The 109,352-nt window shown below is 54.4% G+C and carries 106 protein-coding genes, 3 tRNA genes and 1 other RNA gene; 42 read left to right on the forward strand and 68 right to left on the reverse strand.

The window, feature by feature from the left end:
• Nucleotides 1-73 precede the first annotated feature (73 nt).
• The 3 genes from VH86_RS10745 to uxaC are packed head-to-tail and all read right to left on the reverse strand — an operon-like array spanning nt 74 to nt 4,435.
• A complete protein-coding gene (locus VH86_RS10745; protein ID WP_038644535.1) occupies nt 74-1,564 on the reverse strand; it encodes a UxaA family hydrolase in 1,491 nt (496 codons plus the stop codon).
• 4 nt (nt 1,565-1,568) lie between these two features.
• Nucleotides 1,569-3,017, reverse strand: coding sequence for a tagaturonate reductase (locus VH86_RS10750; protein WP_045832913.1), 1,449 nt, complete (start codon nt 3,015-3,017; stop codon nt 1,569-1,571).
• A gap of 2 nt (nt 3,018-3,019) precedes the next feature.
• Entirely contained in the window at nt 3,020-4,435 is a 1,416-nt protein-coding gene (gene uxaC, locus VH86_RS10755; RefSeq protein WP_045832876.1) for a glucuronate isomerase, read from the reverse strand.
• A 388-nt stretch (nt 4,436-4,823) separates the two neighbouring features.
• On the opposite strand from uxaC, the gene VH86_RS10760 reads away from it, so the two are divergent.
• The 10 genes from VH86_RS10760 to VH86_RS10805 all read left to right on the forward strand — a co-directional run bounded on the left by VH86_RS10760 (nt 4,824) and on the right by VH86_RS10805 (nt 11,592).
• Complete coding sequence (locus tag VH86_RS10760) at nt 4,824-6,125, forward strand: MFS transporter (RefSeq protein ID WP_038649846.1); 1,302 nt, start codon at nt 4,824-4,826, stop codon at nt 6,123-6,125.
• 95 nt (nt 6,126-6,220) lie between these two features.
• Complete coding sequence (gene exuR / locus VH86_RS10765) at nt 6,221-6,994, forward strand: transcriptional regulator ExuR (protein ID WP_045832877.1); 774 nt, start codon at nt 6,221-6,223, stop codon at nt 6,992-6,994.
• Nucleotides 6,995-7,315: 321 nt separating this feature from the next.
• Nucleotides 7,316-7,993 (forward strand): DedA family protein, encoded by a 678-nt coding sequence (locus VH86_RS10770; RefSeq protein WP_034829190.1) that lies wholly within the window; start codon nt 7,316-7,318, stop codon nt 7,991-7,993.
• A complete protein-coding gene (gene mzrA, locus VH86_RS10775) occupies nt 7,990-8,358 on the forward strand; it encodes an EnvZ/OmpR regulon moderator MzrA (RefSeq protein ID WP_045814841.1) in 369 nt (122 codons plus the stop codon). The genes VH86_RS10770 and mzrA overlap by 4 nt, the downstream gene beginning before the upstream one ends.
• A gap of 172 nt (nt 8,359-8,530) precedes the next feature.
• The gene (locus tag VH86_RS10780) at nt 8,531-8,902 is read left to right on the forward strand and encodes a DUF1090 domain-containing protein (RefSeq protein ID WP_034829192.1); all 372 of its coding nucleotides are present in this window, start codon (nt 8,531-8,533) and stop codon (nt 8,900-8,902) included.
• 34 nt (nt 8,903-8,936) lie between these two features.
• The gene (locus VH86_RS10785) at nt 8,937-9,242 is read left to right on the forward strand and encodes a YqjD family protein (protein ID WP_045832878.1); all 306 of its coding nucleotides are present in this window, start codon (nt 8,937-8,939) and stop codon (nt 9,240-9,242) included.
• A 1-nt stretch (nt 9,243) separates the two neighbouring features.
• Nucleotides 9,244-9,639, forward strand: a complete 396-nt coding sequence (locus VH86_RS10790) for a phage holin family protein (protein ID WP_045814842.1) — start codon at nt 9,244-9,246, stop codon at nt 9,637-9,639.
• Complete coding sequence (locus VH86_RS10795) at nt 9,636-9,920, forward strand: YqjK-like family protein (RefSeq protein ID WP_038644523.1); 285 nt, start codon at nt 9,636-9,638, stop codon at nt 9,918-9,920. Before VH86_RS10790 ends, VH86_RS10795 begins: the two co-directional genes overlap by 4 nt.
• Before the next feature lie 206 nt (nt 9,921-10,126).
• The gene (locus VH86_RS10800) at nt 10,127-10,537 is read left to right on the forward strand and encodes a DoxX family protein (protein WP_034829198.1); all 411 of its coding nucleotides are present in this window, start codon (nt 10,127-10,129) and stop codon (nt 10,535-10,537) included.
• Between the two features lie 80 nt (nt 10,538-10,617).
• Nucleotides 10,618-11,592, forward strand: coding sequence for a glutathione S-transferase family protein (locus VH86_RS10805; RefSeq protein ID WP_045814843.1), 975 nt, complete (start codon nt 10,618-10,620; stop codon nt 11,590-11,592).
• Between the two features lie 138 nt (nt 11,593-11,730).
• Here the strand turns inward: VH86_RS10805 and mdtI are convergent, their stop codons facing one another.
• The 4 genes from mdtI to rsmI form a co-directional block, all read right to left on the reverse strand.
• Nucleotides 11,731-12,060 (reverse strand): multidrug/spermidine efflux SMR transporter subunit MdtI, encoded by a 330-nt coding sequence (mdtI, locus tag VH86_RS10810; RefSeq protein ID WP_038644519.1) that lies wholly within the window; start codon nt 12,058-12,060, stop codon nt 11,731-11,733.
• A complete protein-coding gene (gene mdtJ, locus VH86_RS10815; RefSeq protein ID WP_038644517.1) occupies nt 12,047-12,397 on the reverse strand; it encodes a multidrug/spermidine efflux SMR transporter subunit MdtJ in 351 nt (116 codons plus the stop codon). The genes mdtI and mdtJ overlap by 14 nt, the downstream gene beginning before the upstream one ends.
• 675 nt (nt 12,398-13,072) lie before the next feature.
• Nucleotides 13,073-13,449: RNase P RNA component class A (rnpB, locus tag VH86_RS24700), an RNA gene on the reverse strand.
• A 33-nt stretch (nt 13,450-13,482) separates the two neighbouring features.
• Nucleotides 13,483-14,346 (reverse strand): 16S rRNA (cytidine(1402)-2'-O)-methyltransferase, encoded by an 864-nt coding sequence (gene rsmI / locus VH86_RS10820; protein ID WP_038644515.1) that lies wholly within the window; start codon nt 14,344-14,346, stop codon nt 13,483-13,485.
• 62 nt (nt 14,347-14,408) lie between these two features.
• Between rsmI and VH86_RS10825 the strand changes: the two genes are divergently transcribed.
• From VH86_RS10825 to dolP, 4 genes are read left to right on the forward strand one after another with little or no spacing between them, the layout of a single operon-like run.
• Nucleotides 14,409-16,484, forward strand: coding sequence for a penicillin-binding protein activator (locus tag VH86_RS10825; protein WP_045832879.1), 2,076 nt, complete (start codon nt 14,409-14,411; stop codon nt 16,482-16,484).
• Nucleotides 16,442-16,837: a YraN family protein gene (locus tag VH86_RS10830; protein WP_045816567.1), complete on the forward strand. Its 396-nt coding sequence runs from the start codon at nt 16,442-16,444 to the stop codon at nt 16,835-16,837. Before VH86_RS10825 ends, VH86_RS10830 begins: the two co-directional genes overlap by 43 nt.
• 14 nt (nt 16,838-16,851) lie before the next feature.
• Nucleotides 16,852-17,439, forward strand: coding sequence for a DnaA initiator-associating protein DiaA (diaA, locus tag VH86_RS10835; protein WP_034829211.1), 588 nt, complete (start codon nt 16,852-16,854; stop codon nt 17,437-17,439).
• A 14-nt stretch (nt 17,440-17,453) separates the two neighbouring features.
• Nucleotides 17,454-18,026, forward strand: coding sequence for a division/outer membrane stress-associated lipid-binding lipoprotein (dolP, locus tag VH86_RS10840; protein WP_045832880.1), 573 nt, complete (start codon nt 17,454-17,456; stop codon nt 18,024-18,026).
• Between the two features lie 70 nt (nt 18,027-18,096).
• Here dolP and VH86_RS10845 read toward each other — a convergent pair whose 3' ends face one another.
• Complete coding sequence (locus tag VH86_RS10845) at nt 18,097-18,798, reverse strand: pirin family protein (RefSeq protein ID WP_034829215.1); 702 nt, start codon at nt 18,796-18,798, stop codon at nt 18,097-18,099.
• Between the two features lie 129 nt (nt 18,799-18,927).
• Here VH86_RS10845 and VH86_RS10850 point away from each other — a divergent pair, with 129 nt between their 5' ends.
• Nucleotides 18,928-19,830, forward strand: a complete 903-nt coding sequence (locus VH86_RS10850) for a LysR family transcriptional regulator (RefSeq protein ID WP_038644506.1) — start codon at nt 18,928-18,930, stop codon at nt 19,828-19,830.
• A 233-nt stretch (nt 19,831-20,063) separates the two neighbouring features.
• Here VH86_RS10850 and VH86_RS10855 read toward each other — a convergent pair whose 3' ends face one another.
• The 11 genes from VH86_RS10855 to pmbA all read right to left on the reverse strand — a co-directional run bounded on the left by VH86_RS10855 (nt 20,064) and on the right by pmbA (nt 29,783).
• Nucleotides 20,064-21,974, reverse strand: coding sequence for a transcription antiterminator (locus VH86_RS10855; RefSeq protein ID WP_045816566.1), 1,911 nt, complete (start codon nt 21,972-21,974; stop codon nt 20,064-20,066).
• Nucleotides 21,975-21,998: 24 nt separating this feature from the next.
• Nucleotides 21,999-22,736, reverse strand: coding sequence for a KDGP aldolase family protein (locus VH86_RS10860; protein WP_038644502.1), 738 nt, complete (start codon nt 22,734-22,736; stop codon nt 21,999-22,001).
• Complete coding sequence (locus tag VH86_RS10865; RefSeq protein WP_038644500.1) at nt 22,733-23,854, reverse strand: DgaE family pyridoxal phosphate-dependent ammonia lyase; 1,122 nt, start codon at nt 23,852-23,854, stop codon at nt 22,733-22,735. The genes VH86_RS10860 and VH86_RS10865 overlap by 4 nt, the downstream gene beginning before the upstream one ends.
• The gene (locus tag VH86_RS10870) at nt 23,838-24,971 is read right to left on the reverse strand and encodes an amidohydrolase/deacetylase family metallohydrolase (RefSeq protein WP_045832881.1); all 1,134 of its coding nucleotides are present in this window, start codon (nt 24,969-24,971) and stop codon (nt 23,838-23,840) included. Before VH86_RS10870 ends, VH86_RS10865 begins: the two co-directional genes overlap by 17 nt.
• Nucleotides 24,972-25,129: 158 nt before the next feature.
• On the reverse strand, nt 25,130-25,777 hold the full coding sequence (locus tag VH86_RS10875; RefSeq protein ID WP_038644496.1) for a DUF4310 family protein: 648 nt from the start codon (nt 25,775-25,777) through the stop codon (nt 25,130-25,132).
• A 12-nt stretch (nt 25,778-25,789) separates the two neighbouring features.
• Nucleotides 25,790-26,566, reverse strand: coding sequence for a DUF4311 domain-containing protein (locus VH86_RS10880; protein ID WP_034829226.1), 777 nt, complete (start codon nt 26,564-26,566; stop codon nt 25,790-25,792).
• A 25-nt stretch (nt 26,567-26,591) separates the two neighbouring features.
• Nucleotides 26,592-26,891 (reverse strand): DUF4312 family protein, encoded by a 300-nt coding sequence (locus tag VH86_RS10885; RefSeq protein WP_034829228.1) that lies wholly within the window; start codon nt 26,889-26,891, stop codon nt 26,592-26,594.
• 2 nt (nt 26,892-26,893) lie between these two features.
• Nucleotides 26,894-27,250 carry an SFCGS family glycine-rich protein gene (locus VH86_RS10890; RefSeq protein WP_009087404.1) on the reverse strand — a complete coding sequence of 119 codons (357 nt, stop codon included), beginning with the start codon at nt 27,248-27,250 and terminating at the stop codon, nt 26,894-26,896.
• Between the two features lie 17 nt (nt 27,251-27,267).
• The gene (locus tag VH86_RS10895) at nt 27,268-27,606 is read right to left on the reverse strand and encodes a glycine dehydrogenase (RefSeq protein ID WP_038644494.1); all 339 of its coding nucleotides are present in this window, start codon (nt 27,604-27,606) and stop codon (nt 27,268-27,270) included.
• A 254-nt stretch (nt 27,607-27,860) separates the two neighbouring features.
• The gene (gene cybC, locus VH86_RS10900) at nt 27,861-28,247 is read right to left on the reverse strand and encodes a cytochrome b562 (protein WP_045832882.1); all 387 of its coding nucleotides are present in this window, start codon (nt 28,245-28,247) and stop codon (nt 27,861-27,863) included.
• Nucleotides 28,248-28,442: 195 nt separating this feature from the next.
• Nucleotides 28,443-29,783 carry a metalloprotease PmbA gene (pmbA, locus tag VH86_RS10905; protein WP_045816560.1) on the reverse strand — a complete coding sequence of 447 codons (1,341 nt, stop codon included), beginning with the start codon at nt 29,781-29,783 and terminating at the stop codon, nt 28,443-28,445.
• Between the two features lie 116 nt (nt 29,784-29,899).
• On the opposite strand from pmbA, the gene yjgA reads away from it, so the two are divergent.
• Nucleotides 29,900-30,448, forward strand: coding sequence for a ribosome biogenesis factor YjgA (gene yjgA / locus VH86_RS10910; protein WP_034829237.1), 549 nt, complete (start codon nt 29,900-29,902; stop codon nt 30,446-30,448).
• A 111-nt stretch (nt 30,449-30,559) separates the two neighbouring features.
• On the opposite strand, the gene mpl is transcribed toward yjgA, so the two are convergent.
• Nucleotides 30,560-31,915 carry a UDP-N-acetylmuramate:L-alanyl-gamma-D-glutamyl-meso-diaminopimelate ligase gene (mpl, locus tag VH86_RS10915; RefSeq protein WP_045832883.1) on the reverse strand — a complete coding sequence of 452 codons (1,356 nt, stop codon included), beginning with the start codon at nt 31,913-31,915 and terminating at the stop codon, nt 30,560-30,562.
• Nucleotides 31,916-32,081: 166 nt separating this feature from the next.
• Here mpl and fbp point away from each other — a divergent pair, with 166 nt between their 5' ends.
• The gene (gene fbp, locus VH86_RS10920) at nt 32,082-33,086 is read left to right on the forward strand and encodes a class 1 fructose-bisphosphatase (protein WP_038644485.1); all 1,005 of its coding nucleotides are present in this window, start codon (nt 32,082-32,084) and stop codon (nt 33,084-33,086) included.
• 54 nt (nt 33,087-33,140) lie between these two features.
• On the opposite strand, the gene VH86_RS10925 is transcribed toward fbp, so the two are convergent.
• Entirely contained in the window at nt 33,141-33,398 is a 258-nt protein-coding gene (locus tag VH86_RS10925; protein ID WP_045832884.1) for a helix-turn-helix transcriptional regulator, read from the reverse strand.
• Nucleotides 33,399-33,490: 92 nt separating this feature from the next.
• Here VH86_RS10925 and VH86_RS10930 point away from each other — a divergent pair, with 92 nt between their 5' ends.
• The 3 genes from VH86_RS10930 (at nt 33,491) to VH86_RS24695 (ending at nt 34,680) form a co-directional block, all read left to right on the forward strand.
• Nucleotides 33,491-33,781 carry a helix-turn-helix domain-containing protein gene (locus VH86_RS10930; RefSeq protein WP_045832885.1) on the forward strand — a complete coding sequence of 97 codons (291 nt, stop codon included), beginning with the start codon at nt 33,491-33,493 and terminating at the stop codon, nt 33,779-33,781.
• Nucleotides 33,782-33,943: 162 nt separating this feature from the next.
• Entirely contained in the window at nt 33,944-34,354 is a 411-nt protein-coding gene (locus VH86_RS10935; protein WP_045832886.1) for a type II toxin-antitoxin system RelE/ParE family toxin, read from the forward strand.
• A gap of 32 nt (nt 34,355-34,386) precedes the next feature.
• The gene (locus tag VH86_RS24695) at nt 34,387-34,680 is read left to right on the forward strand and encodes a DNA-binding transcriptional regulator (protein WP_197080210.1); all 294 of its coding nucleotides are present in this window, start codon (nt 34,387-34,389) and stop codon (nt 34,678-34,680) included.
• A gap of 220 nt (nt 34,681-34,900) precedes the next feature.
• Here VH86_RS24695 and VH86_RS10945 read toward each other — a convergent pair whose 3' ends face one another.
• The gene (locus VH86_RS10945) at nt 34,901-36,466 is read right to left on the reverse strand and encodes a methyl-accepting chemotaxis protein (protein ID WP_045832915.1); all 1,566 of its coding nucleotides are present in this window, start codon (nt 36,464-36,466) and stop codon (nt 34,901-34,903) included.
• A gap of 171 nt (nt 36,467-36,637) precedes the next feature.
• On the opposite strand from VH86_RS10945, the gene VH86_RS10950 reads away from it, so the two are divergent.
• The 3 genes from VH86_RS10950 (at nt 36,638) to ppa (ending at nt 38,203) form a co-directional block, all read left to right on the forward strand.
• A complete protein-coding gene (locus VH86_RS10950; protein ID WP_045816555.1) occupies nt 36,638-37,051 on the forward strand; it encodes a lysozyme inhibitor LprI family protein in 414 nt (137 codons plus the stop codon).
• Between the two features lie 71 nt (nt 37,052-37,122).
• Nucleotides 37,123-37,572, forward strand: a complete 450-nt coding sequence (locus VH86_RS10955; protein ID WP_038644476.1) for a DUF441 domain-containing protein — start codon at nt 37,123-37,125, stop codon at nt 37,570-37,572.
• 100 nt (nt 37,573-37,672) lie between these two features.
• Entirely contained in the window at nt 37,673-38,203 is a 531-nt protein-coding gene (ppa, locus tag VH86_RS10960) for an inorganic diphosphatase (protein WP_034829250.1), read from the forward strand.
• Between the two features lie 54 nt (nt 38,204-38,257).
• Here the strand turns inward: ppa and VH86_RS10965 are convergent, their stop codons facing one another.
• The 3 genes from VH86_RS10965 to VH86_RS10975 are packed head-to-tail and all read right to left on the reverse strand — an operon-like array spanning nt 38,258 to nt 44,120.
• Nucleotides 38,258-38,611, reverse strand: a complete 354-nt coding sequence (locus VH86_RS10965; protein WP_034829253.1) for a gamma-glutamylcyclotransferase — start codon at nt 38,609-38,611, stop codon at nt 38,258-38,260.
• A gap of 2 nt (nt 38,612-38,613) precedes the next feature.
• Complete coding sequence (locus VH86_RS10970; protein WP_045832887.1) at nt 38,614-42,384, reverse strand: translocation/assembly module TamB domain-containing protein; 3,771 nt, start codon at nt 42,382-42,384, stop codon at nt 38,614-38,616.
• Nucleotides 42,381-44,120: an autotransporter assembly complex family protein gene (locus VH86_RS10975; protein WP_045832888.1), complete on the reverse strand. Its 1,740-nt coding sequence runs from the start codon at nt 44,118-44,120 to the stop codon at nt 42,381-42,383. Before VH86_RS10975 ends, VH86_RS10970 begins: the two co-directional genes overlap by 4 nt.
• 449 nt (nt 44,121-44,569) lie before the next feature.
• On the opposite strand from VH86_RS10975, the gene VH86_RS10980 reads away from it, so the two are divergent.
• Nucleotides 44,570-45,907 (forward strand): hemolysin family protein, encoded by a 1,338-nt coding sequence (locus VH86_RS10980; protein WP_034829259.1) that lies wholly within the window; start codon nt 44,570-44,572, stop codon nt 45,905-45,907.
• 86 nt (nt 45,908-45,993) lie between these two features.
• Here VH86_RS10980 and VH86_RS10985 read toward each other — a convergent pair whose 3' ends face one another.
• Entirely contained in the window at nt 45,994-46,200 is a 207-nt protein-coding gene (locus VH86_RS10985) for a DUF1107 domain-containing protein (RefSeq protein ID WP_031280153.1), read from the reverse strand.
• Between the two features lie 313 nt (nt 46,201-46,513).
• Between VH86_RS10985 and VH86_RS10990 the strand changes: the two genes are divergently transcribed.
• Entirely contained in the window at nt 46,514-47,068 is a 555-nt protein-coding gene (locus tag VH86_RS10990; RefSeq protein WP_045832889.1) for a YtfJ family protein, read from the forward strand.
• Between the two features lie 264 nt (nt 47,069-47,332).
• On the opposite strand, the gene cysQ is transcribed toward VH86_RS10990, so the two are convergent.
• Nucleotides 47,333-48,079 carry a 3'(2'),5'-bisphosphate nucleotidase CysQ gene (gene cysQ, locus VH86_RS10995; protein WP_038644453.1) on the reverse strand — a complete coding sequence of 249 codons (747 nt, stop codon included), beginning with the start codon at nt 48,077-48,079 and terminating at the stop codon, nt 47,333-47,335.
• 293 nt (nt 48,080-48,372) lie between these two features.
• On the opposite strand from cysQ, the gene VH86_RS11000 reads away from it, so the two are divergent.
• Nucleotides 48,373-50,319: a bifunctional 2',3'-cyclic-nucleotide 2'-phosphodiesterase/3'-nucleotidase gene (locus VH86_RS11000; RefSeq protein ID WP_045832890.1), complete on the forward strand. Its 1,947-nt coding sequence runs from the start codon at nt 48,373-48,375 to the stop codon at nt 50,317-50,319.
• 4 nt (nt 50,320-50,323) lie between these two features.
• On the opposite strand, the gene VH86_RS11005 is transcribed toward VH86_RS11000, so the two are convergent.
• The 3 genes from VH86_RS11005 to fklB all read right to left on the reverse strand — a co-directional run bounded on the left by VH86_RS11005 (nt 50,324) and on the right by fklB (nt 51,620).
• On the reverse strand, nt 50,324-50,629 hold the full coding sequence (locus VH86_RS11005; RefSeq protein ID WP_045832891.1) for a type II toxin-antitoxin system RelE/ParE family toxin: 306 nt from the start codon (nt 50,627-50,629) through the stop codon (nt 50,324-50,326).
• The gene (locus tag VH86_RS11010) at nt 50,630-50,878 is read right to left on the reverse strand and encodes a type II toxin-antitoxin system Phd/YefM family antitoxin (RefSeq protein ID WP_038644444.1); all 249 of its coding nucleotides are present in this window, start codon (nt 50,876-50,878) and stop codon (nt 50,630-50,632) included.
• 121 nt (nt 50,879-50,999) lie between these two features.
• Entirely contained in the window at nt 51,000-51,620 is a 621-nt protein-coding gene (gene fklB, locus VH86_RS11015) for an FKBP-type peptidyl-prolyl cis-trans isomerase (protein ID WP_045832892.1), read from the reverse strand.
• A 214-nt stretch (nt 51,621-51,834) separates the two neighbouring features.
• Between fklB and VH86_RS11020 the strand changes: the two genes are divergently transcribed.
• Nucleotides 51,835-52,491 (forward strand): LysM-like peptidoglycan-binding domain-containing protein, encoded by a 657-nt coding sequence (locus VH86_RS11020; protein ID WP_156102775.1) that lies wholly within the window; start codon nt 51,835-51,837, stop codon nt 52,489-52,491.
• 177 nt (nt 52,492-52,668) lie between these two features.
• Here the strand turns inward: VH86_RS11020 and rplI are convergent, their stop codons facing one another.
• Genes rplI through rpsF form a run of 4 tightly spaced genes read right to left on the reverse strand, consistent with a single transcriptional unit; the run spans nt 52,669 to nt 54,109 of the window.
• Complete coding sequence (gene rplI / locus VH86_RS11025; protein WP_038644435.1) at nt 52,669-53,118, reverse strand: 50S ribosomal protein L9; 450 nt, start codon at nt 53,116-53,118, stop codon at nt 52,669-52,671.
• A gap of 39 nt (nt 53,119-53,157) precedes the next feature.
• Nucleotides 53,158-53,385 (reverse strand): 30S ribosomal protein S18, encoded by a 228-nt coding sequence (gene rpsR / locus VH86_RS11030; protein ID WP_002210155.1) that lies wholly within the window; start codon nt 53,383-53,385, stop codon nt 53,158-53,160.
• 4 nt (nt 53,386-53,389) lie between these two features.
• The gene (priB, locus tag VH86_RS11035; RefSeq protein WP_045832893.1) at nt 53,390-53,707 is read right to left on the reverse strand and encodes a primosomal replication protein N; all 318 of its coding nucleotides are present in this window, start codon (nt 53,705-53,707) and stop codon (nt 53,390-53,392) included.
• A 6-nt stretch (nt 53,708-53,713) separates the two neighbouring features.
• Nucleotides 53,714-54,109, reverse strand: coding sequence for a 30S ribosomal protein S6 (rpsF, locus tag VH86_RS11040; RefSeq protein WP_034829324.1), 396 nt, complete (start codon nt 54,107-54,109; stop codon nt 53,714-53,716).
• Nucleotides 54,110-54,492: 383 nt separating this feature from the next.
• On the opposite strand from rpsF, the gene VH86_RS11045 reads away from it, so the two are divergent.
• Nucleotides 54,493-54,699, forward strand: a complete 207-nt coding sequence (locus VH86_RS11045; RefSeq protein ID WP_038644432.1) for a hypothetical protein — start codon at nt 54,493-54,495, stop codon at nt 54,697-54,699.
• Nucleotides 54,700-54,746: 47 nt separating this feature from the next.
• On the opposite strand, the gene yjfP is transcribed toward VH86_RS11045, so the two are convergent.
• Nucleotides 54,747-55,496 carry an esterase gene (gene yjfP / locus VH86_RS11050; protein ID WP_045832894.1) on the reverse strand — a complete coding sequence of 250 codons (750 nt, stop codon included), beginning with the start codon at nt 55,494-55,496 and terminating at the stop codon, nt 54,747-54,749.
• Nucleotides 55,497-55,656: 160 nt separating this feature from the next.
• Between yjfP and VH86_RS11055 the strand changes: the two genes are divergently transcribed.
• Nucleotides 55,657-57,588 carry a methyl-accepting chemotaxis protein gene (locus VH86_RS11055; RefSeq protein WP_045832895.1) on the forward strand — a complete coding sequence of 644 codons (1,932 nt, stop codon included), beginning with the start codon at nt 55,657-55,659 and terminating at the stop codon, nt 57,586-57,588.
• A 55-nt stretch (nt 57,589-57,643) separates the two neighbouring features.
• Nucleotides 57,644-57,970: a biofilm peroxide resistance protein BsmA gene (gene bsmA, locus VH86_RS11060; RefSeq protein WP_045832896.1), complete on the forward strand. Its 327-nt coding sequence runs from the start codon at nt 57,644-57,646 to the stop codon at nt 57,968-57,970.
• Here bsmA and VH86_RS11065 read toward each other — a convergent pair.
• The 15 genes from VH86_RS11065 to nnr all read right to left on the reverse strand — a co-directional run bounded on the left by VH86_RS11065 (nt 57,944) and on the right by nnr (nt 76,314).
• Nucleotides 57,944-59,572: an isovaleryl-CoA dehydrogenase gene (locus tag VH86_RS11065; protein WP_045832897.1), complete on the reverse strand. Its 1,629-nt coding sequence runs from the start codon at nt 59,570-59,572 to the stop codon at nt 57,944-57,946. The two genes, bsmA and VH86_RS11065, sit on opposite strands and share 27 nt — an antisense overlap.
• 89 nt (nt 59,573-59,661) lie before the next feature.
• Complete coding sequence (gene rlmB, locus VH86_RS11070; protein ID WP_038644417.1) at nt 59,662-60,396, reverse strand: 23S rRNA (guanosine(2251)-2'-O)-methyltransferase RlmB; 735 nt, start codon at nt 60,394-60,396, stop codon at nt 59,662-59,664.
• 337 nt (nt 60,397-60,733) lie between these two features.
• Nucleotides 60,734-63,184 (reverse strand): ribonuclease R, encoded by a 2,451-nt coding sequence (gene rnr, locus VH86_RS11075; RefSeq protein ID WP_045832898.1) that lies wholly within the window; start codon nt 63,182-63,184, stop codon nt 60,734-60,736.
• Between the two features lie 16 nt (nt 63,185-63,200).
• Nucleotides 63,201-63,644, reverse strand: coding sequence for a nitric oxide-sensing transcriptional repressor NsrR (gene nsrR, locus VH86_RS11080; RefSeq protein WP_034829346.1), 444 nt, complete (start codon nt 63,642-63,644; stop codon nt 63,201-63,203).
• Nucleotides 63,645-63,836: 192 nt separating this feature from the next.
• On the reverse strand, nt 63,837-65,135 hold the full coding sequence (locus tag VH86_RS11085) for an adenylosuccinate synthase (protein ID WP_034829348.1): 1,299 nt from the start codon (nt 65,133-65,135) through the stop codon (nt 63,837-63,839).
• 176 nt (nt 65,136-65,311) lie between these two features.
• Nucleotides 65,312-65,512, reverse strand: coding sequence for a DUF2065 family protein (locus tag VH86_RS11090; RefSeq protein WP_045832899.1), 201 nt, complete (start codon nt 65,510-65,512; stop codon nt 65,312-65,314).
• 58 nt (nt 65,513-65,570) lie between these two features.
• Nucleotides 65,571-66,575, reverse strand: coding sequence for a protease modulator HflC (gene hflC / locus VH86_RS11095; protein ID WP_034829352.1), 1,005 nt, complete (start codon nt 66,573-66,575; stop codon nt 65,571-65,573).
• A 3-nt stretch (nt 66,576-66,578) separates the two neighbouring features.
• On the reverse strand, nt 66,579-67,817 hold the full coding sequence (gene hflK / locus VH86_RS11100; RefSeq protein ID WP_034829354.1) for an FtsH protease activity modulator HflK: 1,239 nt from the start codon (nt 67,815-67,817) through the stop codon (nt 66,579-66,581).
• A gap of 228 nt (nt 67,818-68,045) precedes the next feature.
• Entirely contained in the window at nt 68,046-69,326 is a 1,281-nt protein-coding gene (gene hflX / locus VH86_RS11105) for a ribosome rescue GTPase HflX (protein ID WP_045832900.1), read from the reverse strand.
• Nucleotides 69,327-69,406: 80 nt separating this feature from the next.
• Nucleotides 69,407-69,724 (reverse strand): RNA chaperone Hfq, encoded by a 318-nt coding sequence (hfq, locus tag VH86_RS11110; RefSeq protein WP_034829366.1) that lies wholly within the window; start codon nt 69,722-69,724, stop codon nt 69,407-69,409.
• Nucleotides 69,725-69,834: 110 nt separating this feature from the next.
• Nucleotides 69,835-70,776: a tRNA (adenosine(37)-N6)-dimethylallyltransferase MiaA gene (gene miaA / locus VH86_RS11115; protein ID WP_045832901.1), complete on the reverse strand. Its 942-nt coding sequence runs from the start codon at nt 70,774-70,776 to the stop codon at nt 69,835-69,837.
• Complete coding sequence (gene mutL / locus VH86_RS11120; RefSeq protein ID WP_045832902.1) at nt 70,769-72,628, reverse strand: DNA mismatch repair endonuclease MutL; 1,860 nt, start codon at nt 72,626-72,628, stop codon at nt 70,769-70,771. The genes miaA and mutL overlap by 8 nt, the downstream gene beginning before the upstream one ends.
• 42 nt (nt 72,629-72,670) lie before the next feature.
• On the reverse strand, nt 72,671-74,308 hold the full coding sequence (gene amiB / locus VH86_RS11125) for an N-acetylmuramoyl-L-alanine amidase AmiB (RefSeq protein WP_369800323.1): 1,638 nt from the start codon (nt 74,306-74,308) through the stop codon (nt 72,671-72,673).
• Nucleotides 74,309-74,316: 8 nt separating this feature from the next.
• Nucleotides 74,317-74,793: a tRNA (adenosine(37)-N6)-threonylcarbamoyltransferase complex ATPase subunit type 1 TsaE gene (tsaE, locus tag VH86_RS11130; protein ID WP_038644396.1), complete on the reverse strand. Its 477-nt coding sequence runs from the start codon at nt 74,791-74,793 to the stop codon at nt 74,317-74,319.
• Nucleotides 74,794-74,796: 3 nt separating this feature from the next.
• Complete coding sequence (nnr, locus tag VH86_RS11135) at nt 74,797-76,314, reverse strand: bifunctional ADP-dependent NAD(P)H-hydrate dehydratase/NAD(P)H-hydrate epimerase (RefSeq protein WP_072050601.1); 1,518 nt, start codon at nt 76,312-76,314, stop codon at nt 74,797-74,799.
• On the opposite strand from nnr, the gene queG reads away from it, so the two are divergent.
• The gene (queG, locus tag VH86_RS11140) at nt 76,313-77,452 is read left to right on the forward strand and encodes a tRNA epoxyqueuosine(34) reductase QueG (protein WP_045816541.1); all 1,140 of its coding nucleotides are present in this window, start codon (nt 76,313-76,315) and stop codon (nt 77,450-77,452) included. The genes nnr and queG overlap by 2 nt on opposite strands.
• A 435-nt stretch (nt 77,453-77,887) precedes the next feature.
• Here the strand turns inward: queG and VH86_RS11145 are convergent.
• The 4 genes from VH86_RS11145 to orn all read right to left on the reverse strand — a co-directional run bounded on the left by VH86_RS11145 (nt 77,888) and on the right by orn (nt 79,006).
• A tRNA-Gly gene (locus tag VH86_RS11145) sits at nt 77,888-77,963 on the reverse strand.
• 25 nt (nt 77,964-77,988) lie between these two features.
• A tRNA-Gly gene (locus VH86_RS11150) sits at nt 77,989-78,064 on the reverse strand.
• A gap of 24 nt (nt 78,065-78,088) precedes the next feature.
• Nucleotides 78,089-78,164: transfer RNA gene (locus VH86_RS11155), tRNA-Gly, on the reverse strand.
• A 293-nt stretch (nt 78,165-78,457) separates the two neighbouring features.
• Entirely contained in the window at nt 78,458-79,006 is a 549-nt protein-coding gene (orn, locus tag VH86_RS11160) for an oligoribonuclease (RefSeq protein ID WP_038644391.1), read from the reverse strand.
• Nucleotides 79,007-79,109: 103 nt separating this feature from the next.
• Between orn and rsgA the strand changes: the two genes are divergently transcribed.
• The 3 genes from rsgA (at nt 79,110) to mscM (ending at nt 84,497) form a co-directional block, all read left to right on the forward strand.
• Nucleotides 79,110-80,156, forward strand: coding sequence for a small ribosomal subunit biogenesis GTPase RsgA (rsgA, locus tag VH86_RS11165; RefSeq protein ID WP_045816540.1), 1,047 nt, complete (start codon nt 79,110-79,112; stop codon nt 80,154-80,156).
• A gap of 94 nt (nt 80,157-80,250) precedes the next feature.
• Complete coding sequence (asd, locus tag VH86_RS11170) at nt 80,251-81,147, forward strand: archaetidylserine decarboxylase (protein ID WP_038644387.1); 897 nt, start codon at nt 80,251-80,253, stop codon at nt 81,145-81,147.
• Nucleotides 81,148-81,161: 14 nt separating this feature from the next.
• Complete coding sequence (gene mscM / locus VH86_RS11175) at nt 81,162-84,497, forward strand: miniconductance mechanosensitive channel MscM (protein ID WP_045832903.1); 3,336 nt, start codon at nt 81,162-81,164, stop codon at nt 84,495-84,497.
• 46 nt (nt 84,498-84,543) lie between these two features.
• On the opposite strand, the gene mdh is transcribed toward mscM, so the two are convergent.
• On the reverse strand, nt 84,544-85,479 hold the full coding sequence (mdh, locus tag VH86_RS11180) for a malate dehydrogenase (protein ID WP_038644384.1): 936 nt from the start codon (nt 85,477-85,479) through the stop codon (nt 84,544-84,546).
• A 420-nt stretch (nt 85,480-85,899) separates the two neighbouring features.
• Here mdh and argR point away from each other — a divergent pair, with 420 nt between their 5' ends.
• The 4 genes from argR (at nt 85,900) to yhcN (VH86_RS11200) (ending at nt 87,854) form a co-directional block, all read left to right on the forward strand.
• Complete coding sequence (argR, locus tag VH86_RS11185) at nt 85,900-86,370, forward strand: transcriptional regulator ArgR (protein WP_034831131.1); 471 nt, start codon at nt 85,900-85,902, stop codon at nt 86,368-86,370.
• A gap of 490 nt (nt 86,371-86,860) precedes the next feature.
• Complete coding sequence (yhcN, locus tag VH86_RS11190) at nt 86,861-87,124, forward strand: peroxide/acid stress response protein YhcN (protein WP_034831133.1); 264 nt, start codon at nt 86,861-86,863, stop codon at nt 87,122-87,124.
• Nucleotides 87,125-87,214: 90 nt separating this feature from the next.
• Nucleotides 87,215-87,481 (forward strand): YdgH/BhsA/McbA-like domain containing protein, encoded by a 267-nt coding sequence (locus VH86_RS11195; protein ID WP_045832904.1) that lies wholly within the window; start codon nt 87,215-87,217, stop codon nt 87,479-87,481.
• Nucleotides 87,482-87,587: 106 nt separating this feature from the next.
• Nucleotides 87,588-87,854 carry a peroxide/acid stress response protein YhcN gene (yhcN, locus tag VH86_RS11200; RefSeq protein WP_045832905.1) on the forward strand — a complete coding sequence of 89 codons (267 nt, stop codon included), beginning with the start codon at nt 87,588-87,590 and terminating at the stop codon, nt 87,852-87,854.
• 59 nt (nt 87,855-87,913) lie between these two features.
• Here the strand turns inward: yhcN (VH86_RS11200) and VH86_RS11205 are convergent, their stop codons facing one another.
• From VH86_RS11205 to aaeX, 5 genes are all read right to left on the reverse strand, one after another.
• The gene (locus VH86_RS11205; protein ID WP_045832906.1) at nt 87,914-88,183 is read right to left on the reverse strand and encodes a hypothetical protein; all 270 of its coding nucleotides are present in this window, start codon (nt 88,181-88,183) and stop codon (nt 87,914-87,916) included.
• Between the two features lie 31 nt (nt 88,184-88,214).
• Nucleotides 88,215-89,669: an NAD-dependent succinate-semialdehyde dehydrogenase gene (locus VH86_RS11210; protein ID WP_082082850.1), complete on the reverse strand. Its 1,455-nt coding sequence runs from the start codon at nt 89,667-89,669 to the stop codon at nt 88,215-88,217.
• Nucleotides 89,670-89,780: 111 nt separating this feature from the next.
• Nucleotides 89,781-91,733: a p-hydroxybenzoic acid efflux pump subunit AaeB gene (gene aaeB / locus VH86_RS11215; protein WP_045832908.1), complete on the reverse strand. Its 1,953-nt coding sequence runs from the start codon at nt 91,731-91,733 to the stop codon at nt 89,781-89,783.
• An 11-nt stretch (nt 91,734-91,744) separates the two neighbouring features.
• The gene (aaeA, locus tag VH86_RS11220) at nt 91,745-92,674 is read right to left on the reverse strand and encodes a p-hydroxybenzoic acid efflux pump subunit AaeA (protein ID WP_045832909.1); all 930 of its coding nucleotides are present in this window, start codon (nt 92,672-92,674) and stop codon (nt 91,745-91,747) included.
• An 8-nt stretch (nt 92,675-92,682) separates the two neighbouring features.
• Nucleotides 92,683-92,886, reverse strand: coding sequence for a p-hydroxybenzoic acid efflux pump operon protein AaeX (gene aaeX / locus VH86_RS11225; RefSeq protein WP_021508145.1), 204 nt, complete (start codon nt 92,884-92,886; stop codon nt 92,683-92,685).
• A gap of 258 nt (nt 92,887-93,144) precedes the next feature.
• Here aaeX and aaeR point away from each other — a divergent pair, with 258 nt between their 5' ends.
• The gene (aaeR, locus tag VH86_RS11230) at nt 93,145-94,062 is read left to right on the forward strand and encodes an HTH-type transcriptional activator AaeR (protein WP_038644372.1); all 918 of its coding nucleotides are present in this window, start codon (nt 93,145-93,147) and stop codon (nt 94,060-94,062) included.
• Between the two features lie 231 nt (nt 94,063-94,293).
• On the opposite strand, the gene tldD is transcribed toward aaeR, so the two are convergent.
• The 8 genes from tldD to csrD all read right to left on the reverse strand — a co-directional run bounded on the left by tldD (nt 94,294) and on the right by csrD (nt 106,696).
• A complete protein-coding gene (tldD, locus tag VH86_RS11235) occupies nt 94,294-95,739 on the reverse strand; it encodes a metalloprotease TldD (protein WP_038644371.1) in 1,446 nt (481 codons plus the stop codon).
• A gap of 64 nt (nt 95,740-95,803) precedes the next feature.
• Nucleotides 95,804-99,622 carry an AsmA2 domain-containing protein YhdP gene (gene yhdP / locus VH86_RS11240; RefSeq protein ID WP_045832910.1) on the reverse strand — a complete coding sequence of 1,273 codons (3,819 nt, stop codon included), beginning with the start codon at nt 99,620-99,622 and terminating at the stop codon, nt 95,804-95,806.
• A 47-nt stretch (nt 99,623-99,669) separates the two neighbouring features.
• Complete coding sequence (gene rng / locus VH86_RS11245) at nt 99,670-101,139, reverse strand: ribonuclease G (RefSeq protein ID WP_045832911.1); 1,470 nt, start codon at nt 101,137-101,139, stop codon at nt 99,670-99,672.
• Nucleotides 101,129-101,722 carry a nucleoside triphosphate pyrophosphatase gene (locus VH86_RS11250; RefSeq protein WP_038644368.1) on the reverse strand — a complete coding sequence of 198 codons (594 nt, stop codon included), beginning with the start codon at nt 101,720-101,722 and terminating at the stop codon, nt 101,129-101,131. Before VH86_RS11250 ends, rng begins: the two co-directional genes overlap by 11 nt.
• 8 nt (nt 101,723-101,730) lie before the next feature.
• The gene (gene mreD / locus VH86_RS11255) at nt 101,731-102,219 is read right to left on the reverse strand and encodes a rod shape-determining protein MreD (protein ID WP_034830875.1); all 489 of its coding nucleotides are present in this window, start codon (nt 102,217-102,219) and stop codon (nt 101,731-101,733) included.
• Nucleotides 102,216-103,250: a rod shape-determining protein MreC gene (mreC, locus tag VH86_RS11260; RefSeq protein WP_045816533.1), complete on the reverse strand. Its 1,035-nt coding sequence runs from the start codon at nt 103,248-103,250 to the stop codon at nt 102,216-102,218. Before mreC ends, mreD begins: the two co-directional genes overlap by 4 nt.
• 145 nt (nt 103,251-103,395) lie before the next feature.
• Nucleotides 103,396-104,439: a rod shape-determining protein MreB gene (gene mreB / locus VH86_RS11265; RefSeq protein WP_007891976.1), complete on the reverse strand. Its 1,044-nt coding sequence runs from the start codon at nt 104,437-104,439 to the stop codon at nt 103,396-103,398.
• A 310-nt stretch (nt 104,440-104,749) separates the two neighbouring features.
• Nucleotides 104,750-106,696: an RNase E specificity factor CsrD gene (gene csrD, locus VH86_RS11270; RefSeq protein WP_045832912.1), complete on the reverse strand. Its 1,947-nt coding sequence runs from the start codon at nt 106,694-106,696 to the stop codon at nt 104,750-104,752.
• A 324-nt stretch (nt 106,697-107,020) separates the two neighbouring features.
• Here csrD and msrP point away from each other — a divergent pair, with 324 nt between their 5' ends.
• The 3 genes from msrP to aroQ all read left to right on the forward strand — a co-directional run bounded on the left by msrP (nt 107,021) and on the right by aroQ (nt 109,313).
• Complete coding sequence (gene msrP / locus VH86_RS11275; RefSeq protein ID WP_045816532.1) at nt 107,021-108,025, forward strand: protein-methionine-sulfoxide reductase catalytic subunit MsrP; 1,005 nt, start codon at nt 107,021-107,023, stop codon at nt 108,023-108,025.
• Nucleotides 108,026-108,628, forward strand: a complete 603-nt coding sequence (msrQ, locus tag VH86_RS11280; RefSeq protein ID WP_045816531.1) for a protein-methionine-sulfoxide reductase heme-binding subunit MsrQ — start codon at nt 108,026-108,028, stop codon at nt 108,626-108,628. It begins immediately after the preceding gene.
• A gap of 232 nt (nt 108,629-108,860) precedes the next feature.
• Complete coding sequence (aroQ, locus tag VH86_RS11285) at nt 108,861-109,313, forward strand: type II 3-dehydroquinate dehydratase (protein ID WP_038644361.1); 453 nt, start codon at nt 108,861-108,863, stop codon at nt 109,311-109,313.
• Nucleotides 109,314-109,352: the final 39 nt, after the last annotated feature.

A 109,352-nucleotide genomic window follows, 5' to 3' on the forward strand; every position in this document is an offset into this window, starting at 1 on the left:
GGTGCGCATTTGCCGCCCCCACAACAATCTGGCACGGTTTTCGTAGGGTGCGCATTTATGCGCACCTGGCGATTTACAACGTTACGCCACTTTTAAATATCGCTAACTCGCGGAAATCATTAGCTTCATTACGCGCGGGTTTACCGTTGGCAATCGCCACAATCATATCAACAAAATCCTCCAGCATCTCCGGCATGCTCATGCCCTCAATCAAACGCCCGGCATTAAAATCAATCCAGTGCGGCTTCTTCTCTGCCAACTGCGAGTTGGTGGCAATCTTCACGGTAGGAACGAATCCGCCATAGGGGGTGCCGCGTCCGGTGGTAAACAACACCATATGACAACCTGCCCCTGCCAGTGCGCTGGTGGCCACCGCATCATTACCTGGTGCGCTCAGCAGATTGAGTCCAGGCGTGATCAGACGCTCGCCATATTTCAGTACATCCACCACCTGGCTCTGTCCGGCTTTCTGCGTGCAGCCAAGGGATTTCTCCTCCAGCGTGGTAATACCGCCCGCCTTGTTACCCGGAGAAGGGTTCTCATAGATCGGCTGCTGATGGTCGATAAAGTAACGCTTGAAGTCGTTGATCATCGCCACCGTTTTATCAAAGGTGGCTTCATCCCGGCAGCGGCTCATCAAAATGCGTTCTGCGCCAAACATTTCCGGTACTTCGGTCAGCACCGTGGTGCCGCCGTTGGCAATCATCTGATCGGAGAAGCAGCCCAGCATCGGGTTGGCGGTAATGCCAGAGAAACCGTCAGAACCGCCGCACTCCAGTCCAAACTTCAGTTCGCTGAGTTTGCCCGGCTGGCGCAGATCGCCGCGCATCACGTTGTACAGTGCATGCAGCCGCTCCAATCCAGCTTCGACTTCGTCGTCCTGCTTCTGGCACTCCATAAACTGCACGCGGTCACTGTCAAAGCCGCCGAGCGTCTCGCGGAACACATCCACCTGATTGTTCTCGCAGCCCAGACCAATCACCAACACCGCACCGGCATTGGGATGGCGCACCATGTTTTGCAGCATGGTGCGGGTGTTTTCATGGTCCTGGCCGAGCTGAGAACAGCCAAACGGGTGGCTGAACAGATGCACACCATCAATCCCTTCCGCTTCATTGGTCTCTTTAAGGAAGCGCGACAGAATTTGCCGGGCGATACCGTTCACACAGCCCACCGTTGGCAGAATCCACAGCTCATTGCGAATACCGACTTCACCACTGGCGCGGCGGTAAATCTGCACCTCGCGATCGCCGGCCTGAGCAGGGATATCGAGAAACTCCGGCTGGTAGTCGTACTCATCCACATCGCTCAGATTTGTGCGCGCATTGCTGGAGTGGATGATTTCGCCCATTGCAATCGGACGCGTGGCATGGGCAATCGGCAAGCCGTATTTGATCACCAGCGCATCCGTTGCCAGCGGCGTCAGCGCGAACTTGTGACCGCGCCCAACCTCTTGCTGCAAGGTAATAAACTGGCGATCAATTTCGACTTTGGCTTCGGCAGGTAAATCGCGCAGCGCTACCGCCACGTTGTCGCGCGAATGGATTCTTATCGCATCTTGCATAGCGTTATCTCAGTTGTACCAGCGCCGTCCGCATCCCGTGGACAACGATGTTTTGCAGGTGTTGGCTGACTGCGGTCACTAATCCGGGCCGCTGAGTGAGATCTTCGCCCCAGTGTGAGCTGTTGCTGAGTACCGCTTGCACCAGCTGTTCCGGGGTCAATGTGTCCTGATTTACCGCCGGCCACAGTTCTGCGAACTGCTGTAGCCAGTGGCTGTCATCCTGTAATGGCCACTGCTGGTCGCCCTGTTCACCGCGATAAAATGCCAGCAGCGCGGCAAAGGCGAAGGTCAGGCGCGGTGGCCATTGGCCGGTTTGCTGCTGAGACAGCAACAGCTGCGGCAGCAAACGGGTGCGGAATTTGGTCATGCCGTTGAGCGCAATCGAGAGCAGCGCATGGCGGATAAACGGATTGCGGAAGCGGCGTTGTACCGCATCGGCAAAGACGTGCAGTTCATCGCGAGGCAGATCCAGCGTCGGGATCACTTCCTCGCGCAACAGCGTATCGACATAAGCCGTGATGGCGGCGTCATCCATCGCTTCACCGACGCTGACCAGTCCGGCCTGAAACGCCACCGGCACCATCGCAGTGTGCGCACCGTTGAGGATCGCCACCTTCTGCGCTTTGTAGGGCGTGATGTCATCGACAAACTTCACTTCCGGTGCCAGCACGGCGAGTTTCAGTTCCTGCGCCAGCGCATCCGGCCCCTGAATCACAAACTGGTAATAGACTTCGCCTGCCACCAGATAGCGATCCTCGTAACCCAACTGTGCAGCGATGTCGGTACCCTCGGCTGGATAGCCGGTAACGATGCGATCCACCAGCGTGTTATAGAATGCACAGTGGTCCAGCACCCAGCGGGCAAATTCTGGCGGGAGCTGCCAGTGCTTGATATAGCGCAGCACCAGCTCACACAGTGCATCGCCGTTGTGATCGATTAACTCGCACGGCACAATCAGCCAGCCTTTCTCTGCCGCACCGGCAAAGTGGCAAAAGCGCGTCCACAGCAGTTGTGTCAACTTGCCTGGGAAGGAAGAGGCTGGCGCATCCTCCAGCCGATCCTGCTCAACAAAGGCAATGCCTGCTTCAGTGGTATTGGAGAACACAAAGCGCATCTGCGGCGCACGGGCCAGTGCGAGAAAATCCTCAAACTGCTGATAGGGCTGGATCTCGCGATTGAGGCTACGAATCAGCCGGGTTTCACTCACCTGCTCACCTGCGCCGTTCAATCCACGGATCAGCGTGGTGTACAAACCGTCCTGCTGATTCAGTGAGTCTTCCACCACGCGATTGCGCGGCCGCACCACCACCACGCCCGCATCGGTGCCCTGATGCTCATTGAGCCAGTCGAGCTGCCAGTCAATAAACGCCCGCAGGAAGTTGCCTTCCCCAAACTGGATCACACGCTCGCTATAGCTTGCGCCGGGGAAATCGTGACGGTTTAGCCGCTGCATCATCAGGCTCCCAACTCAATGCCGAAGTAATCGCGCGCGTTGTTGAAGCAGATGTTTTGCACCATCTGTCCCAGCAGTGCTTCGTCGGCTGGCGCTTCACCGCGCTCAACCCAGTTGCCGATCATCTGGCACAGCAGGCGGCGGAAATACTCGTGGCGGGTATAGGAGAGGAAACTACGGCTGTCGGTGAGCATACCGACAAAGCGACTCAACAGGCCGATCTGCGCCAGCTGCGTCATCTGACGGTGCATGCCATCGAGCTGATCGTTAAACCACCAGGCGGAACCAAACTGCATCTTGCCTGGCTCACCTTCGCCCTGGAAGTTGCCCGCCATGGTCGCCAGCACTTCGTTGTCGCGTGGGTTAACGCAGTAAAGAATGGTTTTCGGCAGTGCGTTGTTACGGTTCTGCGCATCCAGCAAACGACCCAAAGGGATCGCCATCGGCGCATCATTAATGGAGTCAAAGCCCACATCCGGGCCGAGAATATCGAACTGCCGACGATTCGCATTACGCAGCGCACCAATGTGATATTGCTGCGCCCAGCCGCGACGCGCATATTCGCTGCCCAGCCACACCAGCACCGCCGTTTTAAACTGTGCCACCTCCTCTTGCGACGGTGCAGTACCTTGCAGGCGACGCGCCAGAATACCATCCAGCGTGCTTTCATCGGCCTCGGCAAACAGCACCACATCCAGCGCATGGTCGGAGATTTTGCAGCCGTGTGCGGCAAAATGATCGAGACGCAGGCTCAACGCGCGGCGCAGATCATCAAAACGTTGCACGCTGACATCGGCGACCTGCTCCAGACGCTGAATCCACGGCAGGAAGGTATCCAGCTCAATGTTGAAGGCTTTATCCGGACGCCAGCTTGGCAGCACTTTGACGCTGAAGCTGGCATCGTCCGCCAGCGTGCGATGGTGCTGCAGATCATCGAGCGGATCGTCAGTGGTACCGACCATTTTCACCTTCATCTGCTGCATGATGCCACGTGCGCTAAAGGCATCCTGCGCCAGCAGTTCATTGCACTGCTGCCAGATGCGGTCCGCGCTCTGTTCATTCAGCAATACATCGGTAATGCCAAACGGGCGGCGCAGCTCAAGGTGCGTCCAGTGATACAGCGGATTGCCGATGGTATGCGGCACCGTGCGCGCCCAGGCGTTGAATTTATCGCGATCGCTGGCGTCGCCGGTGCACAGCGCTTCGGGTACGCCATTAGCACGCATCGCACGCCATTTGTAGTGATCGCCTTTCAGCCAGATGTCATAGAGATTGGTGAAGCGGTAATTTTCGGCAATCTGCTGCGGCGGTAAATGGCAGTGATAGTCGAAAATCGGCTGGTCTTTGGCGTAGTCATGGTACAGACGACGGGCGAACTCGCTATCGAGTAGAAAATCCTCACTCATAAAACGCGACATACCTGCTTCCTCATGTTTGGGGCCAATGGGCTTCTGATTCAAAGTTATCATACCAATTTTAACGATCGGCAAAATTGTTTGCGATAGACCTCACAATAATGACAGTTTCCCTGTGGGTATATGGACAAAACAGTCAGCTATATTGCACTAACTTGCTGTTATAACGCTTGCTTAGCGGATCACACAGCACATGCAGGGTTTTTGTGATGGCATTCAACTTTTAAAGTTGTATAACAAGTTAATCTCTCGCCTCGTTGATGTCGAACCTCATGGCACATCTCATAACAACAAGGCGGCAGTTCTGATTCGTCATCGCCGCCAGCGGGATTACTTAAGTGCTCCCCTACCTTTAATGGCAAGTGTTACGACAGACTGGAAGAGGTTAATGATGCGTAAGATCAAAGGGCTACGCTGGTACATGATTGGGCTGGTGACGTTGGGCACCATTCTCGGTTACCTGACACGTAATACCATTGCCGTGGCCGCGCCGACGCTGGAAACGCAGCTGGGCATTACCACACAACAGTACTCCTATATCGTCGCCGCTTATTCGGCGTGCTACACCGTGATGCAACCTGTGGCGGGTTATGTGCTTGATTTACTGGGCACCAAAATTGGCTACGCCGTGTTTGCCATCCTTTGGGCAATCTTCTGTGCCGCCACCGCCATGGCCGGCAGCTGGGGTGGTTTTGCGCTGGCACGTGGCGCGGTGGGCGCGGCAGAAGCGGCAATGATTCCTGCTGGCCTGAAAGCCAGTAGCGAATGGTTCCCGGCCAAAGAGCGTTCCGTCGCGGTAGGCTATTTCAACGTTGGTTCATCGATTGGTGCGATGCTGGCACCACCGCTGGTGGTATGGGCGATTCTGGCACACAGCTGGCAGCTGGCCTTTATCATCACTGGCGTGCTGAGCATGGCGTGGGCGTTGTGCTGGTTAATATTTTATAAACATCCTAAACAGCAAACTAAACTCAGCGAAGAAGAGCGTCACTACATTATTTCCGGTCAGGAAGTACAGCATCAGACCGGCAATAACAGCAAAATGTCAGCCCGTCAGATCCTGCGTAATCGCCAGTTCTGGGGTATTGCCCTGCCACGTTTCCTGGCGGAACCGGCATGGGGCACCTTTAACGCATGGATCCCGCTGTTTATGTTCAAGGTCTACGGCTTCAACCTGAAAGAGATCGCCATGTTCGCCTGGATGCCGATGCTGTTTGCCGACCTCGGCTGTATCGTCGGCGGTTACTTGCCGCCGCTGTTCCAGCGCTGGTTTGGCGTTAACCTGATTGTGTCGCGCAAACTGGTGGTCACCATGGGCGCGGTGTTAATGATTGCACCGGGCACCATCGGTTTGTTTACCAGCCCTTATGTGGCGATTGGTTTGCTGTGCGTCGGTGGCTTCGCCCATCAGGCACTGTCCGGCGCGTTGATCACCCTCTCCTCGGATGTATTTGGCCGTAATGAAGTGGCCACGGCGAATGGCCTGACCGGCATGGCCGCGTGGACTGCCAGCACCCTATTTGCGCTGGTGGTGGGTGCATTGGCTGATACGCTGGGCTTCAGCCCGCTGTTTGCCGCGCTGGCGGTGTTTGACCTGCTCGGTGCCTGTGTGATCTGGACCGTGCTGAAAAATCAGCCGGTATCTGAGCTGGACGTTCAGCACGTGGCACAACCGGCGACGGCCCGCACTTAATCTGCACACTTTGGGCTGGCGCACGTCAGCCCATTTCCTCCACCCGGTCAAAGTGGTATAACAACTCATCCTTCCCTGCCACAGCGAACCGCGCAATGGATCTGAACGAATCCCGTCGTCTTTACCAACAACTCGCCAGTGAACTCAAACGTCGTATCGAGGCGGAGGATTATCGCGTGGGCGATAAGCTGCCTGCTGAACGCCTGATCGCTGAAGAGATGGAAGTCAGCCGCACCGTGGTTCGCGAAGCCATCATTATGCTGGAAGTGGAAGGGTACGTTGAAGTACGCAAGGGCTCCGGCATCCACGTCATTAGCAATCAGCAGCAAAATCGTGAGACCACCCCCAGCCAGCTGGAATTTGCCAGCTTCGGACCCTTTGAGCTGTTACAGGCGCGCCAGCTAATTGAAAGTAACGTGGCCGAGTTTGCCGCCACCCAGGTCACGCGTCAGGACATCATGGCATTGATGGCGATTCAGGAAAAAGCCCGCCAGGAAGACCATTCACGTGATTCAGAATGGGATATGCATTTCCACGTCCGCATCGCGCAATCCACGCAAAACAGCGCGCTCGCCGCGATTGTCGAGAAGATGTGGTTGCATCGCCTGCACAACCCTTATTGGCTCAAACTGCATGAACATATTGATGCGCGCAACATCACCAGTTGGTGCGACGATCATGACCAGATTCTGAAAGCACTCATGCGCAAAGATCCCGCCGCCAGTAAGCTGGCAATGTGGCAGCACCTGGAAAATACTAAACAGATGCTGTTTAACGCCACCGCAGACGATTTTGAATTTAATGTCGACCGTTACATGTTTGCGGAAAATCCCGTCATCCTGCCGGAAGGTAGTGACAATTCTTATTGATTCTGCTGCATTTCCAGGCGAATAAGTCAGTTAATCTGCAATAGTGTCAGCTCATGTAAAGCTCCTTTTGAGCATCTGCGTCAAAAGGTAAAACTCCTGTGCGAGAGCCACTTTACACTGTCTGACCTGCATGATTTTTGTTACAGTTATCGCCCTTTTCTTACCCTTTGCGACAGGGCTTTAAAAAGTCGCTGATTTAACAATCAATTCTGGATGGATCCGGAAATCCCGCAACGGCTGCATACCAAAAATGTATAACCAAGCCAGCCTGCGCCTCAGCCCCTTACGGGCACGTTTAACAATGATGTTCAGGAATGATTGATGGATATTTTGAAAGCATTGCTGCATGCCTTGTGGCAGCAGGATTACGAAATGCTCTCCGACCCGACACTGGTTTGGGCCATTTATGGCGTGCTGTTCTTGATCCTGTTTCTCGAGAATGGCCTGCTACCCGCCGCGTTTCTGCCCGGCGATAGTCTATTGATTTTAGTCGGTGTTTTGATTGCCAAAGGCACCATGGGTTTCCCGCTGACCATCCTGATTTTGACCACCGGCGCCAGTCTGGGCTGTTGGGTAAGTTACATTCAGGGACGATGGCTGGGGAATACGCCTACGGTACAGAAGTGGCTCTCGCACCTTCCGGCGCAATATCATCAACGCGCGCATAGCTTATTCCATCGCCATGGGCTTTCGGCCTTGCTGATCGGTCGATTTATTGCCTTTGTGCGCACCCTGCTGCCGACCATTGCCGGGCTTTCTGGTCTGAGTAATGCACGCTTCCAGTTCTTCAACTGGATGAGCGGTTTCCTGTGGGTGCTGATTCTGACGGTACTGGGCTTCGCGCTGGGTAAAACGCCGATTTTCCGCCGCTATGAAGATGAACTGATGTTCTGCCTGATGCTGTTACCGCTGGTGTTGCTGGTGATTGGTCTGGTGGGCTCTCTGGTGGTGCTGTGGCGTAAACGTCAGTCTTCACGCAACGGGAATTCACAGCCATGATCAGATTCCGTGGGTTCCCCAGGCGCTTCGTGCCCTGGGCACTTGGCGCTGCGCTGGCGCTGCTGGCGGTGATCTTTGTACCTTCGATGTTGCAGCACGATACCGTGGTACAGATTCGCGTCGCACACAATGGTACCAACTTGCCGGATGGCTTTTATCTGTATCAGCAGCTGAGTGCGCAAGGTGTGCGTATCAAAAGCATTACACCTGCGGGCGATGCGCTGGTGATTCATTTCGAAAATGAAGAACAAAGCCTTGCCGCCCAAAAAGTGCTGAAACGCTTGCTACCACAGGGCTTTGTCGTCGCAAGCGGACCGCAAGCTTCGCAGCAAGTACCTGACAGCAACCGCCCAACTTATAGCTGATTTCCACCGTCTGGCGATAAGCCAGACGGTGAATCAATCCTCGCTATCCCCGCGTCTTCGTTGAATTTTTTCGTCTGCTGTCTATGCTTAAAGGTAGCGCGAGTTAAGACAAGCTGGGACGCTTCTCCTGCCCGGTTTGCGGCAGGTCATCAACAATGGAAGGTAAAACCTGATGAAACATCAATTACTGCTGGGTGCTATTCTGTTCTCTCTCTCGGGATCTCTGATGGCAGCTGAATCGCTGTGTCAGCAGAAAGAACACGATATTCAGCGTGAAATCGACATGGCTAAACAGCACGATAACCAGCGCCGTGTGACCGGGCTGGAGCGCGCGCTCACTGAAGTACGAGCGAATTGTACTGATGAAAGACTGAAGTCAGCCCACAGCGAACGCATTGCAGAGCAAAAACACAAAATTGCGGAACGTGAGCGTGAGTTGAAGGAAGAGCGTCAGGATGGCGACAAAGATAAGATTGAGAAGCGCGAACGTAAGCTGGAAGAGGCACAGCACGAGCTGAAAAAGCTTGAAGCTGAGCCTTACTAATCGGACTTAAATAAATGATGTAATGGAGAACTTCATGTCTAAAGACACCACATCTGAACATCTGCGTACGGAACTGAAAAACCTTGCTGACACCCTGGAAGAAGTACTGAGCAGCTCGGCGGATAAATCGAAAACCGAGCTGGACAAACTGCGCAGCAAAGCGCGCGGCGCGATTGAAAGTTCGCGTGAGCGCCTGGGCGATTCCGGTGAACGTATCGCGCAATCCACGCGTGAAGCGGCAGAGAAGGCCGACGAGTATGTGCGCGATAATCCGTGGCACGGCGTAGGCATCGGTGCAGCTGTCGGTGTACTGATCGGCATCCTGATCTCACGTCGTTGATATGAGCGATAGTCAGAGCCACGGCCCAGGCAAAGGGGTCTTCAACATCGGTCAGCGCGTCGTCACTACCTTAGTGAGTATGGTGGAAACGCGCGTCCGTCTGGCGATTGTCGAGCTGGAGGAGGAGAAAGCCAATCTGATTCAAATGCTGATGATGGTTGGGTTGACGATGCTGTTTACCGCTTTTGGTTTAATGAGCCTGATGGTGCTGATCATCTGGGCGGTGGATGCGCAGTATCGGCTGATGGCGATTGCCATTACCACCGCCGTGCTGTTTGCGCTGGCGCTGATATTTGGTGTGTGGACACTGTATAAGTCACGCCAGTCAACGTTGCTGCGTCATACCCGCAAGGAGCTGGAAACCGATCGCAGCTTGCTGGAGGAGCATCGCTCATGAGCCGTCGTGAACGTGAAGCACGCATTCATGAACTGTTGAATCAGGTTCAGCAGCAGCGATTGGATCTCAGTGCTGCACGCCGTGACTGGCTGGATGGCACCGCTCACTACGATCGCGGCTGGCTAACGTTTCTCAGCTTACGCCGCTATCTGGCGATTGGCAGCAGCGCGCTGGCCATCTGGTCAATCCGCAGTCCTAACCGTATTTTGCGTTGGGCAAAACGCGGTTTTGGTCTTTGGAGTACCTGGCGCATGATTAAATCCACGCTCGAACCTCGCTAACGCCTTCATTTGAAACCGGATCTAAAAGATTCGGTTTTTCTTTATCAAAATCCCTGAACAACATTGACAGTTTAACTCGCTTACAACTGTTGCAACCTGCGACTATCATCTTCCTCCATCAGCCCAACGAATTGCGACCTGCGATTCAGCGGGATCAAAACCTTGCAGGCCAACAACCTGCTTCTTAATTCTTGTTGGAGTAAATGATGAAAAAATTCGAAGACTCAGGCCTGCTGCTGGCACGTGTATTAATGACCATTCTGTTCATCACTGCGGGCTGGGGCAAAATCACCGGTTATGCCGGTACCGCACAATACATGCAGGCGATGGGCGTCCCGGGCTTCTTATTGCCGCTGGTTATTCTGCTGGAGTTCGGCGGCGGTCTGGCAATTCTGTTCGGTTTCCTGACTCGTTTCACCGCACTGTTCACTGCGGGCTTTACTCTGCTGACAGCGTTCCTGTTCCACAGCAACTTTGCTGAAGGCGTTAACCAGCTGATGTTCATGAAAAACCTGTCCATCGCCGGTGGTTTCCTGGTGCTGGGTCTGGTAGGTCCAGGTGCTTACAGCATCGACCGTCTGATTCGTGCTCGTTTCGCACCAGCAGCCGCACGCTAAGCACACAAGCGCTGCCAGAACACATATACTGATTTGCAGGGGCGGGGATTTTCCCCGCCCTTTTTCTTTATGGAGGGCTTATGGGACAACTGATTGACGGTGTCTGGCATGACACCTGGTACGATACGAAGTCAACCGGTGGCCGCTTCAAACGCACAGAAGCAGTCTGGCGCAACTGGGTCACCGCAGATGGCAGTGCAGGCCCAACCGGCAAGGCGGGTTTCGCTGCCGAGCGCGATCGCTATCATCTTTATGTTTCTCTTGCCTGTCCGTGGGCACACCGCACGCTGCTGATGCGCCAGCTTAAAGGGCTGGAAGAGATGATTTCCGTCTCAGTGGTGCATCCATTGATGCTGGAAAACGGCTGGACCTTCGACGACGATTTCCCGGACGCAACTGGCGACTCGCTGTATCAAAACGAATACCTTTATCAGCTCTATCTGCACGCCGACCCGCAATACACCGGCCGCGTGACCGTTCCGGTGCTGTGGGATAAAACTCAGCACACCATCGTCAGTAATGAATCGGCTGACATCATCCGTATGCTCAACACGGCCTTTGATGCACAGGGTGCCCGCGCCGGAGATTATTATCCGCCGGCGTTGCGCGATAAGATTGATGAGCTGAATGGTTGGATTTACGACACGGTGAACAATGGCGTGTATAAGAGCGGATTCGCGACCTCGCAGGCGGCGTATGATGAATCAGTCACCGCGCTGTTCCATTCGCTGGCACGACTTGAGCAGATCCTCGGCCAGCATCGCTATCTGGCTGGCGATCGCCTGACGGAAGCGGATTTGCGTTTATGGACCACCTTAGTCCGCTTCGACCCGGTGTATGTAACCCATTTCAAGTGCGATCGTCACCGCATCAGCGATTACCGCAATTTGAGCGGCTTCCTGCGTGATATCTACCAGATGCCGGGGATCGCCGACACGGTGAATCTGCCGCATATTCGCCATCACTACTACTGTAGCCACAAGACCATCAACCCGAGCGGCGTGATTTCGCTGGGCCCGGCGTTTGACTGGGATGAGCCACACGGCCGCGGTTAAGCACGTTGCGCTCAACACACTCTTTTCCTGAAGGAGTGCGTTGAGCGCGGATTACCGATTGAATGCGAGGTGTAAAACAGCCGATTAGCCATTCCTGTTGTGCACAACCCGGGACAACGCGTGCCGCTAAAGCCAGGTTTAAGCGAACTTGATCAACAGCATCCCCGCAATCAGCAACCCAACACCAAGCCAGCCGAGACGGTTCAGACGTTGACCAAATAGCACCCATCCGGCTGCCACCGTTGCCACCAGACCAAAACCGCCCCACAGCGCATAAGCGACAGAGAGTTCGATCCCTTTAACCGCCTGTGACAAGGCGCTGAATGCCCCCAGCACCGCGACCAGTGAGAGCACGCCGTAAATTACACGGCGGAAACCATCGGAGTATTTGAGAAAGATATTCGCGACGATCTCCAGCCCAATCGCCAGTGCCAGCCAGGCAACGTGTATCGCATTAAACGTGGCCATGGTGCAGCTCCTTGCGTGTCAGCGTGCCAGATTTGATCAGCGCAATTCCCGCCACCAGCGTGATTAAGCCAGCCACTTTCATCAGCGATAGGGTTTCATCGAACAGCGTGACACTGAACAGGGTGATAAACAGAATGCCGATACCTTCCCACATCGCATAGGCCACGCCTAAAGCGATACGTTTTACGGCGAAAGACAGGAAAATATAAGAGAGCGCGATCATCACCAGCATAAAAATAAAACCCGCGTTGTCGTCATTGACGCTAGCCCATTTCATTGAGAGCGTGCCGGTTATTTCAGCCAGGATAGCGAGAGCTAACAAAAACCAATAGCGCATATTTTCTCTCCTTAAGAGAAATAAAGAGCCATCACGCGGAATAGACGCGTGAAAAATTTTAAGAATATTTTTAAATAAGGAGAGTGTGGCGCTACAGCGCGAAACGCCAGTGCTGGTCGCAGATCGAGCAGTGGAAGTGTTCAGAGAGATAAATGGAGGTTGCCATCATTGGGCCGAGCATTTTGTCCATAATTTTACAACTTATCCACGTTGTTGCTTTTCGTCGATGTGGATGAATAATTGTCCTCGGTAGTTAAACACGCGCCTATTCTGGCATAAGGTCTATTTTATTATGCGGGATTTTCATTTCTTTACGCTTAGGCGTTTTTTATTCTCTGCGAACGAGAATTTATTTAATTATCGGTATGTCGGGTTCTTTTCATAAAGAGTGTAGTGGATAGCAAAAACCCCGCCGGAGCGGATTTTTTCCATAAAGAAGTCGAAACTGACCGATAAGCCGCGTTCTTTTCATAGAGAGTGGAGTGGACAGTCATGCATCTTGCCGCTGGACGTCAGATAGCAAAAACCCCGCCGGTGCGGATTTTTTCCATAAAGAAGTCGAAACTGACCGATAAGCCGCGTTCTTTTCATAGAAAGTGGAGTGGACAGTCATTCATCTTGCCGCTGGACGTCAGATAGCAAAAACCCCGCCGGAGCGGGGTTTTTCCATAAAGAAGTCGAAACTGACCGATAAGCCGGGTTCTGTCGTGGACAGTCATTCATCTAGGCCAGCAATCGCTCACTGGCTCAAGCAGCCTACCCGGGTTCAGTACGGGCCGTACCTTGTGAACCCCTATTTGGCCTTGCTCCGGGTGGAGTTTACCGTGCCACGAACTGTTGCCAGCCGCGCGGTGCGCTCTTACCGCACCCTTTCACCCTTACCTGATCCCATTACTGGGCCATCGGCGGTTTGCTCTCTGTTGCACTGGTCGTAGGCTTGCGCCCCCCAGGCGTTACCTGGCACCCTGCCCTATGGAGCCCGGACTTTCCTCCCCTCTGCCCGTCTCCCCCGAAAGGGACGACGACAAAGCGGCGACTGTCTGGTCAGCTTCGGCGCGGGATAATAGGCGATCCGCCCGCGTTTGTCACGCCTCTTGCTGCTCCAGCGCGTACTTATACAGGGCGTTCTTCTTAACGCCATGAATTTCCGCCGTTAACGCAGCGGCTTTTTTCAGCGGCAGCTCAGTTTGCAGCAACGCCAGGGTGCGCAACGCTTCGGCAGGCAGCGCTTCTTCATCGGCCTTGTGCCCTTCAACAATCAGCACCATCTCGCCTTTGCGACGGTTTTCATCTTCCAATACCCAGGCCAGCAGTTCGCCCACCGGCGCGCCCTGGATGGTTTCCCAGGTTTTGGTGATTTCGCGCGCCAGCACCACATAGCGATCGGCACCCCATACGCTCACCATGTCTTGCAGGCTATCGATCAAACGGTGAGTGGATTCATAAAAAATGAGGGTACGTGGTTCATTCTCGAGGGAGCGCAGCACATCGCAGCGGCCTTTACTCTTGGCGGGCAGAAATCCTTCGTAACAGAAACGATCTGACGGTAACCCCGCCGCACTTAATGCTGTAATCGCCGCGCAGGCACCCGGCAACGGAACCACGCGCACACCTGCTTCACGGCAGCGACGTACCAGATGATAGCCAGGATCGTTGATTAATGGCGTGCCCGCATCCGAGACCAGCGCAATGCTCTGGCCTTCTTGCAGCCTGGCTAACAACACTTCTGCTTTCTGTTGTTCGTTGTGGTCGTGAAGTGCGAACAGTCGCGCATTGATGGCGAAATGTTGTAGCAACAGCCCGGTATGACGTGTATCTTCCGCTGCGACCAGATCGACGCTCGCAAGCACCGTCAGCGCACGCTGCGTGATATCACCCAGGTTACCGATCGGGGTAGGAACGATATAGAGCGTGCTGGCAGAAATCTCTGCCCGATCGAGTTGTTTCATTGTTTCATCCGAATTGCCGATTTAATATTGAGCATCTAGAAAAAAACATCACTGGATACAGTATGCTTCCTTCAAAAGTCGTACGTCATAAAGCAGGACGCTTTGTACCTGTTCTTCTCGCTGGACTGATTTTAGCCGCCTGTAGCGGCCAGGGACCGCAGCAAACCTCCAACGTCAATATTCAGGGGCCTGCTACTGGCCGGTCTGACTATTATCTGCAGCAGGTGCAGCAAAGCAGCGATGATAGCAAGACCGACTGGCAATTACTTGCCATCCGTGCCCTGTTGAAGGAAGGAAAGTATCCGCAGGCTAACGATCAGATCTCGCAACTGCCACAGCAGCTCTCTGCAGTGCAGCAGCAGGAACTGCAATTATTGCGCGCGCAGATGCAGATTGGTCAGCAGGATTTCGGCGGCGCTCAGCAGACGCTGGGTCAGGTGAAGACTGATGGCCTGTCTCAGGATCAGCAGGTACGCTACTACGCACTGCAAATCGCTGCGGCACAGAATCGCCCTTCACTCGCGCTCTTACGCGCCTATATTGCTCAGGAACCGCTGCTGCAAGGCGCCGACCACCAGAGCAATATTGACGCCACCTGGCAAGCTCTGACGCAAATGACGCAGGATCAGCTGAACAGCCTGGTGATTAACGCCAATGAGAACACCCTGCAAGGCTGGCTGGATCTGCTCAACACCTGGCACACCAATAGCCAGGACCCGCAGATGCTGAAAGCCGCGATCAAAGACTGGCAGACGCGCTATCCGCAGAATCCGGGCGCGAAAACGCTGCCGACGCAGCTTAGCCAGGTGCAAAACTTCACCAAAGCCTCGACCAGCACCATCGCGCTTCTGCTGCCACTTAATGGCCAGGCACAGGTTTTTGCCAATGCGATTCAGAAAGGTTTTAACGATGCCAAAAATGGCGTGTTAACTGCCCCAGCCCCGCAACCCGCCCCTGCTGCGCCAGCGGCAACCGATGCCAATGGTCAGCCGTCAGCACAACAGACTGGCGATGCCAATGCACAACAGCCTGTGGATGCTAACGCTGCCGCTAACACGGTTGTCAGCCCGGCCATGGCAGGTAATATGCCGCCACAGACCGAACAGCCGCAGCCCGCCGCACAACCGGCGACAACGGCTGCTCAGCCGGACAGCAGCGCTCAGGTTAAAGTTTATGACACCAGCAGCCAGCCGATTGCTCAGGTGATGCAGCAGGCACAGCAGGATGGCGCGACCATCGTGGTGGGTCCACTGTTGAAAAACGACGTCGAGTCGGTGGTGAATAGCCAGACACCCCTTAACGTGCTGGCGCTGAATGAGCCAGAACAGATCCAGAACCATCCGAATATTTGTTATTTTGCGCTTTCTCCTGAAGACGAAGCGCGCGATGCCGCGCACCATATCTACGAGCAAGGCAAACGCCAGCCATTACTGCTGGTACCGCGTAGCAGCTATGGCGATCGCGTCAGCAAGGCGTTCGCACAGGAGTGGCAGAAACTCGGCGGTTCAACCGTACTGCAACAGCGTTTCGGTGGCGTTTCTGAGCTGAAACAAGGTATTAATAGCGGGGCCGGTATCGCATTGAGTGGCACGCCGCTGACGGTTGAACAGCCGCAGTCTGCCGGCGTGGCTGTTGCGGGCCTGACCATTCCGGCGCCGCAAACCACCCCGCCAGCGCCAACGACCGATGCCAGCGGCGGCAGTGTGGATGCCGTGTACATCGTGGCCAGCCAGGACGAGCTGCAACTGATCAAACCGATGATTGCGATGCGCACCAGCAGCCGCAACAACATCGCACTGTATGCCAGCTCCCGCAGTGCGCAGGCGGGTGCCGGTCCAGACTTCCGTCTGGAAATGGATGGCCTGCAGTTCAGTGATATTCCGCTGCTCTCCGGTAACAATCCGGGTCTGATGCAGCAGGCGGCGAAGTCGTTTAACAACGATTATTCGCTGGTTCGCCTCTACGCGATGGGCATTGATGCCTGGACGCTGGCGAATCACTTTAACCAGATGCGCCAGGTGCCTGGCTTTGCCATTGACGGCAACACCGGCAAACTGAGCGCCGACACGGATTGCGTGATCAACAGGAAGTTGGCATGGAACCAGTATCGTCAGGGACAAATCGTTCCGGTGCAGTAAACCGCCAGCGCATTGGCGCTGAGCAGGAGCAGCAGGCGCGTGGCTATCTGGAGCGCGCCGGGCTGCGATGGGTTGCCAGCAACGTGCGTTGCCGCAGTGGGGAAATTGACCTCATTATGCAAGACGCCGATTGCTGGGTGTTTGTCGAAGTGCGCTATCGACGCGATGCGCGCTACGGCGGTGCCGCCGCCAGCGTGACGCGCCAGAAACAACAAAAGCTGCTGCGTACCGCTGCATGGTGGTTGCTGGCACGCGGCGGCAGTTTTGATACGGTGAATTGCCGTTTTGACATCATTGCCATTACCGGGCGTGAGCTGGAATGGCTGCCCGATGCCTTTAATGCCGATGGATAGAACCAGGTGGTCTTGTGCAGGACAGAATTAAAGCGTGTTTTACCGAAAGTATTCAGACTCAAATCGCCGCTGCGGAGGCACTGCCGGACGCGATTTCTCGCGCCGCTATGACGCTGGTGCAGTCGCTGCTGAACGGTAACAAAATCCTGAGTTGTGGTAACGGTGCCTCATCGGCCAATGCTCAGCATTTTGCCGCCAGTATGATTAACCGTTTTGAGACCGAGCGCCCCAGCCTGCCTGCGCTGGCACTGAGCGCCGACAATGTCATGCTGACGGCAATCGGCAACGATCGTCTCCACGATGAAGTTTATGCCAAGCAGGTTCGCGCGCTTGGTCAGGCCGGTGATGTGCTGCTGGCTATTTCAACCCGTGGCAACACCCGCGATATTGTTAAAGCGGTTGAAGCTGCGGTGACTCGCGATATGACTATCGTCGCGCTGACCGGCCATGATGGCGGTGAGCTGGCGGGCCTGTTGGGTCCGCACGATGTGGAAATTCGCATTCCGTCACATCGCAGTGCACGCATTCAGGAAATGCATATGCTGACGCTGAACTGCCTGTGTGATTTGATTGATAACACTTTGTTCCCACACCAGGAATGACTGAAGGAGCTCAAATGAAAGCATTGAACGCTGTCGCCATTCTTTTAACTGCCATGATGCTGCAGGGCTGTGTTGCCGTTGTAGCAGGCGGCGCCGCTGTGGCGACCAAAACGGCAACGGACCCGCGCACCGTCGGTACGCAAGTGGATGATGGCACGCTGGAACTGCGTGTCACTAACGCACTGGCTAAAGATGAACAAATTAAAAACCAGGCGCGCGTCGTGGTCACCGCTTATCAGGGCAAAGTACTGCTGACCGGCCAATCACCATCGGCTGATTTGGCGAGCCGCGCCAAGCAGATTGCGATGGGCGTAGAGGGTGCCACCGAAGTGTATAACGAAATCCGTACCGGCCAGAAAGTGAGCCTCGGAACGTCATCATCCGATACCTGGATCACCACCAAAATCCGCTCGCAGCTGCTGGGTAGCGATCAGGTGAAATCGTCGAACGTGAAAGTGACCACGGAAAACGGTGAAGTGTTCCTGCTGGGTCTGGTGACACAACAGGAAGCCACTGCGGCGGCCGATGTGGCCAGTCGTGTGAGCGGAGTGAAACACGTAACGACCGCGTTCACCATCCTGAAGTAATCTGCATCTGACGGGCGCAGTCAGTTGCGCCCCGACCACAGACAAGGGCAGCCTCAGCGGGCTGCTTTTTTTATGCCGGTAAATCGATGACGAGGGCACGCAGCGGCGTTTTCGCCTGCAACGTAATCTGCTGTTCTTCACTCAAGAACGCGCCGTCACCGCAGCTCAGTAACTCCTGATTGGCGCTACTTGCCTGCAGATCCAACGAACCGTGGATGGATTGCAGATAGGCGCGAGGACCGTTCAGTTTCACCGTATGCTGCTCACCGGGTGCGAGTATCACCTGATGGACCCAAACTTGCTGACGCAGTTGCAGGCTGCCATCCACGCCGTCTGGCGAGGCCAGCAAGAAACGGGTCTGCTGCGGCACAGCGATTTTCTGCAGCAGCGGATTCTCTCGATCCGGGCAGGCCGCCAGCCACAGCTGCATACGTGTTAGTGGGTGATCTTTGCTGATATTGATTTCACTGTAGTTCACGCCCTGCCGCGCCGACAGCAGCATGGCTTCGCCTTCCCGCGCGATCAGGTGGTTACCTTCGCTATCGCGGTACTCTGCTTCGCCCTGCAACACCAGGTTCAGCACATCCACCTGCGGATAGCTGCGTGGCTGGAAGGCCGCACCGGGTGCCAGCACTTCCTGATTAAGCACACGCAATGAAGCGTAGCCCATTAATTTCGGGTCAAAATAGTGGCCAAAAGAGAAGCTGTATCGCGCCTGCAACCAACCGAAATCGGCCTGGCCACATGCGGACGCGCAGCGGGTTGTCATCATGATTTACCTCCGACGCACTGCGGTGAGATTCGACCACAGGCTTTATACGTTAATGGTAAAAGGCTGGACGCCGGATTGTTAGCCAGTTAATCTGCCTGGCATATTCAAATTTACTGACAGAGAACCGGCATGGCAAAAGACCGCGCGTTAACCCTCGAAGCTTTACGTGTGATGGATGCTATTGATCGTCGTGGTAGCTTTGCTGCGGCAGCCGATGAACTGGGCCGCGTTCCCTCTGCATTGAGCTACACCATGCAGAAGCTGGAAGAGGAACTGGACGTGGTGCTGTTTGACCGCTCCGGCCATCGCACCAAGTTCACCAATGTCGGGCGTATGCTGCTGGAGCGTGGGCGCGTGCTGCTGGAAGCGGCCGATAAACTCACCACCGATGCCGAAGCGCTGGCTCGCGGTTGGGAAACCCATCTCACCATCGTGGCCGAAGCACTGATCCCCACTAATCTGCTGTTTCCTGTCGTTGAAAAGCTGGCGGAGAAAGCCAACACGCAGATTTCGCTGGTGACGGAAGTGCTGGCCGGTGCGTGGGAGCGTCTGGAACAGGGCCGCGCGGACATCGTGATTGCGCCTGATATGCATTTCCGTGCATCAACCGAGATCAACACCCGTAAGCTCTACAGCATTATGAGCGTCTACGTGGCCAGTCCGGATCACCCGATTCATCAGGAAGCCGAACCGCTGTCTGAAGTGACGCGCGTGAAGTATCGCGGTATCGCGGTGGCGGATACCGCGCGCGAACGCCCGGTGTTAACGGTACAGTTGCTGGATAAACAGCAGCGCCTGACGGTGAGCAGTATGGACGATAAACGTCGCGCCCTGCTGGCAGGATTGGGTGTCGCCACCATGCCTTATCCGATGGTGGAACAGGACATCGCCGAAGGCCGTCTGCGTGTGGTGAGTGCCGAATACACCCGTGAAGTGGATATTATTATGGCATGGCGCCGCGATAGCATGGGTGAAGCCAAAGCGTGGTGCTTGCGTGAGATCCCGCGATTGCTGGCGAAGCAGCGTAGCTGATTAAGACCTGGTCGGCATAAATGCCGACTCTCCCCTCAAAGTGTAGTGGGATATTCATCCCAATCATCACAGCCCGGCATCCAGGCCGAATAGTAAAGCGTCGGCATACTTCCCAAACATCCTGGGGCGGGATGCGTGTGGGACGTTGTAATGTGGGTATTCATCTCAAACCTCGTCAGCCGGGATGCAGCCCGGACGTTGTCGTGCTGGCTCCATCCCACCCTGGTTTACCCTCACATCCGGCTGAGACAATCGATCGCCACCGCTTTAAAGCTGACGAAATCCGCGCAATCGCGCAATCGGGTCATCGCCCTCTCCCGCAGGAAGGTGACGAACAGATCGTAAATCGCCATCGCCTCTTCGTATTCGCTTTTGCTGATCGCCAGCAGGAAAATCACCGAAGCGGTTTCATCACCCCAGCTCACGCCATGCGGTGCCAGCACGGTATACACCACGGTTTTCTTCGCCAGCAATCCCAGTGAGTGTGGCAGCGCAATGCCTTCGCCAAGCAGGGTGCTGACAATCGCTTCTCGCTCTTCAACGGAGGGATAAAAGTCCGCATCCACACAGCCTTCTGACTCCAGCTGATCGCACAACACGCGGAACAGCGCGGATTGCGTCATCGGCTTATCCAGCACCATAAAGTGCTGTGCATCGAAGTATTTTTCCAGCATGTAAGGCCGTGTGCGATCCACCAGCACCAGCTTGCCCAACTGCTCCAGCTGGAACTCGGTCGGGAACGGCGACATCACCGCAATCGGCTTATTCTTCTCACTCAAACGCACGGTGGAAATCACGAAATCTTCGTCGATGTGTTCGCGCATCTCGTAATCACGCTGCGACAAACGCGCCGTGACCACCAACTGCGGGTATTTACGCAGCAGCAGCGCTTCAATCATGCGCAGTGTGGAGTTGCCGCTGTCGCACACCAGCAGCACCTGCGGATGGCGTTGATAGCCGACATCGTAATGCCGCTCCAGCCCGACACCGATGTGCAGCACCAGAAAACCGATTTCGTTCTCGCTGATGCTATAGGGCGTGTATTTTCCCCAGCTGGTCACCGCCGCCAGCGTCACGTCATACGCCATCGGATAGTGCTGTTTGATGTTACTCAGCAGCGGATTGGGGATGTGAATCTGGTAGCGCACCCGGGTAATCATGGTTTTGATATGGGTGAGCAGATCGGCTCGCAGCTGCTCATCCTGCTGCAAGCGGTAGTTGTAATGGGTGTTGATGTAGTTCAGCAGGTAGTCGACCAGCGCATCGGCATCATCAGCATTAATGGTGCTGGGCGACAGCGCCTGAATCTGCCGGGCGGCGATATTGACGCGCAGCCAGTTCTCTTCCGCCTGCGAGATCGGTTTGCCGACCAGCGGCTGCATCAGATTCACCAGATGATGCGCGGCTTCGCGCACCTCTTCACCGACATCTTCCGCGCCGGGATCGTTGAGCGGGAAACCTTCGCTGATGCGTCGCACCGCCACCGCACAGTAAATCTGCAGATAGCGCTCGCCCTCATCGCTCAGGCGAATCGCATACTGATTAAAGCAGTGCTGCAACAGCGGTTCCAGCTGTGCCAGGATGCCGCTGTGCAGCGCTTCCACCGTCAACAGCGGGCTATCGGGCATCTCCTGATCAATCTGCCACAGCAAATCCGTCAGGCAGGTGCGGATCGCCGCTTCGCTGCCGAACAACTTCATGCCGTAATGCGGCTTGGTTTCGATATTCAGATGATAGCGGCCCAGCCACTCGCGCACTTCCGCCATATCGCTTTGCAGAGTGGCGCGGCTGACAAACCACTCTTCCGACAGGTCTTCCAGCTTGAGAGAATAGGCGGCGGTGAGAAAACGCGTGAGCAAATAGCGCACGCGATCCTGAGAAGTGCGCGGCACGCGCAGCGGCGCAGCGCTCTCTTCCTGCAGACGGTCAAAAAGCGCCACATCGTCGATCTTCAGCTGATATCCCGCGCCGCGCGCCAGTACGAACTGTGCGCCGTGTTGCTCCAGCAGCGCATTCAGCGCGGTGATATCGGTGCGCACCGTGCGCGTTGAAACAGAAAAGCGGCGCGCCAGCTCATCCTGCGGCAGCGTTTCGTTTTGCAGCGCAGCGAAAAGTTGGGCCAGACGCTGATTGGGAAATCTCACGGAGCTTCACCTGTGACTCGTTTGTTACAGCAGTTTCTTGCACGTTGCCAGAAGCTGACGCACATCGTCAATGCGCGTGTCGCCAGTGGCACTGTCGATGATCGAACTATAGACGTGTGGAATCACTTTGCTGACGCCCGCATCGAGTGCAATCTGCACAATGGCTTCGAAGTTATTGAGATCGATGCCGCCGGTCGGTTCCAGCCAGAAGTCGTGACGCGCACAGGCTTCAGCAACGGCACGGTACTCATTCACCGCTTTTAAGCCGCCCATCGGGAAGTATTTCACCGAACTGCCCCCCATGTCCTGCAGCATGGCGATGGCGCTGTCGATCGGCACAATCGCATCTTCCAGCTGCGAGCTGCGCGGTCCGGTGGAAATTTTCACCAGGCCCGGCGTGCCGGTTGGCGAAATCAGACCGTTGACCACGGTGTGATTCTGCCCGAGCAGCGCGCGGCTGGTCGCCACACCGGTAAACACCTGGTTCACGTGCTGCGGTTGCAGCACCGCTGAGATCTCACTCACCATCGCCGACTGATTAGGATCGCCTGCGCCCAGTCCGACGGACAGCGCGTTGTCGATCAGCGCCGCGTACTCGCGCATATCGGCAATCGCTTCTTCATTGCTCGCGTAATTTTTTGATAACACGCCCACCAGCACGTGGCCTTCTGCGGCCTGCCAGATCTCTTTGGCGTTCTGCTTAGAACCGGCCAGCACGTTGAGGCACAGACGGCCCTGATAAAAATTCGGGTTCAGACTCATGCGCGTTTTCCTCCGCTGAGTAACGCCTGGATGCGGCTAAAGATAATATGCAACTGATCGGCGCTGACGCTGCGCACGTCGGCTTCGATAATGCCTTCATTGGCTTTGTAGCCACGGAAGTAGATAGCGATGTCGCCGGTTTTCAACGCCTGCACCAGCTCGCCGGTTGGCCATTGTGTGACGGCTTCATCGAACTTGATCTCAGCACGAGCGATATCTCGGCCTGCCGCATCCCACACTACGCGTGCGGACACACCATTCAGCGTATTGAGGTTGTCGATAAACGGCGTCATGTTGGCCACCATCTCTGCACCGGTGGTTTTCGGCTGCACCAGATAGTTTTCAATCGCCTGCGTCAGACCAAGAATGCCTTCTTTACCGACTTTCATCGCGCGGCCAATACCGTTGCTTTGACGTTTGACCCACTCAACGTACTGAGTGCGGCCAATCACCAGACCGCTGGTCGGCCCTTCGATCGCCTTGGCGCCGCTGTAGATCACCAGGTCCGCGCCCATTTGGTAGTAGCACTGCAGATCTTCTTCTGCCGCCGCATCCACGATTAACGGGATACCGTGTTGACGCGCGACCACCGCCGCCTGCTCCACACTCAGGTGGCTCTTCTGCACACAGTGGTGTGATTTGATGTACAGCAGTGCCGCCGTGGTGGGCGTGATGGCGGCAGCCAGCTGTTCAGGCGAACATTCGTTGCTGTAACCAGCCTCCACCAGACGTCCGCCGCCCAGCGCCACCATCGCACCTACCGGCGCACCGAAGTTCACGTTATGGCCTTTCGGCACCACGATATCGTGCGGCACCGTCAGCGGCGCGGCATGCAGGTTGTCCAGCAGCCAGTCGTTATCTTTGACGATCACCGCCGCCACGCTCTGTGCGATGCCCGCAGAGGCGCAGGAAACCACCACCGCATTTTCCACATCCAGCAGTTTAGCGATGTAGGCGCCGGTTTTGTTGACCAGATCTTTGATCTCGAAATAGTGATTCAAACCGTAGCTGACGGTCTCCACCACATCGGCAGAAGGCGTTGAAACACCAAGAATGGTCATACGACCGGAGGCATTGATGACCTGTTTCAGGTCATATTTTTCATAAATCGAAGACATGATTAGCTTTCCCTTCATCAGTCAGATGCCACTTACCCGCGATAACCACGGCCAGCGGCAGCAAATGTTGCTCACCCAAAACCCGTTCGCCTTCAGCATCGACGAACGGGCGGGCTTCCTCTTTGACGGTAAAAATGGTCAGGTCGGCGTCATAACCTTCTGTTAAGCGCCCTTTGCCCGCTAAGCGCAGGCCAGCCGCGGCATTGCCGGTGACGCAGTCGATAACCTGCGGCAGCGTCATGCCAATGCTGAAGAATTTCGACATCACGTGCGCCAGGCTATGTACCGGGCCGTTGATGCGGTTGCGACAATAAATGTCCGAACTGATGGTGTCGGGCAGAATGCCCTGCGCGATGGCCTGACGGGCCACTTCAAAGCTGAAGCTGGCACTGCCGTGGCCGATATCCAGTTTTATGCCACGCGCGATGGCGTTTTTCACTGCCGCTTTCAACTCACCCTGTGGTGAAAGAATGCGGTTTGGTTTGCCGTTAAAGCAGTGAGTAATGATGTCGCCGGAAGTGAGCAGATCGGCAATCTCTTCCAGCACCGGCGGATTGTTGCCGATGTGCACCATCAGTGGCAGATTTCCCGCCGCCTGCTGAATGGCTTTGGCGCGAATCAGCGGCTGAATGCCATTCTCACCCACCACGCTGCTGCTCATGCGCGCTTTCAGCCCCACGATAAAGTCCGGGCGACGTTTCACCGCCTGCACCACGGCGTCACCGTCAATCTGCGCCATATCGGCCAGCTCGTTCTGGGTGATGATGCCGGTACGTGAGATGTTGATCAGCGCGCGCACTTCGGTGGTGGCGGAACGGGTGAGCTGATAGAAATCGTCGATATGATCCGCGCCGGTGCTGCCTGCATCAACCACGGTAGTGACGCCCTGCGCCATGCCAATCGCATCGGCTTCATCGTGATAAATGGGGGATTTGGGATAGCAGTGAACGTGGCTGTCGATCCAGCCTGCGCTGACGTAATAGCGCCCCTCTAAATCGCGCTCCTGCTGAGCTGAACCGCTGACGTCGCCGACCGCGACAATTTTGCCCTGCTGGATGGCGATATCCACCAGCTGTTCGTCGCACAAACGCGCGCGGCGCAGAATCAGATCAAACATATTCACTCCTTAACAACCTGCATTCAGCCTGGTGCACATAGATGCGCACCCTACGGAATCTGCATCACATCTGTGTGGGGGCATTAATGCGCCCCCCACAGAATGCACTGTTCAATCGTAGGGTCGCCGTGAAGGGCGACCGTTAATCGATGACAGCTTTACAGCGAAACCGGGAACATCGCGCCTAACGCCATGGCACCTAAAATCGCGCCACCGGTGATCGGTTTGTTCCACAGATAAAACAACAGCGCACCCACCAGCGAACCGAGGCCGATGGGAATCGATGCCGCCATCGCAGACAGAATAATCAACGGCCCAAGGAAGCGGCCGGAAGCATTACCTGCTCCCATCATCACGTCCGCACCGTAAGTGGAGTCGCTCTGATTGATGGTGAACTTACGCGCCAGGATAATCAGATAGCCAATGGCTAAACCCACCACCAGGCCCGTTGCCAGTGATGCCGCAAAGTTCGCCACCGGGAACACGATGCCCGCGCCCAGCAGTAAAGCGGGAACGCCCAGCCCAACTCCGGTTTGAATCGCGCCGCCGATATCCAGAATCCCGACCAGCGAACCTTCGATGATGCGAGCAAACAGGAAGCTGGCACCAAACGCCGCCACGGCGCCATACACGCCGGTTTCCATGCCGGAACGCAGCATCGAAACAAACGCCACTTCGTTAAATGCACCGATGCCGTACAGGTAGTACATGTGCGTACCGGCAAACACCCCGGCGGACAGCAGGCCAACAAAGATCGGGAAAGACCAGTCGGCGTACCAGAACCCTTTGTTTTCGGTCTCGTTCATTCTCAAGGCTCCTTATTTGCCGCTCAGGCTGTTGTGAATCATGTCCAGCCAGCCAGGAATGCCAAGTTGGAAGGATTGCAGCAGTTTCATGTCGAAACCACGGAAGAAGCCGCTCAGAGCGAACAGCAGCACAATCGCGAACATCATCACTTTAGTGACTTTGTTCCAGCCGCTCTCTTCCACGCCTTTACCAATCAGGATACCCAGCACCAGACCCGGTACGGCATTGCCCATGATCAACTGCGCCAGACCACCAAAGATGGTCGCCCAGAAACCGGATTTCTTACCGGCATCAATCGCTGCCAGCCAGAAGATCACCGGCATCACGGTGTTCACCAGCAGGTTGGCCGCCGGCACCAGCACTTTAACCGCCGTAACCTGCAACGCTGCAGGCACCGCAGAAGCCGTGCTGTTGAGGAACGCCACCACGATCATGCCGATGATGCCGCAGGCAATCGCCATGCGTTTTGGGTTATGCAGGGTTTCTGCGACGTTGCGGTTTTTCACCATCAACGCGGCTGCGCCCCAGTTAGGCAGAATGCGGTGATCAACGTCCTGAGTGAAGGAACCAGCAGCCACAGACGATGCCCAGGCGTTAAAGAAGAAGCCAAGACCAAAGGAGAAGTGCGAAGCGGGATCGCCCTCACAGGAATTGAGTTCACCCAAGGTACGAAACGCGCCCATACCTTGCGTGGTCGGTGCATGGAACATGCGCGCTGCGCCCGCTCCTACCCCAACGCCAACCAATCCACCAATGATCAACGACTTAAACAAAATGATTAAAAACATGTTGTTGTACCCTTTGTTGTCGTTTTTATTTCGTCGCGATGAAATCCACCTTATCGGTGTCGATCACGGTGACGCTGACGGTGATTTCCAGCTCGACGCTGTAATTCCGTCGTTCGCGCGCCAGAAAGAAGAACAAGAACTTCTCTGTGCGTACGCTCTCCTGCGCGCGCAGCACCCGCACATCTATGGGTTCAATGCGCAACAGAATCTTTTGGCTGGTGCGCAGCACTTGCTGCTGCACCTTGCTCAGTGCATCGGAAAAAGCTTTCGCTTTGCTGTCGCCTTTGCCCTGCACCGTAACCTGCGTCTCGTATTGCTGTTTCATGCTTAGCTGCCGTGTTTTTTATTCCAGGCCTGCACCAGACGTTCACCCAGCTCTTCTTTATCCATAAAGCCAAAGCCCAGCACGGTGGCGCCTTCGTTGATGGCGGTCACGCCTTCATCAATCGAACGCATACCGTGTTTGGCTTTGTAGCCATATTTGTTTTGCGCAGTGATGGCACCGGCACCGCCGCTGCCGCAGAAAGAGATGCCGAAGTCGGCGTTTTCCGCTTTCATCACATCGCCCAGCTTCATGTCCGCTGCAACGCCCGGCACCACAACAGCACGGCCGCCTGCTTTCTCAATCCCTGCTGCGACTTTCTGACCTTTACCCAGACGATCACCAATCACGACTGTTACCATGTTCAATTCCTCTCGATTTATGCTTCGTTGGATTTCGCCACTTCGATATGCACCGATAGCAGCCAGGCTTCTTCTTTTGGCAGATTGCCAAACAGATCGACCACCTGCTGTGCCAGCGCCATGGTTTCTGGCGAGATGTCTTCAAACAGTTCGGCTTCCACTTCCGGCAAGGCTTCACCCGTGAGCGAACGCGCTGCCATCGCCCGCACATGCGAGGCCAGCATCTGCTGCTGCACGGCGTTGGCTTCGATGTGGTGCGCAGCGTAGATCGCCGCAATTTGCTTCATCACGTTATCCGCCAGCGCCTGAATGGCTTCCGGCGTGCTCTGTTTCAGTGGGACAGCTTCACTCCTCACCTTGCTACTCCTGTTTACTGCGGACAATTAGAGATAATTCGCGTTGAAAAGAAATTACGCTTTCCGCTTCAGGCTGTGGAGACGCATCTTTTCCACCTCAAAGTGGAAATCCCACGGGCGTGTGTGCGCCAGATCGCACTACGCATGAAGTGTGCGAAACAGGTCACAAAAATGCGGGTTATGCCGGGAATCGATGCGTTTAAACGGAGGAAATGCGAGGGGAGATAAGGCCAGCCGCAGGGCTGGCCGGGTTATCAGCGGAATTTCTTATGGTTGGCGTTACGAATATCTTCCAACTTCTTTGCTTCAGTTTTGGCTTCGTCGAGCTTGTTGGCTTTCGCCAACTGATCGACGACATCAATCTGCGCAATCAGAGAATTAAGACCGGCGTGATAATCCTTAATCTGGGCGCTATCGGCAGCCTGACCTTCCAGTTTTTCCGGCGTGGATTTTTTAGCATCCTCCGCCGCCTGGCGCATCTTGCCGAGCGCGGTTTGCATTTCCTGAGCATCAGAGGTTTTCTTCACCACGCTCAGGCCATCTTTCAGGGTATCCATATCACTCTTCAGGTCAGCAGCGAATACGCTAGCTGAAGAGAACAACAGCGAGAGAGACAACATTGCAATCACATGCTTACGCATAAATATTCCTTATTTCCCGTCATATTTCAGGTTCCAGACACGTTGGCCAGGCTCACTCACCTCAGTCACTTACTGATGTCATATCCTGAGGATTCATTCACTTGCCGCCTTTCTGTCACGCGAATAATTTTGGGGGTTTTATTGTCGGGCTAAAAAAAAAGCAGCCTTGCGGGCTGCTTTCATGAAGCGATGTCTTTATTGTCCGGCGATTTTCATCTCCGGCAGCAGCACCGACCCGCATTGTATATTGCTGCGCGTTTCAATGTCGTTACCGAGCGTTACCATATTGAGCCACATATCCTTGAGGTTGCCCGCAATTGTGATCTCGCTCACAGGATATTGGATTTCACCGTTTTCAACCCAGAAGCCTGAGGCACCGCGCGAATAGTCACCGGTCATGGCGCTGACGCTGGAGCCCATCATTTCGGTGACCACTAAACCACGGCCCATCTGCTTCAGCATATCTTCAAAGCTATGCCCCTGGCCCGCAATGCGCCAGTTGTGAATACCGCCCGCATGGCCAGTGCTCTGCAGGCCAAGCTTGCGTGCCGAATAGCTGGTCAGCAGCCAGTTTTGCAGCACGCCATCTTTGATGATGTCGCGCGCCTGAGTGCGGACACCTTCGCTGTCGAACGGCGTAGACGCCAGCCCTTTTAGCAGGTGCGGCTTCTCTTCAATCGTCAGCCACTCAGGCAGGATCTGTTTGCCGAGTGAATCCAGCAGGAAGGTCGCTTTGCGATAGACGCTGCCGCCGCTGATCATGCCGACCAGATGGCCAAACAGACCCGTCGCCACTTCCGGCGCGAAGATCACCGGCGCTTTCATGGTTGGCAGTTTGCGCGGCGCTAAACGGGATAGCACGCGACGTGCACACTCTTGCCCTACCCAATCGGCAGTTTGCAGATCGTCAATAGAGCGGCCGATGGTGTAAGCGTAATCGCGCTCCATGTTGCCATCCTGCTCGGCAATCACGCAGCTGGAGAGCGAATGGCGGCTGGAGCAGTAGCTCTGCAACATGCCGTGGCTGTTACCGAAGACTTTGATGCCGACGTGGCTGTTGAAGCTGCCGCCTTCGGTATTGGTAATGCGCTTGTCAGCCTGCAACGACGCCTGTTCTGCCTGTGCGGCCCATTCGATAGCGCGATCGGCATCGATCTCCCACGGATGGTAAAGATCGAGATCCGGCGCTTCAAATGCCAGCAGATCGGGATCGGCCGGAGCACCAAAAGGATCAACCGAGGTGTAGCGCGCAATGTCGATCGCCGCCTGCACGGTGCGTTTGATGGCATCCGGGCTGAGGTCGGTTGAAGAAGCACTGCCTTTGCGGTTCTGATGATAGACGGTGATGCCAAGTGCACCATCGCTGTTGAATTCGACGTTTTCCACTTCGCCATAGCGGGTACTGACGCCGATGCCGGTGGTTTTGGTCACCGCAACTTCTGCTCCATCGGTGCTGGCTTTCGCCAGTTCCAGCGCCTGCGCGACAGCCTGTTCTAACACTTTACGTTGTTCTGCAACCTGAGTAGATACGTTCATCGACCTGCCGTCTAATCTTAAGTATGAATTTATTGAGTCTATCAGACTCAGAGAACAATTTCGCAGTCGCCCGATAAACTGGTAGGATTAGCCTCTTTTTTTTAGGGAGCCAAGAGATGACCAAGCAGCCCGATGACTGGCTCGACGATGTGCCAGATAATCAAAACGAAGAAGATGAAGACGAAGAGATTATCTGGGTCAGCAAAAGCGAAATTAAACGCGACGCCGAAGAGCTGAAACGCCTGGGCGCCGAGTTAGTGGATCTGGGGAAAAACTCCCTCGACAAAATTCCACTCGACGATGATCTGCGTGCCGCCATTGAGCTGGCACAGCGTATTAAAAAGGAAGGCCGTCGCCGCCAGTTGCAGCTGATCGGTAAGATGTTGCGCGCGCGCGATGAAGATCCGATTCGTCAGGCACTGGATAAGCTGAAGAACCGCCATAACCAGCAGGTGGCGCTGTTCCATAAACTCGAGCAACTGCGCGATCGCATGATCGAGAAAGGCGATGACGCAATCGCGGAAGTGATTAACCTCTATCCGCAGGCCGATCGCCAGCAACTGCGCACCATGATCCGTAATGCGCAGAAAGAGAAAGCCGCTAACAAGCCACCGAAAGCCACCCGTCAGATCTTCCAGTATCTGCGCGAACTGGCCGAGGCGTGAGTTTACCGCGTGCATAAAAAGGGTCGCCAACAGGCGACCCTTTTTAATTTGGGCAGTTAACAGAGCGTCATCAAACCCCGTGGCAACCCCGATTAAAGGGTTGCCACGCCATCAACGTCCCAATCTCTCCAGCAGTTTCTGGTGAATGCCACCAAAGCCGCCGTTACTCATCACCAAAATAGAGTCACCTGGCTGGGCTTCTTTTGCCACCATTTCCACCAGCGTATCGATATCCGCGCTCCACTTCGCCGGCTGGATGCAGGCTTCCGCGACATCAGATACCTGCCATGGAATGTGGTGCGGCTGGAACAGGAACACGTTATCGGCGCGACCCAGTGACGGCGCCAGCTCGTTTTTGCTTACGCCCATTTTCATGGTGTTGGAGCGCGGCTCCAGAACCGCCAGAATACGCGCGGTGCCACCGACCTTGCTGCGCAGCGCCGCCAGCGTCGCCAGGATTGCAGTGGGGTGATGGGCAAAATCGTCATACACCTTGATGGCATTCACTTCACCACGCAGCTCAAGACGACGGCGCGCATTGATAAAGCTGCTAAGCGCCTCACCGGCATCCACCGGCTTCACGCCGACGTGCCGTGCGGCCGCAATCGCCATCAGGCCATTGTGCATGTTGTGCTCGCCGACCAGCGCCCAGTTCACTTCACCGACTTTCTCGCCATCCAGCCAGATTTCCCAGTGGGAGGAGTCCGGTGTCAGCTTTTTCGCCTGCCAGTGGCCGTTGTCGCCAACTGTTTCCTGTTCGCTCCAGCAGCCCATCGCCATCACCTGCTTGAGGTTGTTATCGTGTTCCGGCAGCAGAATCTTGCCCTGGCCCGGCACGATGCGAATCAGGTGATGGAACTGCTTCTGGATCGCGCGCAGATCGTCAAAGATATCGGCGTGATCGAATTCAAGGTTGTTGAGGATCAGTGTGCGCGGGCAGTAATGGACAAATTTGGAACGCTTGTCGAAGAACGCGCTGTCGTATTCATCCGCCTCAATCACGAAGAATGGACTTTTTCCTAATTTTGCCGAAACCTCGAAGTTTCCGGGCACACCACCAATGATGAAGCCCGGTTCAAGGCCACAGGCCTCCAGAATCCACGCTGCCATGCCTGCGGTGGTCGTTTTGCCATGGGTTCCGGCCACGGCCAGCACCCAACGGTCACGCAGCACGAAATCATGCAGCCACTGCGGGCCAGAGAGGTACGGAATGTTACGTTCCAGAACCGCTTCCACACACGGATTGCCGCGCGTCATGGCGTTGCCAATGATCACCAGATCCGGCTGCGGATCGAGCTGACTGGCATCGTAACCTTCTGTCAATTCAATGCCTTGCTGTTCCAGCAAGGTGCTCATCGGCGGATAGACATTGGCGTCAGAGCCGGTCACTTCATGCCCTAGCGAACGGGCCAGCATTGCCAGTCCGCCCATGAAGGTGCCACAAATCCCAAGGATGTGAATGCGCATATAGAGATCCATTACTCAAAAGTTCGGCGCACAGTGTAACCCCGAGCAGAGTGGGAAGAAACGGATTAGGACTATGGTTTTTAAAGTTCAATCGGCTAAACTGCGCTCATACGTTGGTAGCGTGTTACATCTGCTGCCACTCCACCGTAGATTCAGGGAATGTGTTATGAAAACGTTAGGCGAATTCATCGTCGAGAAGCAACACGACTTTCCACACGCCACAGGTGAACTGACGGCGCTGATTTCCTCCATTAAGCTCGGAGCTAAGATTATCCACCGCGACATCAACAAAGCGGGTCTGGTGGATATTCTCGGTGCCAGCGGCGTGGAAAACGTGCAGGGCGAACAGCAGATGAAGCTGGACCTCTTCGCGAATGAAAAATTGAAAGCTGCTCTGAAAGCGCGTGGTGTGGTTGCCGGTATCGCTTCCGAAGAAGAAGATGAGTTCGTGATCTTTGAAGGCTCAGAAGACGGTAAATATGTGGTGTTAATGGATCCGCTGGACGGCTCTTCCAACATCGACGTAAACGTTTCCGTCGGTACCATTTTCTCTATCTACCACCGCATCAGTGAGCCGGGTACGCCGATCACCGAAGCTGACTTTATGCAGCCAGGCAACAAGCAGGTTGCGGCAGGCTATGTGGTTTACGGTTCTTCCACCATGATGGTTTACACCACCGGCGTGGGCGTGCATGCGTTTACTTACGATCCGTCTCTGGGCGTATTCTGCCTGAGCCACGAGCGCATGACCTTCCCGGAGAAAGGCTACACCTACTCCATCAACGAAGGTAACTACATTCGCTTCCCTCAGGGCGTGAAGAAATACCTGAAGTTCTGCCAGGAAGAAGATATCGCTACCAAGCGCCCATACACCTCGCGCTATATCGGTTCACTGGTGGCAGACTTCCACCGTAACCTGCTGAAAGGCGGCATCTATTTGTATCCAAGCACCGCCAGCCACCCGAAAGGCAAGCTGCGTCTGCTGTACGAGTGCAACCCGATGGCATTCCTGGCTGAACAAGCTGGCGGTAAAGCCAGCGATGGCGAGCATCGTATCCTCGATATCCAGCCAGAAACGCTGCACCAGCGCTGCCCGTTCTTCTGCGGCAACGATGCGATGGTGGATGACGTTGAGCGCTTTATCCGTGAGTTCCCGGACAGCCACGAATAAGTTGATGTGGTGTGAAAAAAGCCCGCGACTTTGTCAGCGGGCTTTTTTATTGGCTTATTTTCGGCGCTTTGCCTGCCGATCGATAAGCTCCCCCTGCAGGGAGTAGTAGCGGCTGGGCCAGATTTCATCCGGTGCGACGCCAATCGCTTCAGCAATCAGCCATTCGCCCTTAGGCCAGGGGCGAATTAACGCATTCCCCAACGTAGTGGAACACAAGCCCGCCGCACGGGATACGGCGGCTAATGAAGTCCCTCTCTTGCGTAAGGCAGCAATAATATCGGCCTGATGCCAGTCCTGTTTGCTTTCACCCACGTCACTCTCCTTAGTTCTCGTTATAGGTTGCCATAACGATACTACGTTACTCGTAGTATCTGACAAGCAGCAAATCTACGATTCTCGTAGGCATGAAACCGACCTCTTCCCTGCAAAATACCTTCTGCCGACGCCTGAAACAGGCGCGTCTGGTGAAGGGTTTTTCGCAAAAAGGGTTAGGGATTGCCGCGGGTATTGAAGAGTTTTCCGCCAGTGCGCGCATCAATCGTTATGAAGTCGGTGTGCATCAGCCCGATTTACTGACGCTGCAACTGCTGGCGAAAGCGCTGGATATCCCCGCCGCCTATTTTCTGGCAGAAGATGACCAGTTAGCCGAGATGATCCTGCGCTTTCATGAAGAGGGCTGTGGCAACGCGCCATAGGGCACATTGCACTCTGTTTACGCGGCAACCATACCGAACTGCGCCATATATTCCTGCAACTGCTACACCTCCAGCGACAGCACGGTGTTTTGCTGACTGTAGCATTGAATCTTACAATAATCCTGGCTATAGTATTTTTTACCACAGACAGGACGATATCAAATGGAAATTGAGTTAAGAATTTTCGTCGAGTGGAGCTATAACAAGAAACGAAAGAAATCAAAAATTAGCGATGATGACTTACGCGCAGTTGCAGCCGAGCTTATCGAAGAGATCAAAAATGGATCGACTAAAGCCGCGTTGGGCGGTGGGGTTTTCAAAAAGCGTTTAGGTGACGAGGATAGCGCAAGAACAATTGTTGCGTATCATCATGGAGATAAGCTCTATTTTATCGACGGTTGGGAAAAAAAAGAGATCCCTAAAAATAAGCGTGAGATAGATGATTCTGATTTGAAAGTGTTCAGGCAGATATCCAAAGCGGCTAAAGCTTACACCGCTGAACAAGTTGAAAAGCTAGAGAAAAATCGGATTTACGTAGAGTTACCCTCTATTAATCAGGAGAGTAAAAAATGAGGATTAATAGGCGCGTACTGAAAATGCACGCAATGATGAAGCGCCAGTTTAAGGCGGGTCTGATCTCAGCAGATATGATGCAAGAGGCTGACGCCATCTTTGCAGAAGCAAAGTTAGAGGCGATGAAAGATTCAATCACTGGCGAGCGCATCAAGGCAATGCGCGCACGCGAGAAATTGAGTCAAAGCCAGTTTGCGGAACGTATCGAAGTTTCAACGACTTGCCTCCAGAAATGGGAGCGAGGTGCAACAAAACCTAAAGGGATTGTTGCACTTGCATTGAGGCACATTGAGGCCAAAGGGCTTGATGATTTCTTAGCAGTTTAGACTGCATGAACAAACCCGCCCCAGCGCTGAGGAGTCACCAGTAGCGGGCGGGTATGAAATGACAAGCAAAGAGATCATCAAACAGATCTCGAATAATATCCACTTTCGCATTTCAATAATGAAAAGCTAATAATCCTTAAAATAATTAAGAATGATTTTTTAGCAAAGTAAGGCTTTTATCTCCAAGCCTTAAATAACTTAAAAATTATATCGTAATGATTTAAAGAGTATTAGCCGCCACGCGGAATTGCGCCATCGATTCCTGCAACTGCTGTGACTGCGCTTCCAGCGACTGCGTGGCGGCACTGGCTTCTTCCACCAGCGCGGCGTTTTGCTGCGCGGCTTCATCCATCTGCGTCACCGCCTGATTCACCTGCTCAATCCCGCGGCTCTGCTCTTCCGAGGCAATAGAGATCTCTTTCATCAGTGAGGTGACACGCATCACTTCGCTGGAGATTTCATCCATGGTCTCACCGGCGCGTGTCGCCATGTCGCTGCCCTCTTTGACACGCGTTTGTGATTCGCTGATCAACTCACGAATCTCTTTGGCGGCGGTAGCACTGCGACCGGCCAGCGTACGCACTTCGTTGGCGACCACAGCAAAGCCACGGCCCTGCTCACCAGCACGCGCGGCTTCCACTGAGGCGTTCAGCGCGAGGATATTGGTCTGGAAGGCGATACCATCAATTACGCTGAGGATGTCGCCAATGCGGTTAGAGCTTTGGGTGATCTCCTGCATCTTCTCCATCACGTAACCCACCACCTCTGCGCCACGGTCGGCGCTGGTCGACACATTGCTGGCCAACTGATTGGCCTGCTGAGCGTTACTGGCGTTAAGACGGACGGTGGCGGTCAGCTGCTCCATGCTGGCGGCAGTTTGCTCCAGCGAAGCGGCAGACTCTTCGGTACGCTGCGACAGATGCACCGTGCCCGCCGCCAGTTCACGGCTGCCCACATCAATCTGCATGCTGGCTTCACGCACCTGACTCACCGAATCACGCAGCGCCAGCTGCATATCGGAAAGGGCCTGATTCAGGCGGCCAATTTCATTTTTACCTGCGGCAGGTAAAGGCTGCGAGAGATCGCCCGCCGCAATCTGTTCCAGATGTACGATTGCGTTGTCCAGAGGACGCAGCAGCGAGCGACGCAACAACTGCCAGGCCAGTACAATCAGCACCAGTGTCAGTACCATCACCACGCCAATCATCACCTTCATCCGGACTTCGTTGTCAGCCGCCTGCTTGAGGCGTGCCGCAGAGACTTCATCGGCGTAAATACTGAAATCATTCACCGCCTTCGAATAGTTTGCTGCCAGCTGTGATTGTTTGCCTTCCAGCACCTGATAGTACTCATCGGTGTACTGTTTTTTTAAGGCATCCATCATGGGCGTGATGCCTTCTTTATCGTAGACGCTGTAGGTCGCCACAATCGCATCGGCCAGAGTTTTACCATGCGCTGTTACAGTGCCCGCATCGACAAACGCCTGCAGCAATTTGTGTGAGCTGTCCACAGCAGCCTGCGCCTGCTGAGTGACTTTGGCGCCATCATCCAATAGGCCAATCTCGATTTTGCGCACCGCCAATGCCGCGTTAGCACGTGCGCGCATCAGCTCAGAGCGGCTCTGATACAACTTGTTCAGCTCAATCCCCTGAATGCGGTTCAGCGCGTCCAGAGATTGATTTCCAGCATTAATGGCATAAATGCCCATGGCGCTGACGGCTAACAGCATCACCGTCATGATGGCCAACAACGCAAGTAAAGCGGTACGTATTGATAGTTGTCTGATCATGATCATTCCCGTGTGTATGAAAAGGCAGAACTCCACTGGCCCTAAAACGGAGAGATTATCGGCAGCTGATCGCAGAAACTTTATCCAATGTTGATGGTCAATCTGCCGACGTTCGCTTACCCTTCAGCTTTTCTGAAGTCCGCTGCGCAAAAATGAAGGAATGAAATGATGAAAAAGTGGCTCCCGATTGCCTGTCTGTTCGCCAGTAGTATGGCTATGGCACAGACGCATCCGCTCGACCAGCAGCTGCAGCAGTGTCTGGACAAGGAATCCAGCACCGCAGGCATGTCCCAGTGCTACGGCAGCGCCAATAAGGCCTGGGATAAAGAGATGAATACGCAGTACAACCAGGTGATGAAAAAATTAACTGGCGAACCTAAAGACAAATTACGAGCTGCCCAGCGCGCGTGGCTGGCCTATCGCGACAGTTGGATGGAAGCCAGCCGCAGCTATTTCCTCAGCAGCCAGGGCAGCATGGCAGCGCTTTCTGTTGGGGCGCAGGGGGTCAATCTGGTGCGGAATCAGGCATTGATGTTGCAATCAATGAACAAAGGCAGTTGCGCCAATCCCGATGATTGTTGATAAATGGTGGCGTTAAAAAAACGTCAGCGCAGGCACTGACCTGCGCACCCATCCATCTTCAGGGAGAAATCATGGCTGCTTATGCCTCTACCATCATTCTGGTCTGCCTCGCCGTCCTGAGCTATTTCGTTCATAACAGTGCCGTTACCATTTCCATTCTGATCCTGCTCGCCATCAAGCTGACACCGCTGTCGCAGTTCTTCCCGTATGTGGAAAAACAGGGCATTCAGATCGGTATTATTATTCTGACCGTCGCGGTAATGGCACCACTGGCGAGTGGGACGCTGCCCGCTTCATCCTTGCTCAAGTCATTCGCTAACTGGCAATCGATCGTGGCGATTATTGTGGGGGTGTTTGTGGCTTGGCTGGGCGGACGTGGCGTCAGTTTTATGAGCGTGCAGCCTTCGGTGATTGGTGGATTGTTGATCGGTACGGTGATTGGTGTGGCCTTTTTCCGTGGTGTGCCGGTCGGACCACTGATTGCTGCAGGGATTGTCTCGCTGTTTGTCACCGCTAAGTAGGCCGTTGGAGCATTCCGAAACGCCAAAAAGGGGGCATACTTTCAGAGTCAGTTGGCTATAATAGCCGTCACTCAACATATGACCAATGAAGGAAAGCCAGATGAGTTTGAACCAGGTGCCTGCAGGTAAAGAACTGCCAGAAGATATCTATGTCGTTATCGAGATCCCAGCGAATGCCGATCCGATCAAATATGAAGTGGACAAAGAGTCTGGCGCCCTGTTTGTAGACCGTTTCATGTCTACCGCCATGTTCTATCCGTGCAACTACGGTTACATCAACCACACCCTGTCTCTGGATGGTGATCCGGTTGACGTGCTGGTGCCAACCCCGTATCCGCTGGTGCCGGGCTCAGTGATTCGCTGCCGTCCCGTTGGCGTGCTGAAAATGACCGACGAGTCTGGCGAAGATGCCAAGCTGGTTGCGGTTCCGCACACCAAACTGAGCAAAGAATACGATCACATCAAAGATGTGAACGACCTGCCAGAACTGCTGAAAGCGCAGATCACCCACTTCTTCGAGCACTACAAAGATCTGGAAAAAGGCAAATGGGTTAAAGTTGATGGCTGGGATAACGCTGAAGCGGCCAAAGCTGAAATCATCTCTTCTTACGAGCGCGCACAGAAGAAATAATCTTCTCTGCCTCGCAAGCATAAAAAAACACCGTCCAATGGACGGTGTTTTTATTTATGCCTCGGGTGCGTCGTCGCGCTTTAGCCAGTCACCGCTCGCAATGCGGGTACGACCCGCAATCGAACGCTGATAGACATACAGCCAGGCACTGCCGTAAGGCGTCTGGATGAGTTGGCGTTTGTATTCGCCATTCTTAGTGCGCAAGGCATCAAGTTCGCCAAGCGTGCTGGCGTCGATGCGATACACTTCGCAGAAGACGGTTCCCTCATCTTCAACGACGCCCGGATAGTGACCCAGATTGTAGAGCGCAAACCCCTCAATCTGATGGTCGCCGAGCCATTGCGCATTCGTCATCCAGTGACTGTTTCCCTGTTTGCGCCGTAAACTGCCGTAGACAATTATTCGCATTGCTAAAACTCAAACTGATAGAGCAAATCCAGTGCCTGATCGAGACCGGACACGGCTTCCAAATAGAGTTTGGGCATCAGGCGGTAACGCAAGGTTAACGTCGCCAGTGAATCAAATATGCCAACACCGTATTTTACTTGTAGACCCGGCAGCACATAACCGCTCACCTGCACCTGCTGGCTGTCGCCCACACCGGTGGTATCAAGTGCGAGGTTACTGACGCCGAATGTCTCGCCGATTTTACCCATAACCTGACCACTTTGTGCAACCCCTAACCCCACAAGTGCTGAAGTTAATGCATTACTGTCACCATCGCTGCTGAGTCCCTGACCGCGTAATAAGTAAGAAAGCGCTTCCTGCTGCGACATGGCGGGGTCAGAGAACACCTCGACTTTCGGCTCATCGGCCAGGCCGGTGACGCGAATACCGGCGGTGACATCATCTTCGGTGGCTTCCGGGTTACGTATCGCTTCAAGGTTGACGTACGGCTGATCTGGCGGTCCGGCAAACTGTAGCTCGCCTTTACGCACAATCAAATCCTGCCCGTAAGCATGGAAGCGGCCATCGGGAATATTGATCTGTCCGTTTAAGCCCAGACCGGTTTTATCCTGCACCAGTTTAAGATCGCCATTCAGCTTGGCTTTCAGACCAAAGGCTGACAGCCGCACATCGTTACCGACGTGGATCACCAGGTTACTGTTGATCGGAATGGCGGCGGTCTTCGGCTGAATCGGCTTGAGATCTTTATCCAGCATCACCTCATCCGAGGAGACGCCAGTGGCGCTTTCTGGCACTTCCTGCACCGTAATACGCGCCCACGGAATATCGACCTTACCATCCAGATTAAACGCGGCTGGCGTGGCTTCAAACACCAGGTCTGGCGAAACATCCATACGCACCATCGGCGGCACGGTGACGCGAATACGGTTGCCCTGCGCAGTGATTCGCGCTCGCCAGTTATCCAGCTGGCTCCAGTCGGCATTGCCGCCCAGATTGAGGTTGCCCTGCGTCGTCTGCAACAGACCGTTAAGCGTCGAACTCATGCCATTGAACACCATGTTCAGATTGGCGGAGGTGAGTGTGACCGGCATAAAGCTGGCCTGCACGTTGACATCGCTCAATCCCAACTGGCCAAACACCTGCGGCTGTTGCAGTGTGCCGCCCAGACGCAGGTTACTGTTGAGATTGCCTTTGATCTTCTCGCCCTGCATCAACGCCGGGTTGAACATCGCCAGCGACAGATTGCTGATGCCGATGTTGCCGGACAGCTGGCGACGAGTTTGCGGATCGGCAATCTGCACATTACCGCTCAGCTGGCCGTTGTTGACGATGTGAATCAGCCAGTCGAGTTGGGCACGACCGTTGCGCATCGCGGCATTCAGGTTAAGCGTGTCAAAGGCGATCGGCAGCGTGTTGCCCTGCACGTCTTGTTCGACTTTCACGCCGTTTCCTTTCAGCGATACGGTACCGGTTGGCAGCGCGCCATCGGCGGTCCAGTTCACTCGCGCATCGCCACTGAATACGCCATTAAGCTTGGTCGCATCGGTGAGGAAAGGTTTGATCATCGCCAAATCGAAGCGGTTCAGCACCACATGGGCATGACCGCTGGCCCCGGCTTCAATCGGCTCCGGTACACACAGTTGCGCATTCGGGTTTTGCCAGCAGTGCGGACCGATGGTGGCGGTCTGCTTAGTGTTGAGGTAATCAATCGCCATCGCACGCGTCAGACGCCATTCGCCGACCGGGGTATCAAAGTGCGTGTTGTTGAGATTGCCCTGCCAGCGTTCGGTTTTGCGATCAAAGCTGCCGTTGAGTGCCAACTGACCGGAGACCGGTTCGCCTTCCACGTTCAGCTTGAGCTGATGCTGCTTCTCGTTGCCATCAGCGTTCAGCGTCAGCAGATTGATTTTCAGTGCGTCCTGTTGCAGTTGCTCGACGCGCAGTTGCAGCTTACCGGCGATCTCATCGCTGGATTTCACATCGCCTTCCAGCGCCACACGGCGTATCTGCAATTGCTGCCAGCGCAAGCCGGTTGCCGTGAGATCGGCCAGCAGCTGCGGTGCCTGTAAGGTGCCGCGCGCTTTTACCGTGCCTTTCGCCACACCGCCGAGTCCTGGGAGTGCATTATCCAGATGCGGCGCATCGATGTTGGCGTCGAGATTCAGGGTATCGCCCAGTTCGCCTCTCACATCCAGATGGTTACGGCCTAAAGCGATGTTGATACCCGGGATTTTCCACTGGTTATAGCTGTTGCCGGTGAGTGAGCCATTGGCGCTGACGGCGTTCTGCTTCACGTTCCCTTTCAGCTCCAGCTGCGGCACGCTCAGCTGCCAGCTGCCGCCGTACAGGCTGCCACGCGTGGCGATTTTGCCGTCGAGTTTGGCAGGCCAGTCCGGGTACTGTTTGGCGGTGTTGATGCCGGAGAGCGTCAATTCGCTGCGCCAGCTAATGGCTTTGCTCCAGTCCACCAGCGCGGTTAAATCAACGTTACCCTGCAGTGCCGCCACGCGCAGCTTGTCCAGGCTGAACTGCTGCACGTTGCCTTTGCCATCAAGTGAAATGGTCGCCGGCGGCACGGCTTCGCCTTTCACAGCGGTGCGCAGTGACATCACATAATCAGTGGCTTTGCCTTTGAACTGATAATCGAGGTTATCCGCCTGATACTGCACCGGGCCGGTCAGCGGCCAGCGCAATTCCGGGCTGGTGAGTTTCAGTGACAGTGGCAGCCCCGCCACCGCCGGTTGCGCGGCGGCATCCAGCTGTGCGCGGACCGGGCCAGAGAGATTCAGCCCCAGCTTCAGCTCTTCACGCATCGCGCCGCTGAGATTCATTTTGATCTTCTCGCCCTTGATCGGATCGAGATTTAACGATCCGCTGAGCGCGAAATTCACCGGCCAGTTATCCGCCAGCTGCGCATCACCGCTGGCGTTCAACTGCCCTTGCGGTGAATCGATGTCAAAGGTTTCTAACTGAAGATGGCGGTCAGCGGTTTTGGCTTTCAGCAACAGACGGGTAATCGACACATCGGTATCGCCGGTCAAGCGCAGCTGTTCGCCGAGCAGCTCCTGTACGGTGATATCCAAAGGCAGCTGGAAGTCAGGCAGTTCGGGTAACAGCGGTTTAGCGAACATCTCTTGCAGCGTTTCACCCAAGGGTTTCTCATCCGGCTGCGGCTGTTGCACTTTCGGCTGCACCACTTGCTCATCAACCACTTTCGCCGCCTTCGGCAGCGCAATCAGCAGACTTTGAATATGCGTTGGGGTTAACGTCAACGCGCGCCCCTGCCAGTTAAGGCCGGTGGTGAAGTCCAGCAGCGAGATGGACGTGTCATCCACTTTGACATTGATGTTATGCAGGCCGATCTTGCTGAGCGTAATCGGATACGGCGTGGTCAGGTTGGTGCTACCGCTCTCTTCCTGCGGCGGGGGCGCAGCGGCCGGGGCCATTTTCTTGCTGTCGACCACCACGCTGACATCCTGCAAGCCGATGTCATTCACGCACACCGACGAGTGCAGCAGGCAGTTGAGATTGAGCGCCAGATGGAAACGTCCAGCATCCACGCTCACGCCCGGCATCTCATACTTCACACCACTCAGCGTCAGATCGCGCCAGCCACCTTCAACTTTGTTGATCGATAAACCGGGTACCCAGCGATCGGCACCTTTCAGCACCAGATGCAATCCGGGTGTGGTGCCAATCAAAAACGCCACACTGCCAAACAGCACCACCAGAAAAATACCGAATCCAATCAGGACCTTTTTCCACAGCTTCATAGTTCAGGCCCCAGTCCTACATAGAATTGCAAACCATGTTCCTTGTCATCGCCAATCGGCCGCGCGATATCAAATTTGATTGGCCCGACCGGAGAAGCCCAGCGCACGCCAACACCGGCACCAGTTTTAAAATCACTCTGTTTGATGTCGTTTACCGCTTCACCGGAATCAACAAACACCGCGCCCCACCACTTGCCGGTCACGTTGTATTGATACTCCAGCGAGCCGGTGGCCATTTTGGAGGCACCAGTCAGTTTGCCGTCACTGTCGCGCGGCGAGACATCTTTGTATTTATAGCCGCGAATACTGCGGTCGCCCCCGGCGAAGAAGCGCAGGTCTGGTGGGACTTTGTCGAAGTTATTGGTTTCGATCCAGCCCAGATTTCCGCGTGCCACAAAACGGTTCTTATCACCGATCATGCGGATCCAGACGTTTTGCGCCTGCAGGATCAGGAAGTCGACATCCGATCCCCAGGTAGTATCGGAGACATCGACGGAATAACGCTGCGAGTCGCCCCAGGTCGGCATCAAGCCACCGCGCGAACGCGTGCGGCTCAAACTCACGCCTGGATAGAGCAGCATGGTGGTGTTGGTGACACTGCCTTGGGTGAAGTGATCGAGACTCCACTTCAGGTTAACCGCGCGCTGCCAGCCGGAGCTGCTGTCCCAGTTACGCGAAACGCCCAGCGTGGTGGTGTCCGCTTTGGTGTCGTTGAGATCGGTACGCTTCAAACCACCCGAGAAGGTGTAATACTGCTCCAGCGGGCTTTTCAGCAAGGGCACTTTATAGCTGAGATCGAGCTGTTGTTCAGGCGCGGAAATATAGGAACTGGCAGTCAGGCTATGACCGCTGCTGTTAATCCACGGCTTTTTCCACGTGCCTTTCAGGCGCGGGCCGACATCGGTGGAATAGCCCACACCGGCTTCGATGGTGTTCTCAACCCGTGGCGATACCGCCGCATTGAGCGGCAGCACTTTGGTTTGACGGCCCTTGTCGAATTCGGGGGCGACGACCACCGAGTTAAACCAACCCGTGGCGGATAAACGACGGTTTAATTCCGCCAAATCGCGCGAGCTGTAAGGGTCGCCCTTTTTGAACGGCACCAGATTACGCAGATAGGCTTCGTTGATTTGCGAGCCCTGGAAGCTGACATCGCCAAAACGGTAGCGCGGGCCACTGTCGTAGTCGATATCCCAGAATGCTTCGCGTCTTTCGACCGAAACGCCAAGCTGGCTTTGCTTAAAGTCACCGTCGAAGTAACCATTACGCAGTGCCAGGCTGGAGAAGCCATTTTTAAATTTGTCGTATTCGCCGTGATTGAGTTGGGTGCCAACTTTCGGCGTGCCCTGCTTCACCCAGGCTTTATAATCATCATCGTTTTTCGCCGCCCCTTCGACCACAATGTGGCTGCCACCGATCTTCACCGGTTCACCCGGTTTGACGTGGGCGATCAGCACCGGTCTGCCACCCTGCGGCGGTGCAGGACGCGATTCGAAATCGATTTCGGGTTCGTAATAACCGAGTGCCCGCAAACCTTCCTTGATAGCCTGTGAAACACGAGCCTGGAAGCGCCCATCGCTCGACACTTCGTCAGTACCAATGGTGGACAAGCGTGCCCTGACGTTCTTTTGTAAATCCCCGGTTAGCCCTTCAAGCTGCAGGCGCACTTTCGCTGCCTCAACGGCAGGTGCAGCAAGCAACAGGCTGGCCAAACAATAAATATGCAATCGCGGCACGCGTACTCCTGTTAATAATGCCTGCCCCTTATTCCGCAGGGGCGTTATTTCTCATCGGAGGCTATCACCACCACTCGCTTACCCATCAGCATAGCCGCTCTTTTTGGCGGATGGCTGAGGAAAAATGGTCACTAAGCCAAATCATTTACTATTGTCGGTAAATGGGGGGATCGATACAACACCGAAGCCGCACTTCTGCGATAGAGAGGGGCGCACTCGGATTATTCCGACCTCCTTGTGCGCGCCTCTGGCGGCGGCATAAGCGCTGCTGCTATAATCAGCACCCAGCAGGCATGACCTGCTTTCCTTTCTGCCCCGACGTTAACGTTCCTTGTCGAAATGGCGCAGACATTTTTGGCACGGATAGCTCTGTATGACAGGTGAATACTGGATGTTTCCCTGCGCTGCCCAGGCCAAAAATGACAAGTGATTAACCCAACGGATCTTTTATGCTCGATAGCTTACTTGTCATTCTTTTACTGATTGTGATCAGTTCATTCTTTTCTCTTTCGGAGATCTCGCTGGCGGCTGCCCGTAAGATCAAACTCAAACTGCTCGCCGATGAAGGCAACATCAATGCGCAGCGCGTGCTGAAAATGCAGGAACAGCCTGGCATGTTCTTCACCGTGGTGCAGATTGGCCTCAATGCCGTGGCCATCCTCGGTGGTATTGTCGGTGATGCCGCGTTTTCCCCCGCCTTCAGCAGTTTATTTAGCCGCTTTATGGCCCCTGAACTGGCCGATCAGCTCAGCTTTATCTGTTCCTTCACCGTCGTCACCAGCCTGTTTATTTTGTTTGCCGATTTAACGCCGAAGCGCGTGGGGATGATCGCGCCAGAAGCGGTGGCGCTGCGCATCATCAATCCGATGCGCTTCTGCTTGCTGGTGATGCGCCCGCTGGTGTGGCTGTTTAACGGGCTGGCCAACGTGTTTTTCCGCATCTTCAAGCTGCCGATGGTGCGTAAAGACGACATCACCTCCGACGATATTTACGCGGTGGTGGAAGCCGGTGCGCTGGCTGGCGTGCTGCGTAAACAGGAACACGAACTGATCGAAAACGTGTTTGAGCTGGAATCGCGTACCGTGCCGTCTTCGATGACGTCACGCGAGAACGTGGTGTGGTTTGATCTGCACGAAGATGAAAACAGCCTCAAAACCAAAATCGCCCAGCATCCGCACTCTAAATTCCTGGTGTGTGATGGCGACATTGACCATATCGTCGGCTATGTCGATTCCAAAGAGCTGCTGCTGCGCGTGCTGGGCAATCAAAGCCTGACCCTGAGCAGCGGCGTGCAGATTCGCTCTGCACTGATTGTGCCGGACACGTTAACGCTCTCTGAAGCGCTGGAAAGCTTTAAAACTGCGGGCGAAGACTTCGCGGTCATCATGAACGAATACGCGTTGGTGGTGGGGATCATTACCCTCAACGACGTGATGACCACGCTGATGGGTGATTTGGTCGGCCAGGGTCAGGAAGAGCAGATTGTGGCGCGTGATGAGAACTCATGGCTGGTTGAAGGCGGCACACCGATTGATGACGTGATGCGTGTGCTGGATATCGATGATTTCCCGCAGTCCGGCAACTATGAAACCATTGGTGGTTTCATGATGTACATGCTGCGCAAAATCCCGAAACGCACCGATTTCGTCAAGTTCTCAGGTTACAAGTTTGAAGTGGTGGATATCGACAGTTATCGCATCGACCAACTGCTGGTGACGCGTATTGACGATCGTCCGCCGGTGCTGAGTGTGACGAAGAGCGCCACTGATGAGCTGGAGTCGCCATAGTACCGGGCGGCAGAAAAAAACAAGGCGCGATTTCTCGCGCCGCTACTGAGGGCGCCTGATTGCATGGCGCCCTTTCTTTTTACTGCTTAGTTGTACTCGGCTTGCAAACGCAGGACCTGGCGGTTGATCTCGGACATCACGCTAAGGTGCTGTTTATCTTTGACGCGGGGCAACATCACTTTGCCTTTATCGAACTCAAACGCGCCAACATCCTTGATATACAACCTTCCTTTAAACAGCGTTTTTACGTATTTCGCAATTTGCAGCGGATTATAGCGCTGGAAGATTTTCATACTGTCTAACTCCTGAACAGATGTACTACGCTTCGTCGTTGCCAAATCCGGTACGAACCCATGAAGCGCAAATGAGGCATAACTATAGAACACCAATCGTTACGTATGTTCCGAAAAGGTGAATTTTTTACTGAATTGACACATTATTACAGAACACTCTGTTATACCGTTCACAAAACCCAGTATAAACCTTCACTCATTAAGGAATTGTGGCGTGGGTTGCAAAGCTGTTAACTCATCGCGACAGGCGCATCATCCACACCTAATATTGCAAAAACATGAATAACTGGTCGGATCACTAAGGAGTATCACCATGCGTTTGGCACACTCTGTGTTAGCACTGGCACTGCTGGTTCCCAGCCTTGTCTCAGCCCATGCTTTTAAGATCGGCGATCGTGTTCCGCCAGTGGGCGTGAGCGACAAAGGCGAACTGCTTTATCAACAAGATAAGTTTAGCTACCAACCGTGGAATAGCGCGCAGCTGAGTGGAAAAGTGCGTGTCATCTTACATATTGCCGGGCGTTCTTCGGCTAAAGAACAGAATGCCGCGCTGATTGAAGCGATAAAAGCGGCAAAATTCCCGCATGACCGTTACCAGACCACCACCATTGTGAACACTGACGATGCGATTCCTGGCACGGGGATGTTTGTGCGCAGCAGTATTGAGAGCAACAAGCAGCAATATCCGTGGTCGCAGTTTATTGTCGACAGCAATGGCAACGTGCGTAAAGTCTGGCAGCTGGAAAAAGGCGGTTCAACGATTGTGGTGCTGGATAAGACCGGGCATGTGCGTTACGCCAAAGAGGGTGCACTTACGCAGGATGAAGTGCAGCAGGCGATGAAACTGATCCGTGAGCTGTTGCAGTAAAAACAGTGGTCGCCATCAAGGTACGACCCTATGTTGCCCGACTACACGTCCACCTCATCCCGCATATTAAAAGCACAACGACTGGCTGGGGTTTGTTAACTGATTGGGATATTTAGGGCGAAAATGCAGGATGCATTTTCAGGACTTATCGCAGATCTTTTAACGACGAAAATTCAGGATGAGCTTCCATTGCTCATCGCGGACTTTTACAGGGAAAATACCGGGTAGCATTGTTAAAGGGTGCGCAGTGATGCGCACCCGCAATTAAAACAGCGAAACGCGGAAACCCGGGTTCAGGAAAGATTCGCGCGGCGTGTAGTCCAGGGTTTTGCCCTGCCAGTCATGTACGTGGGCACCCGCCGCAATGGCCACCGCGTGACCCGCTCCGGTATCCCAAATGTTCGTTGGCCCAAAGCGTGGATACAGTTGCGCTTTGCCTTCCGCCACCAGACAAAATTTCAGCGAAGAGCCAATCGCCGTGGTTTGATGTTCGCCTAACTGCGTCAGATACTCTTTCAGCTCTTCATCTTTATCTGCATGCGAACGGCTGACAACCACCAGCAGTGGACGCGCCTCGCGCACCTGAATCTGCGTTTTATGGCCGCCCTCTTCTTTCCAGGCTTTGCCCTCAGCTGCCGAATACATCACACCCAGCGCGGGCGCATAGACGACACCTAATACCGGCTTGCCGTTTTCGATCAAGGCAATATTGACGGTAAATTCGCCATTGCGCTTGATAAACTCTTTGGTGCCATCCAGTGGATCAACCAGCCAATATTTTTTCCAGTTCTGGCGCACAGACCAACTCGGCGGATCTTCCTCTGATAATACCGGCACTTCTGGGGAGAGCGCGGCAAGCCCTTCCACGATGACTTTGTGTGCCGCGAGATCGGCAGCCGTCACCGGCGAATCATCCGACTTGCTCGTCACATCCATCGGCTGCTCACCCGCATAGACATGCATAATGGCATCACCCGCTTCACGCGCCAGTTGGCTAATTTTATCTAACATACTTCACCTCTTTTCCGCTGATTCTGCCTGTCAGACATCAACAGCTCACCTCAACACATTTTAGCAGTTGTGTTCCCATGCTTTGCGGCTGAACTGTCTGAAACGGCAATCTATATGATTATCAATACCATAGTTCATAGGTGGCGGCTATGGCGCGATGCTGATTCCCTTTTCACCACGCGACTGCGGCAATGAAGGCTTAAAAGTCCGAGCTTCATCACAAATTGAAATGATAATTCGTCATTGTTTTACATTATTTTGAGAGGCCCATTCGAACGAACAAGGAGCAAGCGATGTTCAAAGCGAGCATGTCGTTATTGGCGCTGTGTGTATCTGCTGCAACGGTACAGGCTGCCACCGTGGATCTGCGCATTCTGGAAACCACCGATCTGCACAGTAATATGATGGATTTCGATTACTACAAAGATACGCCAACCGAGAAATTTGGTCTGGTGCGCACCGCCACGCTGATTCAGCAGGCGCGCGCGGAAGCGAAAAACAGTGTGCTGGTTGATAACGGCGACATTATTCAGGGCAGCCCGCTGGGCGATTACATGGCGGCTAAGGGGCTGAAAAAAGGGGATGTGCATCCAGTATATAAAGCGATGAACACGCTGGATTACGCAGTGGGAAACTTAGGCAATCACGAATTCAATTACGGCTTACCCTATCTGCAGAAGGCGATTGCCGGCGCGCGTTTCCCCTATGTGAATGCCAATATTATCGATGAAAAGAGCGGAAAACCGCTGTTTACCCCCTACTTAATCAAAGAAACCACCGTTACCGACCGCAGCGGCAGCGCGCACCGCTTAAAAATTGGCTACATCGGCTTCGTTCCACCACAGATTATGGTGTGGGATCGCAACAATCTGCAGGGTAAGGTGCGTGTTGATGACATCACGGAAACAGCTAAGCGCTATGTGCCGGAAATGCGCGCAAAAGGTGCTGAAATAATCATCGCTATTCCACACTCAGGTTTAAGCAGTGAGCCTTATCACGCCATGGCGGAGAATTCGGTCTACTACCTCAGCCAGGTGCCGGGCATTAGCGCCATTATGTTTGGTCACGCGCATGCGGTATTCCCCAGTAAAGAGTTCGCGGCCATTCAGGGCGCTGACATCGCACAGGGCACGCTGAACGGTGTTCCGGCAGTGATGCCCGGCATGTGGGGCGATCATCTCGGCGTGGTCGATTTGGTGCTGAATAATGAAGGCGGGAAATGGCAGGTCACCCAGGGTAAAGCTGAAGCGCGGCCCATTTACGATCCGGTTGCCAAAAAATCACTGGCAGCAGAAGACGCCGATCTGGTGAAAGTGCTGGAGCCTGATCATCGTGCCACGCGTGAGTTCGTTGCTAAGCCGATCGGTAAATCAGCTGATGTGATGTACAGCTATCTGTCACTGGTGCAGGACGATCCTACCGTACAGATCGTTAATAATGCGCAGCGCGCCTATGTTGAGCACTTTATTCAGGGCGATCCCGATCTCGGTCGCCTGCCAGTGCTTTCCGCTGCCGCACCGTTTAAAGCCGGTGGCCGTAAAAACGATCCTGCCAGCTACACCGAAGTGGAGAAAGGTGAGCTGACTTTCCGTAACGCCGCCGATCTTTATCTCTATCCCAATACGCTGGTAGTGATGAAAGTGACGGGTGCGCAGGTGAAGGAGTGGCTGGAATGCTCGGCCGCGCAGTTTAATCAGATCGATCCGCACACTAGCAAACCGCAAGCGCTGATTAACTGGGATTTTCGTACCTACAATTTCGATGTGATTGACGGCGTGGATTATCAAATTGATGTCACGCAACCTGCGCGCTACGACGGTGAATGTACGTTGATCAACAAAGACGCTTCACGCATTAAAGATTTGACGTGGCAAGGTAAGCCAATCGATCCCAACGCGGTATTCCTGGTCGCCACCAACAACTATCGCGCCTATGGCGGTAAATTTGCCGGCACCGGCGATAAATATGTGGCATTTGCCTCACCGGATGAGAACCGTTCAGTGGTCGCGGCTTATATCAGTAGCGAAACCAAAGCACACGGCGAAGTGAAACCGCAGGCCGATCACAACTGGCGTTTAGCGCCGATTCACAGTGATACGCCGCTGGATATTCGCTTTGAAACCGCACCAGGCGAGAAAGCCACGCAGTTTATTGAGAAGTACGCAGATTATCCGATGAAAGCGGTGGGCAGTGACGAGATTGGTTTTGCGATTTGGCAGGTAGATTTGCAGAAGCAGTAACAGACTATAGCCGGGCTGCCAAATGAATGGAAGGCACCCGGCTTTGATGCATAACCGCGAGCACAATAATTCCCTGCTGCATAACCTGGTAATAAACCATATGGCTAACAAAGGGAAAACTGAGTACGCCTTCGGCAAGATCGGACGCTCTGCTGATCCCCATGGCTGGGAGTTCAGACAGCGTGTGTAATGTGCGCTGCAAACGCCTCAAGTATTGATGAGACTGCGCTTCGCCCCAGTGCTGTAAGGTGAACTGACGAATATCGACAAGATCCTGCCGCGCTTCATCCGTGAGCTGAAATTTGGCCATTTAATCCAGTAGTTGATTGAAAAATGTTTCACCATCGGTCAGTCGTCCGTTGGCAACGTCTTCCCTGGCTCGGGCAATTTTTTCCTGCAAAAACTGCTGCTTCATGAGTTCAATTGCCTGAAACTCTTCAGCAGATATGACAACGGCGACAGGTTTTCCGTTCCGACTGATTTGTACCGGTTCACGTTGAGCTTTGAGAAGCATATCCCCAAATTGCGTTTTAGCTTCGTTGGCAGAGAGTAAATACATTTCGCACCTTCCGCTTGAATCGTTCGATTCGCTCATTGTATTAGCCAATCGGGTAAAGATCAGCCAGTTTTACAAACAAAAAAACCGGCATTTATGCCGGTTTCAATGAATTGCTGAATGATTACAGAATTTCCAGCAGCTGGACTTCGAACACCAATGTGCTGAATGGCGGGATGGATGCACCCGCACCGCGCTCGCCGTAGGCGAGGTTTTGTGGAATCACTAATTCCCACTTAGAACCCACTGGCATCAGGGTCAGCGCTTCAATCCAGCCAGCGATAACGCCGCTTACCGGAAATTCAGCCGGTTCGCCACGTGCCACTGAGCTATCAAACACCGTACCGTCGATCAGTTTGCCTGTGTAGTGCACACGGACACGATCCTGACGTGAAGGAATCGGGCCATCACCTTGAGCGATTACGCTGAACTGCAGACCAGATTCCGTGCTGCTCACGCCTTCACGCTGCGCATTCTGCTCCAGGAATTTATGGCCTTCAGCCGCCATGGCTTCCACACGCTCACGACGTACGCCTTCTGCACGTTCGTGCACTTCACGCAGCGCGCGATGTACCACATCAACAGGCACAGCCGGTGAGTTCCCTTCCAGCGCATCGCGCAGACCCGCGAGCAGTGCTTCCGGCTGCAGACCCTGCAGTCCAGATTCCTGCAGCTGCTGGCCGACCTGTAAACCGATACCGTAACTTGCTTGTGATTCGACGCTGTCGAATGAAGGGGTGGTCATCTTGATTCCTTAATCCCGGAGAAAATAGAAACGGCAGCATAACAGCGCAGGCGGCTGGCGTAAAATCTGCAGCGCCGCAGATGACATTTCTCAGCGAAAGAGAAACAATACGCAGGTCAAATTTTTCAATGCTGGCAGGCACTTCGTGCCCGCATTGCCCATACTATAGCTGTGGCAACGTTTTCGTCGTACAGCGCTAAGAAAGAGAGAATACATGGGCCAGATTGCCCCACGACGCCGCAGGACGCGCGCACCGCGTGCTTTTACTTTATCGAGGTTGCAACGTTGGCTGCCGCAATTTCCGCGCAAGGCCGCCAGCGAGGAGGATTCACGAATGGCTTCTGATACCCCTTCCCGCGTTCCCGCCGTGCTGCTGCGCGTCTGGCATCTGCTGGATGATGTGCGCTGGATGAACCCACTGCCGGCCTTCCATCGCCGTGGCATTGTGATTGCCTTGTTGGTTCTGCTATTGGCGTTTCTCTGGCCGAGCAGTACGCCGCAATATCCGATCGAGCGCCCGGCAGATAACAGCAGCAAAGAGGTGCCGTTGCAGGCGGAGATTTACGACAACAAGCAGCCGCAGAACACCCAACCGAAAACCGATTCTCAGGGTGAGTGGCACAACTATACCGTGGCATCAGGTCAGACGCTGGCGCAGCTGTTCCGCGACAATAATCTGCCGGTCAATGATGTGTTCGCCATGGCACGCGTTGAGGGCGACGATCAGCCTCTTAGCGCACTAAAGAATGGACAACAGGTGAAGATTCGTCAGAACGCGCAAGGCGTGGTGACAGGATTAACGGTGGATGGCAGCAACGGCCCGGTGCTGTTTACCCGTCAGCCCGACGGCAGCTTTATCCGCGCCCAGTAAATCGCAGAAACAAAAACGCCGGCACAGGGCCGGCGTTTTCGCGTTACCGAGTATACTCGTCATACTTCAAGTTGCTGATGCGTTGGCTTCGCTCATTCACCTCAGTCACTTACCTAAGTAAGCTCCTGAGATTCCTTCCCTTGCCGCCTTCCCGCACCTTGAATTATTTAGAGTAGATTACTCAGCCACTACATTCACAACCAGTTTAGCGAACACTTCGCTATGAACCTGGAAGTCAACTTCGTGCTCACCGGTAGAACGCAGAACGCCGTTTGGCAGACGCACTTCGCTCTTAGCCACTTCAACGCCAGCTGCAGTCACTGCATCAGCGATGTCGCGAGTACCGATTGAACCGAACAGTTTACCTTCGTCGCCTGATTTAGACGCGATGGTAACAGTGCCCAGTGCGTTGATTTTCTCTGCACGTGCGTTAGCAGCAGCCAGAACGTCAGCCAGTTTGGCTTCCAGTTCAGCGCGACGTGTTTCGAAGAACTCAACGTTTTTCTTGGTAGCAGGAACAGCTTTACCCTGTGGAACCAGGAAGTTACGAGCGTAGCCCGCTTTAACGTTAACCTGATCACCCAGGCTGCCCAGGTTTGCTACTTTATCAAGCAGAATAACTTGCATTACCTTATCCTCTTAAAGTCGTTAATGGACAACTACCAATTACTGATGACGATCAGTGTATGGCAGCAGGGACAGGTAGCGAGCGCGCTTGATGCAACGAGCGAGCTGACGCTGGTATTTTGCACGAGTACCGGTAATACGGCTCGGGACAATTTTACCGCTTTCGGTAATGTAGTTTTTCAGTGTAGCGATATCTTTGTAATCAATCTCTACAACGCCTTCCGCGGTGAAACGGCAGAATTTGCGACGACGGAAATAACGTGCCATTTGGCTAGTCTCCAGAATCTATCAATTCAATCTGCTCGGCATGTAACACCATTCTGCTCTGACCATTGCGTGCCTGATGGCAGCTAATGAAACCTTCGAGAACGAGTTGCGTACCGACCGTTATATGTTGAGTAATCACCTGATGGGTGCTGCCGCTGAGAATCACCGGCATCTGACACCAGGCTTGCCGGTGAAAACCGGCTTCCTCCTGCACAGAACGGTGCTCAAGCACGAACTGGCAGTGAGGAATCCCTGACGGACTGACTTTTCGAACTGGCGTCTTGCACACAGTGCCTGACAGGCGCAGTCGATTTGCCGTCATGTCGGATTACTCTTCAGAATCCCCAGCATCTGAGTCATCTGATGATTCGTTAGCGAAGTCTTCGCGACGATCACGACGCTCATCTTTCGCTTTAACCATCGGAGATGCTTCAGTTACCGCGTGCTTAACGCGCATAACCATGCTGCGGATAACGGCGTCGTTGAAGCGGAAGTTAGTTTCCAGCTCGTCAATCACTTCCTGCGGTGCTTCTACGTTCAGCAGAACATAGTGAGCTTTGTGCAGTTTGTTGATTGGGTAAGCCAGCTGACGGCGGCCCCAGTCTTCCAGACGGTGAATCGTGCCCTGTGCACCGGTGATAGCACCAGTGTAACGCTCGATCATACCTGGAACCTGTTCGCTCTGGTCAGGATGGACCATAAATACGATTTCGTAATGACGCATCGATAGCTCCTTACGGATTATTCAGCCTCCTGTCGGGGTCAGCTGCGGCCCATGGAAGCAAGGAACGTTATAGGTTGTGAATCATTTAAATGAAACACACCTCTGAATGCAGCTGAAAAATTGACGCGTAATCATACTGGCGCCCCCCTGGAAACTCAAGCGCACAATTCATCAAATCCCTTGGGTCATGCCAGTTAAGCGCACCTTTTGTGCTAAGGATTAAGATTCAGCAGGTTAGCGAAGGTTTGTTCAAAATCGCTGATGGAGGCGTTCAACAGGGCGATCTGGCATCAATGTGGCGAAGAACTAAACTATTTACAGGCGCAACGGTTTGGCTTATTCGCGGCGTCTGAGAGTGCAATCCCTGGAGTGAGGAGTCGAATATGAAAACCATCATTTTCGCCACTTTACTGGGTCTCTTCCTGTCTCCACCCGCTTTCGCCAGCTCCGCTGACTACGCGCAGCAGATGAGAAGTAACAGCAGCAATGCGGCTTCAGGCTATGTCTATGTCAACCGGCTGGATACGCCTGGCAGCAACCCAGTCAGTGCGAATACCAGTGCAGCAGATCGTCTGTCTTCACAGCTGTAAAATCGGATGACGTAACGGGCTGGCATCTTTGCCAGCCCGAGTTGTTTCTACAGCTGATGCTTGAAAAAACTCACCAGTGCAGTCAGGGCTGAAGGCGTAATTTTGTGGCCGATTTGCTTTTCCGACAGGTAAGTCATTTTTTCATTCAACGCGGCTCCACGCAGCGCTTTCTCCAGCCGGACGGTTTCAGCGAACGGCACCACCTCATCGGCTTCACCGTGCCATAACAGCAGCGGGCGATTGGCCAGTTTATCCAGCTGCTGGCTGGGGTCGTAAGGTGCCAGCGGCGCGAGGCGGGCGGCTAGCGTCTCTTTCTGCTCTGGCGTGCGCGCCACCAGCGGTGGGAACAACGTATGGCTGAGCTGCATAAAGTAACCGGAGCCCATCATACAAGCGACGCTATGAATCTGCGGATAGCGCACCATCGCGCCCAATGCGGTCATGCCGCCCATCGAAGCACCAGCCACTGCAAAGCGCTCATCGGCAATCAAATCTTTCTCACGCAGCGCCGCTTCTAACAGCGGTACTTCGTCGATGTTCTGTTTGAGGATCTCCCAGAAGTGCGTCATACGCGTTTCGGTATCTCCGTTGTAGCGCGCTCCGTGCATATCGGCATCCGGCATCACTACGCGAAACCCAGCCTGCGCTAGTGCCACCGCGAAGTAGCTGTACACTTCTTTGGATGAGGTGAACCCGTGATAAAACAGGATGGTGGGTAAACGTGCCTGCCGCTGTCCTGCGGGAGCCGCATGAATACACTCAATACCTGCCAGGTTTTCCGTTGCCAACTCAATCATATCGCCTCCGTTGAGAATGATTATCACCCGTCACAGTGTAAGCGCTGAGCGACAAAACGCGAGCGACTTCACATTTAATCAGAATAATTTCTGTACTAAACCTTTTGCCGCATTTGCCGTTGATCTTGTACCCCTCCAATAGTCTTGAAATAGGTACTTTATGAAGCGTCTCTCTCTCAGCGCCATGGGTCTCGGCATTAAACTGTCTGTATTGACGTCTTTAAGCGTGGCAATTGTGCTGTTTACCCTGACCTTAACCCTGAGCCATAACGCGGCTCGCCAACTGGAACAGCTGGCGACCGATGATATGCAGAATCAGGTGCTGGGCATTAATGAAATGGCCACCATGTTTAACGCCACGTTGTCTGAAGAAGTGGCGAACTACACCAAACTGTTCCAGAGTTTCCTGCCCAAGCGCTTTAGCCGTGATGAGAATGAGCGTATTCAGGTCGGCGAACTCAGCACGCCGACCCTGCGCGCCGGGCTGAAAACCCTCAATCTGGATCAAATCGCAGTGGATGATTTTCTCGATCGTACCGGTGCAGTGTCGACCATCTTTGTGCGTGATGGTGAAGACTATGTTCGTATTGCCACCTCGCTGAAAAAAGAGGATGGCAATCGCGCCATTGGCACCCGACTTGACCGCAGCAGCGCAGCCTGGCGCAGCGTTAATCAGGGCGAAGTCTATCGTGGGCTGGCCACGCTGTTTGGCCATCGCTATATCACTCAGTATCAGCCGGTACAGGATGAGAGCGGCGCGGTGATCGCCATTCTGTTTGTCGGCGTGCAGATCGATGCGCAATATGCCCTGATGCGCGACAAAGTGCTGGCACGCCATCTCGGCGACAGCGGCACCTTCTTTGTACTCAATGGCGCCCCCGGCAGCACACAAGGACAGTATCTGTTTGATCGTCAATCCGAAGGCAAGCTGCCGAGCTGGGATCAGTCTGTCCAGCATCAGCTGTTAACCCAATCCAAAGGGTTGCTGAGTATTCAACTGAATGGCGAGACTAAGCTGCTGGCGTGGCAGCAGCTGCCGGGCTGGAACTGGATTATCGCTGGCGAAGTCAGTCGCGCCAGCCTGCTGGCACCGATAACCCAGAGCCGTAACCTGTTTATCGCCATTGGGCTTGCCCTGGTCATCGCTTTCGCCGTGGGCTTCATCTGGTATAGCCGACGCGCCATTACGCGCCCGTTGCAGCAGGTGATTCATCTGGCAGAGCAGTATGCGGCCGGTAATTTGCAGGCGCATCTTGATTCCACCCGCCGTGATGAAATTGGTCAACTGGTCGCGGCCATAAACGGTATCGGCGATGGACTGGAAAAAGTGGTGAGTCAGGTTCGTCATGCGGCACGCGATATCAGCCGTGGCACTGACACTATCGCCGCCAGCAGCTCCAGCATCAGCGAACAGATCAATCGTCAGGCGAGTAGCGTGGAAGAGACCTCTGCCAGCATGGAGCAGTTTGGTGCCACCGTGGCGCAAACTGCGGCCAACGTCCGCCAGGCGATGGCGCTGGTCGGTGAGGCGGCCAGCACCGTCAATCATGGCGGCAGTACGGTGGCACGCTCGGTCGAAACTATGGCGGAGATCCGCGTGGCTTCACAAAGCATCGCTGATATCACCCATGTGATTGAATCCATTGCTTTCCAGACCAATATTCTGGCGCTGAACGCGGCAGTGGAAGCGGCGCGTGCCGGTGAGCATGGCAAAGGCTTTGCCGTGGTCGCAGCGGAAGTCCGCGCGCTGGCGCAACGCAGTGCCAATGCGGCTAAAGAGATCGATAACTTGATCGCCACCTCCATCGATAAAGTCGCGGCCGGCCATGCGCTGTCCGAGCAAACGCGTGATGCAATGCAGCATATTGTTAGCCATATTGACCAGGTCAAGACGCTGATGGGCGAGATCAATATCGCTGCGCAAGAGCAGGCGGCGGGCATTGGTCAGGTGAATCTGGCGATGAATCATATTGGCCAGGCGACGCACCAAAGCAGCGATATGGTTACCCAATCGGAAACCACAGCGCAGACGTTGAGCCAGCAGGGTCATCATTTAACCCAGCTGGTGAGTGTTTTTCATTTGAAAGACTGATGTGAACGGGGAAGATGGCCTAAACTGGAGCCATCTTCCTTTTCAGGAGCGTATTATGCGTCGCTTTTTACTGGTGTTGAGCATGTTACTAGCCGGTTGTGCCGCGTTTAAAACCACACCGGAAGCCCCACCGCCGCCGACCAGCCACGCGCAGGAAATCAGCCGCGCGCAAAGCTATGGCTTGCGCAAACTGGGCAATATCACGGTCTCCACCCGTGGCTCACCGGATGATGCCGAGCGCGCATTAGCCGCACGAGCGAATCAGGCGGGCGCGGTTTACTACCAAATCCTGATGCTGGATGAAACCACGCTGCCTGGCTTCTGGTACGGCACCGCCATTCTCTATGGCGCGCCCTCAGCCAGTGCTGGCTCGCAGCAGTAAGCGCGTGCTGAGATCGTCACTCAGCGAACGTCGCCCCCGCATATCCAGGTGTTGATCGCACCAGCCATCGGCCAACGGCGGTTCAGCCACTTTCAACAGAATCGCCGCGCTCGCCAGTTGTAACAGTTCCTGCGTCACCTCGCGCGCCATACCTTCTCGCACATGGTTAAGCTGCAGCCTTAACTGGCGCCAGCGACGATCAAAGTGGCGATTGCTGCCTTTTACCGCTTCAAATTCATCGTTAAGCATGGTCATCACATCGGCCTGGCGACCCAGCACGCGGAGCACGTCGAGGCACATCACGTTACCTGAGCCTTCCCAAATGCTGTTGACTGGCATCTCGCGGTACAGACGAGGCAGTTCACTCTCTTCGCAGTAGCCGATACCGCCCAGCACCTCCATCGACTCTGCCACAAACGGTATGCCGGCTTTGCAAATGCCAAACTTGGCGGCGGGCGTGAATAGCCGTGCGTACAAACGTTCGTGCTCGCTGGCAGGCATGGACCATGCGCGTGCTAATCGCATCAGTAGCGCGGTTTGCCCTTCCAGCTGCAAGGCCTGCTGCGCCAGCACGGTGCGCATTAGCGGTTGATCGCTAAGGTTTTTGCCCATCACCTGACGCTGCTGCGCATGATGCAGGGCAATCGATAAGGCGCGGCGCATCAAGCCATGGCTGCCCAGCGCGCAATCAAAGCGCGTCATGCCGCCCATCTTTAAGATCAGCCGCACGCCATCGCCCTCTTCGCCCATCAGCCAGCCGATCGCATCCTGGAATTCCACCTCGGCGCTGGCGTTGGATCGGTTGCCGAGCTTGTCCTTCAGGCGCTCAATGCGAATCGCGTTGCGCGTGCCATCAGGCAGCAGACGCGGCAGAAAGAAACAGCTCAGCCCTTGCGAAGTCTGCGCCAGAATGAGATGCGCATCGCTTTGCGGCACAGAGAAAAACCATTTGTGACCGGTGATGCGATAAGGTTCACCCGTACCGCGTGACCCAATGGGTTCCGCGCGCGTGCTATTGCTGAGCACATCGGTTCCGCCCTGCTTCTCGGTCATGCCCATGCCAATCAACAGGCCGCGCTTTTTATTGCCCGGCTGATGATGCGCATCGTAGCGATCGCTCAGCAGCGCTTCGCGCCAATCATCGTAGGCTTCCGGCAGATGGTTTTGCAGTAGCGGAATGGCGGCATGCGTCATGGTGACCGGGCAGAGTGAACCCGCTTCGACCTGAGCATGCAGAATAAAGCGCGCGGCACGCGCTACCATCGCATTAGGCTGAACATCGGGCTGCCAGCTGAGGTTGTGCAAGCGGCTGGCGCACAAACCCTGCATGAGCAGATGCCATGCCGGGTGAAAGCGCACTTCGTCCAGCCGCTCACCGCGTGCGTCATAGCGCTGCAGCTCAGGCGGTTGGGTATTCGCCAGCCGACCTAATTCCAGCGATTCAGCGCTGCCGAGTTGCAGTCCAACAGAAGCCAGCCATTCGCGATCCCAGCCTGCACCTTCGCGCACGACGGCCTCGCACAAGGCGATATCGCGGGTGAATAAATTGCTATGACTAAGAGGATGGGGCTGATTGAAAACGCTGTGGGTTGTCCAGGTCATAATGTGGCATCTCCCTCATAAAACGCATGGTTCAAGTATGAGGGGGATGTGCAGTTATGCCTGGCTCAGAAACACTTTTGCGGCGGGGATCACGCCAAACGCTGACGCACCGCTTCGAACAGGCAGACACCGGTTGCGACAGAGACGTTCAGAGAAGAGACGCTGCCCGCCATTGGGATGCTGATCAGCTCATCGCAGTGTTCACGGGTCAGACGACGCATGCCTTCGCCTTCCGCGCCCATCACCAGCGCCATCGGGCCGGTCATTTTGCTCTGGTACACGGTGTGATCGGCCTCACCTGCGGTGCCCACTACCCAGATGTTGTACTCCTGCAGTAAACGCAGTGTACGCGCCAGGTTGGTGACGCGGATCAGTGGCACGTTCTCAGCTGCGCCGCTGGCGACTTTTTTCGCCGTGGCATTCAGCGGTGCGGCACGATCTTTCGGCACGATGACGGCATGTACGCCCGCAGCGTCGGCGCTACGCAGGCAAGCACCGAGGTTATGCGGATCGGTGACGCCGTCCAGTACCAGCAGGAAAGGTTTATCCAGACTTTGCAGCAGATCAGGCAAATCACCTTCCTGATAATTTTTACCCTGCTTTACGCGTGCCACGATACCCTGGTGCACACCGCCTTCCACCTGGCTGTCGAGCCATTGGCGATTAGCCACCTGAACCACAATTCCCTGAGCTTCCAGTGCGGCAATCAGCGGCTGCAGGCGACGATCGTCACGGCCTTTGAGAATAAAGACTTCCTGGAAACGCTGAGGATCACGTTCCAGCAGCGCCTGCACGGCATGAATACCAAAAATTATTTCACTCATTTGTTTGCTCAAGGTTGGATGTATATATCTGAATATAAGGGTATTAATTTCGATGCACATTAATGCGCACCCTACAAAACGCGCCGATTTAACGTACGCTCGTCGTCATAACACGCTGAACTAACTTAGGGCCGCCATCACTACGCACTTATCTATGATCTGTCGTGCGGGCGCTATCACAGCACGCTGGCATAACTTAGGGTCGCCATCACTACGCACTTATCCATGATCTGCCCTACGGGCGCCATCTCAGCACGCTGGCCTGGCTTAGGGGCGCCGTTTAAGGCGGCCCCAGCTTCAAAGTGCGATCAGGTCTTTAGACTTCGCGAGCCAACCCTCAAGCTTCGTTAGGTTTCTTCTTCGACCCGCGCTTGGCCTTGGTGGCGGCGGCGATTTTACGGGTTTTCTCAGAGATTTTTTTGCCTTTTTTCTCATTTTTTGCCGATTTTTCAGCAGGCGCAGGCTGCTTCTTCTCGCTGCGGAACGCTGAATCTGGCTCGAAGGTGCCCTTTTTACCCGCATCACGACGACGTCTTGCGGGCGGCTTGCCGCCGCGCTTCTCACGTTCGCGCTCGGTTTTACCCTCGCCGCGCGGTACGCGCTTGCTGGAGATCAGCGCAAAGTCGATTTTGCGCTCATCCATGTGCACCGCTTCCACACGCACTTCCACCGTATCGCCTAAACGATAAGTACGGCCACCAGATTCGCCAATCAGACGCTGACCAATCGGATCGAAACGATAGTAATCGTTGTCCAGTGAAGAGACGTGCACCAGGCCATCGATAAACAGATCGTTGAGACGCACGAAGAAGCCAAAACCGGTCACGCTGGAGATCACGCCGCTAAACACGTTGCCAACCTGATCCTGCATGAAGTCACATTTCAGCCAGTCCGCGACATCACGCGTGGCTTCATCAGCACGGCGTTCAGTCATCGAGCAGTGCTGACCGAGCTGCAACATCTGCTGCATATCGTAGTGATAACCGCCGTTTGGCGTGGTGTTACCTTTCAGCGTGCCCTGCTCTTTCGCCAGCAGGTATTTGATCGCACGGTGCAGCAGCAGATCAGGGTAACGACGAATCGGTGAGGTGAAGTGCGCATAGGACTGCAACGCCAGGCCAAAGTGACCACGGTTTTCAGGATCGTACACCGCTTGCTTCATTGAGCGCAGCAACATGGTTTGCAGCATTTCTGCATCGGGGCGATCGGCCACTTGCTTGAGCAATTCGGCATAGTCGACAGGCTGCGGTTTCGCGCCACCTGGCAGGCTCAAGCCCAGCTCGTTCAATACAGTGCGGAAGCTTTTGATGCTGTCTTCGGTTGGACGATCGTGATCGCGGAACAGTGACGGTTCCTGATGCTTCTCAACATAACGCGCCGAGGCGATGTTGGCGAGAATCATGCACTCTTCGATCAGCTTGTGCGCATCGTTACGCACGGTTCGTTCAACGCGATCAATACGGCGCTCCGCATTGAAGATAAATTTGGCTTCTTCAGTTTCGAAGGAGATGCCACCACGCTGTTCACGTGCGGTTTCCAACTCCTGATACATGTGATGCAGCTCTTCAAGGTGTTTCACCTGAGCGGCATAATGCTCACGCAGTTCGGTATCACCCTGCAGAATGTTCCACACTTTGGTGTAAGTCAGACGCGCATGGGAGTTCATCACCGCTTCGTAGTGCTTATAGCCAGTGAGCTTGCCGCTGGAAGAGATGGTCATCTCGCATACCATGCACAGGCGATCAACCTGCGGGTTCAGCGAGCACAGTCCGTTGGAGAGGATCTCCGGCAGCATCGGCACCACTTGCGATGGGAAGTAGACTGAGGTGCCGCGTTGATGCGCTTCGTCATCTAACGCTGTGCCTGGGCGCACGTAATAACTGACGTCAGCAATCGCCACCCATAGACGCCAGCCACCACCGCGCTTTTTCTCACAGTAGACGGCATCGTCAAAGTCACGCGCATCTTCACCATCAATGGTAACGAGCGGTAATTCACGCAGATCGACGCGGCCTTTTTTTGCCGCCTCTGGCACCTGCTCTTTCAGTTTCGAGATCTCTTTCTCAACTTCTTCCGGCCAGGTATGAGGGATCTCGTGGGTGCGCAGCGCCATATCGACCGCCAGACCGGTACCCATGTTATCGCCGAGAATTTCGGTGACTTTACCGATGGCTTTGGTGCGACGGGTTGAGCGCTGAACGATCTCTACAACTACCACCGAGCCCATGCGCGCGCCCTGGGTTTCTTCCTGCGGGATCAGGATGTCGAAGCTCAGGCGGCTGTCATCCGGCACCACAAAACCGGTGCCGGCATCGGTAAAGTAACGGCCAACAATCTGGCTGTTGCGTGGTTCCAGCACGCGCACCACGCGCGCTTCACGGCGACCTTTACGGTCTGCACTGCCCGGCTGTGCCAGAATCACATCACCGTGCAGGCAAAATTTCATCTGCTCAGCAGACAGATAGAAATCATCTTTCTGGCCTTCGACGCGCAGGAAGCCATAGCCATCACGGTGACCAATCACTTTACCGCGCAGTAAGTCGAGGCGTTCTGGCAGGGCGTAACACTGACGACGGGTAAACACCAGCTGACCGTCACGCTCCATGGCGCGCAGACGACGGCGCAGCGCTTCAAGCTGCTCTTCGCTGGTGATATTCAATTCCTGGGCAATTTCATCGCGATTGATGGGTTTCTCACGCTTTTCTAACAGCGCCAGAATAAATTCGCGGCTTGGAATGGGGTTGTCGTACTTTTCTGCTTCTCTATCCTGGTAAGGATCTTTTGACATTACGGTTCCTCCGATGTCATTTAATTTGGATTGCCACCGGCGGTTCGGACAATAAAATTTGGTACAGTGAATCGTTATCTTTGACCAGATCGGCCAACGTATAGTTATCCAGCTCTTTGAGGAATAACTGGACCGCATCGTGCAGCGCCTTGCGCAGACGACAGGCCGGTGTGATGGCGCACTCCTCACAGTTCACCAACTGCAATGGCTCCATTTTTCTCACGACCTGACCAATAACGATTTTTTCCGGGTCCATGCCTAAACGAATTCCGCCGTTTTTACCGCGTGTTGCGGCGACAAAGCCAGCCCGGCTTAGTTGGTTGATGATTTTAACCATATGGTTACGCGACACCCCGTAGGTATCGGTGACTTCGGTAATGTTGGTCTGCTTACCTTCCGGCAACGTCGCCATGTAAATCAGCGCACGCAGACCATAATCGGTGAAACTCGTTAGCTGCACATATACCTCGGTGAACCATCGGGCGTTAGGGTTATGCGCCGGTCGGCGTGGTATTTAAATATGATGATAAACCAGAGCGTGGAAGCCGGTGCGTTTTTTCTTAAGCAAGTATCGATAATTGCAAGAAAAAAGAGAGTGAGCGGAGTCAAAGAGCGGATAAACAAAGGCCGGACAGTGTCCGGCCATGTAAGATTATGCGTCGAACGGGTCGCGCAGAATCATGGTCTCACTACGGTCCGGGCCAGTTGAAATAATATCAATCGGCACACCGGTCACTTCTTCTACACGCTTGATGTAGTCACGCGCGGCCTGCGGCAGACCTTCCAGCGTTTTCACACCAAAGGTGGTTTCGCTCCAGCCTGGCATGGTTTCGTAGATTGGCTCAATACCTTCCCAACCTTCCGCTGCCAGTGGCGTGGTGGTCATCTCGCGGCCATCCGGCATGCGATAAGCCACACAGATTTTCACTTCTTTCAGGCCATCCAGCACGTCCAGTTTGGTCATGCAGAAACCTGACAGGGAGTTGATCTGTACTGCGCGACGTACGGCAACCGCATCCAGCCAGCCAGTACGACGACGGCGACCGGTAGTCGCGCCAAACTCGTGGCCCTGAGCACACAGGAACTCGCCAGTTTCATCAAACAGTTCGGTAGGGAATGGACCCGCACCAACACGCGTTGAGTAAGCTTTAACGATACCCAGCACGTAATCGACATAACGTGGGCCAATACCGGAACCGGTCGCCACGCCACCTGCGGTGGTGTTAGACGAGGTCACGTACGGATAAGTACCGTGGTCGATATCCAGCAGCGTACCCTGTGCGCCTTCGAACATGATCAGATCGCCACGCTTGCGCGCACCGTCCAACAGGTCAGAAACGTCAACCACCATGCTGGTCAGAATGTCAGCCACAGCCAACGTATCGCTCAGCACTTTTTCGTAGTCAACCGCATCAGTTTTGTAGTAGTTAACCAGCTGGAAGTTGTAGAAATCGACGATTTCTTTCAGCTTAACGGCGAAGGTTTCTTTGTTGAAGAGATCGCTCACGCGCAGACCGCGACGTGCAACTTTATCTTCATAAGCTGGGCCGATACCACGACCGGTGGTACCAATCGCTTTGGCGCCACGCGCTTTTTCACGCGCCACATCCATCGCGACGTGATATTGCAGAATCAGTGGACATGCTTCAGAGATCAGCAGACGTTCACGTACCGGCACACCGCGCTCTTCCAGACCTTTCATCTCTTTCATCAGCGCTTCAGGCGACAATACAACACCATTACCAATGATGCTGGTCACGTTATCACGCAGGATGCCAGATGGAATTAAGTGGAGGACGGTTTTTTCACCGTTGATGACAAGTGTATGGCCTGCATTGTGGCCACCCTGGTAACGCACAACGAAATTCGCGCGTTCAGTCAGAAGGTCTACGATCTTACCTTTACCTTCGTCACCCCATTGGGTGCCCAGTACGACGACGTTCTTACCCATTTTTTCAAAATCACCGATTGCTTAAAAATGGATTCTACCATCGGTTTTGCTCACTTTCAGCACTTTTAGCATACGATTGCGCGGTTTTTTGCCCGCGTTTTGATCAATACAACATGTTGGGGGAAACATCGAATGCAAGACACAATTTAGCCGTGCGTTACCGCTTAAATTTAACGCTATGCGATCGCGTGCACGCTCAGCATGTAATAAATCACCACGCCCGCTACCACTAATCCACCACCAAAACGATGCAGGATGCGATCGGGCAACTGCGCCATCGACAGAATCATGCGGCGCCAGACACGCGGCAGAAACATCGGACCCAGCCCTTCCAGCACCAGAACTAATGCCAGCGCCATCCAGATGGTTGTGTTCATGCTATTTTTCCCAAAAAAAAGGCCGACAACATTGTCGGCCTCAAGGTTATATCAGTTCTTAACGCGCGGTGTTAGTCGGTGCCTTCATAAAGCGGAAGAAATCGCTATCCGGGCTCAACACCATCACATCCTGGTTATCAGAGAAGCTGTTCTCGTAAGCACGCAGGCTGCGGATAAAGGCATAGAAATCAGGATCCTGACCGAAAGCATCTGCAAACAGTTTTGCTGCCTGCGCATCACCTTCACCACGTGAAATCAATGCCTGACGCTGAGCTTCAGCCAAAGTACGTGTGACCTGGTAATCCGCCTGAGCACGCAGTTTTTCTGCCTCTTCCTGACCTTGTGAACGCTGGCTACGGGCAACCGCTTCACGCTCAGCGCGCATACGATTGTAGATAGCATCAGACACTTCCGCCGGCAGGTTGATCTGCTTGATGCGTACGTCAACCACCTGAATACCCAATGCAGCCATACTGTTCGGGTTCGGTGCTGGCTCGCTGCTGTTGGTTTCACGCTCAACACGCGCTGCCGCGCTGGCAATCGCATCATCAGCAGCTGGCGTTTGTACTTCGTCATCACTGCCTGCAGTACCGGTGTTCAACGCATCACGCACGTCGGTGGTCAAACGGCCACGTGAATCCGTCACGATGTCTTTCACATCCAGGCGACCCATCTCAGAACGCAGACGGTCACTGAACTTACGTTTCAGCAGCACTTCCGCCTGAGAAACATCACCACCGCCAGTTGCCAGGTAGTAGCGGCTAAAATCACTGATACGCCACTTGATGTAGGAATCAACGATCAGGTCTTTCTTCTCTTTGGTAACAAAGCGATCGGCCTGGTTGTCCATGGTCTGGATACGCGCATCCAGCGACTTCACAGTTTCAATGAACGGAATCTTGAAATGCAGACCCGGCTCGTAAACCTGCGGCTTGTTCTCGCTATCGCGCAGAACTTTACCGAAGCGCAGCACGATACCACGCTCACCTTCCTGCACCACGAACAGCGATGCGTACAGCGCCACCAGAACGACAATAATTACGGCAATAATTGGCTTACGCATCGATTACTCCCTCCCTGCGCGCTGGGTATCGTTGCGTAACGCATTGGCGCGACGCTGGTCCATGATGCTGCTCGGACTGTAAGACGAAGAGTCATCATTGCTGGCACTGCTGCCAGACGAAGGCAGCTTCATCAAATTAGTGTTTTTCTGGCCTGCCTGGCTGCCAGAAATCTGACCACCACGCATCAGTTGATCCAGCGGCAGCACCATCAGGCTGTTACCACGGTCGTTAACCAGAACTTTGCGCGTATGGCTCAGCACACGTTCCATGCTTTCGATATACAGACGCTCTTTGGTGATTTGCGGTGCGGCCTTGTATTCCGGCAGCAGTAAAGCAAAGCGTGCCACTTCACCCTGCGCTTCTAACACCGTGCGCTCTTTGTATGCGCGGGCCTCTTCCAGAATACGCTGCGCCTGACCGTTCGCACGCGGCTGCACTTCATTCGAATAAGCTTCTGCTTCACGCACGTACTGCTCACGGTTTTCACGCGCGGCGATGGCATCGTCAAACGAGGCCTTCACTTCTTCCGGTGGACGTGCCGCCTGGAAGTTAACGTCAAGCAGCGTAATCCCCATGTTGTAAGGGCGGATGGTTTCATCCAACTCACGTTGCGTCTCGCTACGCACCACGGTACGACCTTCAGTGAGGATACGATCCATGGTAGAACGACCAATCACCCCGCGCAGTGCACTGTCGGTGGCCTGACGCAAACTGTCGTCAGCGCTGGTAACCGCGTACAAATACTGCTCAGGATTGGTTACGCGGTACTGCACGTTCATTTCCACGCGCACCACGTTTTCGTCCGAAGTCAGCATTACGCCAGAAGCAGCCAGCTCACGCACCGCTTCAACGTTAACGGCACGCACCTGATCGATAAAGGTTGGCTTCCAGTTCAGGCCCGGCTCAACCAGATGGCTGAACTTACCAAAACGAGTCACAACCCCACGTTCTGCTTCTTTAATGGTGTAGAAACCGCTGGCAGCCCAGATGACCACTGCAGCTACGGCAACGATGCCAACCAGTTTGCCACCGCTACCGCCGCCGCGCTGGCCGTTGTTGTCACTCTGTTTGCCACCGCCCAGTCCGCCGAGTTTTTTACTCAGCTTACGGAAGATATCATCCAGATCAGGAGGCCCCTGATCGCGCCCTCCCTTATTTCCCCCAGAGTTGCCGCCTTGATTATTGCTGCTTCCCCACGGGTCGCGGTCCTGTCCGTTATTTCCGGGCTGATTCCACGCCATGTCTCTACTCCATTTATTGTATTTACGTTTTTTACCCTTCTCTTGCGAATTGCAGCTGCGTTGGCTGTCTTCGCGCACTCCGGTCATTGACTGACGTAAGTGCCCGAAGATTCACTCAGTTGCCGCCATGCTGAAATCCGAAATAGTCGGGTAAAACCTGCTAATTTGCGGCTCACAGCAATCATCACTGCATTTTTCAATAAGTTGGGTAAAGGCGTTAGGGCAATATCAAACAATATAACTGGCTAATGACGGTTCCTGTTTGCACAAACGACGCCAGTCAACGATCGGCATTCGCACATGCATACCGACAGAACCATCATCTTCATTCCATTCTTTCTCAATCGCCTGCAGTTGGTAGAAGCGGCTGCGCAAACGGCCCGCTTCTGGCGGCAGACGTAAATCATACTGCGCAATTTCACCGGCTAAGCGTTCAGACAGCGCCTGCCAAAGTAAGGGTAGACCTTCACCGCTATGAGCAGAGAGCCAGACGCGTGTCGGCTTATTCTCTTCATCACGATCAATACGCGGCACAAAACCGTCCAGCATGTCGATTTTATTCATAATCAACAGCGTGGGAATTTCATCCGATTCGATTTCTGCCAATACTTCATTAACAGCGTCGATGTTGTCGTTAACGCGCAAATCGGCAGCGTCAATCACGTGCAGCAAGAGCGTCGCCTGACGTGTTTCCTGCAGTGTGGCTTTAAAGGCCGCCACTAAATCATGCGGTAAGTGGCGAATAAACCCAACGGTATCGGCTAAAACCACCTCACCCACGTCTGCCACATTCAGGCGACGCAGTGTCGGATCGAGGGTCGCAAACAGCTGATCGGCCGCATACACATTGGCTGACGTCACCGCATTGAACAGGGTAGATTTGCCGGCGTTGGTGTATCCCACCAGCGAAACGGTCGGCACATCGGCTTTGGCGCGTGCTTGTCGGCCCTGTTCGCGCTGCTTCTCTACACGCTCAAGGCGAGAAAGGATGAGACTAATGCGATTACGCAGTAAGCGGCGGTCCGTTTCCAGCTGCGTTTCACCGGGACCACGCAAACCAATACCGCCTTTTTGGCGCTCAAGGTGCGTCCATCCACGCACCAAACGGGTTGCCATGTGGCGCAACTGTGCCAGCTCGACCTGTAATTTACCCTCATGGGTACGGGCGCGCTGAGCAAAAATATCGAGAATTAAGCCAGTGCGGTCGACAACGCGACATTCACACACTCGCTCGAGATTACGTTCCTGGGCAGGCGATAAGGCATGATCGAATAATACGACCGATGCTCCACTCGCTTTCACCGCATCGGCAATTTCAACTGCCTTTCCTTCACCGACAAAATATTTGGGATGTGGCGCTTTACGGCTGCCCGTAATAACTTGCAGCGCTTCGACGCCCGCAGAAGAGACAAGAGTTTCGAACTCCTGCAAATCTTCCAGCTCTTTGTCTTGGGAGAACCAGATGTGTACCAGTACGGCCTGCTCACCGGCATCATAACGGTCAAACAAGCTATAACCTCGCTAAAATAAAATAACCAGGACGGGAAAACGCTTTCGCTCCCCAGCCCTGGCTTTACGGCAGCGCAAAATTATTCTGCGTTATCGCCGTCTTGTTGTGGCTGCGACTGAGCGCCCTGGTTGCTTCCGCTATGGTGGTAATTGCTGCTGCCACCGCTACCGCCCGGGTTGTTGCTATGGTGCGAAACCGGACGAGAAGGAACCACTGTAGAGATGGCGTGCTTGTACACCATCTGGCTAACCGTGTTTTTCAACAGAATGACGAACTGATCAAAGGATTCAATTTGTCCTTGCAGCTTAATACCATTCACCAAATAGATCGAAACCGGTACACGTTCACGACGCAATGCGTTCAAAAACGGGTCTTGTAATGATTGCCCCTTAGCCATTCTATCTTTTCCTTATATGCTTGTTGTTTGTTACTTTAAGAACCGTGGTTCAGAAAAACTGCGTAAAAATTTGCGCACGATAACGGACCAATTGTACACAATCGTCCCTGCTACGCACTAACTACCTGAAGCACCGCATTACGGGCTAATTCTGGCTCGTCACTGTCTAACCAGTGGACGTTGGGCCAGCCACGTAACCAGGTCATCTGGCGTTTAGCGAGCTGCCGGGTGGCGCAAATTCCCCGATAAACCATTTCGTCGTAATCGATTTCACCAGAGAGATAAGACCACATCTGGCGATAACCTACACAACGAATGGAAGGCATATCCGTATGCAAATCACCTCGTGCAAACAGTTCACGAGCCTCCGCTTCAAATCCTGACGCTAGCATCTGGTCGTAACGCAACGCAATGCGTTGATGTATAAGTTCACGATTCGCCGGAGCGATAGCAAACTGGTACACGTCGTAGGGTAACGCTTCGCCGGATGTTTTTGTCAGTTCCGTTAAAGTTTTACCCGAAATAAAAAAAACTTCCAGTGCTCGCGAAAGTCTCTGCGGATCATTCGGATGAATACGACTACCGGCGACCGGATCGATTTCATACAGCTGGCGGTGCAGGGCATCCCACCCTTTCTCCGCCGCCATTTGCTCTATCCGCTGACGCACGTCGGGATCGGCCGAGGGCAGCGGCGACAATCCTTCAAGCAACGCCTTGAAGTAGAGCATGGTTCCACCAACAAGCAACGGAATCTTACCCTTTTGAGTAATCTCCGCCATTTCTGCCAGCGCATCGCGACGAAACTCAGCAGCGGAATACGCTTCCGCTGGATCGCGAATGTCCAGCAAACGATGGGGCGCCAGTGCTAACTCCTCTGCCGACGGTTTCGCCGTGCCAATATCCATCCCGCGATAGATTAAGGCAGAGTCAACGCTGATAAGTTCCACCGGAAGTTGCTGACGCAGCGAAATCGCTAATGCCGTCTTACCGGAGGCGGTAGGCCCCATCAAAAAAATTGCCTTAGGCCGGCTAGCCTGGTTTAGTTCACTCATGCTTCAACGCGTTTATCGCGCTCTCAATCTCAATGGTCTGTAACAGACCTGAAGGCGGCGATTTAAGCAAATGCGGGCAAAGTCGTTCGAGCTCTGCCAACAGTGCAATCGCCTGCGAGTGATTCCAGTGAGCGTTTTCTGCATCATCACGACGTGCCAGCCATTGGGCCAGCGCCGATGCAGAAACCTCTTGCTGCCGGGCGAGATAGCCTAACAGTTCTGGAATCAAGATTTGTAAATTTTGTGTGCGTAACGGTAAAGGGACAGCGCGCAAGGTGACGTGCTGACCTTCTCGTTGTAAATCAATGCCCATCAGCCGTAACAGTGCGCCCTGAGTATCGATCACATTCAACTCTTCTTTGGCAATTTTCAGCCGCACCGGAATAAGTAAAGGTTGGGGTTTTAAGCCCTCTTCTCCCGGTTGTAACTGGGCCTGTTTCAGCCAGCGTGAGGCCACACTGAGTGACAACAACTGTAACTGTGGGCCACGTTCTAACAGCGCATATTGCTCATGCATCACACTCAGCACGCGACCAAAACTTTGTGCATGTGCGGCCAACGGCGCTTCTCGTGCTTCAGGTTGACGCACAGGTGCCGGTTGCGGCGCGGCGGCGCGAGGCGTGTCGGCCGCAGGCGTTTTCATGAGCTGCTGATAAGCAGCACCTTCACGTGCGCGATAGACCGGCTCTTTATTCTGCCAACCCGCCGCAGCCGCACCGTTGCTGATGGAGATGGTGCTACTGCGTGGTGTGTTCGCCGGTTGTGCAAAATGATTCGTCCCCGCAGCCTGTCGGTTCTCTGGTTGCCACTTCGGCGCGGGCTCTTCCGCATGCGCGATTGGCAACTCTGCGACACGGCTCGCCTGCAAAGCGCTCATCACGCCCTGCCAGATGAAATCATGCACCAGTCGTGACTGATGAAAACGCACTTCGTGCTTGGCGGGATGAACGTTGACATCCACCTGATGGGGATCGATCTCCAGATAGAGCACATAAGCGGGCTGTTGATCTTCCCCCAACTGCGTCTGATACGCCTGCCGAATCGCATGGTTGATCAGCTTGTCACGCATCATGCGTCCATTGACGTAGCAATATTGCAGGTCTGTGACCTGACGTGACCCGGCGGGATCGGCCACCCATCCACGTAACGCCAGATCGTCATGTTGCCAGTCAATGCGCAGGGCATGCTGCATAAAGGGGGTGCCACAGATGGCGCCAAGACGGCGTTCACGCTGCGCTTCCTGATCCACGGCGCGATACTGGCGAATCATCTTACCGTTGTGGGTCAGCGAAATTGCCACGTCAAAGCGCGCCAGCGCGATACGGCGAATCACTTCATCAATATGGGTAAATTCGGTCTTCTCAGTGCGCATGAACTTGCGCCGCGCCGGGGTGTTGTAAAACAGATCGAGCACTTCCAGCGACGTCCCGACAGGATGTGCTGCGGGTTTCACCGTGACATCCATATCACGTCCTTCCGCATAGGCTTGCCAGGCTTCGTGTTGATCCGCGGTGCGAGAAGTTAGCGTGAGGCGTGAAACCGAACTGATACTGGCGAGCGCTTCACCGCGAAAACCGAGGCTCATAATCGCCTCAAGATCATCCAGCGAAGCAATTTTACTGGTGGCATGGCGAGCCAATGCCATGGCCAGTTCGGCTTTGGCGATGCCACAACCGTTGTCGCGGATGCGAATCAACTTCGCGCCGCCTTTTTCGATATCAACGTCAATGCGCGTCGCGCCGGCATCTAGACTGTTTTCCACCAGCTCTTTTACGACCGATGCCGGGCGCTCAACCACTTCGCCGGCGGCAATCTGGTTCGCCAGCTGCGGCGGTAAAATCTGTATTGGCATGGTGGTGATCCTTTAAGCAGACTGGCGCCGCAGCGCCAGCAATCAGGATTGTGGAATCTTTAAGTTTTGCCCTAGCATCACATTGCTCGACTTCATATTATTCGCCTGCATGATGGCTTTGGGGCTGACACCATAATGAGCGGCAATCCCAGTGAGTGAGTCACCGCGTACCACTTTGTGTCGGGTAGGGCGACTCGCAGCGGTCACGCTAACGCCCGATTTTGCCGGGACTTTCAAACGTTGCCCGACCCACACCACATCGCGCTTCAGGCTATTGAGGTCACGCAGGGTTGCCATGCTGACACCGTATTTGGCGGCAATACCTGACAACGTCTCGCCGCGCGTCACCGTATGGCGCTGCGTCGCGCCAGTATATTGCACGGTTCCGGTTGCCGGGTTGCTGGCCACGCTAACCGCTGGTGCGCTGTCCAGCGGCCGGTTTTCCTCCTTTGGGATGGATTGCAGCGGATGCGCGAGGAAATAGTTGCGCAATCCTTTATAGATCGACTGAGCAATTTTCTCCTGATACGCGCTGCTGCCAAGCAGCCGCTCCTCCGCCGCGTTACTGATAAAGCCAGTCTCAACCAGTAAAGAAGGGATATCCGGGGAACGCAACACGCCTAAGCTGGCATGTTCCGGTAAACGTTTGTGCAACGGCGTCACTCCGCGCAGTTGCTGCAGCACTTTCACCGCAACATCATAGCCAACGCGCTGTGAATGGCCGAATTGCAGATCCAGTACCGCCTGGCTTAAGTAAGGATCAGCCTGGCTGTTTGCCAGTAAATCACCGGCACCGCCCAGCAATTCGGACTGCTTCTCTTTCTGTTCCAGCCAGTTCGCCATTTCGTTATTGGCGCGACGGTTTGACAACACCCAAACGGATGCGCCGGTCGCCGAATGATTAGGCGCGGCATCGGCGTGAATCGATACCAGTAAGTTGGCATTCTCTTTTCGCGCCACCTCGGAACGCCCCATCACCGAGATAAAGTAATCGCCGTTTCGCGTCAGCACGGGCTTAAACATCGGGTCCTGATCCATCAGCGCTTTCAGTTTGCGCGCAATGGCAATGGTGACGTTCTTCTCGTGCAGGCCATGCTGGCCCGATGCGCCGGGGTCCTGACCACCGTGGCCGGCGTCAATCGCCACAATCACCGTATCATTGCGTGAAACGGCGCCACCCGGACGTACCGTGGTGTTGCTGCTGGTGACGGTGGTCACCGGATTGGCATTAAACGGATTCGCGGCACTTTCGCTTTGGCGGGCGGTGGTCACCGGTGCGGCAGCAGTGCTGCGTTTTGCCGGTTGCGTACCGCGAATGGTAAACACCACGCGATACTGATTGCCGTCACGTTGGGTGCTGGCACGCGTGTGTGCCGCCTGGGTCAGTTCGAACACCAAACGAATACTCTGTTTGTCTTTCGGCTGGCTATTACGAATACGTTGTACGATATTTTCGCCGCTAAAGTTCAGCGGTAAGCCTTTAATCGCGCCGCTTTGCCGAATATCCAGCACCACACGATTGGGATTATGCAGCGGGAAGAAACCATACACGGGTTGACCATTAAAACTCAGCGTGACGGTTGCCTGGCTGTCGCCGTTATCGACTTTGATATCTGACAAGGTGGCAGATAACGCAGAAGCAGAAACGATACAGAGCGCAGCCAGCACAATCCCTTTCATCCATGCGGTCATGCCGATTCCCTGCCTTGCTGGAACTGAGCCAGCAACGTTTCACCCACCGCAGATACCGCGCGGATCTCCGCTTCTCGCGCCGCGTCCACGTAGCGCAGCGTCAATGCCAGATCGGGTTCGGGCAATACGCCGGCTCCCTGCTGCGGCCATTCGACCAGACACAATGCATCCCCGCTGAAGTAATCGCGGATACCCATAAACTCCAGCTCTTCAGGATCGGCCAGGCGATAAAGATCGAAGTGATACAGCGTGCGTGAGCCGAGTTCGTAAGGCTCCACCAGCGTATAAGTTGGGCTTTTGACATTACCCTGATGGCCAAGCGCCTGCAAAAAGCCGCGGCTAAACGTGGTTTTACCAGCGCCGAGATCGCCATAAAGATAGATCACCAACGCGCTGCTGCAAACGCGGGCCAGTTGCGCACCCAGATTTAGGGTTGCCGCCTCATCGGGCAAAGGGATAACACAGGTCTTCATGCTTTATTGTTGGATCATCTCTGGATTAACAAACTGCCACAGCAGTTCGAACAAATCAGTGGCTAACATGCCGCGCGTACCGCGCTGCCGGGCAACCGCATCTGCCGCTGCACCGTGTGCGACACAGCCCGCGCAGGCTGCCTCAAGTAAAGTCAGTTTCTGGCCCAGCATGGCCGCAATGATACCGCTCAGTACATCGCCCATGCCGCCGGATGCCATCCCCGCATTGCCTACATCCGCAATCGCGATGTCACCTGCCGCGCTGGCCACGATCGTGCCTGCGCCTTTCAGCACCACCACCCCGCCATAGCGTTTTGCCAGCGTTTGTGCCGCCTGTAAGCGATCGCGCTCGACCTCACTGGTCTTAATGCCTAACAGTCGTGCGGCCTCGCCAGGATGCGGAGTAATGATGCGATTCTGACGGTAATCCGGCTTGATTGCCAGCAGGTTAAGCGCATCAGCATCCCAAAGCATCGGCTTTTCACTGGCCGCGACTTTTTTCAGTGCCTTCTGAGCCCAATCGCGTTGTCCCAGTCCGGGTCCGATAGCGATCACGTCAGCCCATTGCAGGGCTTGCTCCAGCGTTTCTTCACCCAACGCATCGACCATGAGCTCCGGCCGTGCCGTCAGAATCGGGCCGATATTATCTTCATGCGTGAGCACGCGCACAAGCCCAGCACCACTGCGCAGCGCTGCTTCTGCCGTCATTCGGATTGCCCCGGCGGTGCCAGTATCCCCTCCCACCACCACTAAACGTCCATGGTCGCCTTTGTGCGAAGTGGCTTTTCGTGGTTTCAGCCAGTGCGCCAGATCCGCCGCATCGTAGCGTTGCATGGGGACCGTCTCGCCTGCGAGGAAGGTGTTCAGCCCTAGCGCATCACAATGTAACTGGCCCACGTGATCGCGAGCTTTACCGGTCAACAATCCCGGTTTCAGCACAATCATACTCAGGGTGATATCCGCGTTGATGGCGTTGCCAGGCGTGGTGCCAGTGGCGGCATTCAATCCCGATGGGATATCAATCGCGAAGATGGGTGCGGCATGTGCATTGGCCAGATCAATCAATTCAGCGTAAGGTGCGGCTGGCGCACGATTGATGCCAGTACCGAGCAATGCATCGACGATCACATCAATGTTTTGCGGCCATGGCGCATGCGGGGCATGTATCACCCCTCCCGCCGCCAGCCAGGCTTCTTGCGCCTGCTGTGCTTCTTCCGGCAAGGGTTTATTGCCGCTGCACGCCAGCAATGTGACGCGCAATCCCGCCGCCTGTGCCAGCCGCGCCACCACATAGCCATCGCCCCCGTTATTACCCTGTCCGCAGAGAATCAGCCAGTGCTGCGCCTGCGGCCACTGTGCCCGCGCTCGCTCATAGCTCGCCTGCCCGGCGCGCAACATTAATTCGTACAAGGTTAAACCCAGGCTATCCGCCGCATTGCGCTCCAGTTGCCCTATTGCCTGCGCAGGCCAGACAGAGTGTGGTAAACTGCGCGGGTTTGCTTCAATTGCCTGGTTTCTCATGTCATACCCTCTCGATCTTCAACAGCTTGCCCACCAAATTAAACTGTGGGGGCGCGAACTTGGCTTTCAGCAGGTTGGTATTTGCGATACCGATCTCAGCGCTGAAGAGCCCAAATTACAGGATTGGCTGGAGAAGCAGTATCACGGAGAGATGGACTGGATGGCGCGCCACGGCATGATGCGTGCCCGCCCACACGAACTCCTGCCCGGCACACTGCGCGTGATCAGCGTGCGCATGAACTATCTTCCCGCGAAAGCAGCGTTTGCCAGCACCTTAAAAAATCCCCAGTTGGGTTATGTCAGCCGCTATGCGCTGGGCCGCGATTATCACAAAGTATTGCGCAATCGACTGAAAAAGCTTGGAGAGATGATCCAGGCGCATTGTGGCGAACTCAATTTCCGCCCGTTTGTTGATTCCGCACCGATTCTCGAGCGCCCGATTGCCGCTAAAGCAGGCCTGGGCTGGACCGGTAAACACTCGCTCATTCTCAATCGCGAAGCCGGTTCCTGGTTCTTTCTCGGCGAGTTGCTGATTGATTTGCCGCTGCCCGTCGATCAGCCACAGGAAGAACAGTGCGGTCGCTGCGTCGCCTGCATCACTATTTGCCCTACTTCCGCCATCGTTGAGCCTTATGTGGTTGACGCGCGGCGCTGTATTTCCTATCTCACCATCGAACTCGAAGGCGCGATACCGGAAGAGTTCCGCCCGCTGATTGGTAACCGCATCTACGGATGTGACGATTGCCAGCTTATCTGTCCGTGGAATCGTTACGGTCAGTTAACCGATGAAGATGATTTCTCACCGCGTGCGGTGCTGCACGCGCCACCGTTAGTGGATCTTTTTCAGTGGGACGAAGCGAAATTCTTACGTGTCACGGAAGGCTCGGCGATTCGTCGCATCGGCCACTTGCGCTGGCTGAGGAACATCGCGGTGGCATTGGGCAATGCGCCCTGGGCAGAAGAAAATCTGGCGGCGTTGCAAATGCGTAGCGGTGAACACGCCATGCTGGATGAGCATATTGACTGGGCCATCGCGCAGCAGTTACAGAAACGTGCAGCACAGGGGGTAGAGGTTCAGCCCGCGAAGAAACAGCGCTTAGTGCGCGCCGTCGAGAAAGGCCTGGTCCGTGATGCGTGATTGACCAATCGCGCAGGATAAAATCCTTTTCCACATGCTGTGAATAAAATTATAGAGCCGAATTGTGACGGGGATCGTTATATCGTCTAGCAAGACTATTCACAGACTGAAATACCTATAAATAAAATAAAAACAATTAGTTAGGTAATTACTGTAAACATTAATGTAGAGTTTAGCGCGCAGGGGCTTGTCCAGAGCTTGTGGATAACTCTGTTTAAAACAGTTTTGCATATAGGGTAAAACGCCGTCAGCACGTTGCAGGCGCATTGTGGATAACCTGTAAGATAACTGCAACAGACTACAGGCATCATTGGTGCTAATGCGGTACGTAAAATTTCCAGAAAGAAAAATAGGCCGCATAAGATCGATAAAGACTGCAGCAGTTTTAAGTCTGATTACGCCCGAGAGCAAATAACATTAGTGAATATGAAAATCTGGAGCGGGAAACGAGACTCGAACTCGCGACCCCGACCTTGGCAAGGTCGTGCTCTACCAACTGAGCTATTCCCGCAAAGAGGTTACTACTAAACAGATTTTGGAGCGGGAAACGAGACTCGAACTCGCGACCCCGACCTTGGCAAGGTCGTGCTCTACCAACTGAGCTATTCCCGCAAAGAGGTTACTGCTTACGAAGTTTGGAGCGGGAAACGAGACTCGAACTCGCGACCCCGACCTTGGCAAGGTCGTGCTCTACCAACTGAGCTATTCCCGCATAATCTTCGTCTTTCAATTTGCTGCTGCGTTAGCTTCCTTCACTCACACAGGTCACTCACTCAAGTAAGCTCTCTGTGATTCGTTCCGTTGCTGCCTTGCCGCAAACCGAAATACTTGATTCTGGAACTTCGTGTTACTGCTGCGCACCGTTGTAAATTCTTCACCGGTACGGGGTGCGCATTATACGAGAAATCCTTTCAGTCGCAAGAGTCTAAAAGCAAAATTTTGCGCTTTCAGTTCGTTTGCTGCTTTAATCGGCAACCTGATGATTTCCTGCGCACCCTTTGCCGATTAAAGCTGCAAGAAGTGCTCGCGGTAATACGCCAACTCAGCAACGGACTCGCGAATATCGTCCAGCGCCTGATGGCTGCCGGCTTTTTTGAAGCCTGGCAAGATATCCGGTTTCCAGCGGCGCGCCAGTTCTTTCAGCGTGCTGACATCCAGATAACGGTAATGGAAGTAGGCTTCCAGCTCCGGCATGTATTTGAACAGGAAGCGACGATCCTGGCCGATGCTGTTGCCGCAAATCGGAGAAGTGTTGGCCGGAACCCACTGCTTGAGAAATTCGATGGTCGCCCGCTCTGCAGCACGGTCGTCGTATTGGCTGGCTTTCACACGTTCGACCAGGCCACTGTTGGTGTGCGTACGCACATTCCACTCATCCATCAATGCCAATTGCTCATCAGACTGATGCACCGCAAACACCGGGCCTTCTGCCAGGATGTTCAGGTTGGCATCGGTGACGATCGTGGCGATCTCAATAATGCGATCCTGCTCCGGATCCAATCCGGTCATTTCCAGGTCGATCCAAATCAGATTATTTTCATTTCCAGCTGTCATGCGTTTCCCGCCTGTTGCCAAAGTCGTCATTACACTCGTTTCAGGTGTATCATAGACGTTTTGCCCAGCGGGGCGAAGCCTGGCGAAAGCCGTGAGAGGATGCGTGAGCAAAAATAAACTGTCGAAGGGTCAACAACGTCGCGTAAGCGCTAACCATCAGCGTCGTCTGCAGCAACGGAATGAAAAGCCGGAACCGGATGACAACCTGTTTGGAGAAGCGAGCGAAGGCGTGGTGATCAGCCGTTTCGGCATGCACGCAGATGTGGAAGATGGCGTGGGCGAAGTGCATCGCTGCAATATCCGTCGCACCATTCGCTCGCTGGTCACCGGTGACCGTGTGCTGTGGCGTGCGGCGATTGGCGGCGGCAAAGGCATCGTAGAAGCGGTCCACGAACGTAAAACGGTGCTGACCCGTCCGGACTTCTATGATGGCGTCAAACCGATCGCGGCGAACATCGATCAGATCATCATTGTGTCGGCGATCCTGCCGGAACTTTCGCTCAATATCATCGATCGTTATCTGGTGGCCAGTGAAACACTGGGCGTTGAGCCGCTGCTGGTTCTGAACAAAACCGACCTGCTCGACGCGGAAGCCCGCGCGTTTGTGGATGAGCAGATGGATATCTATCGCAAAATTGGCTATCGCGTGTTGATGGTCTCCAGCCGTGCCAAAGATGGTCTGGCGGAGCTGGAACAGGCCTTAACCGATCGCGTGAGCATTTTTGCGGGTCAATCTGGTGTGGGTAAATCCAGTTTGCTGAACAATCTGCTGGGACTGGAATTGGCGGGCGATGAGATTCTGACCAACGATGTCTCTGATAACTCCGGTCTGGGCCAACACACCACCACCGCCTCACGCCTGTATCACTTCCCTCACGGTGGCGACGTGATTGATTCTCCAGGCGTACGTGAATTCGGTTTATGGCATCTGGAGCCGGAACAAATCACCCGTGGATTTGTCGAATTTCGTGAGTTTATCGGCGGTTGCCGTTTCCGCGACTGCAAGCATGATACCGATCCTGGCTGCGCCATTCGCGAAGCGGTAGAGGATGGAACAATCAACATCTCGCGCTTCGATAACTACCACCGGATTCTGGAGAGTATGGCGCAGGTAAAAACGCGTAAAAACTTTTCCGCCAGCGAAGATTAACGGGTACAACGGCACATTCGCCAACTGACCGGGGCGCTGCTACAATCCGCCCCCCTTTTGTGTAAACCAAGCGTAATTAAGCCAGGAGGCAACGGTGTTTGATCGTTTTAAACTCGGCCTGAATCATATTCTGCCTAAAAAAGGGCTGACCGAACTTGCCGGCTGGGGCGCCAGTCGTCGCGGTGGCTGGCTGACCAAAGCGGTCATCGACATTTTTGTCTGGTACTACAAAGTGGATATGGCCGAAGCCAGCAAACCCCATACCGGTAGCTATCGCACCTTCAATGACTTCTTCGTGCGTCCGCTAAAAGAGGGTGCGCGCCCGATTGATCCCGACGCGACCTTGCTGGCGCTGCCAGCCGATGGCGCGGTGAGCCAGTTAGGCCGCATCGAAGGCGATCAGATCTTCCAGGCGAAAGGCCATTACTATTCGTTGCAGGCCTTGCTGGCCGGTAACGACGATCTGGCGGAAAAGTTCGTCGATGGCGAGTTCATCACCACCTATCTCGCACCGCGCGATTATCACCGTGTGCACATGCCTTGTAACGGCATTCTGCGCGAAATGATTTATGTGCCGGGCGACCTTTACTCCGTCAACCCGCTGACAGCACGTAACATCCCGAACCTGTTTGCACGCAATGAGCGTGTGATCTGCGTCTTCGATACCGATCATGGCCCGATGGTGCAGATCCTGGTGGGAGCGACCATTGTGGGCAGCATCGAAACCGTGTGGGCGGGCACCATTACGCCACCACGTGAAGGGGTGATTAAACGTTGGCGTTATCCTTCAGCCGATCATGACGGCGCTGTTGTGCTGTTGAAAGGTCAGGAAATGGGGCGTTTCAAACTCGGTTCGACGGTGATTAACTTGTTCGCACCGGGCCGCGTCAAGCTGGCGGAAAGTCTCGAAGCCGAGAGTAAAACCCGCCTTGGCCAACCGCTGGCGATTGCCTTGCCGCAGCCCGGCGAAAGCGCCCCGCTCGCTGAATAACCGGAACCTATCCCGTGCGCGTTTTTCTCTCTCTGCTGCTGAGCCTGGTGCTCAGCAGTTCTGTATTGGCAGCCACCGTTCCTCCTGCGAGTCAGCTAAAGCAGGAACTGGATGCGGCCAAATCCGCCAAAGCCTCTCCCGCTCAAGCCGAGCAAGTTCAGGCGATTGAAGCGGCGATCAATTTCCTCTCTGAGCGTGATGAATCGCTTGAGCGTGCCAAACAGTATCAGCAGGTGATTGATGATTTCCCGCGGCTGGCACGTGAACTGCGTCAGCAGATTGCCACGCTGACCGACAGCAGTAAAACGGTGCGCACCAACATGAGCAGCGCCGAGCTGGATCAGGAAATCCTGCAAATCAGCAGCCAGCTGCTGGAAGAAGGCCGCCAGGCGCAGCAAGAGCAGGACCGCGCACGTGAGATCAGCGATTCACTTTCACAATTACCGCAGCAGCAGACCGACGCACGCCGGGCGATGACCGAAAGCGATCGCCGTGCTCAGGGTTTTTCTGCGGCCGCTACGCCGCTGGCTCAGGCGCAGATTTATGCCCGACTGGCCGAGAATGCCGCCAATAAAGCGCGCGTGGATGAGTTAGAACTGGCACAGCTCTCCGCCAATAATCGCCAGGAGCTGGCGCGTATGCGGGCGGAGGTGCATCAGCGCAAAGTGACGCAGCTGGATAACTATCTGCAATCGCTGCGCAATCAACTGAATAACCAGCGTCAGCGAGAAGCGGAACTGGCGCTCGAACGCACTGAACAGCTGGCGGAAAACAGTGGCGATTTACCGGCTTCGATCAGCGATCAATTCCGCGTCAACCGTGAGCTATCAGCCGACCTGAATGAGCAGGCCCAACGTATGGATTTGGTCGCTTCGCAGCAACGTCTGGCCACCAACCAAACGCTACAGGTGCGCCAGGCTCTCAGCACGCTGCGCGAACAATCACAATGGCTGGGCGCCTCGAATCTGCTGGGTGAAGCCTTGCGTGCGCAAGTCGCCAGATTGCCGGATATGCCGAAGTCGCAGCAGATCGACAGCGAGATGGGCCAGCTGCGTGTACAACGACTGCATTATGAAGATTTGCTGGAGCGGCAAAAGGATCTGCGCAAAGAGAAGCAGGATGACGGCACGCCGTTCACCAGCGAGCAAACCCGTATTCTTGATGCCCAGTTGAAAACCCAGCGCGAGCTGCTCAATTCACTGATCTCCGGCTGCGATACACTGATTCTGGAAATCACCAAGCTGAAGGTGTCGAACACGCAGTTGCAGGACGCCCTGGGTGAAGTGAAGGAAGCCACCCACCGTTATCTGTTCTGGACGGCGGATGTCAGCGCCATCGACCTGAAGTATCCGATTGACGTGGCGCGTGACTTAACCCGCCTGCTGTCGCTGGATACCTTAGGGCAACTCGGTAAAGCGCTGGCGATGATGTTTACCAGCAAAGAAACCGTGATGCCAATCATCTGCGCAGTGCTGTTGGTGGGCTTCAGCATCAGCTCGCGCCGTCATTACAATGCCTTTATGGCGCGTTCCGCCAGCAAAGTGGGCAAAGTGACCCAGGACCGCTTTAGCCTGACATTGCGCACCGTGTTCTGGTCGATTCTGGTCGCCGTGCCGCTGCCGGTATTGTGGGCCGCGCTGGGCTTTGGTTTGCAGCACGCCTGGCCTTATCCGTTTGCCGTTGCGATTGGAGATGGCATCACCGCCACGCTGCCGCTGCTGTGGGCCTTTATGATCAGTGCTGCTTTTGCGCGTCATGATGGGCTATTTGTGGTGCACTTCCGCTGGCCGCAGGCGCGGGTAGCGCGTGCTATGCGTTACTACTCTCTGACGGTTGGCCTGATTGTGCCGCTGATCATGCTGCTTATTGCCTTTGCTAATCTCGACGATCCGCAGTTCTCCGGCACGCTCGGTCGCCTGTGCTTCATTTTGATTTGCGGTGCGTTAAGTATTGTCACCGTCAGCCTCAAACGTGCAGGCATTCCACTGTATCTGGATAAAGAGGGCAACGGCGACAACTTCGTTAACCGCATTCTGTGGAACCTGATGATTGCCATCCCGCTGGTGGCGGCGCTGGCTTCCTGCATCGGCTATCTGGCGACGGCGCAGGCGCTGCTGGCGCGCCTGGAAACCTCGGTAGGCATTTGGTTCTTACTGCTGGTGATTTACCACATTATTCGCCGCTGGATGCTGATCCAACGCCGTCGCATCGCCTTTGATCGCGCCCGCCAACGCCGTGCCGATATGCTGGCGAACCGCGCGCGTAGTGAAGAAGAGAAAGAGCAACAGACCCCCGCCAACGCCGATACGATTGAGATCGATGAACCGAGCCTGGATCTGGATGAGATCAGTGCGCAGTCGTTGCGTCTGGTGCGCTCTATTCTCACGTTGATCGCACTGGTATCGGTGATTGTACTGTGGTCAGAAATTCACTCGGCCTTTAGTTTCCTCGACAACATCCCACTGTGGGATGCCAGCACCACGGTGCAGGGCGTAGAGAGCGTGCAGCCGATTACGTTGGGCGCGGTGCTGATTGCCATCCTGGTGTTCATTATCACCACTCAGCTGGTGCGTAATATGCCTGCCCTGCTGGAACTGGCGTTACTGCAACACATCAGCCTGTCACCTGGCACCGGTTATGCCATCACTACCCTGACCAAGTACGTGCTGATGCTGATTGGCGGATTAGTCGGCTTCTCGATCATTGGCGTTGAGTGGGCAAAACTGCAGTGGCTGGTGGCGGCGTTAGGTCTGGGGTTGGGCTTTGGTATGCAGGAGATCTTCGCCAACTTTATTTCTGGTCTGATTATCCTGTTCGAAAAGCCAATTCGTATCGGCGATACCGTTACCATTCGCGATCTGACCGGCAGCATTACCCGCATCAATACCCGCGCCACAACGATTACCGATTGGGACCGTAAAGAGATCATCGTGCCGAACAAGGCCTTTATCACTGAGCAGTTCGTTAACTGGTCGTTGTCGGATTCTGTCACGCGTGTGGTGCTGACCATTCCGGCTCCGGCACACGTCAACAGTGATGAAGTCACCAACATTCTCAAGCAGGCGGCCGAGCGCTGTACCTATGTGCTGGATATGCCCGCGCCGGATGTGTTCCTGGTGGATTTACAGCAAGGCATTCAGCTGTTTGAATTGCGTGTGCACGCGGCTGAGATGGGCCACCGCATGCCGCTGCGTCATGAGTTGCATCAGTTGATTCTGCGCGGCTTTGAAGAGCACGGTATTGAGATGCCGTTCCCACCATTCCAGGTGCGTATGGAAACGCTGGGACGTAAAACACCGGCCAGCAATGGCTCACCGTCCAGCCAGACCTTTAAATCTGGCGGCTTATAAATGACAACGCCCGGCAATCACCGGGCGTTGTTTTTTCTGCTGAGCGTTACTTCACAAACTCTTCGCCCTGCGCGATATCTTTCTTCAGCGTTTCCAGCATACCGTTAAGTGCCTGCTGTTCAAACGCACTCAAAGAACCCAACGGGCGACGTTCCACGATACCGTTCTTGCCGATAAGCAGCGGCTGAGAGAAGAAGCGCGCATACTCACCGTCCCCTTCAACATAAGCGCATTCGACCACGTTTGCTTCGCCCTGCAGCGCACGCACCAGTGAGAGACCAAAGCGCGCAGCAGCCTGCCCCATGGATAAGGTCGCCGATCCACCACCAGCTTTCGCTTCCACCACTTCGGTGCCGGCGTTTTGAATACGCTTAGTGAGGTCAGCCACTTCCTGTTCGCTGAAGCTGATGCCTTTAACCTGCGACAGCAGCGGCAAAATTGTCACGCCTGAGTGCCCCCCCACCACCGGGACCTCGATCTCGGTAGGCTGCTTGCCTTTCAACGCTGCAACAAAGGTGTTGGCGCGGATAATGTCGAGGGTTGAGACACCAAACAGGCGGTTCTTGTCATACACGCCGGCTTTCTTCAACACTTCAGCCGCAATCGCCACCGTGGTATTAACCGGATTAGTGATCACGCCAATCAGCGCTTTCGGCGCGGTGCTGGCAACCTGCTCGATCAGGTTACGCACAATGCCCGCGTTAACGTTAAACAAGTCGGCGCGATCCATGCCGGGTTTACGTGCCACACCCGCAGAAATCAGCACAATATCGGCGCCCTGCAGCGCAGGTGTTGCGTCTTCGCCACTAAACCCTTCCACCTTCACTGAGGTAGGAATATGGCTGAGATCAACCGCCACCCCGGGCGTGACCGGGGCGATATCATAAAGTGAGAGAGCGGAACCTGCGGGTAATTGAGTCTTGAGCAGCAGTGCGAGCGCCTGGCCAATACCACCGGCTGCACCGAGAACGGCAACTTTCATCCTGAACTCCTTATGAAGGTGGGGCAGAGATATGCCGAAAATCCATCAGGTTACGAGTTTAATCAACTTCTCAGGCGATAGCGACAAACCTGTCGCGCAATAACATGACGCCGCAATCGGCTCCCGAGACATCTCCACTTCAGAAGTCGCCTGAATGATACAATCGCAGCCAGAAGACAATGGACGGCAATGATCATCGATATAGTTGTTACCACTTCAATACTATAACAACATTGCAACCTTCGCTTTGCGCGTCAGCCCGCGATTTTGGCGCAACACAAAACTCTGCTATGATGCCTGTCCGCAGTTGATTAGCGCGATTCTCTCACTACGCTTATTGCATAAAAATTCATCTAAATGCATAATAATTTATCTGCCGCTGGCCTGTTGCCTGCTGCACCCCTCTTTTATTGGTAGCTTATGCGAAACCCATCAAAACAAGACGACTTGATCAAAGCGTTCAAAGCGTTATTAAAAGAAGAAAAATTCAGCTCTCAGGGCGAAATCGTACAGGCGCTGCAGGAAGACGGCTTCGAGAACATCAATCAGTCAAAAGTTTCTCGTATGCTGACCAAGTTTGGTGCCGTACGCACCCGCAATGCCAAAATGGAAATGGTTTATTGTTTGCCAGCCGAACTGGGCGTGCCGACCACCACCAGCCCATTGAAGAATCTGGTGCTGGATATCGATTACAACGATGCCTTAGTGGTGATTCACACCAGCCCAGGTGCTGCGCAGCTGATTGCACGCCTGCTGGATTCACTCGGTAAAGCGGAAGGCATTCTCGGGACTATCGCGGGGGATGACACCATTTTTATTACCCCTGCACGTAGCTTCTCCGTAAAACAGCTGCATGATGCCGTACTGGTTTTATTCGAACAGGAACTATAAAACCCTGGTCTTAACCGGCAGATCATCTGCCGGTAACATCCTTCCTGATGACCCGTTACCCGCCACGCTTGTTACAAAATCCTTTTTTAATAATAAGTTATCGATATAGCTACCGGTTCTGCATCCGCCGAAATATTGGTACGACCTTTTCCCCTGCTTAACCATTCGCGCTATTTTACACTGCTTTACATATTGTGCTCAGTGGTTATAGCTTCTTATGGCGTATCAGCCAGCGGGATCAACCATGATCTTTCGCACGAAAAGATAATTTGATGCAGATCATTGTTTTTACGAATAAATAACAGTCAATGGTTAATGATTGACCGGTTTTAATAACTTCCAGTTCTAAAAAGGTGCCATAAGGATAAAGAATAACAACCAAACATTATTAGCCAGATATTAATTTCATGGGTTATTAGATCTATACTTGTTTTCGTGATGTAAATCACACGAAAGAAAAAGATAAAAACAGAAGACGAGGAAAAATACCATGAACGTTAAAACTACTATCGCAACCCTGAGTGTTCTATCTGCCCTGTCATTTGGTGCTTTTGCAGCAGATTCTATCAATGCCCAACAGGCAGCGAATTTGCAACCTGCCGGCACCATTAGTGTGAGCGGCGTGGGCGGTTCTCCGATGGATATCCATGAGCAGCTGAATGCTAAAGCCGATCAGGAAGGTGCTAAAGCCTACCGTGTGATCGAAGCGAATACCGGCGACAGCTATCACGCCACCGCTGAGCTTTATAAATAAGTTGACTGAACAAGACGCAGTGTGAACGGCGACCCGTTTGAGACGCATTTGCCTCTCAGGTTGCCAAACCCCATTTCAGGAGAGTGAATCATGAAAACCAAATTAGCTATCGCCATCTTAGGTCTGGCTTCCGTATTGTCCTTCGGTGCCAGTGCCGCCAGCCTGGTTTCTAACGAACAAGCCGAACAACTGCAACCGTTGAATCAAACCATCAGCGTGAGCGGTGTTGACGGTGATCAGACCAACGTCCGTCAGGAACTGTCGCAGAAAGCCGATGCTCAGGGTGCCAGCCATTACCGCATCATTGAAAATAATCGTGGCGACACCTTCCACGTGACTGCAGAACTGTACAAATAAGAATACATCGAACGTCGGGCGCCTGAACGGCGCCAGACAATTGATCGACGACCCGCCTCACCCACTTTTTGCCGCAGGTTGTTGATTACAACGAGGAGAAAAAATCATGAAAATCAAAGCAACCATCGCAGCCGCCAGCCTTCTTTCCCTGTTTGCCTTTGGTGCATCAGCAGCACAACTGGTAACTGATGAGCAGGCGCAAAATCTGCAACCTACCGGCAGCACTATCACCATCAGCGGTACCGGCGGTTCGCCAATGGATTATCGTTCTGAGCTTTCTCAGAAAGCCGATGCAAGGGGTGCCAGTGCTTATAAAGTGATTGAAGCGAAAACCGGCGACAGCTATCACGTGACCGCCGAGCTGTATAAATAATTCCTCGTCAATTCTGACGAACCCTTTGGCCCCGCTCGCCGGGGCCCTTTTTCGGCTTGTCACTTCACATTAAAGCGGAGCTGGCCTTCCAGCTCCTCTTCTGCTTCATCAAACAGCAGGATTAATGCGCCATACCGGCGTTTCTGCCCTGTCCCCAGATTCACAAACTCAATTTCCAGCGGCAATGGCAACTGCTCCCCAAGTATCGCATCCCAGAGATCGTCAAGATCGTTGATGGCCAGATCCGCCAGCGCAAAACGATCGCTGAACTGGCGATAGAAATGGGCTTGATCGACGATTTCGTCAAAATCAAAACGCTCGGTTCTCATCGTGATTCCCTCTTGCAGGCAGGGCCGCCCGTCAGGCAAGCCCACCAATATGCAGCGCTTTCACTTCCAGGTACTCTTCCATTCCCAGCACCGATCCTTCACGTCCCAAACCGGACTCTTTTACACCGCCAAACGGTGCCAGTTCGGTGGATACGGCACACTCATTAATGCCAATCATCCCGGCCTCCAGCGACGTCGAGACGCGGAACACCCGTTGCAGATTTTGCGTGTAGAAATAGGCGGCTAATCCGTATTCCGTGTTATTGGCGCGCTGAATGACATCGGCTTCATCATCAAAGCGGAAGCAGGCGGCGACCGGACCAAAGGTCTCTTCCTGGGCCAGCTTCATCCCCTCATGCGCCTCGGCAATCACCGTCGGCTGCCAGAAGTTGCCTCCCAGCGGATGACGCTCGCCGCCGATCAGCAACTTACCGCCTTTGCTCAGCGCATCCTTCACGTGCTCTTCTACTTTCTCCAGCGCCGAGCGCTCGATCAGCGGGCCAACAATCACGCCTTCTTCAACGCCATTCCCTACTTTCAGCTTGCCCACGGCATCGGCCAGTTGATTGACGAAACGATCGTAGACCGCGTTGTGCACATAGAAACGGTTGACGCTGACACAAACCTGGCCCGCATTGCGGAATTTGTTGGCTATTGCACCCTGTACCGCCGCCTCAATATCCGCATCCTCAAACACGATATAAGGTGCATTGCCGCCCAGCTCCATCGAGACTTTCTTCATGGTGTCTGCTGCGTTGCGCATCAGCGTTTTGCCCACGGCGGTCGACCCGGTAAACGAGATTTTACGCACCGCCTGGCTAGCCATAATGGCGTCGCTGATGGCATGGGTATCGCCCGCCACCGCATTTAACACGCCATCAGGTACACCGGCTTCTTGTGCCAGAGCCAACAGTGCAAAGGCACACAGCGGCGTATTATTCGCCGGTTTGATGATGCCGGTGCAGCCTGCTGCCAGCGCCGGGCCAAGCTTGCGTGTCAGCATCGCCATCGGGAAATTCCATGGCGTGATAGCCGCCACCACACCAATCGGTTCACGTGTTGCCAAAATACGTGATCCGGGTTTCGCCGGCGGGATGATTTCGCCGTTGGCACGTTTAGCTTGCTCGGCAAACCATTGAATAAAGCTGGCGGCGTACTCGACTTCGCCTTCGGCTTCTTTCAGGGGTTTGCCCTGCTCGGCCGTCATGAGCTGCCCGAGCCAGCTTTTGTTCTCAATGATCAGTTGATACCAGCGATGAAGGATCTCCGCGCGCTGTTTCGCGGTTTTATCACGCCATGCCGGAAAAGCCTGCTGAGCGGCAGCGATGGCCTGCTCGGTTTCCGCCTTACCCGCTCGGGCGACTTTGGCCAGCACTTCGCCGGTTGCCGGGTTAGTGACGTCAAAGGTGGCACTGGCGGTGTGCCACTGGCCCGCAGCGAAATAGCCGGTTTTAAACAGCGCGTGTTGTTGTAGAGAGGTGGACATCATTATTCTCCTGCTAGTTTGCATCCTGTCAGGAAAGTATAGATGCCAATATCATCGGGTTTTGTGTCAACGTGGGATCAAAAAGGCCGCTGCAAGGTGCAGCGGCCGATTTCAGATTTGGATGAGGGTGTTCTGGTATTTATCCAGCATCAACGAGAGCCGTTTCACCGGTTCGGTAACACTCTCCGGTGCCGAATAGTGATGGAGCTTTTCCTGATAAATCTCCAGCTCCTTCAACAAACGCTCAAAGTAGTAGCGCCGCTTGTCATCGCTGGTGGCTGAAATCACGCGATCGGCGGTGTATCGTAACTGGCGGTGATAAGCCGAAAGCTCCGAGTTAACCGGGACTTCAGCATTACGCAGTCGCTGATGGCCGATAATCAGCGTCAGCGCGATGCGGTATTTGTCGATATCGCCGGGGAACAGATTGAGCAGCAGAAACAGCTGCTGATAGAGCGCGGGCAGATGGTTCTCGCGACGGCGCGCCTGATTAGTGGTCAGGGCCGCCACAGCCGCATACATAAAGCGATTCAACAATTTACGGCCGGTACGTGCTTTGGATTTATCGCGAATCAGCAGAATGACCATCATCGCCACAAAGCTGCCGATCCACTGGCCCAGGGCGTTATCGAGGAAGACGTTGAACTCAAACTTCATCGGATTATCCAGCACCAGCACATTGATGGTGCCAATCAACGCACCTAACGTACCAATCTGACGTCGTTGCACGAAGATACCGCCGATAAAGCCGAGTGCGCCAATCGCGATACACAACAGCAACGCGCTTTGCTGGGTGGCTGGCAGGATATAGACGAAGTAGAGCATACCGAGTGGCACGGCGAAGGCCATACCGTAGAAGAAGTCTTTCGCCATCATCAGCGGATTCGGCATACGCATCGCCAGTGCGGTGATGACGGCCAGCATCACCATACAGCCACTGCCCGAAGTCCAGCCGGTATAGAGCCAAAACAGAGAACCGAGCGCGGTCGCCACAAAGGTACGCACGCCGTTGATCATCGCATGATGGGTTTCCGCCGAACGTGCCTGAATCACCACTTCGCGCTGCAGGATACTCTCTTCCAGCGTGGTAATGCGGCTGTTACTGCGCACACCATTAATCAGCAGCAGATACTCTGTTGCTGCACCGACCCAGCTTGCCACCGTCATCGGCACGGTTTTATTGCTGACACTGATTAAACGACGCATCACCTTCATGCGCTTATGCACGTCATCGACGTTATGAACGTCTTTCTCAATCAGCAGGCGATACTGCGTCGGAATATAATCCGGACGAGCGTTTTGAATCAGGAAGGTTTCAGCTGCTTGCGTAATCAACGTCAGCGACAGCGTATTCAGCATCTGCAATCGGCGGCTGGTATTTTTCCAGCGCGAAGATTCCATCAACAATTGGCTGCGCATGCCGTTGAGTGCCGTTGTGCGACGTACCAGCGCGCTCCAGGTGCGATCCACTTCGTCTTTATCCGCGTGGGCGACACAGAGTTGCAGCAGTTTGTAATGCGCCACCAGCAGCGAATCGACTTCGGCATCAATCACTTTTTTGATCGAGCGCGGCGAAAACAGCATATCCGCAAGAATCGCACACAGAATGCCAATGACGATTTCACTGCAACGTTCAACGGCATATTGCGGTGCCAGCGTTAAGCCACCGCTGGCATCGGCGGTGACCACGATGATCAGCGCAGTGTAACCAGCCAAGCCTAGCGCGTAGGAGTTCTCGACTTTGATCAGCGAGGAGAGCCAGACGCACATCCCCGCCCATAAACAGCACAGCAGCAGCATCACCACCGGTGCACGCACCGTGGCGATCATGATAGTGAGGGCGGCAATACAGCCAATAAACGTACCAATGATGCGCAGAATGCCGCGATAGCGCAGTGCGCCAGAATAGGGATCGCCCCCCGCAGCAAAGGCGGTACCACCGGCCACAATGCCGGCGGTCATCACCGCCCAACGCGGCGTTTCCAGATTAAAGTGAAAGCCAATCATCAGCGCTGCAACCAGCGCAAATGTCAGCTTCACCGGGAAACGCAAAAACTCGATCATAACGCCCTCGCTTAACCAAACTCGCGCAGGCGGTTAAAGAACTGCGTCATCGGCGAGACTTTGGTTTGACGATCTTTATCACCGGTGATCACCACCGTGGCGGTAGTGCCCGCCGGGAAACGGTTGCCCGGTTGATCGTCAAGATGAATGCGCACCGGTACGCGCTGTGCCAGTCGTACCCATTCGAGGTTGGAGTCGATGGTCGCCATACCTTTGCTGTCCACGCTGCTGCTGCTGTTGGTCACGCCCGCAGCAATGCTGTCCACCGTGCCGCGCAATACGGTATTACTGCCCAGCGGGGTGATTTCGGCGCGGAAGCCCGGACGCACGCCATCCAGCTTGGTCTCTTCCATATACGCCAGCACGTAGAATGAGTGCTGCTGTACCAATGCCACGGCAACGGAACCACGGGTGATGAACTCGCCCTGATAAACGTTCAGGTTAGTGACCCAGCCATCTGAAGGCGCTTTGATGGTGGTGCGATCCAGGTCGATCACCGCCAAATCGCGCGTTGCCACCGATTTCGCCAGCTGATGTTCGCTGGTTTGCAGATCGTTATTAGACTGATCGATGGCTTCACGTGACATGGCACTGGTGCCAAGTTGGTTACGGCGCGCCGCTTCACGACGCTTTTCATTGACCAATGCCTGGTAATATTCGACATCCGCCTGGGCTTCATCCAGCGCTTTTTGGTAGCGCGGGCGATCCACGACAAACAGCGTATCACCCTGTTTCACCAGCTGGTTGTCATGCACCGGCACGTCAGTGATAAGGCCGGTCACGTCCGGCGAGATCGCCACTACATCAGCGGAGAATTTGGCGTCACGCGTCCAGGGCGATTCGGTATAGAACACCCAGGCGCGGAAGATGATCACGATTGCGATGATAACCAGCAGGATTGTAATCGCGTAACGCGCGATTTTTCTTATGAGCGCTTTCACTTAAAACCTCAGACGAATAGACGGGATACAAGGTAAAACACGCAGCAATACAACGCTGTGTTAAAAAGTGCCGGATGCCACACCAGGTCATAAATTCCGCTGGGCGTCAGCACGCGTTTCACCAGCCAGAACAGCGCCAGCGAAACCAGTAATTCAATGAAGATGGGCGGAAAACTCAGCCCGAATACGACAAATACCGGAAGCACACTCATTACGGTTCCTTAGTTCGACCTTGCCGGATTGCACCGATACCTGCCCTCATGCCGCATGGCACGTCGGGTTGAGAATCAGGGGATGATTGGGAGACTGATGGCAACATTCAGGCCGCGTTGAGCTAATGATAGCGTATCATCGTGTAAACACAGCCGTGTTAAGGTGCGGTGAACAGACCCAGCGTGCGTATAGTAACGCGCATGACTATACGTTTTCTACATATTGTGAGCTAAATCACTTTTTAGCCAGAGTAAACAATGGAACGACTTAAAGGCATGTCCATTTTCGCCAAAGTGGTTGAATTAGGTTCTTTTACCGCCGCGGCACGTCAGCTTCATCTTAGCGTTTCGTCAATCAGCCAAATTGTCGCCAAACTGGAAGATGAGTTGCAGGTCAAATTGTTAAATCGCAGTACGCGCAGTATTGGTCTGACCGAAGCAGGTAAGATCTACTATCAGGGTTGCCGCCGCATGCTGGCTGAAGCATCTCAGGTGCACGAACAGCTTTATGCCTTTAACAATACGCCGATCGGTATTCTGCGTATCGGCTGCTCCTCCACCATGGCGCAAAACGTGTTGTCTGCCATGACCAGCGATATGCTGCGTGAATATCCTGGTTTGAGCGTCAATCTGGTTACCGGCATTCCCGCGCCAGATTTGATCGCTAACGGCTTGGATCTCGTGGTCCGCGTAGGCGCGTTGCAAGATTCAAACCTGTTCTCACGCCGACTGGGCGCGATGCCGATGGTGGTCTGTGCCGCAAAAAGTTATCTGGCACAGCATGGCACGCCAGACAAACCGGGTGAAATCGATAATTTTTCATGGCTGGAGTACAGCGTTCGCCCGGATAACACCTTTGAACTGGTCGCGCCGGAAGGCCTGGTGACGCGATTGACGCCGCAGGGTCGCTTCGTCACCAATGATTCACAGACGCTGATTCGCTGGCTGAAAGCCGGTTGCGGCATCGCCTATGTCCCCCTGATGTGGGTGATTGATGAGATTAACGCCGGGGAGATCGATATTCTGTTCCCGCAATATCACTCAGAACCACGTCCGGTGTATGCGCTGTATACCGAGAAGGACAAGATGCCGTTGAAGGTGCAGGTATGTATCGATTATCTGACCGAGTACTTTAAGCAGGTGGCGCAGCAGTATCAGCAGCATCGTAAGAGCTGATGATTCTCCTAAAGGGGTTAATCTCCAATGGCGATGCCGCCATTCGGCAGGTACGCCATAAGGAAACTCAGACTGTTCGATAATGAGCAGAGTCCGCCATGCGAATATCTGACCCCACGGCCTTCAGAGTGGGTGCCATGGAGTCATCAAGCTTTGTAGCGTGCGCTATGCATGGGAATATCAGACGCTACGGTCATTCGTCAGGTGCGCATTTATGCGCACCTGGAATGATTATGCAGTACCGCCGACAGTGATTTTATCCAGCTTCAGGGTTGGCTGGCCGACGCCGACCGGCACACTCTGCCCCTCTTTACCGCACACGCCAACGCCTTTATCCAGCGCCAGATCGTTACCGACCATTGAGATCTGCTGCATTGCTTCAATACCCGAACCAATCAGCGTTGCACCTTTCACCGGCGTGGTCACTTTGCCGTTTTCAATCAGATAGGCTTCCGAGGTTGAGAAGACAAACTTTCCGGAGGTGATATCCACCTGACCACCACCAAAGTTCGGCGCATAAATCCCATACTCAACGCTGGAAATGATGTCCTGAGGCGTGGATTTTCCTGCCAGCATATAGGTGTTGGTCATACGCGGCATCGGCAGATGCGCATAGGATTCACGACGCCCGTTACCGGTTGGCGGAACACCCATCAGACGCGCATTAAGCTTGTCTTGCATGTAACCTTTCAGCACGCCGTTTTCGATTAATACGTTGTATTGGCCTGGCACGCCTTCATCATCCACCGCCAGTGAGCCGCGCAGGCCTTCGATGGTGCCATCGTCAACCACGGTGCAGAGTTCAGAGGCCACCAGTTGACCCATTTTTCCGCTGAAGACCGAAGTTTCACGGCGGTTGAAATCGCCTTCAAGACCATGACCGACGGCTTCATGCAGCAGCACGCCCGGCCAGCCAGCGCCTAACACCACCGGCAATGTGCCCGCAGGCGCAGCAACAGCAGAGAGGTTCACCAACGCCAGACGCACCGCTTCACGCGCCCACGCATCGGCACGGACATCACCGTTTTCATCGGCATAGAAGAATTCATAGCCGGTACGCGCCCCGCCGCCGCTAGAGCCACGTTCGCGTTTCCCCTGATCTTCAACCTGTACGCTGATCGACAGACGCACCAGCGGACGGATATCCGCAGCCAGCGTGCCATCAGTCGCCGCCACCAGCACCTGCTCGTACACGCCTGTCAGGCTGGCGTTGACTTCCTGCACGCGCGGATCGGCCGCACGTGCCACGGTATCAACACGATGCAGCAGTGCAATTTTGTCTTCGCGCGTCAGGCTGTCCAGCGGATTCACCGGCGCATACAGCGAACGGTTGATCACCGCTGAAAGCGTATGCGCTTTACCATTGCCCTGCTCACGCACAATACTGCGCGCGGCTTCAGAAGACTGACGCAGGGCGTTCAGGGTGATTTGGTCTGCGTAAGCGAAACCGGTTTTCTCACCACTGATAGCACGCACACCGACACCCTGGTCGATATGGTAAGAACCATCTTTAATGATTTTGTCTTCCAGCACCCAGGATTCATGGAAACTGGACTGGAAGTAGAGATCGGCATAATCCAGACGACGTTCTGAAAGCTGCCCTAACAGGGAAAAAAGGTCCTGCTGATTAATGCTGTTCGCAGCTAGTAACTGCTCACTTACCAGATTCAGAGTCATCGTTTCTCACTCATTATGTGCTCGGATAGTCATAGCCTGCGGCAATTCCCCGACGGCGTCAAATTCACTTCTTGTCGTCTTCACGCGGTTTACGCAGCACTTCATTGATTTCCGGTTTATCCAACGGTCCGCTTATGTGATAACGCAGTAGCGAAATCTTATTCCACAGCGGGCCCAATACTTTACTGGCGGCAAATACGGCGGCCCCGATCACCGGGTTGACCACAAAGGCCGTCGCCACACCCACCGAAGCGGAGATCTCAGGGGCAACGACCGCTTCCATATCAATCTGGCGTTTTGCCAGATCGATCTGCCCCTGCATGGCGATATCCGCTTCAAGGCCATCGACCAGCAGGTTATCCGTGCGCATCACACCGTTTTCGATCCACGCCGTGCCGTTAATGGAATCGAAATAGAAGCCCTCGCTGAAGGTGTCACTAAAATCGAAGCGCAGCTTACGCAGTAAAGCGTCAAAACTCATCAGGCGGAGCAACTGTCCTGCGCGCCCGGTATTCACATCCGCAATCTGGCCTTTGCCAAAATGGGTTTTCAGCGTACCACTCAACGTTTCCGCGGAAGGCTGCCACGGGGCGGAACGCCAGTGCAGGTCATAATCCACGTTAAACGGCGCGTCACGAAGTGGGGTATTCATCCCAAACCAGTTAACGGCGTCATTGATGTTTTTACCGCTCAGACTGCCTTTTAATGAGGTACGCTGATTGCCCGGCTTGTTGACCCATTCGCCGTTGATCTTCAGCTTGGCACTGCCGGAATCCACGCTACCGTTAGTAAGTGCTAACGTATCTCCCTGCGGCTGTAATCTGGCCTGCATATGTCCAAACTTCTGCCCGCGCAGCCAGCACTCATCACAGTTTAGCTGCATCGCCGGCCAGTTACTGAAGTCGACTGTGCTGCTGTTGCCACCCAACGGCGAGGCGTTGTTTTCGCTGCTGTTCGCCCATTCTGGATTGTAGTAAAGATAGCTAAGGTCGATCTGCCATGGCGCATGCTGTGCGGTTTGCAAACTGCCGCGCGCTTCGCGGCTTTCCAGCTGGAGTTGCGTGTTGCCGGTCGGCCCTTGCGTGACGGTGGCATTAACGTCATGCCACTGCTGGCCACCGAGCATCAGTGCCGGTGTCCGCAGAGTCACATCACCCGGTAACAGTGCGCCGCCCACTTCCGTTTCGCCCTGAGCATTACGCGAACCACTGCTTCCCGCCAGTAGCCCCATCCAGGCTTCACCATCCAACGGGGGTAAATTGAGTTCCATCCCTCGTTTTTCTGGCAGCTTCGGCGTGCTTTTCGCATCGTTGAGCCAGATGCCGCGATCCACGCGCAGCTGGGGTTCGAGAATCCAGCGGCTGTTAAAACGGTTGTGCTCACGCACGCTGCCGCTTAGCGTGAATCCTTTCAGGTCACCGGTGGCGTTGATGGCGATGGGCATCGCTTCGCCCGACTGCTTATCCAGCGGCGCAGGTAAGTGACTGCTTACTGTTTTGCCCTCACCCTGCAAATCGACTTTATAGGTCGCACCACCATTGTGTGGCAGCGTGATGTCGACATTGCCCTGCCACGGCAAACTGCCGCTCAACTGACTGCTGACACTGGCCGGCAATACTTTCAGTTTCGACGGCTGCCAGTCGCCCAATAACTTCACGTTGACGCCGAAGTTGTCAGGATTCTCAGTGGTTGAAAAACGGACGCCGGTGGGCTGACCGAACCAGTTAGCCTGAATCTCTTCACTTTCGAGATTGCCGTTGTTGTAGCGGAAGCGCCCGGTGAGATTTTCCAGCGTGGTGTTTAACGGCTTGATGTGCAGGCTGTTATTGTTCATCACCACATTCCCGCTGGCATGCACCAATTCACCATCCAGCGGAATATCGAGATTCAATGAACCGCGCACATTGCCACCGATTTGCAGCTGCTGCAGTGCCGCGCCCAACGTCGATTTCAAAGGCGTCTGTTCGAAGTAATCGGCAATCTGCTTGCCCTGACCGCTAAGATCGCCATTGATGATCAACTTCTCTTTGAGATAGTCCGGGATCACCGCGCTGACGTTACGTGCATCCACTTCCCCCAATTTGGTTTTCTCGGCTTTCATCCACAGGCCGTCGTTAACAAAATCGAGGTCGATATCGAGGTTTTCCAGCGCTGGCCAACCGGGCTGGAACTGGAAAGTGGATTGACGCAGCGGCACCCACACTTCAAACATGCCGTCATTGTGCTTAAACGGGAACAGGCTGGGATTACCGGCAAACAACAGCGTGGCATTGTCCACTTTCCCGCCTTTGATCGACTCGCTGAGGAAATGGGTCAGATCATGGCCCATTAGCGGTTCCGGGAAGTAGCGCCAGGCATCACCCGCATCGGTGACGCGAATGCCCGCCAGAATATCCAGCTGGGGCGCATTGCCGACATTTTGCTGATAGCGGAAATCACCGCGCGCCCACAGGGAACGTGCCTGAACATCGAGATTCTGACCGTCCAGCGTCAGGCCGCTGGCATCGCGCTGCCAGTTCAGCTTGCCAGTGATCTGTTGAATTTGCAGTGGGGCCTGGAACATGTCGCCATAAGGCACTTCCGCTTGTCCCATCGCCACATCTAACCGACCGTTACTCACGCTGCCGCTGGCGGTACCGTTGAGATTGCTGATCCCCGGCAATAACTCCCAATGCTGCCACGCCAGGTTGCGCCATTTGGCTTGCAGGCGGGTTTGCTCGGGCTGATTGAGCGGAATATCCAGCGCCAGCGCATCGATGTTGCCGCGCGGCTGCAATGCACGCCAGTTATCCAGTAACGCAGGGGATAAGGGTTTGAACAGCGGCACCAACGGTGCCAGACGCTTTAGATCCAGTTGGGTGGCACGGACACGCACTTCCGCACCACTGTTAGCGCCCAGCATCTGCTGGTCTTCGGGCTTCCACAGAAGTGAGAAGTGCCCCGGCGCCCAGGCGATGCCATCGGTGCTGAGTCGGGTTTGCGGGACGGACAAACTCCAGCCATTTTGGAAACGCGCCAGATGCGCGGTTAAGCCATCGACCTGCAGCTGGTGATCGCCCTGTTCGCCGCGCCAGCGTGCACCGCCTTTACTGAGCAACAGGTCACCGGCGTAGACATCGCCATCACGCAGATTTACCCACGCTGCAAGGCTGAAGCGGGCACTTTCGAGGCTGGTATTGTCACGCAGCCACGGACCTATCCACGGGCGCACATCGACGTCATCCGCTTGCATCCAGATGCGGCCATCGTTGAGTAATCCGTTGGTATCGTTGAGATCGAGTCGCACCTGCACCACACCGTGCTGCCCCGTAAAACTGGAGAGATTGACTTCCCCTTCCGCACGGTGACGCGTGCTTTCGTTGAGCCAGGTCAGACGCGGGATCGCCAGCTCAGCGTGCTGGCCAGAAGGCGTGAGAAAACGGATGCTGCTATCACGCAGATCAAAGTGGTCAAACTGTCGCAGAAACAGATCGTTGATTTGCGCCGGCTTAAAGCTGTTTTTTTGTTGATCGCTGGTGAGCAGCGGATGATTGGTTTCGAGACGCAGTTGCCAGAAGGTCAGATCACGGAACTGCCAGCGCCAGTGCAGCAGCGATTGCCAGACGTTAAGCGCCAGATTTACACGGCCAATGGTGAGTTTGCCATCTTCCGGCATCACAACGTTGAGATTGCGCACCTGCAGGGTTGGGCCGAAGTTCTCCCATTTACCCTGCAGCTCGCTGGCATCCACCGTCACTCCGCTGACGCGTGAAATCGTCTGCAGTATGTCGCTGCGATAGCTGTTGAGATGCGGCATCACGAGGCGCAACCCGCTGACTAGCAGCGCCACAATAACGATGATTGCGGCGAGCAGCAGTAACAAAATCCTCGGCAACCGCCTCACGCACCTCTCCTTGCTTCCCGTTGAATAACGGCGTTCAGCATCACGACTTACATCATGACAACGTCAAACTGCTCCTGAGTATAGAGCGGCTCAACATGAACTTTAACCTGCTTACCGACAAAGATTTCCACTTCAGCCAGCGCATGTGACTCTTCGCTTTTTAACGCCTCGCCCACTGCCGGGGAAACATAAACGAGGAAGCGATCGGAATCATAAGCATGATGCACACGCACGATTTCGCGCATGATTTCGTAGCAGACCGTTTCCACCGTTTTCAGCGTGCCGCGCCCTTTGCACACCGGGCAATTGGCACAGAGCACATGTTCAATACTTTCCCGCGTGCGTTTACGCGTCATCTCCACCAAACCGAGCGCCGAGAAGCCGTTGATACCGGTTTTCACCCGATCTTTGCTCAGTGCACTTTCCAGCGAATGCAGTACGCGGCGACGATGGTCGTCATTACTCATGTCGATAAAATCGATGATGATAATGCCGCCCAAATTGCGCAGACGCAGCTGGCGAGCAATCGCCTGCGTGGCTTCAATGTTGGTGTTGAAGATGGTTTCGTCGAGATTACGATGCCCAACAAATGCACCGGTATTGATATCGACGGTGGTCATGGCTTCGGTTTGATCGATGATCAGATAGCCGCCCGACTTGAGTTCAACCTTGCGCTCCAGTGAGCGCTGGATTTCATTCTCAACATCAAACAGATCGAAGATTGGCTGTTTGCCGCTGTACAGCTCCAGCTTGCTGGCCATTTCCGGGATATATTCGCCGGTAAATTCCACCAGCAGATCGCAGGTCAGACGTGAATCCACGCGAATGCGATCCAGCGCTGCGCCGGCAAAGTCGCGCAACACGCGCTGTGCCAATGCTAACTCGCCGTACAGCAGACAGCGCGTCTGGTTACGTTTCTTACGCTCGCTGACTTTGGTCCAGAGACGCTTGAGGAACGCGGCATCCTGCGCCAGGTCTTCCTCACAGATGCCTTCAGCAGCAGTACGAATAATGAAACCGCCGAGGTCGTCGCAGTAGGCGGAAACGACCGCTTTCAAGCGATCACGCTCCGCTTCGCTTTCAATACGCTGGGAAACACCCACATGCGATGCGCCTGGCATAAACACCAGATAACGTGAAGGCAGCGTAATATCGGTGGTAAGGCGCGCGCCTTTGGTGCCGAGCGGATCTTTCACCACCTGTACCACTAAATCCTGGCCGGGACGCACCAACTCGCTAATATCGCGTACGACGAAGTTTTTCTTCTCATCACCCGCCACGCATTCGGTGTGCGGCATGATGTCAGAAGCGTGCAGAAAGGCGGCTTTATCCATGCCAATATCAACAAACGCGGCCTGCATGCCGGGCAAAACGCGGCTAATGCGGCCTTTATAGATATTCCCTACGATACCGCGCCGTGCTTCGCGCTCGATGTGAATTTCCTGCAGAATGCCGCCATCAATATAGGCAACACGGGTTTCAGAAGGTGTAACGTTAACCAGCAGCTCAGCCGTCATCTTGTCCCCTTAACGCACGCAGTGACTGAAAGTGGCTCAGCAACTCATTGGTTTCAACCAGCGGTAATCCCACTACGGCGTGATAGCTTCCATTAATCTTGCGGACAAAGTTGCCGCCCAGACCCTGTATTCCGTACGCGCCGGCTTTGTCCATCGGCTCGCCGCTGGCAATATAGTGCGAGATTTCTTCTGCCGTGATATTGCGGAATGTCACGTCAGTGGTGACAAGGCAATCCAGCTCGCGTGCACTGTCAGCCAGCGCGACGGCAGTCATCACCTGATGCGTTTGCCCGGAGAGTTGACTCAGCATCTGCGCTGCGTGTGCAGCATCGCGCGGCTTTTCCAGCACGTTATTGTTGAGTACCACGATGGTATCTGCACCCAGCACCGGTAAATCCTGCGGCGCGACTGCCACGCCAGCGCGCGCTTTATCTAGAGCCAGACGGCGAACATACACTTCCGCCGCTTCCTCTGGCTGGCGCTGCTCTTCAACGTCGGTAACCAGACGCTCAAACTGCAGACCCAGTTGCGTGAGCAGTTCACGTCGACGCGGTGAACCGGATGCGAGATACAGGCTTATCATAGTCTTCCTTACTGAACAGCGAACTGACGACGAATCTTTCTCATTAATAAGAATAGCCAGGGCCATAGAATGCCGTCGACCACACTGCTCCAGAAGATTTCCGGGCGGAATGAGACGTTGATCACCAGGAATTCAGCCCAGAAAACAATTACATCCACCGCGAGCGACAGCACCATAACCATTAATGCCTGCTGCCACAACGCCAGATTTCGGAATAGCTGAAATTTGAAGGCCACCAGATACGCGATGATGCTGAACGCCAGCGCGCGCACCCCCAGCGTCGAACCGGCCACCAGGTCCATCACGGCCCCTAAAAAGAAGCCTGTTCCGACATTAACCCGGTGCGGTAATGCCAGAACCCAGTAAACCAGGATCAACAAAAGCCATGAAGGCCGGAACATGTAGATTTGTTCCGGCCAGGGCATGATTTGCAGAATGAGGGCAATCAGAAAGGACAGCCAGATAACCCATCGGCCCTGGCTGCGATATCGACTCAAGGCTGGCCTCCGCGTGTGTTCGCTGGGATCCCTTGCGAACGACTGCTGTTAGCGGGTGCCGGCGGCCCCATTTGCTGGCCAGGTTGCATCATATCCGGTGCCGGTGGGCCCATTTCGCCCGCTGGCGGCAAGACCTGCGGCATCATCTGCATCAGACGCTCATTCGCCACGCGGTGAACTTCATCGGGTGCCATTGGCATGTCGCCATTCTTATCCGCGCCCCACAACAGCAGCAGGTAACGCAGACGTTGCAGGCCTGCCGTCGGATGCGCCTGAATCACGGTGTAGGCACGTTGAGTATCGACTTTCACGGAAGAGACCACGCCAACCGGGTAGCCTTCAGGGAAACGTCCACCGAGGCCTGACGTCACCAGCACATCGCCAACACGAATGTCAGTGTTGCCCGGCAGATGTTCCAGCTGCAAGTCTTCGCTGCAGCCGTTACCCGCCGCAATCACGCGAATATCATTACGTAACACCTGAATCGGCAACGCATGAGAAGCATCACAAATCAGCAGTACGCGGCTGGTCACCTGACCCACAGCCACCACCTGACCCACTACACCTTTATCACTGATCACCGGCTGGCCTTCGTAAACACCGTTTACGCTGCCTTTATCGATAACGACCTGATCGGTATACGGATCGGTGCCGGTTGAAATCACCTGGGTCACCATCTTGTGCTCATCCTGACGCAGCGGCGAGCCGAGCAGCTCACGCAGACGTGCGTTTTCCTGCTTGTATTGCCCCAGCATCAGCAGGTCACTGTTTTTCAGGAAGAGCTCACGGCGCAGCGCTTTGTTTTCCAGCTCGAGCTGCTGGCGTGAAGCCAGCGTTTCTGAGACACCGTCAAGAAGCTGTCGCGGCCCATTGGCCAGAAAGTAAAATGGACTTACCGACGTGTCCAGGTAGTTGCGGATCTGGGAGAAGGAGCTCACGCGACTGTCTGCGATAATAATCGCGATAGCCACAATGACTGCCAGAAAGAGACGCAACTGCAGGGAAGGTCCCCTGCTAAAAATCGGCTTCATAAATTCTGCGTGTTCCTCGACATCAGGGAAGAAGCGCCAGTCTTATGACTAACGCCTCCAGGGCTGGACGCATCTCGCCGTCGTGCGCAGCGTCGATAGGCGCGACTCCCTGCGCAATTTGACCACGGTCTCAGCCGATGAGGATTTACTCCTCGCTGAACAAATCGCCGCCGTGCATGTCGATCATTTCCAACGCTTTACCACCGCCGCGCGCGACGCAGGTCAGCGGATCTTCTGCAACAACCACCGGAATACCGGTTTCTTCCATCAGCAGGCGATCCAGATTGCGCAGCAATGCGCCACCACCGGTCAGCACCATGCCGCGCTCGGAGATATCAGAAGCCAGTTCTGGTGGGCACTGTTCCAGCGCGACCATCACTGCACTCACAATACCGGTCAACGGCTCTTGCAGCGCTTCGAGAATTTCATTGGAGTTCAGGGTAAAGCCACGCGGTACACCTTCTGCCAGGTTACGACCACGTACTTCAATTTCGTGTACTTCATCACCCGGATAGGCAGAACCAATGCCGTGCTTGATACGTTCCGCAGTGGCTTCACCAATCAGTGAACCGTAGTTACGACGCACATAATTAATGATAGCTTCATCGAAGCGATCACCACCGATACGTACAGAAGAAGAGTAGACCACGCCGTTCAGGGAGATGACGGCCACTTCAGTGGTACCACCACCGATATCCACCACCATCGAACCGGTTGCTTCTGATACCGGCAGGCCTGCACCAATGGCGGCAGCCATCGGCTCTTCAATCAGAAACACTTCGCGCGCGCCTGCACCCTGTGCAGATTCACGGATAGCACGGCGCTCAACCTGAGTGGCGCCAACCGGTACGCAGACCAGCACACGTGGGCTTGGACGCATAAAGCTGTTGCTGTGCACTTGTTTAATGAAGTGCTGGAGCATTTTTTCAGTCACGAAGAAGTCGGCGATCACGCCATCTTTCATAGGACGGATGGCCGCGATGTTGCCTGGAGTACGACCCAGCATCTGCTTGGCGTCATGACCTACGGCCGCAACGCTCTTTGGCGAACCGGCACGATCCTGACGAATGGCAACCACGGAAGGCTCGTTCAGCACGATGCCTTGTCCTTTTACGTAAATCAGGGTATTCGCGGTACCCAGGTCAATGGACAAGTCGTTGGAAAACATGCCACGAAATTTTTTAAACATACTAAGGGATAATCCTGCAAGCTGGGGGCGGAAAATAAAATCCGCCTACTTTACCAACCACGCGAAGCCGCTACAAGGCGCAAAAACGTTCTGCTTCGGTGAAAAAATACGCTGAATAATTTTTTGGGCCGATTCGCTTATCCCTGGCCGCCGTTAAATAGCGCTAAGCCGCCCTATTAAACGTAAATTCACCCTCAATCACCGGGCGAATTTCGACATAAAATCTAACATTTCCAGCCATCATAAGCGCGGACGTTATCCACCAAATGGCAGAAAAAAGCGACTCAGCGCCGCTTTACTGGCTGAAGACCTAAATTCGATAACGTTGTGAATGTTTTTTCACGTTACTGTTCACCGGCAATGATGGGGCAAAGAAGTCGCCCTGCCCACCTGCCACGCCCAGATTCGCCAGCGTTTGCCACTCCGCGCGCGTGCGCACGCCCGCAGCAAAAACTTGTGTCGAGGTGGATTTGCATACTTCCAGTAAACTTTGCACAAATAACTGGTTTTCAGTACGACGTTCAATATTACGTACCAGCCCAGGATCGAGTTTGATCACTTCGATTGGGAACTGCTTGATATAAGCACTACTCACCACGGTCATACCCGCCTGATCCACCGCCACACGACAACCAAACGCGGTCAACATTTGGAAAACCGGTACTAAGCGATTGATGTGTTGACAAACATCCGCCTCAGCAAGTTCAAATAAAAAACGTTTTCTTTGCGATTTTGTACATTGCAGCAAAAGCTTTTGCAGCCAGCGCTGGAATGGGCGCTGTAATAAGGAGTCAATATTAACGGGTAAAGCCAGTGTTTCATCAGGCCACACTTCAGAGAGTGCCGCGATTCGCGTCACCAGTTGGCGATCCCAACTGTCGGTCAAACCGAGTTGCAGCACCAGCGGCATAAACTCGGCCGACACCACTTCTTTGTCGCCATCGAACACGCGCGCCAGCATTTCACGGTGGTGTACTTTGCCATCCAGCAATACGGCCGGTTTTTGGTAAAGACGTGGGCCGCCGCGATTAAGGGTGTTTTCCAGCAGCGTTCGCCAGCGCACGCTACCACGCCCCATGTCTAAGGTATTGCCTTCACCGACTGACCAACTGTTACCGCCCTGCAAAGCGGCACGACGGGTCGCCATCTCGACATTTTCCATCACCTGCTGCACGGTTTCTCCGCTGCGCCACGCACTGATGCCGATGTGGATTAAATCATCGCGATCGACCATACGCATCGGCGGCAATGAGTCGACCGCGTTGATCAACTGATCGGCGATACTGTTGGCCTCTTTAAGCGTGCGGTGCGGCAATAAAACGGCAAAATCGCTGCGGAAGTAGCGTGCCAGTAAAGCGCCAGGATAGCGCAGAACAAAAGTCGACAGCATATTAATCAGGTCAAACAGGTATTCATCCACCAGCGTTTGGCCCAGCGTTTCATGCAGCGTGTCGAGATCGGGCAGACGCACCATCATCACCACGCCATGCGTGCCCACATCTTCCTGATCTTCCAGCAGCGTGGCTAACTGGTTATCAAAGAACAGGCGGTTATTCAGGCCGGTGCGTGAATCCTGTGCGGCAAACGTACGGATAAGCGTATCAATGCGCAGGCGCTGCTCGCCCGCTTCCTGAAGATCGTTAAGTAATGTGTCAATGGCGCGACTGGCTTTTGGCGGCCATTCGGCATAATGCCCGACGGAGGGCACGCGCTCACCCGCCAGAATGCGCTCGGAGCGTGCTTCTAAACGCTCCATGTGCTGCCAGCGACGATTGATCCAACGATGCGTCATCACCAATAAAGCGGACATAATGGCCACCACGCTGAGCAGGACAATCAGCGTATAGGCACCGGTAAAGGAGCGGAACCAGGTTTTCGCAGGATCGAGTACCACTACTCGCAGTTCAAGGCCGGGAGAGTGTACCAACGGAAGATCGAACTGGATAAAACGATTCGGCTCATCTTCGAGCATAGGATTTTCATGGCGAGCGAGTTGAAACACCACGGTATTGCCGTTATGCATCTCAATCTGTTCCGCATTGATCACCGGCATGATGCGCGTCAACCACTGCGTCAGTTCTTGTGGCGATTGCGTTGTCAGCGCTTTATCGACTTCGGTCGCTAGCATATTGACGCGTGTTTCTACGCGCTGTTGCGATAGCCAGATAAAACTAAAAGCGCAGCCGACCAGCATCAATAACATTGCCAGTAAGCTTAATAATGTAATAAACGCAGAAAACTTAGTTGTTAATCGCATCCCTGTGCCTGTATCACTGCGGTTCTGAACGGTCGCCATCCAACGGCGCCAACCTGCTCATTGGCGTAAACCTGAGCAAAATAGCACAAAACATCGTCTGAATCAGCGCCAGACGCGCATCAAATTAGGCGGTGCGCCATGCTAATCGGCCCTGCGGCGCGAGTATAGCCGCAAAGTGTGATGGCTTGCGTTTCACACGGGCTTTTTCGTCCTATTCTCAACAGAGCGCTTTCGCCAGGAAATTTCATATTTTTCCGGGCAAAGTGGCGTATCCAGTGTGAGTTGATCATGCTGAGTACCACACCTTTTTCGCCGGAGAATGTCATGAAGCTGAAGCAATACCTTACCGAATCCGACGTGACGCCCGAGAGCATCTTTAATATGCGCCGCCGTCAGGTGTTGAAAGCGCTGGGATTAGGCGCAGCTGCGGCAAGTTTGCCCGGCGCGGCGCAGGCAGATGTGCTGAGCTGGTTCAAAGGCAATGACCGCCCACCTGCCCCCGCAGGTCGCGATCTGCAATTTACCAAACCCGCGCAGTGGCAAGCTGATTTGCCCATGACGCCGTTTGACAAGGTTTCCGGCTACAACAACTTTTATGAGTTTGGCCTGGATAAAGCCGATCCTGCCGCCAACGCCGGCACGCTGAAAACCGAACCCTGGCAGTTGCGCATTGAAGGTGAAGTGGCGAAACCGATCACGCTGGATATGGACGACATCTTTAAACGTTTTGCCATGGAACAGCGTATTTATCGCATGCGCTGTGTTGAAGCGTGGTCGATGGTGATCCCCTGGGTGGGCTTCGAGCTGAATAAATTACTCAAATTGGCTGAACCCACCAGCAATGCCCGCTTTGTCGCCTTTCAGACGTTATATGCGCCGGATCAAATGCCCGGGCAGAAAGATCGCTTTATCGGCGGTGGCCTGGATTACCCCTATGTGGAAGGATTACGCCTCGATGAAGCCATGCACCCTCTCACACTATTAAGCACCGGCGTGTACGGTAAAGCGCTGCCACCACAGAATGGCGCCCCGATTCGCCTGACGGTGCCGTGGAAATATGGCTTTAAAGGGATCAAATCGATCGTCAAGATCACGCTGACCCGCGATCAACCACCGACGACATGGAGCCAGATCGCTGCTAATGAATATGGTTTCTACGCCAATGTGAATCCGCACGTTGACCATCCGCGCTGGTCACAGGCGACGGAGCGTTTCATTGGTTCTGGCGGCATTCTCAATGTGGAACGTCAGCCAACGCTGCTGTTTAACGGCTACGCTAAAGAAGTGGCATCGCTCTATCGCGGGCTCGATTTACGGGAGAACTACTGAGTGCGACTGACGTTACGTCATATCACCCTGCTGAAAGTGGTGCTGCATCTGGCTGCCTTCTTGCCCTTCGTCTATTTGTTTATGGCAGCCAGCCAGGGTTGGCTGAGCGCAGACCCAGCCAAAGACATTCAGCATTTTACCGGCAGGATGGCGCTGAAGTTGTTGCTGGCTACGCTGTTGGTCAGCCCTTTAACACGCTACCTGAAGCAACCCTTGCTGATCCGCACCCGCCGCATGCTGGGTGTGTGGTGTTTTGTGTGGGCCTGTTTGCATCTGACAAGCTATTACTTGCTGGAGTTGGGGTACAACCACCTGCAACTGTTGGGTAAAGAGATTGTTTCACGCCCTTATCTGTTACTGGGGATGATCTGCTGGATAGTACTGTTTGCGCTGGCCATCACTTCGTTTCAGCGTGCGCAACGTAAATTGGGTCGTCGCTGGCAAACCCTGCACAACGGCATCTATCTTGTCGCGATCCTCGCACCTATCCACTATCTTTGGTCGGTGAAAGTCTTCTCGCCGCAGCCCTGGATTTATGCGCTGCTGGCTTTAGTGTTGTTAGGCTGGCGTTACAATAAGTTGCGTAATCTTCTGCGTCGATAATCCCCGCACGGTTGTTTTCCTGTCACGAGATCTGTTAAAAGGTGTGGCCTAAGGGCCGCATCCGATCAACTTCGCAGATAAGACCAGTATTTTGCTGCGAATTGCGACGAAACGGATATAATGCCCGGCTTTATTGCAAGCGAAGTCGCCTTTTTCACTCTCAGGAGTGACAAACGGCAGATGTCGCGGTATTTTACGCGATGCCTCACTGATTGCAGGAGATAGCAGCAAGATGGCGCACAAATTTCACATACTGCTTTTGAACGGTCCCAATCTGAATCTGTTGGGAACGCGCGAGCCTGATAAGTATGGTCATACCACGCTGGCGCAAATTGTCGGCGATCTGACGCAACAGGCTGAACAGCACGATGTGAAATTAAGTCATTTGCAATCGAACGCAGAGTTTCAGTTGATTGATCGTATTCACGAAGCCCGTGGCAATGTGGATTACATCATCATCAATCCGGCTGCGTTCACGCACACCAGCGTTGCACTGCGTGATGCCCTGTTGGCGGTCAGCATACCTTTTATTGAGGTGCATCTCTCAAACGTGCATGCACGCGAACCGTTCCGACATCACTCCTATCTTTCTGATGTATCTGCTGGCGTCATCTGTGGACTTGGCGCTGATGGATACTCATGGGCTTTACAAACGGCAGTAAAACGCCTGTCACATTCCAATTAAACAGAGTACGGAACCACACTCATGGATATTCGTAAAATT

The sequence above is a fragment of the Pantoea sp. BL1 genome (assembly GCF_000963985.1).
GTDB lineage: Bacteria > Pseudomonadota > Gammaproteobacteria > Enterobacterales > Enterobacteriaceae > Pantoea > Pantoea rwandensis_B.

What these genes read in the sequence shown, in the direction of transcription:
- VH86_RS10850 (WP_038644506.1), top strand. Translation starts at nt 18,928, where the DNA reads ATGGCAAAAGACCGCGCGTTAACCCTCGAAGCTTTACGTGTGATGGAT.
- VH86_RS11210 (WP_082082850.1), bottom strand. Translation starts at nt 89,669, where the DNA reads ATGTCCACCTCTCTACAACAACACGCGCTGTTTAAAACCGGCTATTTC.
- VH86_RS10955 (WP_038644476.1), top strand. Translation starts at nt 37,123, where the DNA reads ATGGCTGCTTATGCCTCTACCATCATTCTGGTCTGCCTCGCCGTCCTG.
- uxaC (WP_045832876.1), bottom strand. Translation starts at nt 4,435, where the DNA reads ATGTCGCGTTTTATGAGTGAGGATTTTCTACTCGATAGCGAGTTCGCC.
- VH86_RS10930 (WP_045832885.1), top strand. Translation starts at nt 33,491, where the DNA reads ATGAAACCGACCTCTTCCCTGCAAAATACCTTCTGCCGACGCCTGAAA.
- aaeR (WP_038644372.1), top strand. Translation starts at nt 93,145, where the DNA reads ATGGAACGACTTAAAGGCATGTCCATTTTCGCCAAAGTGGTTGAATTA.
- VH86_RS10800 (WP_034829198.1), top strand. Translation starts at nt 10,127, where the DNA reads ATGAAAAAATTCGAAGACTCAGGCCTGCTGCTGGCACGTGTATTAATG.
- cysQ (WP_038644453.1), bottom strand. Translation starts at nt 48,079, where the DNA reads ATGTTAGATAAAATTAGCCAACTGGCGCGTGAAGCGGGTGATGCCATT.
- VH86_RS10990 (WP_045832889.1), top strand. Translation starts at nt 46,514, where the DNA reads ATGCGTTTGGCACACTCTGTGTTAGCACTGGCACTGCTGGTTCCCAGC.
- rplI (WP_038644435.1), bottom strand. Translation starts at nt 53,118, where the DNA reads ATGCAAGTTATTCTGCTTGATAAAGTAGCAAACCTGGGCAGCCTGGGT.
- ppa (WP_034829250.1), top strand. Translation starts at nt 37,673, where the DNA reads ATGAGTTTGAACCAGGTGCCTGCAGGTAAAGAACTGCCAGAAGATATC.
- VH86_RS11020 (WP_156102775.1), top strand. Translation starts at nt 51,835, where the DNA reads ATGGGCCAGATTGCCCCACGACGCCGCAGGACGCGCGCACCGCGTGCT.
- orn (WP_038644391.1), bottom strand. Translation starts at nt 79,006, where the DNA reads ATGACAGCTGGAAATGAAAATAATCTGATTTGGATCGACCTGGAAATG.
- VH86_RS10795 (WP_038644523.1), top strand. Translation starts at nt 9,636, where the DNA reads ATGAGCCGTCGTGAACGTGAAGCACGCATTCATGAACTGTTGAATCAG.
- VH86_RS10825 (WP_045832879.1), top strand. Translation starts at nt 14,409, where the DNA reads ATGCTTCCTTCAAAAGTCGTACGTCATAAAGCAGGACGCTTTGTACCT.
- yjgA (WP_034829237.1), top strand. Translation starts at nt 29,900, where the DNA reads ATGACCAAGCAGCCCGATGACTGGCTCGACGATGTGCCAGATAATCAA.
- VH86_RS10985 (WP_031280153.1), bottom strand. Translation starts at nt 46,200, where the DNA reads ATGAAAATCTTCCAGCGCTATAATCCGCTGCAAATTGCGAAATACGTA.
- VH86_RS10805 (WP_045814843.1), top strand. Translation starts at nt 10,618, where the DNA reads ATGGGACAACTGATTGACGGTGTCTGGCATGACACCTGGTACGATACG.
- VH86_RS10760 (WP_038649846.1), top strand. Translation starts at nt 4,824, where the DNA reads ATGCGTAAGATCAAAGGGCTACGCTGGTACATGATTGGGCTGGTGACG.
- miaA (WP_045832901.1), bottom strand. Translation starts at nt 70,776, where the DNA reads ATGAGTGAACTAAACCAGGCTAGCCGGCCTAAGGCAATTTTTTTGATG.
- dolP (WP_045832880.1), top strand. Translation starts at nt 17,454, where the DNA reads ATGAAAGCATTGAACGCTGTCGCCATTCTTTTAACTGCCATGATGCTG.
- yjfP (WP_045832894.1), bottom strand. Translation starts at nt 55,496, where the DNA reads ATGATTGAGTTGGCAACGGAAAACCTGGCAGGTATTGAGTGTATTCAT.
- rsmI (WP_038644515.1), bottom strand. Translation starts at nt 14,346, where the DNA reads ATGAAACAACTCGATCGGGCAGAGATTTCTGCCAGCACGCTCTATATC.
- argR (WP_034831131.1), top strand. Translation starts at nt 85,900, where the DNA reads ATGCGAAACCCATCAAAACAAGACGACTTGATCAAAGCGTTCAAAGCG.
- mdtJ (WP_038644517.1), bottom strand. Translation starts at nt 12,397, where the DNA reads ATGCGCTATTGGTTTTTGTTAGCTCTCGCTATCCTGGCTGAAATAACC.
- VH86_RS10880 (WP_034829226.1), bottom strand. Translation starts at nt 26,566, where the DNA reads ATGTTTTTAATCATTTTGTTTAAGTCGTTGATCATTGGTGGATTGGTT.
- VH86_RS10830 (WP_045816567.1), top strand. Translation starts at nt 16,442, where the DNA reads ATGGAACCAGTATCGTCAGGGACAAATCGTTCCGGTGCAGTAAACCGC.
- rpsF (WP_034829324.1), bottom strand. Translation starts at nt 54,109, where the DNA reads ATGCGTCATTACGAAATCGTATTTATGGTCCATCCTGACCAGAGCGAA.
- amiB (WP_369800323.1), bottom strand. Translation starts at nt 74,308, where the DNA reads ATGAAAGGGATTGTGCTGGCTGCGCTCTGTATCGTTTCTGCTTCTGCG.
- VH86_RS10875 (WP_038644496.1), bottom strand. Translation starts at nt 25,777, where the DNA reads ATGAACGAGACCGAAAACAAAGGGTTCTGGTACGCCGACTGGTCTTTC.
- VH86_RS10770 (WP_034829190.1), top strand. Translation starts at nt 7,316, where the DNA reads ATGGATATTTTGAAAGCATTGCTGCATGCCTTGTGGCAGCAGGATTAC.
- mutL (WP_045832902.1), bottom strand. Translation starts at nt 72,628, where the DNA reads ATGCCAATACAGATTTTACCGCCGCAGCTGGCGAACCAGATTGCCGCC.
- yhcN (WP_045832905.1), top strand. Translation starts at nt 87,588, where the DNA reads ATGAAAATCAAAGCAACCATCGCAGCCGCCAGCCTTCTTTCCCTGTTT.
- VH86_RS11055 (WP_045832895.1), top strand. Translation starts at nt 55,657, where the DNA reads ATGAAGCGTCTCTCTCTCAGCGCCATGGGTCTCGGCATTAAACTGTCT.
- nnr (WP_072050601.1), bottom strand. Translation starts at nt 76,314, where the DNA reads ATGAGAAACCAGGCAATTGAAGCAAACCCGCGCAGTTTACCACACTCT.
- mdh (WP_038644384.1), bottom strand. Translation starts at nt 85,479, where the DNA reads ATGAAAGTTGCCGTTCTCGGTGCAGCCGGTGGTATTGGCCAGGCGCTC.
- VH86_RS10950 (WP_045816555.1), top strand. Translation starts at nt 36,638, where the DNA reads ATGAAAAAGTGGCTCCCGATTGCCTGTCTGTTCGCCAGTAGTATGGCT.
- mdtI (WP_038644519.1), bottom strand. Translation starts at nt 12,060, where the DNA reads ATGGCCACGTTTAATGCGATACACGTTGCCTGGCTGGCACTGGCGATT.
- VH86_RS10885 (WP_034829228.1), bottom strand. Translation starts at nt 26,891, where the DNA reads ATGAAACAGCAATACGAGACGCAGGTTACGGTGCAGGGCAAAGGCGAC.
- VH86_RS10870 (WP_045832881.1), bottom strand. Translation starts at nt 24,971, where the DNA reads ATGTTTGATCTGATTCTGCGCCGCGCGCGTTTGTGCGACGAACAGCTG.
- VH86_RS10965 (WP_034829253.1), bottom strand. Translation starts at nt 38,611, where the DNA reads ATGCGAATAATTGTCTACGGCAGTTTACGGCGCAAACAGGGAAACAGT.
- tsaE (WP_038644396.1), bottom strand. Translation starts at nt 74,793, where the DNA reads ATGAAGACCTGTGTTATCCCTTTGCCCGATGAGGCGGCAACCCTAAAT.
- VH86_RS11065 (WP_045832897.1), bottom strand. Translation starts at nt 59,572, where the DNA reads ATGACCTGGACAACCCACAGCGTTTTCAATCAGCCCCATCCTCTTAGT.
- VH86_RS11250 (WP_038644368.1), bottom strand. Translation starts at nt 101,722, where the DNA reads ATGATAAGCCTGTATCTCGCATCCGGTTCACCGCGTCGACGTGAACTG.
- rnr (WP_045832898.1), bottom strand. Translation starts at nt 63,184, where the DNA reads ATGTCAAAAGATCCTTACCAGGATAGAGAAGCAGAAAAGTACGACAAC.
- priB (WP_045832893.1), bottom strand. Translation starts at nt 53,707, where the DNA reads ATGACGGCAAATCGACTGCGCCTGTCAGGCACTGTGTGCAAGACGCCA.
- queG (WP_045816541.1), top strand. Translation starts at nt 76,313, where the DNA reads ATGTCATACCCTCTCGATCTTCAACAGCTTGCCCACCAAATTAAACTG.
- VH86_RS10845 (WP_034829215.1), bottom strand. Translation starts at nt 18,798, where the DNA reads ATGATGACAACCCGCTGCGCGTCCGCATGTGGCCAGGCCGATTTCGGT.
- hflC (WP_034829352.1), bottom strand. Translation starts at nt 66,575, where the DNA reads ATGCGTAAGCCAATTATTGCCGTAATTATTGTCGTTCTGGTGGCGCTG.
- fbp (WP_038644485.1), top strand. Translation starts at nt 32,082, where the DNA reads ATGAAAACGTTAGGCGAATTCATCGTCGAGAAGCAACACGACTTTCCA.
- VH86_RS10860 (WP_038644502.1), bottom strand. Translation starts at nt 22,736, where the DNA reads ATGAGTCTGAACCCGAATTTTTATCAGGGCCGTCTGTGCCTCAACGTG.
- rlmB (WP_038644417.1), bottom strand. Translation starts at nt 60,396, where the DNA reads ATGAGTGAAATAATTTTTGGTATTCATGCCGTGCAGGCGCTGCTGGAA.
- mzrA (WP_045814841.1), top strand. Translation starts at nt 7,990, where the DNA reads ATGATCAGATTCCGTGGGTTCCCCAGGCGCTTCGTGCCCTGGGCACTT.
- rng (WP_045832911.1), bottom strand. Translation starts at nt 101,139, where the DNA reads ATGACGGCTGAGCTGCTGGTTAACGTTACACCTTCTGAAACCCGTGTT.
- VH86_RS10750 (WP_045832913.1), bottom strand. Translation starts at nt 3,017, where the DNA reads ATGCAGCGGCTAAACCGTCACGATTTCCCCGGCGCAAGCTATAGCGAG.
- VH86_RS11010 (WP_038644444.1), bottom strand. Translation starts at nt 50,878, where the DNA reads ATGTATTTACTCTCTGCCAACGAAGCTAAAACGCAATTTGGGGATATG.
- tldD (WP_038644371.1), bottom strand. Translation starts at nt 95,739, where the DNA reads ATGACTCTGAATCTGGTAAGTGAGCAGTTACTAGCTGCGAACAGCATT.
- VH86_RS10970 (WP_045832887.1), bottom strand. Translation starts at nt 42,384, where the DNA reads ATGAAGCTGTGGAAAAAGGTCCTGATTGGATTCGGTATTTTTCTGGTG.
- VH86_RS11085 (WP_034829348.1), bottom strand. Translation starts at nt 65,135, where the DNA reads ATGGGTAAGAACGTCGTCGTACTGGGCACCCAATGGGGTGACGAAGGT.
- pmbA (WP_045816560.1), bottom strand. Translation starts at nt 29,783, where the DNA reads ATGAACGTATCTACTCAGGTTGCAGAACAACGTAAAGTGTTAGAACAG.
- msrP (WP_045816532.1), top strand. Translation starts at nt 107,021, where the DNA reads ATGAAGCTGAAGCAATACCTTACCGAATCCGACGTGACGCCCGAGAGC.
- aroQ (WP_038644361.1), top strand. Translation starts at nt 108,861, where the DNA reads ATGGCGCACAAATTTCACATACTGCTTTTGAACGGTCCCAATCTGAAT.
- VH86_RS11090 (WP_045832899.1), bottom strand. Translation starts at nt 65,512, where the DNA reads ATGAACACAACCATCTGGATGGCGCTGGCATTAGTTCTGGTGCTGGAA.
- bsmA (WP_045832896.1), top strand. Translation starts at nt 57,644, where the DNA reads ATGCGTCGCTTTTTACTGGTGTTGAGCATGTTACTAGCCGGTTGTGCC.
- VH86_RS11005 (WP_045832891.1), bottom strand. Translation starts at nt 50,629, where the DNA reads ATGGCCAAATTTCAGCTCACGGATGAAGCGCGGCAGGATCTTGTCGAT.
- VH86_RS10865 (WP_038644500.1), bottom strand. Translation starts at nt 23,854, where the DNA reads ATGTCTTCGATTTATGAAAAATATGACCTGAAACAGGTCATCAATGCC.
- VH86_RS10790 (WP_045814842.1), top strand. Translation starts at nt 9,244, where the DNA reads ATGAGCGATAGTCAGAGCCACGGCCCAGGCAAAGGGGTCTTCAACATC.
- VH86_RS10980 (WP_034829259.1), top strand. Translation starts at nt 44,570, where the DNA reads ATGCTCGATAGCTTACTTGTCATTCTTTTACTGATTGTGATCAGTTCA.
- csrD (WP_045832912.1), bottom strand. Translation starts at nt 106,696, where the DNA reads ATGCGATTAACAACTAAGTTTTCTGCGTTTATTACATTATTAAGCTTA.
- VH86_RS10785 (WP_045832878.1), top strand. Translation starts at nt 8,937, where the DNA reads ATGTCTAAAGACACCACATCTGAACATCTGCGTACGGAACTGAAAAAC.
- VH86_RS10935 (WP_045832886.1), top strand. Translation starts at nt 33,944, where the DNA reads ATGGAAATTGAGTTAAGAATTTTCGTCGAGTGGAGCTATAACAAGAAA.
- VH86_RS10780 (WP_034829192.1), top strand. Translation starts at nt 8,531, where the DNA reads ATGAAACATCAATTACTGCTGGGTGCTATTCTGTTCTCTCTCTCGGGA.
- VH86_RS24695 (WP_197080210.1), top strand. Translation starts at nt 34,387, where the DNA reads ATGATGAAGCGCCAGTTTAAGGCGGGTCTGATCTCAGCAGATATGATG.
- aaeX (WP_021508145.1), bottom strand. Translation starts at nt 92,886, where the DNA reads ATGAGTGTGCTTCCGGTATTTGTCGTATTCGGGCTGAGTTTTCCGCCC.
- VH86_RS11045 (WP_038644432.1), top strand. Translation starts at nt 54,493, where the DNA reads ATGAAAACCATCATTTTCGCCACTTTACTGGGTCTCTTCCTGTCTCCA.
- hflK (WP_034829354.1), bottom strand. Translation starts at nt 67,817, where the DNA reads ATGGCGTGGAATCAGCCCGGAAATAACGGACAGGACCGCGACCCGTGG.
- VH86_RS11205 (WP_045832906.1), bottom strand. Translation starts at nt 88,183, where the DNA reads ATGAGAACCGAGCGTTTTGATTTTGACGAAATCGTCGATCAAGCCCAT.
- VH86_RS11195 (WP_045832904.1), top strand. Translation starts at nt 87,215, where the DNA reads ATGAAAACCAAATTAGCTATCGCCATCTTAGGTCTGGCTTCCGTATTG.
- VH86_RS10890 (WP_009087404.1), bottom strand. Translation starts at nt 27,250, where the DNA reads ATGGTAACAGTCGTGATTGGTGATCGTCTGGGTAAAGGTCAGAAAGTC.
- exuR (WP_045832877.1), top strand. Translation starts at nt 6,221, where the DNA reads ATGGATCTGAACGAATCCCGTCGTCTTTACCAACAACTCGCCAGTGAA.
- fklB (WP_045832892.1), bottom strand. Translation starts at nt 51,620, where the DNA reads ATGACCACCCCTTCATTCGACAGCGTCGAATCACAAGCAAGTTACGGT.
- yhcN (WP_034831133.1), top strand. Translation starts at nt 86,861, where the DNA reads ATGAACGTTAAAACTACTATCGCAACCCTGAGTGTTCTATCTGCCCTG.
- VH86_RS11000 (WP_045832890.1), top strand. Translation starts at nt 48,373, where the DNA reads ATGTTCAAAGCGAGCATGTCGTTATTGGCGCTGTGTGTATCTGCTGCA.
- mpl (WP_045832883.1), bottom strand. Translation starts at nt 31,915, where the DNA reads ATGCGCATTCACATCCTTGGGATTTGTGGCACCTTCATGGGCGGACTG.
- cybC (WP_045832882.1), bottom strand. Translation starts at nt 28,247, where the DNA reads ATGCGTAAGCATGTGATTGCAATGTTGTCTCTCTCGCTGTTGTTCTCT.
- rpsR (WP_002210155.1), bottom strand. Translation starts at nt 53,385, where the DNA reads ATGGCACGTTATTTCCGTCGTCGCAAATTCTGCCGTTTCACCGCGGAA.
- hfq (WP_034829366.1), bottom strand. Translation starts at nt 69,724, where the DNA reads ATGGCTAAGGGGCAATCATTACAAGACCCGTTTTTGAACGCATTGCGT.
- mreC (WP_045816533.1), bottom strand. Translation starts at nt 103,250, where the DNA reads ATGAAGCCGATTTTTAGCAGGGGACCTTCCCTGCAGTTGCGTCTCTTT.
- aaeB (WP_045832908.1), bottom strand. Translation starts at nt 91,733, where the DNA reads ATGATCGAGTTTTTGCGTTTCCCGGTGAAGCTGACATTTGCGCTGGTT.
- mreB (WP_007891976.1), bottom strand. Translation starts at nt 104,439, where the DNA reads ATGTTTAAAAAATTTCGTGGCATGTTTTCCAACGACTTGTCCATTGAC.
- VH86_RS10745 (WP_038644535.1), bottom strand. Translation starts at nt 1,564, where the DNA reads ATGCAAGATGCGATAAGAATCCATTCGCGCGACAACGTGGCGGTAGCG.